This window comes from Krasilnikovia sp. MM14-A1259, from assembly GCF_047159535.1.
In the GTDB taxonomy this organism is placed as follows: domain Bacteria; phylum Actinomycetota; class Actinomycetes; order Mycobacteriales; family Micromonosporaceae; genus Actinoplanes.
Genome location: NZ_BAAGAJ010000002.1, coordinates 6,784,587 through 6,896,918, shown reverse-complemented (window position 1 = coordinate 6,896,918; position 112,332 = coordinate 6,784,587). Strand labels below are relative to the sequence as shown.

The 112,332-nt window shown below is 70.9% G+C and carries 108 protein-coding genes, 1 other RNA gene, 3 pseudogenes and 1 riboswitch (2 of these 113 running past the window's edge); of the genes and pseudogenes, 52 read left to right on the top strand and 60 right to left on the bottom strand.

Annotation, left to right across the window (positions count from 1 at the left end; translation table 11 throughout):
* A protein-coding gene (gene gcvT, locus ACMCNK_RS31460) for a glycine cleavage system aminomethyltransferase GcvT (protein ID WP_412739961.1) crosses the window boundary here: on the bottom strand, positions 1–916 show its 5' portion. Its footprint begins 176 nt before the window's first position; the window shows 916 of its 1,092 coding nt (coding positions 1–916); it begins with the start codon at positions 914–916; its stop codon lies off the left edge, out of view.
* A 190-nt stretch (positions 917–1,106) separates the two neighbouring features.
* Between gcvT and ACMCNK_RS31455 the strand changes: the two genes are divergently transcribed.
* Complete coding sequence (locus tag ACMCNK_RS31455) at positions 1,107–2,657, top strand: leucyl aminopeptidase (protein WP_412739960.1); 1,551 nt, start codon at positions 1,107–1,109, stop codon at positions 2,655–2,657.
* A gap of 128 nt (positions 2,658–2,785) precedes the next feature.
* Here ACMCNK_RS31455 and ACMCNK_RS31450 read toward each other — a convergent pair whose 3' ends face one another.
* Positions 2,786–3,103: a hypothetical protein gene (locus ACMCNK_RS31450; protein ID WP_412739959.1), complete on the bottom strand. Its 318-nt coding sequence runs from the start codon at positions 3,101–3,103 to the stop codon at positions 2,786–2,788.
* Positions 3,104–3,266: 163 nt separating this feature from the next.
* On the opposite strand from ACMCNK_RS31450, the gene lpdA reads away from it, so the two are divergent.
* From lpdA to lipB, 5 genes are all read left to right on the top strand, one after another.
* Positions 3,267–4,649, top strand: a complete 1,383-nt coding sequence (lpdA, locus tag ACMCNK_RS31445) for a dihydrolipoyl dehydrogenase (RefSeq protein ID WP_412739958.1) — start codon at positions 3,267–3,269, stop codon at positions 4,647–4,649.
* A 43-nt stretch (positions 4,650–4,692) separates the two neighbouring features.
* The gene (gene sucB / locus ACMCNK_RS31440) at positions 4,693–6,444 is read left to right on the top strand and encodes a 2-oxoglutarate dehydrogenase, E2 component, dihydrolipoamide succinyltransferase (RefSeq protein ID WP_412739957.1); all 1,752 of its coding nucleotides are present in this window, start codon (positions 4,693–4,695) and stop codon (positions 6,442–6,444) included.
* Positions 6,445–6,559: 115 nt separating this feature from the next.
* Positions 6,560–7,477, top strand: coding sequence for a TIGR01777 family oxidoreductase (locus ACMCNK_RS31435; RefSeq protein WP_412739956.1), 918 nt, complete (start codon positions 6,560–6,562; stop codon positions 7,475–7,477).
* Between the two features lie 51 nt (positions 7,478–7,528).
* Positions 7,529–9,379 (top strand): DUF2079 domain-containing protein, encoded by a 1,851-nt coding sequence (locus tag ACMCNK_RS31430; protein WP_412739955.1) that lies wholly within the window; start codon positions 7,529–7,531, stop codon positions 9,377–9,379.
* 35 nt (positions 9,380–9,414) lie between these two features.
* Positions 9,415–10,047, top strand: coding sequence for a lipoyl(octanoyl) transferase LipB (gene lipB / locus ACMCNK_RS31425; RefSeq protein ID WP_412739954.1), 633 nt, complete (start codon positions 9,415–9,417; stop codon positions 10,045–10,047).
* 41 nt (positions 10,048–10,088) lie between these two features.
* Here the strand turns inward: lipB and aspS are convergent, their stop codons facing one another.
* The gene (aspS, locus tag ACMCNK_RS31420; RefSeq protein ID WP_412739953.1) at positions 10,089–11,354 is read right to left on the bottom strand and encodes an aspartate--tRNA(Asn) ligase; all 1,266 of its coding nucleotides are present in this window, start codon (positions 11,352–11,354) and stop codon (positions 10,089–10,091) included.
* A gap of 381 nt (positions 11,355–11,735) precedes the next feature.
* On the opposite strand from aspS, the gene lipA reads away from it, so the two are divergent.
* Positions 11,736–12,632 (top strand): lipoyl synthase, encoded by an 897-nt coding sequence (gene lipA, locus ACMCNK_RS31415; protein WP_412741043.1) that lies wholly within the window; start codon positions 11,736–11,738, stop codon positions 12,630–12,632.
* Positions 12,633–12,741: 109 nt separating this feature from the next.
* Here lipA and ACMCNK_RS31410 read toward each other — a convergent pair whose 3' ends face one another.
* Together ACMCNK_RS31410 and ACMCNK_RS31405 are read right to left on the bottom strand one after the other, a co-directional pair.
* The gene (locus ACMCNK_RS31410; RefSeq protein ID WP_412739952.1) at positions 12,742–15,759 is read right to left on the bottom strand and encodes a helix-turn-helix transcriptional regulator; all 3,018 of its coding nucleotides are present in this window, start codon (positions 15,757–15,759) and stop codon (positions 12,742–12,744) included.
* A complete protein-coding gene (locus ACMCNK_RS31405; protein ID WP_412739951.1) occupies positions 15,756–15,944 on the bottom strand; it encodes a hypothetical protein in 189 nt (62 codons plus the stop codon). Before ACMCNK_RS31405 ends, ACMCNK_RS31410 begins: the two co-directional genes overlap by 4 nt.
* A 199-nt stretch (positions 15,945–16,143) precedes the next feature.
* Here ACMCNK_RS31405 and ACMCNK_RS31400 point away from each other — a divergent pair, with 199 nt between their 5' ends.
* Positions 16,144–16,836, top strand: coding sequence for a DUF4191 domain-containing protein (locus ACMCNK_RS31400; protein WP_412739950.1), 693 nt, complete (start codon positions 16,144–16,146; stop codon positions 16,834–16,836).
* A gap of 18 nt (positions 16,837–16,854) precedes the next feature.
* Here the strand turns inward: ACMCNK_RS31400 and ACMCNK_RS31395 are convergent, their stop codons facing one another.
* Complete coding sequence (locus tag ACMCNK_RS31395; protein ID WP_412741042.1) at positions 16,855–17,214, bottom strand: RDD family protein; 360 nt, start codon at positions 17,212–17,214, stop codon at positions 16,855–16,857.
* Between the two features lie 292 nt (positions 17,215–17,506).
* Between ACMCNK_RS31395 and glnA the strand changes: the two genes are divergently transcribed.
* A complete protein-coding gene (glnA, locus tag ACMCNK_RS31390) occupies positions 17,507–18,931 on the top strand; it encodes a type I glutamate--ammonia ligase (protein ID WP_412739949.1) in 1,425 nt (474 codons plus the stop codon).
* Positions 18,932–19,182: 251 nt separating this feature from the next.
* Positions 19,183–19,662, top strand: coding sequence for a hypothetical protein (locus ACMCNK_RS31385; protein ID WP_412739948.1), 480 nt, complete (start codon positions 19,183–19,185; stop codon positions 19,660–19,662).
* Here the strand turns inward: ACMCNK_RS31385 and ACMCNK_RS31380 are convergent.
* Positions 19,579–20,817, bottom strand: a complete 1,239-nt coding sequence (locus tag ACMCNK_RS31380; protein WP_412739947.1) for a tyrosine-type recombinase/integrase — start codon at positions 20,815–20,817, stop codon at positions 19,579–19,581. The two genes, ACMCNK_RS31385 and ACMCNK_RS31380, sit on opposite strands and share 84 nt — an antisense overlap.
* A gap of 222 nt (positions 20,818–21,039) precedes the next feature.
* Positions 21,040–21,315, bottom strand: a complete 276-nt coding sequence (locus ACMCNK_RS31375; RefSeq protein WP_412739946.1) for a hypothetical protein — start codon at positions 21,313–21,315, stop codon at positions 21,040–21,042.
* Positions 21,316–21,416: 101 nt separating this feature from the next.
* Between ACMCNK_RS31375 and ACMCNK_RS31370 the strand changes: the two genes are divergently transcribed.
* The 4 genes from ACMCNK_RS31370 to ACMCNK_RS31355 all read left to right on the top strand — a co-directional run bounded on the left by ACMCNK_RS31370 (position 21,417) and on the right by ACMCNK_RS31355 (position 26,206).
* Positions 21,417–21,815, top strand: a complete 399-nt coding sequence (locus tag ACMCNK_RS31370) for a YcxB family protein (RefSeq protein ID WP_412739945.1) — start codon at positions 21,417–21,419, stop codon at positions 21,813–21,815.
* Positions 21,816–22,336: 521 nt separating this feature from the next.
* Positions 22,337–23,416: a glycosyltransferase family 2 protein gene (locus tag ACMCNK_RS31365; RefSeq protein ID WP_412739944.1), complete on the top strand. Its 1,080-nt coding sequence runs from the start codon at positions 22,337–22,339 to the stop codon at positions 23,414–23,416.
* 10 nt (positions 23,417–23,426) lie between these two features.
* On the top strand, positions 23,427–25,082 hold the full coding sequence (locus ACMCNK_RS31360; RefSeq protein ID WP_412739943.1) for a cellulose binding domain-containing protein: 1,656 nt from the start codon (positions 23,427–23,429) through the stop codon (positions 25,080–25,082).
* Between the two features lie 788 nt (positions 25,083–25,870).
* Positions 25,871–26,206 (top strand): YcxB family protein, encoded by a 336-nt coding sequence (locus tag ACMCNK_RS31355; RefSeq protein WP_412739942.1) that lies wholly within the window; start codon positions 25,871–25,873, stop codon positions 26,204–26,206.
* Positions 26,207–26,371: 165 nt separating this feature from the next.
* Here the strand turns inward: ACMCNK_RS31355 and ACMCNK_RS31350 are convergent, their stop codons facing one another.
* Positions 26,372–26,776: a hypothetical protein gene (locus ACMCNK_RS31350; protein WP_412739941.1), complete on the bottom strand. Its 405-nt coding sequence runs from the start codon at positions 26,774–26,776 to the stop codon at positions 26,372–26,374.
* 484 nt (positions 26,777–27,260) lie between these two features.
* On the opposite strand from ACMCNK_RS31350, the gene ACMCNK_RS31345 reads away from it, so the two are divergent.
* Positions 27,261–27,572 carry a hypothetical protein gene (locus ACMCNK_RS31345; protein ID WP_412739940.1) on the top strand — a complete coding sequence of 104 codons (312 nt, stop codon included), beginning with the start codon at positions 27,261–27,263 and terminating at the stop codon, positions 27,570–27,572.
* A gap of 555 nt (positions 27,573–28,127) precedes the next feature.
* Positions 28,128–28,502, top strand: a complete 375-nt coding sequence (locus tag ACMCNK_RS31340) for a hypothetical protein (RefSeq protein ID WP_412739939.1) — start codon at positions 28,128–28,130, stop codon at positions 28,500–28,502.
* 870 nt (positions 28,503–29,372) lie between these two features.
* Here ACMCNK_RS31340 and ACMCNK_RS31335 read toward each other — a convergent pair.
* Entirely contained in the window at positions 29,373–29,939 is a 567-nt protein-coding gene (locus tag ACMCNK_RS31335; RefSeq protein WP_412739938.1) for a TIGR03086 family metal-binding protein, read from the bottom strand.
* A 90-nt stretch (positions 29,940–30,029) separates the two neighbouring features.
* Between ACMCNK_RS31335 and ACMCNK_RS31330 the strand changes: the two genes are divergently transcribed.
* From ACMCNK_RS31330 to ACMCNK_RS31320, 3 genes are all read left to right on the top strand, one after another.
* Entirely contained in the window at positions 30,030–30,806 is a 777-nt protein-coding gene (locus ACMCNK_RS31330) for a DUF6597 domain-containing transcriptional factor (protein WP_412739937.1), read from the top strand.
* 256 nt (positions 30,807–31,062) lie between these two features.
* The gene (locus ACMCNK_RS31325) at positions 31,063–32,853 is read left to right on the top strand and encodes a DUF4012 domain-containing protein (RefSeq protein ID WP_412739936.1); all 1,791 of its coding nucleotides are present in this window, start codon (positions 31,063–31,065) and stop codon (positions 32,851–32,853) included.
* Positions 32,854–32,893: 40 nt separating this feature from the next.
* Positions 32,894–33,475: a hypothetical protein gene (locus ACMCNK_RS31320; protein ID WP_412739935.1), complete on the top strand. Its 582-nt coding sequence runs from the start codon at positions 32,894–32,896 to the stop codon at positions 33,473–33,475.
* A 13-nt stretch (positions 33,476–33,488) separates the two neighbouring features.
* Here ACMCNK_RS31320 and ACMCNK_RS31315 read toward each other — a convergent pair whose 3' ends face one another.
* Positions 33,489–34,085: a TetR/AcrR family transcriptional regulator gene (locus ACMCNK_RS31315; protein ID WP_412739934.1), complete on the bottom strand. Its 597-nt coding sequence runs from the start codon at positions 34,083–34,085 to the stop codon at positions 33,489–33,491.
* 88 nt (positions 34,086–34,173) lie between these two features.
* Here ACMCNK_RS31315 and ACMCNK_RS31310 point away from each other — a divergent pair, with 88 nt between their 5' ends.
* Entirely contained in the window at positions 34,174–34,803 is a 630-nt protein-coding gene (locus ACMCNK_RS31310; protein ID WP_412739933.1) for a hypothetical protein, read from the top strand.
* Positions 34,804–34,817: 14 nt separating this feature from the next.
* Here the strand turns inward: ACMCNK_RS31310 and mptB (ACMCNK_RS31305) are convergent, their stop codons facing one another.
* Positions 34,818–36,305 carry a polyprenol phosphomannose-dependent alpha 1,6 mannosyltransferase MptB gene (mptB, locus tag ACMCNK_RS31305; protein ID WP_412739932.1) on the bottom strand — a complete coding sequence of 496 codons (1,488 nt, stop codon included), beginning with the start codon at positions 36,303–36,305 and terminating at the stop codon, positions 34,818–34,820.
* Positions 36,306–36,352: 47 nt separating this feature from the next.
* Entirely contained in the window at positions 36,353–38,002 is a 1,650-nt protein-coding gene (mptB, locus tag ACMCNK_RS31300) for a polyprenol phosphomannose-dependent alpha 1,6 mannosyltransferase MptB (protein WP_412739931.1), read from the bottom strand.
* Positions 38,003–38,065: 63 nt separating this feature from the next.
* On the opposite strand from mptB (ACMCNK_RS31300), the gene ACMCNK_RS31295 reads away from it, so the two are divergent.
* On the top strand, positions 38,066–39,622 hold the full coding sequence (locus ACMCNK_RS31295) for a hypothetical protein (protein WP_412741041.1): 1,557 nt from the start codon (positions 38,066–38,068) through the stop codon (positions 39,620–39,622).
* A 4-nt stretch (positions 39,623–39,626) separates the two neighbouring features.
* Here the strand turns inward: ACMCNK_RS31295 and ACMCNK_RS31290 are convergent, their stop codons facing one another.
* Positions 39,627–42,638 carry a bifunctional [glutamine synthetase] adenylyltransferase/[glutamine synthetase]-adenylyl-L-tyrosine phosphorylase gene (locus ACMCNK_RS31290; RefSeq protein ID WP_412739930.1) on the bottom strand — a complete coding sequence of 1,004 codons (3,012 nt, stop codon included), beginning with the start codon at positions 42,636–42,638 and terminating at the stop codon, positions 39,627–39,629.
* A 28-nt stretch (positions 42,639–42,666) separates the two neighbouring features.
* Positions 42,667–43,449, bottom strand: a complete 783-nt coding sequence (locus tag ACMCNK_RS31285; protein WP_412739929.1) for a type 1 glutamine amidotransferase — start codon at positions 43,447–43,449, stop codon at positions 42,667–42,669.
* 162 nt (positions 43,450–43,611) lie between these two features.
* Here ACMCNK_RS31285 and ACMCNK_RS31280 point away from each other — a divergent pair, with 162 nt between their 5' ends.
* Positions 43,612–43,977, top strand: coding sequence for a hypothetical protein (locus tag ACMCNK_RS31280; protein ID WP_412739928.1), 366 nt, complete (start codon positions 43,612–43,614; stop codon positions 43,975–43,977).
* A 9-nt stretch (positions 43,978–43,986) separates the two neighbouring features.
* Complete coding sequence (locus tag ACMCNK_RS31275; protein WP_412739927.1) at positions 43,987–45,156, top strand: low temperature requirement protein A; 1,170 nt, start codon at positions 43,987–43,989, stop codon at positions 45,154–45,156.
* Between the two features lie 12 nt (positions 45,157–45,168).
* Here the strand turns inward: ACMCNK_RS31275 and ACMCNK_RS31270 are convergent, their stop codons facing one another.
* Both ACMCNK_RS31270 and ACMCNK_RS31265 read right to left on the bottom strand, forming a co-directional pair.
* Positions 45,169–45,594 (bottom strand): DUF350 domain-containing protein, encoded by a 426-nt coding sequence (locus tag ACMCNK_RS31270; RefSeq protein WP_412739926.1) that lies wholly within the window; start codon positions 45,592–45,594, stop codon positions 45,169–45,171.
* Between the two features lie 86 nt (positions 45,595–45,680).
* Positions 45,681–47,030 (bottom strand): glutamine synthetase family protein, encoded by a 1,350-nt coding sequence (locus ACMCNK_RS31265; RefSeq protein WP_412739925.1) that lies wholly within the window; start codon positions 47,028–47,030, stop codon positions 45,681–45,683.
* 105 nt (positions 47,031–47,135) lie between these two features.
* On the opposite strand from ACMCNK_RS31265, the gene ACMCNK_RS31260 reads away from it, so the two are divergent.
* Positions 47,136–49,034 carry an NAD+ synthase gene (locus tag ACMCNK_RS31260; RefSeq protein WP_412739924.1) on the top strand — a complete coding sequence of 633 codons (1,899 nt, stop codon included), beginning with the start codon at positions 47,136–47,138 and terminating at the stop codon, positions 49,032–49,034.
* 100 nt (positions 49,035–49,134) lie between these two features.
* Positions 49,135–49,977, top strand: a complete 843-nt coding sequence (gene panB, locus ACMCNK_RS31255; RefSeq protein WP_412739923.1) for a 3-methyl-2-oxobutanoate hydroxymethyltransferase — start codon at positions 49,135–49,137, stop codon at positions 49,975–49,977.
* 97 nt (positions 49,978–50,074) lie between these two features.
* On the opposite strand, the gene ACMCNK_RS31250 is transcribed toward panB, so the two are convergent.
* The 5 genes and pseudogenes from ACMCNK_RS31250 to ACMCNK_RS31230 all read right to left on the bottom strand — a co-directional run bounded on the left by ACMCNK_RS31250 (position 50,075) and on the right by ACMCNK_RS31230 (position 54,189).
* Complete coding sequence (locus tag ACMCNK_RS31250; RefSeq protein ID WP_412739922.1) at positions 50,075–51,514, bottom strand: RNB domain-containing ribonuclease; 1,440 nt, start codon at positions 51,512–51,514, stop codon at positions 50,075–50,077.
* A gap of 101 nt (positions 51,515–51,615) precedes the next feature.
* Entirely contained in the window at positions 51,616–51,861 is a 246-nt protein-coding gene (locus ACMCNK_RS31245; protein ID WP_412741095.1) for a hypothetical protein, read from the bottom strand.
* A gap of 288 nt (positions 51,862–52,149) precedes the next feature.
* Positions 52,150–52,698: pseudogene (locus ACMCNK_RS31240) on the bottom strand (histone H1-like repetitive region-containing protein); the annotation flags it as partial.
* Positions 52,699–52,788: 90 nt separating this feature from the next.
* Positions 52,789–53,061 carry a hypothetical protein gene (locus ACMCNK_RS31235; protein WP_412739921.1) on the bottom strand — a complete coding sequence of 91 codons (273 nt, stop codon included), beginning with the start codon at positions 53,059–53,061 and terminating at the stop codon, positions 52,789–52,791.
* 102 nt (positions 53,062–53,163) lie between these two features.
* Positions 53,164–54,189 carry an aspartate-semialdehyde dehydrogenase gene (locus ACMCNK_RS31230; RefSeq protein ID WP_412739920.1) on the bottom strand — a complete coding sequence of 342 codons (1,026 nt, stop codon included), beginning with the start codon at positions 54,187–54,189 and terminating at the stop codon, positions 53,164–53,166.
* A gap of 142 nt (positions 54,190–54,331) precedes the next feature.
* Here ACMCNK_RS31230 and ACMCNK_RS31225 point away from each other — a divergent pair, with 142 nt between their 5' ends.
* The gene (locus tag ACMCNK_RS31225) at positions 54,332–55,132 is read left to right on the top strand and encodes a methyltransferase domain-containing protein (protein ID WP_412739919.1); all 801 of its coding nucleotides are present in this window, start codon (positions 54,332–54,334) and stop codon (positions 55,130–55,132) included.
* Positions 55,133–55,138: 6 nt separating this feature from the next.
* On the opposite strand, the gene ACMCNK_RS31220 is transcribed toward ACMCNK_RS31225, so the two are convergent.
* The 5 genes from ACMCNK_RS31220 to ACMCNK_RS31200 form a co-directional block, all read right to left on the bottom strand.
* Positions 55,139–55,759 carry a D-alanyl-D-alanine carboxypeptidase family protein gene (locus ACMCNK_RS31220; RefSeq protein WP_412739918.1) on the bottom strand — a complete coding sequence of 207 codons (621 nt, stop codon included), beginning with the start codon at positions 55,757–55,759 and terminating at the stop codon, positions 55,139–55,141.
* A gap of 45 nt (positions 55,760–55,804) precedes the next feature.
* Positions 55,805–56,419: a GTP cyclohydrolase II gene (locus tag ACMCNK_RS31215; RefSeq protein WP_412739917.1), complete on the bottom strand. Its 615-nt coding sequence runs from the start codon at positions 56,417–56,419 to the stop codon at positions 55,805–55,807.
* Between the two features lie 151 nt (positions 56,420–56,570).
* Positions 56,571–57,488 (bottom strand): serine/threonine dehydratase, encoded by a 918-nt coding sequence (locus ACMCNK_RS31210; protein WP_412739916.1) that lies wholly within the window; start codon positions 57,486–57,488, stop codon positions 56,571–56,573.
* Between the two features lie 10 nt (positions 57,489–57,498).
* Positions 57,499–58,560, bottom strand: a complete 1,062-nt coding sequence (locus ACMCNK_RS31205; RefSeq protein ID WP_412739915.1) for a type I glyceraldehyde-3-phosphate dehydrogenase — start codon at positions 58,558–58,560, stop codon at positions 57,499–57,501.
* A 368-nt stretch (positions 58,561–58,928) separates the two neighbouring features.
* Positions 58,929–60,383 carry a nitroreductase family protein gene (locus ACMCNK_RS31200; RefSeq protein ID WP_412739914.1) on the bottom strand — a complete coding sequence of 485 codons (1,455 nt, stop codon included), beginning with the start codon at positions 60,381–60,383 and terminating at the stop codon, positions 58,929–58,931.
* Between the two features lie 356 nt (positions 60,384–60,739).
* On the opposite strand from ACMCNK_RS31200, the gene ACMCNK_RS31195 reads away from it, so the two are divergent.
* Positions 60,740–61,513: a TIGR03089 family protein gene (locus ACMCNK_RS31195; protein ID WP_412739913.1), complete on the top strand. Its 774-nt coding sequence runs from the start codon at positions 60,740–60,742 to the stop codon at positions 61,511–61,513.
* 11 nt (positions 61,514–61,524) lie between these two features.
* On the opposite strand, the gene ACMCNK_RS31190 is transcribed toward ACMCNK_RS31195, so the two are convergent.
* A complete protein-coding gene (locus tag ACMCNK_RS31190) occupies positions 61,525–62,289 on the bottom strand; it encodes a class I SAM-dependent methyltransferase (RefSeq protein WP_412739912.1) in 765 nt (254 codons plus the stop codon).
* A 126-nt stretch (positions 62,290–62,415) separates the two neighbouring features.
* Here ACMCNK_RS31190 and ACMCNK_RS31185 point away from each other — a divergent pair, with 126 nt between their 5' ends.
* From ACMCNK_RS31185 to ACMCNK_RS31175, 3 genes are all read left to right on the top strand, one after another.
* Positions 62,416–63,024: an RNA polymerase sigma factor gene (locus ACMCNK_RS31185; RefSeq protein ID WP_412739911.1), complete on the top strand. Its 609-nt coding sequence runs from the start codon at positions 62,416–62,418 to the stop codon at positions 63,022–63,024.
* On the top strand, positions 63,024–64,004 hold the full coding sequence (locus ACMCNK_RS31180) for a CU044_5270 family protein (protein ID WP_412739910.1): 981 nt from the start codon (positions 63,024–63,026) through the stop codon (positions 64,002–64,004). The genes ACMCNK_RS31185 and ACMCNK_RS31180 overlap by 1 nt, the downstream gene beginning before the upstream one ends.
* Before the next feature lie 89 nt (positions 64,005–64,093).
* Entirely contained in the window at positions 64,094–64,624 is a 531-nt protein-coding gene (locus tag ACMCNK_RS31175) for a GNAT family N-acetyltransferase (RefSeq protein ID WP_412739909.1), read from the top strand.
* Positions 64,625–64,644: 20 nt separating this feature from the next.
* Here ACMCNK_RS31175 and ACMCNK_RS31170 read toward each other — a convergent pair whose 3' ends face one another.
* From ACMCNK_RS31170 to ACMCNK_RS31155, 4 genes are all read right to left on the bottom strand, one after another.
* Positions 64,645–64,977: an STAS domain-containing protein gene (locus ACMCNK_RS31170; RefSeq protein ID WP_412739908.1), complete on the bottom strand. Its 333-nt coding sequence runs from the start codon at positions 64,975–64,977 to the stop codon at positions 64,645–64,647.
* A 991-nt stretch (positions 64,978–65,968) separates the two neighbouring features.
* On the bottom strand, positions 65,969–66,451 hold the full coding sequence (locus ACMCNK_RS31165) for a cell division protein FtsX (protein WP_412739907.1): 483 nt from the start codon (positions 66,449–66,451) through the stop codon (positions 65,969–65,971).
* A 114-nt stretch (positions 66,452–66,565) separates the two neighbouring features.
* Complete coding sequence (locus tag ACMCNK_RS31160; protein WP_412739906.1) at positions 66,566–66,778, bottom strand: DUF397 domain-containing protein; 213 nt, start codon at positions 66,776–66,778, stop codon at positions 66,566–66,568.
* Entirely contained in the window at positions 66,768–67,661 is an 894-nt protein-coding gene (locus tag ACMCNK_RS31155) for a helix-turn-helix domain-containing protein (RefSeq protein ID WP_412739905.1), read from the bottom strand. The genes ACMCNK_RS31160 and ACMCNK_RS31155 overlap by 11 nt, the downstream gene beginning before the upstream one ends.
* Positions 67,662–67,851: 190 nt before the next feature.
* Here ACMCNK_RS31155 and ACMCNK_RS31150 point away from each other — a divergent pair, with 190 nt between their 5' ends.
* The 3 genes from ACMCNK_RS31150 to ACMCNK_RS31140 are packed head-to-tail and all read left to right on the top strand — an operon-like array spanning position 67,852 to position 68,409.
* Positions 67,852–68,010 (top strand): hypothetical protein, encoded by a 159-nt coding sequence (locus ACMCNK_RS31150; protein ID WP_412739904.1) that lies wholly within the window; start codon positions 67,852–67,854, stop codon positions 68,008–68,010.
* On the top strand, positions 68,003–68,167 hold the full coding sequence (locus ACMCNK_RS31145; RefSeq protein WP_412739903.1) for a hypothetical protein: 165 nt from the start codon (positions 68,003–68,005) through the stop codon (positions 68,165–68,167). The genes ACMCNK_RS31150 and ACMCNK_RS31145 overlap by 8 nt, the downstream gene beginning before the upstream one ends.
* Before the next feature lie 17 nt (positions 68,168–68,184).
* Positions 68,185–68,409, top strand: a complete 225-nt coding sequence (locus ACMCNK_RS31140) for a hypothetical protein (protein ID WP_412739902.1) — start codon at positions 68,185–68,187, stop codon at positions 68,407–68,409.
* An 8-nt stretch (positions 68,410–68,417) separates the two neighbouring features.
* Here ACMCNK_RS31140 and ACMCNK_RS31135 read toward each other — a convergent pair whose 3' ends face one another.
* Together ACMCNK_RS31135 and ACMCNK_RS31130 are read right to left on the bottom strand one after the other, a co-directional pair.
* Positions 68,418–69,236, bottom strand: a complete 819-nt coding sequence (locus tag ACMCNK_RS31135; protein ID WP_412739901.1) for a maleylpyruvate isomerase family mycothiol-dependent enzyme — start codon at positions 69,234–69,236, stop codon at positions 68,418–68,420.
* A gap of 570 nt (positions 69,237–69,806) precedes the next feature.
* A complete protein-coding gene (locus ACMCNK_RS31130) occupies positions 69,807–70,379 on the bottom strand; it encodes a histidine phosphatase family protein (protein WP_412739900.1) in 573 nt (190 codons plus the stop codon).
* Between the two features lie 516 nt (positions 70,380–70,895).
* Between ACMCNK_RS31130 and ACMCNK_RS31125 the strand changes: the two genes are divergently transcribed.
* Both ACMCNK_RS31125 and ACMCNK_RS31120 read left to right on the top strand, forming a co-directional pair.
* On the top strand, positions 70,896–71,906 hold the full coding sequence (locus ACMCNK_RS31125) for a hypothetical protein (RefSeq protein ID WP_412739899.1): 1,011 nt from the start codon (positions 70,896–70,898) through the stop codon (positions 71,904–71,906).
* Positions 71,907–72,525: 619 nt separating this feature from the next.
* The gene (locus ACMCNK_RS31120; RefSeq protein ID WP_412739898.1) at positions 72,526–72,957 is read left to right on the top strand and encodes a hypothetical protein; all 432 of its coding nucleotides are present in this window, start codon (positions 72,526–72,528) and stop codon (positions 72,955–72,957) included.
* An 88-nt stretch (positions 72,958–73,045) separates the two neighbouring features.
* Here the strand turns inward: ACMCNK_RS31120 and ACMCNK_RS31115 are convergent, their stop codons facing one another.
* Positions 73,046–73,378: an STAS domain-containing protein gene (locus tag ACMCNK_RS31115; RefSeq protein WP_412739897.1), complete on the bottom strand. Its 333-nt coding sequence runs from the start codon at positions 73,376–73,378 to the stop codon at positions 73,046–73,048.
* Between the two features lie 544 nt (positions 73,379–73,922).
* Between ACMCNK_RS31115 and ACMCNK_RS31110 the strand changes: the two genes are divergently transcribed.
* The gene (locus tag ACMCNK_RS31110) at positions 73,923–74,183 is read left to right on the top strand and encodes a three-helix bundle dimerization domain-containing protein (protein WP_412739896.1); all 261 of its coding nucleotides are present in this window, start codon (positions 73,923–73,925) and stop codon (positions 74,181–74,183) included.
* Positions 74,184–74,215: 32 nt separating this feature from the next.
* On the opposite strand, the gene ACMCNK_RS31105 is transcribed toward ACMCNK_RS31110, so the two are convergent.
* From ACMCNK_RS31105 to rnpB, 3 genes are all read right to left on the bottom strand, one after another.
* Positions 74,216–74,629 (bottom strand): hypothetical protein, encoded by a 414-nt coding sequence (locus ACMCNK_RS31105; RefSeq protein WP_412739895.1) that lies wholly within the window; start codon positions 74,627–74,629, stop codon positions 74,216–74,218.
* 444 nt (positions 74,630–75,073) lie between these two features.
* Positions 75,074–75,505 (bottom strand): hypothetical protein, encoded by a 432-nt coding sequence (locus tag ACMCNK_RS31100; protein ID WP_412739894.1) that lies wholly within the window; start codon positions 75,503–75,505, stop codon positions 75,074–75,076.
* Between the two features lie 314 nt (positions 75,506–75,819).
* Positions 75,820–76,229: RNase P RNA component class A (gene rnpB / locus ACMCNK_RS31095), an RNA gene on the bottom strand.
* A gap of 71 nt (positions 76,230–76,300) precedes the next feature.
* Here rnpB and ACMCNK_RS31090 point away from each other — a divergent pair.
* Positions 76,301–77,071, top strand: a complete 771-nt coding sequence (locus tag ACMCNK_RS31090) for a sulfite exporter TauE/SafE family protein (RefSeq protein WP_412739893.1) — start codon at positions 76,301–76,303, stop codon at positions 77,069–77,071.
* Positions 77,072–77,119: 48 nt separating this feature from the next.
* On the opposite strand, the gene mctP is transcribed toward ACMCNK_RS31090, so the two are convergent.
* The 8 genes from mctP to ACMCNK_RS31050 form a co-directional block, all read right to left on the bottom strand.
* Positions 77,120–78,766 (bottom strand): monocarboxylate uptake permease MctP, encoded by a 1,647-nt coding sequence (gene mctP, locus ACMCNK_RS31085; RefSeq protein ID WP_412739892.1) that lies wholly within the window; start codon positions 78,764–78,766, stop codon positions 77,120–77,122.
* A 5-nt stretch (positions 78,767–78,771) separates the two neighbouring features.
* Positions 78,772–79,011, bottom strand: coding sequence for a DUF3311 domain-containing protein (locus ACMCNK_RS31080; RefSeq protein WP_412739891.1), 240 nt, complete (start codon positions 79,009–79,011; stop codon positions 78,772–78,774).
* Positions 79,012–79,163: 152 nt separating this feature from the next.
* Positions 79,164–80,462, bottom strand: coding sequence for a glycoside hydrolase family 18 protein (locus ACMCNK_RS31075; RefSeq protein ID WP_412739890.1), 1,299 nt, complete (start codon positions 80,460–80,462; stop codon positions 79,164–79,166).
* Positions 80,463–80,552: 90 nt separating this feature from the next.
* Positions 80,553–81,710, bottom strand: a complete 1,158-nt coding sequence (locus ACMCNK_RS31070; protein ID WP_412739889.1) for a bifunctional RNase H/acid phosphatase — start codon at positions 81,708–81,710, stop codon at positions 80,553–80,555.
* Positions 81,707–82,441 carry a zinc ribbon domain-containing protein gene (locus ACMCNK_RS31065; protein ID WP_412739888.1) on the bottom strand — a complete coding sequence of 245 codons (735 nt, stop codon included), beginning with the start codon at positions 82,439–82,441 and terminating at the stop codon, positions 81,707–81,709. The genes ACMCNK_RS31070 and ACMCNK_RS31065 overlap by 4 nt, the downstream gene beginning before the upstream one ends.
* On the bottom strand, positions 82,438–83,289 hold the full coding sequence (locus ACMCNK_RS31060) for a Nif3-like dinuclear metal center hexameric protein (RefSeq protein WP_412739887.1): 852 nt from the start codon (positions 83,287–83,289) through the stop codon (positions 82,438–82,440). The genes ACMCNK_RS31065 and ACMCNK_RS31060 overlap by 4 nt, the downstream gene beginning before the upstream one ends.
* Positions 83,290–83,308: 19 nt before the next feature.
* On the bottom strand, positions 83,309–83,893 hold the full coding sequence (locus ACMCNK_RS31055; protein ID WP_412739886.1) for a flavoprotein: 585 nt from the start codon (positions 83,891–83,893) through the stop codon (positions 83,309–83,311).
* A 13-nt stretch (positions 83,894–83,906) separates the two neighbouring features.
* The gene (locus tag ACMCNK_RS31050; RefSeq protein ID WP_412739885.1) at positions 83,907–85,133 is read right to left on the bottom strand and encodes a helix-turn-helix domain-containing protein; all 1,227 of its coding nucleotides are present in this window, start codon (positions 85,131–85,133) and stop codon (positions 83,907–83,909) included.
* A gap of 245 nt (positions 85,134–85,378) precedes the next feature.
* Between ACMCNK_RS31050 and ACMCNK_RS31045 the strand changes: the two genes are divergently transcribed.
* Positions 85,379–86,110, top strand: a complete 732-nt coding sequence (locus tag ACMCNK_RS31045; RefSeq protein WP_412739884.1) for a bifunctional DNA primase/polymerase — start codon at positions 85,379–85,381, stop codon at positions 86,108–86,110.
* Between the two features lie 227 nt (positions 86,111–86,337).
* Here ACMCNK_RS31045 and ACMCNK_RS31040 read toward each other — a convergent pair whose 3' ends face one another.
* Positions 86,338–87,198: a hypothetical protein gene (locus tag ACMCNK_RS31040; RefSeq protein WP_412739883.1), complete on the bottom strand. Its 861-nt coding sequence runs from the start codon at positions 87,196–87,198 to the stop codon at positions 86,338–86,340.
* Positions 87,199–87,393: 195 nt separating this feature from the next.
* On the opposite strand from ACMCNK_RS31040, the gene ACMCNK_RS31035 reads away from it, so the two are divergent.
* Positions 87,394–87,897 (top strand): DUF402 domain-containing protein, encoded by a 504-nt coding sequence (locus ACMCNK_RS31035; RefSeq protein WP_412739882.1) that lies wholly within the window; start codon positions 87,394–87,396, stop codon positions 87,895–87,897.
* Positions 87,894–88,121 carry a hypothetical protein gene (locus tag ACMCNK_RS31030; RefSeq protein WP_412739881.1) on the top strand — a complete coding sequence of 76 codons (228 nt, stop codon included), beginning with the start codon at positions 87,894–87,896 and terminating at the stop codon, positions 88,119–88,121. The genes ACMCNK_RS31035 and ACMCNK_RS31030 overlap by 4 nt, the downstream gene beginning before the upstream one ends.
* Here the strand turns inward: ACMCNK_RS31030 and ACMCNK_RS31025 are convergent.
* The gene (locus ACMCNK_RS31025) at positions 88,108–88,935 is read right to left on the bottom strand and encodes a class I SAM-dependent methyltransferase (protein WP_412739880.1); all 828 of its coding nucleotides are present in this window, start codon (positions 88,933–88,935) and stop codon (positions 88,108–88,110) included. The two genes, ACMCNK_RS31030 and ACMCNK_RS31025, sit on opposite strands and share 14 nt — an antisense overlap.
* Positions 88,936–88,978: 43 nt before the next feature.
* Entirely contained in the window at positions 88,979–90,205 is a 1,227-nt protein-coding gene (locus tag ACMCNK_RS31020; RefSeq protein WP_412739879.1) for an MFS transporter, read from the bottom strand.
* 107 nt (positions 90,206–90,312) lie between these two features.
* Between ACMCNK_RS31020 and ACMCNK_RS31015 the strand changes: the two genes are divergently transcribed.
* The 7 genes from ACMCNK_RS31015 to ACMCNK_RS30985 all read left to right on the top strand — a co-directional run bounded on the left by ACMCNK_RS31015 (position 90,313) and on the right by ACMCNK_RS30985 (position 98,451).
* The gene (locus tag ACMCNK_RS31015; protein WP_412739878.1) at positions 90,313–90,927 is read left to right on the top strand and encodes a pyridoxamine 5'-phosphate oxidase family protein; all 615 of its coding nucleotides are present in this window, start codon (positions 90,313–90,315) and stop codon (positions 90,925–90,927) included.
* Positions 90,928–91,110: 183 nt separating this feature from the next.
* Positions 91,111–91,899 carry an ATP-binding protein gene (locus ACMCNK_RS31010; protein ID WP_412739877.1) on the top strand — a complete coding sequence of 263 codons (789 nt, stop codon included), beginning with the start codon at positions 91,111–91,113 and terminating at the stop codon, positions 91,897–91,899.
* Between the two features lie 68 nt (positions 91,900–91,967).
* Complete coding sequence (locus ACMCNK_RS31005; RefSeq protein ID WP_412739876.1) at positions 91,968–92,150, top strand: hypothetical protein; 183 nt, start codon at positions 91,968–91,970, stop codon at positions 92,148–92,150.
* 147 nt (positions 92,151–92,297) lie between these two features.
* A complete protein-coding gene (locus tag ACMCNK_RS31000) occupies positions 92,298–92,873 on the top strand; it encodes a hypothetical protein (protein ID WP_412739875.1) in 576 nt (191 codons plus the stop codon).
* A gap of 2 nt (positions 92,874–92,875) precedes the next feature.
* On the top strand, positions 92,876–93,775 hold the full coding sequence (locus tag ACMCNK_RS30995; protein ID WP_412739874.1) for a hypothetical protein: 900 nt from the start codon (positions 92,876–92,878) through the stop codon (positions 93,773–93,775).
* Positions 93,776–93,831: 56 nt separating this feature from the next.
* Complete coding sequence (locus ACMCNK_RS30990) at positions 93,832–95,340, top strand: lactonase family protein (RefSeq protein ID WP_412739873.1); 1,509 nt, start codon at positions 93,832–93,834, stop codon at positions 95,338–95,340.
* A 105-nt stretch (positions 95,341–95,445) separates the two neighbouring features.
* Positions 95,446–98,451 carry a BTAD domain-containing putative transcriptional regulator gene (locus ACMCNK_RS30985; protein WP_412739872.1) on the top strand — a complete coding sequence of 1,002 codons (3,006 nt, stop codon included), beginning with the start codon at positions 95,446–95,448 and terminating at the stop codon, positions 98,449–98,451.
* A gap of 89 nt (positions 98,452–98,540) precedes the next feature.
* Here ACMCNK_RS30985 and ACMCNK_RS30980 read toward each other — a convergent pair whose 3' ends face one another.
* The 5 genes from ACMCNK_RS30980 to ACMCNK_RS30960 all read right to left on the bottom strand — a co-directional run bounded on the left by ACMCNK_RS30980 (position 98,541) and on the right by ACMCNK_RS30960 (position 105,164).
* Complete coding sequence (locus ACMCNK_RS30980; RefSeq protein WP_412739871.1) at positions 98,541–99,266, bottom strand: lysozyme; 726 nt, start codon at positions 99,264–99,266, stop codon at positions 98,541–98,543.
* 191 nt (positions 99,267–99,457) lie between these two features.
* The gene (locus ACMCNK_RS30975) at positions 99,458–100,390 is read right to left on the bottom strand and encodes a hypothetical protein (RefSeq protein ID WP_412739870.1); all 933 of its coding nucleotides are present in this window, start codon (positions 100,388–100,390) and stop codon (positions 99,458–99,460) included.
* Entirely contained in the window at positions 100,390–100,806 is a 417-nt protein-coding gene (locus tag ACMCNK_RS30970) for a peptidase inhibitor family I36 protein (protein ID WP_412739869.1), read from the bottom strand. The genes ACMCNK_RS30975 and ACMCNK_RS30970 overlap by 1 nt, the downstream gene beginning before the upstream one ends.
* Positions 100,807–101,035: 229 nt before the next feature.
* Complete coding sequence (locus ACMCNK_RS30965) at positions 101,036–103,039, bottom strand: glycogen debranching N-terminal domain-containing protein (RefSeq protein ID WP_412739868.1); 2,004 nt, start codon at positions 103,037–103,039, stop codon at positions 101,036–101,038.
* A 172-nt stretch (positions 103,040–103,211) separates the two neighbouring features.
* On the bottom strand, positions 103,212–105,164 hold the full coding sequence (locus ACMCNK_RS30960; protein ID WP_412739867.1) for an amino acid transporter: 1,953 nt from the start codon (positions 105,162–105,164) through the stop codon (positions 103,212–103,214).
* A 182-nt stretch (positions 105,165–105,346) separates the two neighbouring features.
* Between ACMCNK_RS30960 and ACMCNK_RS30955 the strand changes: the two are divergent.
* Together ACMCNK_RS30955 and ACMCNK_RS30950 are read left to right on the top strand one after the other, a co-directional pair.
* A pseudogene (locus tag ACMCNK_RS30955) lies at positions 105,347–106,753 on the top strand (DUF4118 domain-containing protein); the annotation flags it as partial.
* Positions 106,750–107,427 (top strand): response regulator, encoded by a 678-nt coding sequence (locus tag ACMCNK_RS30950; protein WP_412739866.1) that lies wholly within the window; start codon positions 106,750–106,752, stop codon positions 107,425–107,427. The pseudogene ACMCNK_RS30955 and the gene ACMCNK_RS30950, both read left to right, overlap by 4 nt.
* 22 nt (positions 107,428–107,449) lie before the next feature.
* On the opposite strand, the gene ACMCNK_RS30945 is transcribed toward ACMCNK_RS30950, so the two are convergent.
* Entirely contained in the window at positions 107,450–107,764 is a 315-nt protein-coding gene (locus ACMCNK_RS30945) for a DMT family transporter (RefSeq protein ID WP_412739865.1), read from the bottom strand.
* A gap of 19 nt (positions 107,765–107,783) precedes the next feature.
* Positions 107,784–107,850, bottom strand: a riboswitch (guanidine-III (ykkC-III) riboswitch).
* A gap of 329 nt (positions 107,851–108,179) precedes the next feature.
* Between ACMCNK_RS30945 and ACMCNK_RS30940 the strand changes: the two genes are divergently transcribed.
* Positions 108,180–108,719, top strand: coding sequence for a GNAT family N-acetyltransferase (locus ACMCNK_RS30940; protein WP_412739864.1), 540 nt, complete (start codon positions 108,180–108,182; stop codon positions 108,717–108,719).
* Here the strand turns inward: ACMCNK_RS30940 and ACMCNK_RS30935 are convergent.
* A complete protein-coding gene (locus tag ACMCNK_RS30935) occupies positions 108,703–109,101 on the bottom strand; it encodes a hypothetical protein (protein ID WP_412741094.1) in 399 nt (132 codons plus the stop codon). The two genes, ACMCNK_RS30940 and ACMCNK_RS30935, sit on opposite strands and share 17 nt — an antisense overlap.
* Here ACMCNK_RS30935 and ACMCNK_RS30930 point away from each other — a divergent pair.
* Positions 109,094–109,714 carry a hypothetical protein gene (locus tag ACMCNK_RS30930; RefSeq protein ID WP_412741093.1) on the top strand — a complete coding sequence of 207 codons (621 nt, stop codon included), beginning with the start codon at positions 109,094–109,096 and terminating at the stop codon, positions 109,712–109,714. The two genes, ACMCNK_RS30935 and ACMCNK_RS30930, sit on opposite strands and share 8 nt — an antisense overlap.
* 137 nt (positions 109,715–109,851) lie before the next feature.
* Here ACMCNK_RS30930 and ACMCNK_RS30925 read toward each other — a convergent pair.
* Positions 109,852–110,286: pseudogene (locus tag ACMCNK_RS30925) on the bottom strand (tetratricopeptide repeat protein); the annotation flags it as partial.
* Positions 110,287–110,497: 211 nt separating this feature from the next.
* Here ACMCNK_RS30925 and ACMCNK_RS30920 point away from each other — a divergent pair.
* On the top strand, positions 110,498–111,097 hold the full coding sequence (locus tag ACMCNK_RS30920; RefSeq protein ID WP_412739863.1) for a YdcF family protein: 600 nt from the start codon (positions 110,498–110,500) through the stop codon (positions 111,095–111,097).
* A gap of 14 nt (positions 111,098–111,111) precedes the next feature.
* Here the strand turns inward: ACMCNK_RS30920 and ACMCNK_RS30915 are convergent, their stop codons facing one another.
* From ACMCNK_RS30915 to ACMCNK_RS30905, 3 genes are all read right to left on the bottom strand, one after another.
* Positions 111,112–111,624 (bottom strand): GNAT family N-acetyltransferase, encoded by a 513-nt coding sequence (locus ACMCNK_RS30915; protein ID WP_412739862.1) that lies wholly within the window; start codon positions 111,622–111,624, stop codon positions 111,112–111,114.
* A gap of 111 nt (positions 111,625–111,735) precedes the next feature.
* Complete coding sequence (locus ACMCNK_RS30910; RefSeq protein WP_412739861.1) at positions 111,736–112,155, bottom strand: hypothetical protein; 420 nt, start codon at positions 112,153–112,155, stop codon at positions 111,736–111,738.
* A 36-nt stretch (positions 112,156–112,191) separates the two neighbouring features.
* Positions 112,192–112,332: the 3' end of a hypothetical protein gene (locus ACMCNK_RS30905; RefSeq protein WP_412739860.1), read on the bottom strand. It continues 363 nt past the right edge of the window; only the last 141 of its 504 coding nucleotides appear in the window; the start codon falls outside the window, past its right edge; the stop codon is at positions 112,192–112,194.

Sequence of the window (112,332 nt, the reverse complement as noted above, 5' to 3'; positions counted from 1 at the left end):
TGAGCTGCTCACCGGCGTACACCTGCATGTGGCCGCGGGGGATGCCGCGGCCGACCAGCTCCAGGCCGCGCAGGCTGCGGCGCGGGCCTGCGGTCTTCTCCGCGACCAGCGCGTCGCGGCCCCAGAACTCGGGTTTGGACCAGCCGACCGCCCACCCGGCGCGGGCCTGCACCGGGCTGATCTGCAGGGACAGGTCCTGGCCGTGCAGCGGGTAGCCCATCTCGGTGCGCAGCGTGTCGCGGGCGCCGAGCCCGCACGGCTGCACCCCGGCGTCGATCAGGGAGTCCCAGACCGCGCCCGCCTTGTCCCACGGGATGACCAGCTCGTAGCCGTGCTCGCCGGTGTAGCCGGTGCGGCACACGACGATCTCCGGCGCGGCCATGAACGACATGTAGTCCAGCTCGGTGGGCAGGCCGAGCTTCGTCAGCACGTCGGCGGACCCGGGCCCCTGGACCGCGAGGACCGCGTACGTGCGGTGCTCGTCGGTGACCGTGATCCCGGCCGGCGCGGCGGCGGCGAGGCGGCGCACCACCTCGGCGGTGTTGGCCGCGTTCGGGATCAGGAAGACGTCGTCCGGGCCGTACAGGTACGCGATCAGGTCGTCGACCACCCCACCGGTTTCGTCGCAGCACATCGTGTACTGCGCCTTGCCGGGGGCGATGCGGCCCAGGTCGTTGGTGAGGCAGGAGTTGACGAAGTCCGCGGCGCCGGAGCCGATCACCGACGCCTTGCCCAGGTGCGAGACGTCGAAGACGCCGACCGCCGTACGCACCGCGGTGTGCTCCTTGATCACCCCGCCGCCCGCGTACTCCAGGGGCATCTCCCAGCCGCCGAAGGCGGCGAACTTGGCGCCGAGCGCGGCGTGGCGCTCGTGCAGGGGCGAACGCAACAGCGTGCCAGCGACCTCGGTGGACATGGGGGTCAACTTACCGCGCGGCGCGCCGCGACGATCGACGCGATCCCGCCCGTTCGCACGACGGGGGCGCATCTGTCGTTAGAGTCGGCGAGATACCACCGAGCGGCGCGACCCGTGCCGGTCGGGGCCCATTGCGCCGGTCGCGCCCAGGAGGCGCGGGTCCGGTCCCGGACGTCCGCGGAGATCTCGAGTGACCCAGTCCGTCCCCTCCCTCAGCCTGGTCGACAGCGACCCCGCCGAGCTGGCCGTCGATGCGATCGTCATCGGCCTGCACAGCCAGCCCGACGAGGGCGGCGCCGTGCTGCCCGCGTCGGGCGCGGAGAGCATCGCCGCGGCGTTCGACGGCAAGCTGACCGCCACCCTGGCCCTGCTCGGCGCGACCGGCGCCCCGGGCGAGGTCACCAAGCTGGCCACCCTGGGCACGGTGTCCGCGCCGCTGCTGGTGGCGGTCGGCCTGGGCGACGAGCCGTCCGGCGCGGCGCCGGACGCCGAGACGCTGCGCAGGGGCACCGGCGCCGCGGTACGCGCCCTGGCGGGCAGCGCCACGGTCGCGCTGGCGCTGCCATTGCCGGACGACGCGGACGCGCCCGCGGTGCTGCGGGCCATGCTGGAGGGCGCACTGCTGGGCGGGTACCGGTTCGCGGGTTACAAGACCAAGCCGCAGCCGAGCCGCCGCGAGCCGGTCACCGCGCTGCAGGTGTACGTGCCGGATGCGGCGGACGCCGCCGCCCGGGCCGAGGTGGAGCGCGCCTCCATCGTGGCGCGCGCGGTGCGCCTGACCCGCGACTGGGTGAACCAGGCCCCGAACGAGCTGCGCCCGCCGCAGTTCGCCGACGCGGTGGCGGCGGCCGCGCAGGGCACCGGCCTGGCCGTGGAGGTGCTGGACTTCGACGCGCTCAAGGCGGGCGGCTACGGCGGCATCGTGGCGGTCGGCCAGGGTTCGGAGGCGCCGCCGCGGCTGGTGAAGCTGAGCTACACCCCCGCCGGAGTGGCGAACCCGAAGCGGGTGGCGCTGGTCGGCAAGGGCATCACGTTCGACACCGGCGGCATCAGCATCAAGCCCGCCGCGGGCATGTGGGAGATGAAGTCCGACATGGCGGGCGCCGCCGCGGTCGCCGCGGTCCTGCTGGCGGTGGCCGCGCTCAAGCCGGACGTCGCGGTCACCGGCTACCTGGCCATCGCGGAGAACATGCCGTCGGGTACGGCGTACCGGCCGGGCGACGTCATCACGATGTTCAACGGCAAGCGGGTGGAGGTGCTCAACACCGACGCCGAGGGCCGCATGGTGCTGGCCGACGCGATCGCACGGGCCTGCGCGGACGGCACGGACTACCTGTTCGAGACGTCGACGCTGACCGGCGGCCAGGTGGTGTCGCTGGGCAAGCGGATCTCCGGTGTGATGGGCGAGCCGGAGACCTGCGAGCGGGTCAAGGCCGCGGGTGCGGCGGTGGGCGAGCCGATGTGGCCGATGCCGCTGCCCGACGACGTCCGCAAAGGCATGGAGTCGGACGTGGCCGACATCTGTCAGACGAACGCGAGCATGGACCGCGCCGGCCACATGCTGCAGGGCGGGGTGTTCCTGCGGGAGTTCGTGGCCGACGGGGTGCCGTGGGCGCACCTCGACATCGCGGGCCCGTCGTTCCACACCGGCGAGGCGACCGGCTACTGGACCAAGGGCGGCACCGGCGTCCCGGTCCGTACCCTGCTGGCCCTGGTGGACGACATCGCCGCCAACGGCTGAGCTGGCCGGCTCCGCTTCGCTCCGCGGGCGATCGCCTGATACACCGCTGACTCGGGGTTCTGACGACTGCACACCCCGCAGTCGTCAGAACCCCGAGTCACCGGCGGCGATCGCCGGTCTGGCGCAACTCATCTCCTACGCTTTTGGCGGCTGTTGTAGTCGCGCATGCGCTGGGGGTAGCCGAGCAGCCGGACGTCGTAGATCGGCAGGGCGAGCTGGTGGGCGAAGCGGCGGGCGATCTCGGGGGACTCGATGCGCCGGCGGGTCCATTCGCCGTCGTGTGCCACGAGCAACACCGTGGTCTCGGTCACGCTGGTGCGGGGTTCGACGAACGCCTCGACGCCCCGACGGGACCGGACAAACTCCGCAAGATGCTCCAGATCGGCACGATCCACCGGGCGTCCGAAGCGCCGCGCAGGCTCTCTGCGCCGCCGGAACCAGGCCACGGAGCACTCCTCACGGTCGATTGCGGAAAGGGTACGTCGCCGCCGGGTGTCGTTCGGCACCTGGCTGCATCGATCGGCGCTGCAAGTGACAAGATGACCTGGACGACTTGTGACCGTTTCCATAGTGAGATCCACGTGGTGACGACGCGACCTTGGAGTTGACGTGAGCCAGCCGAACACCTTCGACATCGTGATCCTCGGCGCCGGCAGCGGTGGGTATGCATGCGCCCTGCGCGCCGCCCAGCTGGGCCTGACGGTCGCCCTCATCGAGAAGGCCGAGGTCGGCGGCACGTGCCTGCACCGCGGCTGCATCCCGACGAAGGCGCTGCTGCACGCGGGCGAGGTCGCGGACCAGACCCGCGAGAGCGAGCAGTTCGGGGTCAAGGCCGACCTGGTCGGCATCGACATGGCCGGGGTGAACGCGTACAAGGACGGCGTGGTCGCCCGGCTGTACAAGGGCCTGCAGGGCCTGCTCAAGCAGCCGAGCATCACGCACGTCGCGGGCGCCGGCAAGCTGGTCGCCAAGGACACCGTGGAGGTCGACGGGCGCCGCTACACCGGGCGCAACATCGTGCTCGCCACGGGCTCGTACTCGCGCAGCCTGCCCGGCCTGGAGATCGACGGCCGCCGGGTGATCGCCAGCGAGCACGCGCTGCGCCTGGACCACGTGCCCGCCTCGGCGATCGTGCTGGGCGGCGGCGTGATCGGCTGCGAGTTCGCCAGCGCCTGGAAGTCCTTCGGCGTGGACGTGACCATTGTGGAGGCGCTGCCCCGCCTGGTCGCCGCGGAGGACGAGGAGATCTCCAAGCAGGTCGAGCGCGCGTTCCGCAAGCGCGGCATCGCGTTCAAGACCGGCAAGCCGTTCGAGAAGGTCGAGCACACCGAGAACGGCGTGCGCGCCACGATCGCGGGCGGCGAGACCATCGAGGCCGAGCTGCTGCTGGTCGCGGTCGGCCGCGGCCCGACGACCCAGGACCTCGGGTACGAGCAGCAGGGCATCACGCTGGACCGCGGTTTCGTGATCACCAACGAGCGGCTGCACACCGGCGTCGGCAACATCTACGCCGTCGGCGACATCGTCCCCGGCCTGCAGCTCGCCCACCGCGGCTTCCAGCAGGGCATCTTCGTCGCCGAGGAGATCGCGGGCAAGAACCCGGCGGTCATCGACGAGAACGGCATCCCGCGGGTCACGTACTCCGACCCCGAGGTCGCGTCGGTCGGCATCACCGAGGCCAAGGCCAAGGAGCAGTACGGCGCGGACAAGGTGTCGACGTACAACTACAACCTCGGCGGCAACGGCAAGAGCCAGATCCTCAAGACCGCGGGCTTCATCAAGCTGGTCCGGGTCAACGACGGCCCCGTCGTGGGCGTCCACATGGTCGGTGCACGGGTCGGCGAGCTCATCGGCGAGGCGCAGCTGATCTTCAACTGGGAGGCGTACCCGGACGAGGTGGCCCAGCTCGTGCACGCCCACCCCACGCAGAACGAGGCGCTCGGCGAGGCCCACCTCGCGCTGGCGGGCAAGCCGCTGCACGCGCACGCCTGAGCCCCGCCCATCCACTACCGCAGGTCCTAAGGAGTTCGAAGAGATGCCGGTATCGGTCACCATGCCGCGGCTGGGTGAGAGTGTCACCGAGGGCACCGTCACCCGCTGGCTCAAGCAGGAGGGCGAGCGGGTCGAGGCGGACGAGCCGCTGCTGGAGGTCTCCACCGACAAGGTCGACACCGAGATCCCCGCCCCCGCGGCGGGTGTCCTGTCGCGCATCGTCGTGGGCGAGGACGAGACGGCCGAGGTGGGCAGCGAGCTGGCGGTCATCGCCGGTGACGGCGAGGCGCCCGCGTCCCAGGCCCCGGCTCAGCAGGCCCCGGCCCCGCAGGCCGACCCGGAGCCCGCCGCGCCGACCACCCCGTCCACCGAGATGCCCGTGGGTCAGGAGGCCCCGGCGCCGCAGACCGCGGCCCCGGCCGGCGGCGAGGGCACAGCCGTGAAGATGCCCGCCCTCGGCGAGAGTGTCACCGAGGGTACGGTCACCCGCTGGCTCAAGCAGGTCGGCGACGCCGTCGAGGTGGACGAGCCGCTGCTGGAGGTCTCCACGGACAAGGTGGACACGGAGATCCCGTCGCCGGTCGCCGGCACCCTGGTGGAGATCAAGGTGGCCGAGGACGAGACCGCCGACGTCGGCGCGGTGCTGGCCGTGGTCGGTACGCCGGGCAGCGCCCCGGCCGCTCCCGCCCCGCCGGCACCGGCCCCGCAGGCCGCCGCACCGGCCCCGCAGCAGGCCCGCCCGGCCGCGCCGGCGCAGCCCGAGCCGCCCGCGGTCGAGTCCGCCCCGGCCCCGACCGTCCCGGCCCAGCCGGCCGCCGCCCCCGCCGCCGAGGCGGTCAAGGCGAACGGTGCCGGCGACGCCGGGTACGTCACCCCGCTGGTCCGCAAGCTCGCCGCCGAGAAGGGCGTCGACCTGGCCACCCTGACCGGCACCGGGGTCGGCGGGCGCATCCGCAAGCAGGACGTGCTGGAGGCGGCCGAGAAGGCAGCTGCCGCCACGGCGCCCCCGGCCGCGCAGGCGTCCCGTCCGGCGGCCCCCGCCGCCACGCCGAAGCCGGCGCCCAGCCCGCTGCGCGGCCGCACCGAGAAGCTGACCCGCATCCGCGCCACGATCGCCCGACGCATGGTGGAGTCGCTGCAGGTCTCGGCGCAGCTCACCACCGTGGTCGAGGTCGACGTCACGAAGATCGCCCAGCTGCGTGGCCGCGCCAAGAACGACTTCTTCGCCAAGCACGGCGTGAAGCTGTCGTTCATGCCGTTCTTCGCGCTGGCGGCGGTCGAGGCGCTGCGCGCCCACCCGGTCGTCAACGCGTCGATCGACCAGGAGGCCGGCACGGTCACCTACCACGACGGCGAGCACCTGGCCATCGCGGTGGACACGGAGAAGGGCCTGGTCGTCCCGGTCATCCGCGACGCGGGCGACCTCAACCTGGCCGGGCTGGCCAGGCGGATCGCCGACGTCGCGGAGCGCACCCGGGCCAACAAGATCAGCCCGGACGAGCTGTCCGGCGGCACGTTCACGCTGACCAACACCGGCAGCCGCGGCGCGCTGTTCGACACTCCGATCATCAACCAGCCGCAGGTCGGCATCCTCGGCACCGGCGCGGTGGTCAAGCGGGCGGTCGTCCTCGACGACCCCGACCTCGGCGAGGTCATCGTGCCCCGCTCGATGGTGTATCTCGCCCTGTCGTACGACCACCGGCTCGTCGACGGCGCGGACGCCGCACGGTTCCTCGTGACGCTGAAGGAACGGCTGGAGGCCGGCCAGTTCGAGGGCGACCTCGGGCTGAGCTGACCCACGTACGTCCGACGAGGGCGCACCGGCGGATGCCGGTGCGCCCTCGTCCGTATCGACCCCTACCCGGGGACACCTGTGCACACAAGAGCCGAAACTGGGAATGATGGGAGCCATGCGGATCCTCATGGCCGGCGCGTCCGGCTTCCTCGGCACCGCCCTGGCCGACCGGTTGCGCGCCGCCGGCCACGACATCGTCCGACTGGTCCGGCGCGAGCCGGACGCGCCCGGCGAGGCGTTCTGGAAGCCGTCCGCCGGGCAGCTCGATCCCGCGCGGGTGTCCGGAACAGACGCCGTGATCAACCTGGCCGGTGCGGGGGTGGCGGAGAAGCGGTGGACCGCGGGCTTCCGCAATGTGATCCGCACCAGCCGGGTGGACAGCGCCGGCACGATCGCCCGGACGATCAGCCAGTTGCCGGCCGCGGAGCGTCCCAGCGTGCTGCTGCAGAGTTCCGCCGTCGGCTGGTACGGCGACACCGGCGACCGTCAGGTCACCGAGGAGGCACCCGCCGGGACCGGCTTCCTGGCCGACGTGTGCCGGGTGTGGGAGGCGGCCGCCCGCCCGGCCGAGGACGCCGGCACCCGGGTGGTGCTGCTGCGCACCGGCCTGCCCCTGGACGCCCACGGGGGCCTGCTCAAGCCGCAGCTCCTGCCGTTCCGGCTGGGTGTCGGAGGCAAGCTGGGCGCGGGGCGGCAGTGGGTGCCGTGGATCGCGCTGTCCGACTGGCTGGACGCGATCGAAGTGCTGCTGGAACGCACCGACATCGCCGGGCCGGTCAACGTCGTCGGCCCCGACCCGGTGACCAATGCCGCGTTCACCGCGGCGTTCGGGCGGGTGCTGCACCGACCGACGGTCATGCCGATCCCGGGCGTGGCGTTGCGGGTGGCGCTCGGCGGTTTCGCCGACGAGGCGCTGCGCAGCCAGCGGGTGATGCCGGGGGTGCTGCGCCGCGCCGGATTCACCTGGCAGCACCCGACGGTCGAGTCCGCCCTGCACGCCGCGCTCGACCCGGCGCCGAGCGCGACCCGCTGAATTCGTTGCAGGACCGGGCCGCAGCGGCCTCGGCTTGCTAACGTGCGGCACGTGCCCGTCGCCACGACCTCCGCCGACCCGCCGGTCGCGCAGCCCGGCGCGTCCCGGAGCCGCCGGGCGTGGATCGCCGATCTGCTGATGGCGGCGGCGTCCCTGCTGCTCGGGGTCTGGGTGACCGCGGGGCTGTGGGTCTCCCCCGGCACCCGGGCCATCGCGGCAAACCCCGGCGACCAGGCGTTCTTCGAAGGGCTCCTCGGGTACGGGGTGTACCTGCTGCGCCACGGCGGCGACCCGTTCTTCACTCACCTGCTGAACGCGCCGGTCGGGGTGAACCTGGCCGCGAACACGTCCATCACCGCGTACATCCTGGCGTTCGCGCCGCTGACGATGCTGGCCGGGCCGCAGGTCAGCTTCGTGGCCATCCTGACGCTCAACCTGGCCGGTTCCGCGTTCGCCTGGTACCTGTTCCTGCGCCGCCACCTCGTGGCGCACCGGGTGGCGGCGGCACTGGGCGGGCTGTTCTGCGGTTTCGCCCCGGGCTTCGTCTCCCACGCGAACGGCCACCTGAACTGGACCGCCGGCTGGATCGCCCCGCTGGTGCTGTGGCGAGTGCTCGCGTTGCGCCGGCCCGGCCGTTGGCTGCGCAACGGCGTTGCGCTGGGCGTGGTGCTGGCGCTGGGCTTCTGCATCGCCGCGGAGGGGCTGTTCTTCACCGCGCTCGCCGCCGCGGTGTTCGTGCTGGCGTGGGCGGCCGCGCCGGCCACCCGGGCGCAGGCACGGGCGGCGGCCCCGACCGTACTGGCCGCACTCGGCGTGGCCTCGGTAGTGGCGGGTGCGCTGCTGGCGTACCCGTTGTACATGCATTTCGCCGGGCCGCAGACGTTCTCCGGCACCGGTTTCAACCAGCGACATTTCGCCGAGGACGCCGCCGCATACGTCAGCTATGCCAGCCGGTCGCTGGCCGGCTGGGCCGGGCTGGACCGCGGTGACCTGGCGTCGAACCCGACCGAGCAGGCGTCGTTCTTCGGGCTGCCGTTGGTGGTGCTGGCGGGCTTCGCGACGGTCGGGCTGTGGCGCCACGCCGGTCCCGGCCGCCGGGCCACGCTGCGCGCGCTGCTGCTGGTCGGTGCGGTGTTCACGGTGCTGTCGTGGGGGCCGCGGCTGCGCATTCTCGACCACGAGACCCACCTGCCGATGCCGTACGCGGCCCTGACCCACCTGCCGCTGTTCGACTCGGCGCTGCCCACCCGGTACGCGCTGGTGGTGGTCGGGGTCCTCGGCATCCTGCTGGCGCTGGCCGCCGAGCGGGTGGTGACGATGGCCGGGCCGCGCCGCAAGGCCGCCTGGGTGACGGCGTTCGCGGTGGCGTTGCTGCCGCTGCTGCCGGTCCCGCTGGTGACCGCGGAACGGGCGCCGGAGCCGCGGTTCATCGCCGACGGCACCTGGCGCCGGTACGTCCCCGACGGCGGCGTGCTCACCGCGCTGCCGCTGGCCACGAACCCCGCGCCGGACGCGCAACGCTGGCAGGCGTACACGCTGGCGCGGGGTGGGCCGGTGTTCCGGATCCCGGGCGGCTACTTCCTCGGTCCCGGCGGGCACGACGGCAAGGGCCGCATCGGCTCCCCGACCCGACCCACGGAGGGGCTGCTGCAACAGGCCGCCCATTACGGCTACCTGGCACCGGTCACGGACGAGGACCGGGAGCAGGCACGGCGCGACTTCGCGTACTGGGGGGTGGACGCGGTGTTCCTCGCCGACAAGATCATCGGCTCCCAGGGGCTGTTGTTCCGCTCGACGCTGGAGCAGACGACGACCGCGCTGCTGGGCCCGCCGGAACGGGTCGACGACGTGCTGCTGTGGCGCATCCGCCCGGGGGTGGACCCGGTCACGCCCGGCGGCTGACGCGGGCGCCGCGCGGGCCGGACTACGCTGCAACGGTGACGACTTCTACGCTCACGGTCCTGCGTCCCGGCCTGGTGGATTACCAGGTGGCGTGGGAGGAGCAGCGCCGCTTGCACGACGACGTGGTGGCCGGTGCCCGCCCGGACACCATCCTGCTGCTGGAGCACCCGAGCGTGTTCACGGCCGGCAAGCGCACCGAGCCGCAGGACCGCCCGCTGGACGGCACGCCGGTGGTGGACGTGGACCGCGGCGGCAGGATCACCTGGCACGGGCCGGGCCAGCTGGTCGGCTACCCGATCGTGAAGCTGCCGGACCCGGTCGACGTGGTCGCGTACGTGCGGCGCACCGAGCAGATGCTCATCGACGTGTGCGCCGAGTTCGGGGTCGCGGTGGAGCGGGTGGAGGGGCGCAGCGGCGCCTGGGTGCGCGCCGACGAGCGCGGGCCGGACCGCAAGGTGGCGGCGATCGGGATCCGTGTCGCGCGCGGCGTCACGCAGCACGGTTTCGCCCTGAACTGCGACTGCGACCTGTCGAACTTCGACCGTTTCGTCCCGTGCGGCATCCGCGACGCCGGTGTGACTTCCCTGTCCACGGAGCTGGGCCGCCCGGTGCCGGTTTCCGAGGTCCTCCCGGTCGTCGAACGCCACCTGCCGACCCTGCTCGCCTGACCGACCGGGCCCCTGGCCATTCACCACGGGCCCGGACGGCGTCAGGGCGTGAGCCGGTGCAGGTCGCGCGGGAACGCGGCCACCTCCCGCACGTTGGCCGCGCCGAGCAGCCGGGCGACGAAGCGTTCCAGGCCGATGGCGAAGCCGCCGTGCGCGGGCATGCCGTACCGGAACGCGTCCAGGTAGCCCGCGTACGCCTCGACGCCCTCACCGCGGGCCGCCAGCGCCGCGGCGTAGTCGGCGTACCGGTGCAGGCGCTGCCCGCCGGTGACCAGCTCGACCCCGCGGAACAGCAGGTCAAAGCTGTTCGACCAGGTCGGGTCCGACGGCTGCGGGTGGGTGTAGAACGGCCGCTTACGCATCGGGTATCCGGTGACGAACACGAAATCGCAGCCGTGTTCGCGGACCGCCCACTCCCCCACCGCCCGCTCGTGCGCCGGGGCGAGGTCCGGCTCGTCCGCCGGCGCCCCAGCAATCCGCAGCGCCTCGGTGAAATGCACCGCCGGGATCTGTTCCGGAACGCCCGGCACGGGAATGCCGGTCCGCTCGGCGACCGTGGCGAGCATGGTCGCCACGACGTCACGCAGCACCGCCATCACGTCGCGGTGGTCGGCGATGAAGCCCAGCTCGGCGTCGAGCGACGTGTACTGGGCGAGGTGCCGGGCGGTGTCGTGCGGCTCGGCCCGGAACACCGGCCCGACCTCGTACACCCGCTCGAACACCCCGACCATGGCCTGCTTGTAGAACTGCGGCGACTGGGCCAGGTAGCCGGGACGGCCGAAGTAGTCGAGCTGGAACACGTTCGCTCCTGACTCGGTCGCCGACGCGACGATCTTCGGGGTGTGGATCTCGACGAACCGCCGGGCCTCCAGCGCTGCCCGGAACCCGGCGGTGGCGGCGGCGGTCACCCGTAGCGCGGCCGCGCGGGCGGGGTGCCGCAGTGCGAGCGCGGCGTGGTCGAGCTGCGTGGGCAGGGTCCCGGTCGGCGCGGGGCGGTGCAGTTCGACCGGCAACGGTACGGTCACTGCGCTGAGCACCCGTACCGTCGGCGCGGTGAGCTCGACCCCGGCGGGCGCCGCGGCGTTCGCGGTGACCGTGGCGGTGATCTCGACGACGGTCTCCTCGGTCAGCGCTTCGACCTGCGCGCGGTCCACGGCCGAGGTCGCGACGACCTGCGTGAGCCCGGTGGCGTCGCGCACGATCAGGAACGCGACCGCCTTGAGCAGCCGGCGGCGGTGCACCCAGCCGGCGATCGTGACGGTCTCGCCGACGTGACCGGCCAGTTCGGTGGAGAGGATGCGTTGCATGGCGGGTACCTCCTCTGGTGTCTGCAACGCGGCCCCAGGGAGGTGTGGGCGAGCGGGATCCTCGCGGTGCCACCACACCTTCGCGCCGCCGCAGCGGCGCCTCTTGTCGTGCTCGGCTCGGGAGTGTCTTCGCGCCCCGGCGCCGGGCCACCTTCACAGCTACGGTGGCTCTCTGGGCCGGCGGGGTCGGGGCGGTACTCGGTTCCGTCGTCGCCGTGGCAGCACGCTAACAGCGCGTGGACATGCAGGGAAAACGGTTTCCCCGTACGGCGGTGAGGGCGGTCACACGACCACCGACGTGAGCCTCGTCGCCCACCGCCCGCATGATCTTGTCTCGGGCGTAATCTCGTCGTCGTGACAGTTGCTCCCGAGGGCCGCCGCATGCTGCGCATCGAGGCGCGCAACGCCGAGACTCCGATCGAGCGCAAGCCGCCGTGGATCAAGGTCAAGGCGAAGATGGGCCCCGAGTACACGCAGCTGCGCGGGCTGGTGCAGAAGGAGGGTCTGCACACCGTCTGCCAGGAGGCCGGCTGCCCCAACATCTACGAATGCTGGGAAGACCGGGAGGCGACGTTCCTCATCGGCGGCGACCAGTGCACCCGGCGCTGCGACTTCTGCCAGATCGACACGGGTAAGCCTGCCGAGTTCGACGCCGACGAGCCGCGCCGGGTCGGCGAGTCCGTGGCGACGATGGGTCTGCGGTACGCGACCGTCACCGGTGTCGCCCGCGACGACCTGCCCGACGGCGGCGCCTGGCTGTACGCCGAGACGGTGCGCCAGATCCACAAGCTGCAGCCCGGGTGCGGCGTCGAGCTGCTCATCCCGGACTTCAACGCCGAGCCGGAGCAGCTCGCCGAGGTGTTCGGCGCCGCTCCCGAGGTGCTGGCCCACAACGTCGAGACCGTCCCCCGGATCTTCAAGCGGATCCGCCCCGCGTTCCGGTACGAGCGCTCCCTGGAGGTCATCACCCGGGCCCGTTCCGCCGGTCTGGTGACCAAGAGCAACCTGATCCTCGGCATGGGCGAGGAACGCGCCGAGGTGTCGCAGGCGCTGCGCGACCTGCACGGCGCCGGCTGCGAGCTGATCACGATCACGCAGTACCTGCGCCCCACCCCGCGGCACCACCCGGTCGAGCGCTGGGTGAAGCCGGAGGAGTTCATCGAGCTGGGCGAGGAGGCCCAGCAGATCGGCTTCGCCGGTGTGATGAGCGGTCCCCTGGTGCGCTCGTCGTACCGCGCCGGGCGCCTCTATCAGCAGGCGCTCGCCGCCCGCGGCTGACCGCGCCGGGTCACCCGCTCATCTCGCAGGCGCTCGCCGCCCGCGGCTGACCGCGCCGGGTCACCCGCTCATCTCGCGGGCGCTCGCCGCCCGCGGCCGACCGCAATGGTCAACGCTCGTCCAGCAGGCCGAGCCGGTGGGCCACCGCGGCCGCTTCGACCCGGTTGGCGACGTCGAGTTTCGCGATGATCCGGGACACGTGCACGCTCGCCGTCTTGGGTGAGATGTAGAGCCGCTCGGCGATGCGGCCGTTGCTCTGGCCCTCGGCGACCAGGCGCAGCACCTCACGCTCGCGCGCGGTGAGCACGTCGGCCGGACCCGATGGAGCCGCGGATCGCACTCCGATCCGGCGGGCCAGGGTGTCCGCGGCCTGGCTCAGTGGGCTGGCGCCCAGCGCGGCGGCCACCGCGACCGCCTCCTCCAGCGCGGCACCCGCACCGGAACGGTCCCCCGCACCCGCGGCGGCCTCGGCGAGCCCCAGCAGGGCCACGGCGAGCGGGTACGGCTGGCCGTCCGCACGCCACGCCGCGACCGTCGCGGCCCAGCGTTCCTGGCCACCGTCGAGCAACGCCGCGACCTGCGCCGCGTACGCCCGGTCGACGGCCTGCCGCTGCGGCGTGGCGGCGGCCAGAGCGCGGATCTGCTCCCGCAGCCGGTCCCCCTCCACCGGCGCCCCCGCCACGGACGGCTGGGCCACGGACGGCTGGACCACGGACGGCTGGACCACGGACGGCTGGACCACGGACGGCTGGACCACGGACGGCTGGACCACGGACGGCTGGGGCCCGGAGGCCGCTCGGTCGGCGGCGGTGGCTGCGGAGGCCAGCAGCGGCCAGCCGTAGCGGGGGCGCTCGGTGATGGTCGGCTCGGCCAGGGCGGCCCGGGCCGCGGCGACCGCGGCGGCGGTGTCGCCCCCGTGCAGGGCCGCCTCGACGCGCAGGTCCAGCAGGGAGAGCCGATTGTCGCGGTGCAGGAAGGGACGGCCGAGGAAGCCTACCGCGCGGGTCACCAGCGGCCCGGCTCCGTCGTTGCCGCGGGCCAGCCGCAGCCGGGCGCGCAGGCGCAGCCACGGCAGCGCGAGGGTGCCGGGCGGGTCGAGCCGGGCCGCCTCGGCGCAGAGGGCGTCCGCCTCGTCCCAGCGGCCCAGCGCCATCAGCGCCTCGGCGCGGTTGGCCAACAGGAACACCCCCGTGGTGCGCCCGAAGCCGACCCGGTCGGCGTGCGGCACGCCCTCGGCCGCGGCCCGCGCGGACTCCTCGTACCGCCCCAGCTCGAACAGCGTGTCGGAGATGTTGACCAGGGCGCGGGTGAGGTTCGGCAGGTGGCCGGAGGCGCGCGCCCGCCCGGCCGCCGCCTGCATCGTGGCGAGACCGTCCTCGGCCGTCACCCGGCCCGCGCACACCTGCCCGTACGTGATCGTGGCGGACACCTCGGCGGCGACCTCGCCGAGCTCACCGGCGGCGGCCACCGCCTCCTGCGCGACCCGGGCCGCTTCCTCGCCGTCGACCGCGGCCAGCGCGTACGCCACGTCCGCCAGCAGCATCGCCCGCTCCACGGACGGCGGGGCGTCGTGCAGCAGCCGGTACGCCTCCCGGGACTCGGCCGCGCCGTCGCTGGTGCCCGCGTTGTCGAGCAGTTTGCCGCGCCGCACCAGCAGCCGGGCGGCACGCACCGGCTCGGCGACCGCGTCGAGATCGCCGAGCGCGGCCCGGGTGAGTTTCAACGCCCGCATGTGGTCGCCCGCGTCGATGGCGACCAGCGCCGCCTCCTCCAGCAGGTCGAGGTGGCTCTCCCCGAGCAGGGCGGCGGGGTCACCGACCTGCTCCCACAGCTCCAGCACCCGGTCGAGCAGCCGGGCCTGCTCCGCGTACGCGAAGCGGCGCCCGGCCTCGTCGGCGGCCCGCTTGGCCGCGACCAGGGCGCGCGGGTGGTCGTGGGCCGCGTGCCAGTGGTGGGCGATCTCGGCCGGGGCCCGGCCCATGCCGACCAGCTCGGGCTCGGCCTCCAGCGCCTCGGCGTAGCGGGCGTGCAGCCGGGCGTGCTCGCCGGGCAGCAGGTCGTCGTGCACGGCCTCCCGCACCAGCGCATGCCGGAACTCGTAGCCCCCGGCGCCGTCCACGACGATGAGCTGGGCCACGACGACGGCCCGCAGCGCCGACTCCAGCTCCGCCTCGGACCCGCCGACGACCCGGCTGAGCAGCTCGTGGCCGAACCGGGTGCCACCGACCGCGGCCACCCGCAGCACCTGCTGGGCCGGCTCGGCGAGCTGGTCGACGCGGGTGAGCAGCAGGTCGCGCAACGTGTCGGGGATGTCGCCGCAGCCCTGCGCGGCGGAGGCGGCCAGCTGCTCGACGAAGAACGGGTTGCCCTGCGCCCGAGCGTGGATGTTGTCGACCGTGTGCGGCTCGGGCTCGCCGCCGCCGAGCTGGGCGAGCAACTGGGCGGTGCCGTCGCGGTCGAGGCGGTCCAGCTCGCGCCGGTGGACGCCGCGGACCCGCTCGAACTCACCCAGGAACGGCCGCAGCGGATGCCCGCGGTGCAACTCGTCCGTCCGGTACGTCGCGATGATCAGCACCCGCGGCAACCGCGCCGAACGGGCCAGGAACGCGATCAGGTCGCGGGTAGACCGGTCGGCCCAGTGCAGGTCCTCGATGATGAGCACCAGCGGACGCTGCTCGGCGAGGCGCGCGAACAGCGCTCCGACCAGCTCGAACAGGTGCCCGCGCCGGTCGGCGCCGGGCGCACCCAGCTCGGGCAGCAGCCGGGCGAAGTCGGCCTCGCGGCCGTCGAACACCGCGGGCCCGTCCCGGTGCACGAGCTGGCGCAGCGCGCCCGCAAACGGCGCGTACGGCAGGCCCTCCTCGCCCAGCTCCAGGCACTGGCCGGTGAGCAGCTGCGCGCCCTCGCCCTCGGCGGTGCGCCGGAACTCCTCGACCAGGCGGGTCTTGCCGACCCCGGCCTCGCCGCCGAGCAGCACCGCGGACGGCTCGCCACTGCGGGCGGCCTTCAACGCGTCGCGCAGCGCGGCCAGGTCGGCCTCGCGGCCGACCAGGACCTCACTGCTACACCTGCGCACCACGAAATCGAGCATGCCACGGACGTACGACAGGGTCGGCGCGACGGTCACGGCGCGACCGGTGCACGCACCTGGCGTACGGAGCGGCCGTGCCATGTCCAGCGCATCCGCCGGCCGTGGCGGGTCTCGTCCTGCGCCGCGGCGGCGCGACGGCGGGTGTCGGCGGCGCGGTGCAGTTCCTCGGCGCGCTGGTGGTGGAGGTGGAGGCGGACACCGGGGTCGGAGTACAGGAACATCGGGGTCTCCTTCGCGATCGTTCGTGCTTCCTGCTGACCTCGACTCTTCGCGCGAAGGGGGCCGTGCCACATGGGGACGTTGCCGCATGTCCGCGGCCTCAGGTGCCTTACCCGGGCCTGCGCGGGAGCAGCCCGGAGGTAAGGCACTCAGTCGATCCGGCGCGCGGCGCCCGGATCCGCCACCACTACACTCCCGGGTATGGCAAAACCCCAGGAGAAGGTGTCGTTCGGCACGCGCCTGAAGCAGATCGGGCAGGTCGTGTCGTTCACGGCGAAGCAGGACAAGTGGTTTGTCCCGCTGGTCGTCGCGGCGGTGCTGATCCCGCTCGCGGTGACCGTGCTGGTCGTCCTCCTGGGCGGGGGCGTGATCTGGATCCCGATCGGCGTCATGATCGCCGTCCTGGGTGCATTGATCGTGCTCAACCTGCGGTCGAACGCCGCGATGATGAACGCGGCCGAGGGTCAGCCCGGCGCCGCCGCCTCGATCCTGGAGAACATGCGCGGCGACTGGCGGGTCCGTCCCGCGGCCAGCTCGACCACCCAGTTCGACATGGTGCACGTGGTCGTCGGCCGTCCGGGGGTGATCCTGCTCGGCGAGGGTCAGCCGCAGCGGGTCCGCAACCTCATCAGCCAGGAGAAGCGCCGCCTCGGCAAGGTGATCGGCAACGCCCCGCTGTACGACTTCGTGATCGGCACGGAGGAGGGTCAGCTCTCCATCCGCAAGCTGCGCACCACGGTGATGCGCCTGCCCCGCAACCTCACCGGCAAGGACGTGAACGCACTGGACAAGCGGCTCGGCGCGCTGATGGCCCGGCCGCAGATGCCCAAGGGCGCGATTCCGAAGAACATGCGGCCCTCCAAGGGCGCGTTCCGCCAGCAGCGCCCCCGCTGACGCAGTGCCATGCGACGGTCAGCGCGGTTTGCTGATCACGACGGACCCGGCGGCGCGGTCGTGCAGGCCGCGCCGGTCGCCGTCCATGATGACCGCCGGAACGAGCATGGCGAGCAGGACCGCCCGCAGCAGCCCCCGGACCACGCCGATCGCGCCGCCGTCGCGGATGGCGAGGCACCGCACCGCGGCCAGGGCCATGCCCGGCGTCTGTCCGAACAGGCCGATGCCGACCGTGTTCAGCACGATCAGGACGAGTACGGGCGGCCACGCGACGATCCGCGGGTCGGCGTAGAACGCGGCGGTCATCAGGCAGATCGCCCAGTCGATGAGCAGGGCGGCGAAGCGCCGGCCGAAGGGCGCCGGCTCGACCGTCGTCAGGTCGTAGGCGCCGGTGGGCGGGGTGTCGTTCGCGCGCGCTGCCACAAGCGGTGACTGTAACGGGCGGGTTCGGCCGACGTACCCGGGTGGGGTGATCTTCGGGCTGTTCAGGCCGGGTACGGCGCGCCGCGACGCTAACCTCCGGGGGTCGCGACCAGGCCAAACGCGCCCGTAACACGAAGGAAACAATAGGGACACGCCTGGGCAACTGTGGGCCCATAACGTCGCGACGAGTCTAGCGACGTGGCGGTGACGCCGCCCCGGTTTGAGATGCAAAGTGCCAGGAGGACGTGTGTTCGCCAATCCCGAGGAACTCCTGCGATACCTCAAAGACGAGGACGTCAAGTTCGTCGACGTACGGTTCTGTGACCTGCCCGGTGTGATGCAGCACTTCAACATGCCGGTGGAATCGTTCGACGACAGTGTCGTCACCGACGGCCTCGCCTTCGACGGATCGTCGATCCGCGGGTTCCAGGCCATCCACGAGTCCGACATGATGCTGCTGCCGGACGTCACCACGGCGTTCATCGACCCGTTCCGGGCGCAGAAGACGCTGGCGCTGAACTTCTTCATCCACGACCCGTTCACCCGGGAGGCCTACTCGCGCGACCCGCGCAACGTCGCCAAGAAGGCCGAGACGTACCTCGCCTCCAGCGGCATCGCGGACACCGCGTACTTCGGGGCCGAGGCGGAGTTCTACATCTTCGACTCAATCCGCCACGAGACCTCCGCGCACCAGGCGTTCTACTACATCGACTCGATCGAGGGCGCCTGGAACTCCGGGCGCGAGGAGGCCGGCGGCAACCGCGGCTACAAGACCGCGTACAAGGGTGGCTACTTCCCGGTGTCGCCGGTGGACCACTACTCCGACCTGCGTGACTCCATGGTGCGCCGGCTGCTCGACGTCGGCTTCACGGTCGAGCGCTCGCACCACGAGGTGGGCACCGCCGGCCAGGCCGAGATCAACTACAAGTTCTCGACGCTGCTGCACGCCGGCGACCAGATGCAGCTGTTCAAGTACATCATCAAGAACACCGCGTGGGAGCACGGCAAGACCGTAACCTTCATGCCCAAGCCGCTGTTCGGTGACAACGGCTCCGGCATGCACACCCACCAGAGCCTGTGGCTGGGCGGCGAGCCGCTGTTCTACGACGAGACCGGCTACGCGGGCCTGTCCGACACCGCCCGCTGGTACATCGGCGGCCTGCTGCACCACGCGCCGTCGCTGCTCGCGTTCACCAACCCGACCGTCAACTCGTACCGGCGGCTCGTGCCCGGCTTCGAGGCCCCGGTCAACCTGGTGTACTCGCAGCGCAACCGCTCCGCCTGCACCCGGATCCCGGTGACCGGCAGCAACCCGAAGGCCAAGCGCGTCGAGTTCCGCGTGCCGGACCCGTCGGGCAACCCGTACCTGTCGTTCGCGGCGCAGATGATGGCCGGCCTGGACGGCATCAAGAACAAGATCGAGCCGCCGGCCCCGATCGACAAGGACCTGTACGACCTGCCGCCGGAGGAGTGGGGCAACGTCAACCAGGTGCCGGGCTCGCTGGACGCGGTGCTCGACTCGCTGGAGTCCGACCACGAGTTCCTGACCGCCGGTGGCGTGTTCACCGACGACCTGATCTCGACCTGGATCGACTGGAAGCGGGCCAACGAGATCGACCCGGTGCGCCTGCGCCCGACCCCGCACGAGTTCGAGATGTACTACAACGTCTAGGCCTGATCATGGCCATGACCAGCGGTTCCACCCGCTGATCTGATCTTGGGCCCAGACTGGGCCCAGTCTCGGGAACGGCGGTCACCTCCGGCTCACAGCCTGGGTGGCCGCCGTTTCTCGTCCCCAAGGCGGCGCATCAAAGTGGGGATCCGATCCCACCGACGAGCTGCCGTACCGATCGCACGTAACCGCAGCGGGCCCGTCGAGAGGCGGCCGGCGCCTGGTTTCAGGGCAGCACTACGGTGAGCGCCATGACGACGACCCGATGGCTCCGCGACGACCACGACATCTACTACGACGCGTCCGACATCTTCTCGTATGCGGTCGAGGGGGACCGCTGGACCGACCGGTGGCATGTGGCGAACGACTCGGTCGAAGTCGGCGACGTCTTCTATCTCGTGTGGCCCGAGCACCGCAATCAGGTACAGGCCCGCGCCGTGGCCGTCGCGGCCGACGCCGATGACCGTCCCGAACGGCCGAGCCTCGGCCCGGCCTACTGCGCCGACATCATGGAGGTCGAAGTCGAGAACGGCTCAGCGATGTGCATACGGATCGACATCGAGTCGGCCGTAGACATCGATCACGAGCTGCACCTTGATGGCCTGGAACTCGACAGTATCGAGTCTGGCGACGCGATCCCCGACGGCCTAGCAGCCGACCTGGACCGACGGTGGCACGCCCACGTCGGTGACCTCCTTGAGTCGGGGAAGAGCATCCGGCGCCAGCTGTAGCGCCCCGTCGACCAGCGACCGTGTGCGGTCGAGTACGTCGGGCCACTCGTGCACGTACTCGTTGAGCGTCACCGTCGGCGCGGAGTGGCCGAGCGCCAGTTGCACCGTCTTGACGCTTGCGCCTGCGTGAATCAGCAGAGTCGCGTAGTAGTGCCGCAGGCCGTGGAAACCCCACCGCATCGGCAGACCGACCTTCGCTCGTACCGGTGTCCACGTCCGCGAGAAGGTCGACGCGAGGACTGGCCCGCCGTCGGCCCCTCGGAACATGAGGGCCGCTTTCCGTCTGGTCGGTCGACGCGGATCGGTGTCGTCGTCGACCTCGATCGGCTCCCCCAGCGTCTTCAGATGCTCCCGGAGCTGGCCGGCTACCACGTCCGGCAGCTCGACAGTCCGGATGCTCGTCTTCGTCTTGGGCTGGCCCAGGTACGGCCCACGACCCTTGTGCGATTTGAGCTGTTGACGCACGGACAGCTCTGCTCGCTCGAAGTCGACGTCCTCCACCTCCAAGCCGAGAACTTCGCCCAGCCTCAGCCCGCAACCGGCGGCCACGTAGACCGCCGCCGACAGCCTGTCCGGCAGCAGCTCGGCCAGCCGGTGCACCTGCTCAGGCGACGGAATGACCCGCTTGCCCCGATCGATCGCAGGTAGCCGGATGTCGACGCAGGGAGAACTTGCGATGATCCGATCCCGCGCCGCCGAGGCGAACATGGCGTTCAGGTAGCCGTACACCACCCGCAGCGTGGTGGGCGCGAGCACCAGGCTCCGGTCCCGCACCCACGCCTGAATCTTGCTCGGGCGCACCTGCCCGACCTGGAGCTGTCCGAGGCCCGGCACGATGTGCAGCCGGATGGCGTGCTCCACGCGGATCGCAGTGCTGTCGATATGCAGCTGGCCGATCCGCCACTGCTCGGCGAGGGTAGCAACGGTGATTCGGCCTGCCCTGTCGTCGATGTACTGACCCCGGCTGATGTCGGCACGTACGTTCGCGTCGAAGCGTTCCGCGTCCGCCTTTCGTTCGAAGAGCTGCTCCCGCTCCTCACCCCGATCGTCTACCCATCGAACACGCCAGCGCCTGCCGCGCCCGTGCCTCTTGGACAGCAGGCGAGCGCCGTCCGGTCCGCGTTCCTTGAGGTACCACCGGTCATCGACGGCCATCAGGAACACCCCCGGACCCAGGCACGGACCAAGTTCGGGACTGTCTCGGTAACGGCACCTCTCTGGCCCCGACGCCTTGACAAAGAGAGGTGCCGTTAGATCCACAGTCCCCCAAGTTCTCCTGGCGCCCGCCTCAGTGCCCCGCATTGTGATCATGTAAAACGTCTGGTGGGACGCGAGTTCGGATGTCAAGTTCGGACTCAAGTTAGATACGTCTCGCCGTCAGATCTGGACATGGCTGCGGATCTCGCGGGCCAGCGCTGCTTGGGCGTCGTCGTCGGCAGCGAGGATGCCGTTTTCGCCCATGACGGCGTGGAACTGTTGCTGGTGGTATGGCACGCCTGGTGGCAGGGGTGCCAGGTGCCAGTGCAGGTGTGCGTTGCCTTGCTGGCTGCCCAGGCTCATCGAGTACATGCGCTCGGTGGGCACGGTCGCTGCGATGGCTCGCGCGACGGCGTGCGCCACGCTCTGGAATCGGAGGAATTCCGGCGGTTCCATGTCCTGCACCCAGCTTTCCAGGTGCCGTTGGGCGCGACGAGGCAGTAGCCGAGCAGCGTCGGATAGCGGTTGAGGAAGGCGAGGGTCAGCATCATGGGCCTATGTATGTCCGGGCAGTTGCTTCTGGCCCTGGCGTTCGGCAAATTCGACATGAGTACCGGCGATATCTCGCTGCTGGCCATGATGCTGGGCATTGTGGTGGCACCAAGGCGTTCCCCGCGCTCATCGTGGCACTTGCCTGGCGAGCCAACCCGGCAGCGCGAGCCACCGTATACGCCCGGATCGATCCGTCAACGGGAATCCACATCACCCAGGGACCCAGCTCCGTCGTTCACACCTGGCCAGCAGTGCGACGCGTACGAGAAACGAAAAACCTCTTCCTCGTCGAACTCGGCACCATCAAAGGATTCAGCATCGTCCTACCGAAACGCAGCCTCGCCACCCCCGAACAGATGACATACCTACGGCACCTGTTCCAACCCTTCACGGCCCACAAGTGATCAGGAAACGCACCGGCGACGGTCACCGTCACTCCTATACTTCCCAATACACGCAGGTTGGCGGCCACACTCCTGATAACACGAACGCCTAAACCTCTACCCGCAAGGGAGCGTGCACATGGGAGCGAACTGGCGGTGATCGTTCCCGAAGTGCCCTATCGAGACGGCCATCGATGCTGGGGTATGTATCAGAACGTCAGATCTCGACTACAGAACATCGAGCCCTCGCGTGGTTTCGATCACTTTACGGTTCGAGCACCGGCGTAGCACGGTGTCTGATTATTTGGACATTTCAGGATTCAGTCGCACTTGAATCCCTGTCAGCAAACTCAGAGGGACATACATCAGCGTCTTGTTGTGCTACCATTCGCTGCCCTAAGCGGGGGTGGCAGATATCTGCCATGGCACGGGGAGAAGCATTGACAGGCGCACCTATACGTAGTGCTATGAATAGAGCACCACGTGTGCTGAACGGGATTCACGGGAGCGCCCACCGGCCCGCTGCGGCGCGCCCCGTAGCCGTGTACGACACGGTCGTCGTCGTCCCGGCCCGCGATGAGGAAGTTGGGATTCTCACTTCCTTGAAGTCGTTGCACAGGCAAACCCGCCGCCCGGACCTCATCGTTGTGATTGTCAACAACTCGACCGATCGCACCGAGAGCTACGCCGCCCAGTTTGCGGGTGATCCCCAAACGCCTCCGACTGTCGTTCTCAACCTGCGCAACAATCCGCACAAGAAGGCCGGTGCGCTTAACTATGGCCTCGAGTGGCTGCGGCAGCAGGTGGGTGGAAAACTGAACACCTCGGTCAAACACATCCTTGCAATGGATGCCGACACCGAGCTGCACCCGAAGTTTATTGAGCGCGCCATCAACGTGATGGCTTCCGACCTGGATATCGGAGGCGTCAGTGCCGTGTGTCTTGGCCGCTTCAACCTATGGCGCAATCCGTGGCAGCGGTTCCTGCTCGGAATGCAGATCATTGAGTACGGCCGAGCGGCCAACTCGCGTTATCGCAGCGACGTCCACACCATGTCAGGAGCCGGATCTTTCTACCGGGCGGCGGCGCTGCAAGAGCTGATCGATTCACGAGGTCACGTCTTCTGGGAGGATCACCGCAACCTGGTCGAAGACTACGAGACCACGCTCGCGCTCAAAGAAGCCGGTTGGAAGGTGACCGCCAACCAGCTGTGCGTCGCGTACACGGATCTCATGCCGACCCTGCGTCAGCTGCTTCAGCAGCGAGAGCGCTGGACCCGCGGAACGGTGGATGCCCTACGCCGGCGAGGATGGACCAAGTTCACCTGGCACGCCATCGTGACGACGGTTCTCGGAATCGTCGGTGCCGCCTACCTCCTCGGTTGGGGTTCCTCGCAGCTTGCCGCGGCGTTTGCGCACGGCTTCGCTCAGCAGCCAATCTTCTGGTTCCTGCTGGCGTTCTGGATCATCTATCCCGCCCTGCGAGTGCGCAACCTCGGCTGGAAGGCGATGCTGGTCGAAGCATTACTCGTCCCCGAACTGGTGTACACCATAGTGCGTACCTACTGGCTCGTCTCATCCATCTTGAAGTCGTATTTCACACGCGTTTCAGCGTGGAAGTAGACGAACGCGGATGAACTCACTCAAGGGATTGGGCGCTTTTGTGGCGCTGGCGGGAATCGCCGTGGCCGTGAACTACGTGGCCAAGATGGACTTGATCGTTCTTGCCGTGACAGTCGTGACGATTATCACGTCAGTTTTCATCTATGCGGCTTCCAAGAAGCGCCTCCGCAAGGACAAGCGGATCGCTGCGAGCCCTAACAGTGCCTACACCGTGGTGCTTCAGGTTCCTGATGAAGCTTACAAAGGCATGCGACGGACAGCCTCCAGTCGCCTCCGCAGGTACGCACTCGCGATACTGCCAGTGGTCATTGTTGCAGCCGCCGGTTCATTCTATGCCATGGGTAAAATGCCCATATTGTTCGCCGGCAACGAGGCTGCAGCCATCCCGCTGACCGTCCGCTACAGAACAGACACGCCGGACGCAAAGGCGGGCAAGCCATGGCTAGAGGTCATCAACACCTCTGCCAAAACGGTAGTGCTTGCCGATGTGAAGCTGCGGTACTACTTCAGCGCAGACGGCTCCTCGTACGGTGCGAACTGTTTTCAGACAGCTCTCCGATGTTCAAATATCACGCACACGATCGGGGAGCCGTCCAAGTCGGCACCGGGAGCTGACCGTTATCTCATGGTCGGATTCACGTCCGACGCCGGCAGCCTGGCGCCCGGGCAAACCACCCAGGGCATCGGACTGCAGTTTTACCGACTTGACCACAAGACAATGAACCAGCAGAACGACCACTCGTTCGACGCGAAGGTCACCCATTATGCGCCATCAAAGTCGGTGACCGCATACGTACGTGGCGCGCTCAGCTGGGGTGAAGAGCCGGGCCCGCACGACTCCGAGGCCCTCACGTCTCCGCCCGCCGTAACCGGGCTGCCTGCTGGGGTCATGTTCGACAACTTCCACTACACCGGTCCCTCGGATCCCGCGCTGGCAGCTAACGGCTGGAAATCTCGCACGGAGGGGGGCGGCCCGGGGATCCTCGGTTCCTGGTCGCCCGACGCGATCAGCTTCCCCGCCGATGAGACCGCCATGGGAGGGCAGGCTCTTCAACTGCGGACCAGCACTGACGGAACCAAACGCGGCACCCGGCAGGCCGAACTGCTCAGCACGGGCGATGTCTTCTCCGAGGGGACACTCGCCGCTCGGATCTACATCAACGATAAACCGGGCGATGGACGCAATGGCGACCATATCAACGAAACCTTCTGCGCGATCTCATCATCGCCGTCATCGCCGAAATACAGTGAACTCGACTTCGAATATCAGCCTAACGGTGGTTGGGGAGCGAAGGGCCCCAAACTCGACCTCACGAGCTGGCGCAGCGCAAAGCAAGGCGACCGGGCCACCCGCGCCGTCGTGGGAAACCTACAGGGCTGGCACATTGTGATGCTCACCGTCGACAAGGGAGCCGTCACCTACTCAGTCGATGGTCGTAAGGTATTCAGCAGCAGCGGTAAGACGTATCCCCGTGAGCTGATGCGCGTCCAATTCAGCACCTGGCTCGTTGATCTGCCCTTCGCCGGAAAGCGCACGTGGGACATGCGGGTCAACTGGATCTACTCCAAGGCCAAAGAGGCGATGTCCTTGGCCGACGTCGAGAAGAGTGTGAAAGACCTGTACGCCGGAGGCGTCAACAACGCCCACACCACGTCTCATCGCTGAGGTTTTCTGCCGCGCACGCACGCGAGGATCGGGAGCCCAGTGGACTCGTCACCATTGGGCTCCCAGGCGCCGCACATACCGTCACGTCACGTGAGCCGTTCGATCTAGTCACCACCGCTTGCCCGCAGATCGGCCTACCGGCTACGCGTCAACGCGGCGGCTGTGGTGCCCGTGCAGCGCCGGAGACCGTACGGGCCACACGAAGATCGGGAGCATCTCGCGCAACACAACCTGGCCAGCGGGTAAACGACTCGCGTCCTTGGCTCGTTGGGCCAGGCGCCGCCGGGCCGCCGCGTCCGTGACCGTCGAACCGGCACGCACATTCAGGACTGCCTGATACCGCTGCTCCGTCACGCTGATCTCCACCAACACTCGGCGGAGTGTCGCGCACGTCCTGATACCGATCCGTCACGCAGGTCATGAGACCCGAAAAAGCCCGACAAAATTGTGCCACCGACGAGGATCGTTTACGCCTGGGTCGCGGTCTTCTGCTTGAGGCCCTAGACCGGGCAGCAAGTTCGGGATCCGGGTCGCGGCTATTCAGGGTTACCGAGCGGTCGCATGGCCGTTCAGGTGAGTGCGACATGACCAAGTTCCCGCCCGCTTCTCCTCCGGGAGGAGGTATCCGTTGACCACGGAATGTAATGGGATTCATGGCAACGGTGGGCTACGCGGTGAGGGGTCTAAAGGTGTTGGTCGCTTCCTTCGAGGCAACGCCCCGGAGCCTGGTCCGGGCCTACCGCGCATGCCATCGCCTCTTGCACCGAGCGCTCGTCGGCGGTTGCCTCATGCTTGTCCTGCTGGGGTTGCTGGGCGACCGATCCGCCATTCTCGCCGCTGTAATCATGTTCGTTCTCTACGAGCTTGTCATTCGGACGCAGATGCGTGGCTACCGTTGCACGGGAACGGTCACCGTGACGATCGACGAGAGTGCCTATCACGTGTCCGCGCCGGGGCGGAGCAGCCGCCGGGAGTGGTCGACGTTCTCGAAGGTCCAACGCAGGGGCGACTTCTGGGTTCTCCGCGTCTCTCGCCTGGCTGCGATGGCGTTGCCGGCCACCGCGCTCACCGATCAGCAGACAGCGGAGTTCGTTGCTCTGATGCGGGACAAGTCACTCATGTGACGCCGCTCCTTGCAGGTGGAATGAGTGCAGCGATTCCAGGGTCGATCATGTCGCGAGTCATTGGCGGATGTGCGGCAGTTCTAGAAACCTTTGTTGTCAGGCGTCTGGTCTCTATCGGTGAGTCCCGCCTGTTCCTCGCAGCGACGAGGAGCTGCGGTTCGCCCCTCAGCGGAGCCGACGCCAGATGTGTCTGCCGAGGTCGCCAAAGGCGCCGGCCGCGAGCGTCCAGCCCACCAGCCGCAGCCACAGACTGTCCTGGCTGGCGGCGAAACCCAGACCGGTGACGATGTACGCAACATCGGCCCACCAAGCAGTCAGAGCTGGCAGACCCGCGGCCTTCATCGCTTGCCGGAACGGATCGCGTCCGATGGTCGCCCGAAACACCGCCGCGAGCTGGATCCTGCTGAACTCGCCGCGTCGTACGGCCTCAGCCACCTCCGGGAGCACGTTCACAACGCTCGCCAGCTCCGCATCCGATAGAACAGCGACCAGCGGACGAGGCGGACCGACTCGCAACGTCACCATTACCGTCCCGCTCGTGCTTGGGGAAACAGCCCATACCTCCTCCACGCGCTGCACCTTAACGGCACACGACACCGGGGACCAGATGCGCTCTCAGACCGCGCCTGGCGCCGCGGTGTCGCGGATCAGTTGGCGGACCTGTGTCGCACATCAGCCGACGGAGGACAAGGTGGTTCGGGCTTGGCAGGTTGGACGGGACAGGTGCGACCGAATCGGCGATGCGAGGCTGGGCCCCTCCCCTACCGTCGTGGACGGCTGCAATCCCGGTGCTGCACAGACGGGCGATCGGGTGGCGGGCACCGGGAGTTCCCGTCACTCGCGCCCGTACCAAAGCCTCTCGGCGGTTTGGCGACCGCCCCATGAGGTCAGACGCTGCACCACCAGCTCAGCCGTGGCGTGATCACGGCGGGACATGAGAAACGGTGGCACGAGACAGCGATGACATCGGCATGGCTTGAACGGGCCCGGCGCACGACGCCCTGGCGGGTCTTCATTCGGGGCTGTCAGGCGTGGTTTGCCGGTGCGGCTGTAATTGGCGCTGGCATCGGTTTGCACGCGTTTGGGGGCGCCCAACAAGCTGATCGATGTGGTGGTGCTGGCCGGCTTTGACATCGCGTTCATCAGCTTCGGCCCCGCCTTCGTCTGCATGGCGATTCTGCAGGCTCAGAACTACCAAATGTTCAATGCCCACAGCACGAAGGTCGCAGCGGCATTGGGAAGAGATCTCTTCCGGTTGCACGCGCCGCCGCCCTTCGTGGAGGCGCCCTGGCCCCCGCCCCAGTGGCAGCCGACGCACATCGAAGGCTTCGGCGGCGACCGCAGCAGTTCTGCCTCCGGCGGGTAGGGCCTCCGGCCCTACGACCCGGACGCAGCCTCCGGCGGCCAGGGCTACCCGCCCTGGACCCGGGCGACTCTGGGATGCCCAAGATCGTCGGCGACCCATCGCGCACCGAAGGCAACCAGACCGCGCCTGCCTGGTCCAGGTCGGTCGTCCAGTGGGGCGCTCCACCTGGACCAGGCAGGCGCGGCCCGGCAGAGCGAGGCTTGCGCGACGGGATGCCAGCACCTGCCGAAGGCAAGTGCTGGGGAGTGAGCGGGGAGTGGATCTTGCATTCGGGCCCGTACAGGCCCCGAGCCCGACACCAGCCAACGCCTTGACCAGCGCAGACAAGCAGACGACCACCATGATCCAGACTTCGGGCCTAATTCGGGACAAAGAGCCCGCAAGTTCAGCGTCCCTAGAGTGGCCCCCTGAGGCCAAAGTGGGACCGCATGCTACGGCTAGGACGACCTCCCACGGTGCATCCTGAGTCCCGATGCACGTGCACTGACCAGCGGGATCCGCGAACCAACGTTATGGGGGTCAAGCGCTGTTGACCTTGAAGGTAAGAATCGATGAATGAGAGACGCGGAACGCCTGCCCCGCCGGCCTAGCGATCGGCACAAGACCGGCAACCCCGGGTTGGCTTTCCTTGTCTGCGTGGCCTGGTACGGCGCAGTCGCCTCGGCGTTTCTGTGGTACGTCGATCGGCAACCTGTGGCCGCCTCTGCGGCGTGCGATGACAGCATGTGCTTCTCGGATCGAGGCGGCTGGCTTATGTTCGGCCTCTTCGTCGGGGCTCCGACGTTGTTGGTGTCGGGGCTCGTCAGCCTCCTTGTGCTCGGGATCCTGGCCGCCAAGACCGAAATCAAGTCGGCGACCATCCTCGGGTCGCTGGCGGCGTTGCCCGCGTTGTTGCCCATTGCGTGGTTAGTGGCCGCCGTCACCCAGTGAAAGCGGGTCCCTGGGGGCCCACACCCGATCGACGCCGCAGCGCCGCTGTGCTCGCCCTGAAGTCGCAGGCCATCCGCTGCCGAGGCGGGCTCACGCGACAGCAACCACGCCGCACGACCTCGGACCGGTGCAACTGGCACCCGGTGGCCGGCCCAGAGGAGCGGGCACCATCGCGGACCGAGCTCGTGTCTCCTAATCCGGTGGTTCGACCCGGCCGACAGGGGGTCGGCGAGCAGCTGCCCCACCGCGTCCGGCGTCGCACTGGCACAGCACACCACCCACCGGCATGCCGCTCGTGGGAGAAATCTGGGAGACGATCTTGCAGAACTCCCCACAGCAACTCCCCCAGACCAACGACGGCCAACGCTCTGAGCGGCACGTATAGCCAGACATGCACATCGCAGATCGATCTTGACCAATTTGACACAGAAGAGGTCATCGGTTCGGGCCATCCGACTTGGCGCACTGCCGAGCCCTCCGCGGCTGGGGCCGGCTGTCCGCCCCCAGCCCCTCGCTGGCAAAGATCATCCGGCCCAGATATGGCCCAACCCGGCCTGGAAAGCAGCGTGAAACGACGGCAATCGATGACAGGCGACGAAGCAGGTCACCGGCCCACCTCGCCGAGTTCTGGCAGCCAGGCGCCGTTCCCTGATTGGTTCGAGATGTACTACAACGTCTGACGTGTTCTAGCCCGCTGACCTACGGTTTTGGCTGACGCCGAGATCGCGGCGACAACGCGCCAAGCGGCGGTCACTGCTGGCTCCCGGCCAGTGTGACCGCCGCTTGCGTTCTGCCGAGCGCGCGGATCCAGGTTGGCGACGAGCCGCTCACCGAGGTCGCCCGCTTGATGGGTTGCACCTTGGCTTCAGGTCAGCTCGCCGGGTGTGTCCATTGCGGGTCTCGGCCGCTGAGCGCCAAAGCTTTGTCGAAGACCGCGCCGCCGTCGGCGACGGAAAGCGGCGCCGCATAGATTCCCATCTGCCGCCCCTGTTCGCCCATGTCGGCGACAAACCGGTGGGCAAGTTCCGCGACGTCGTCGTCGCACCGGTAGTCCTGTCCGGTGGCCCGAGCCAGGTCCCACCCGTGGATCGCCAGGTCGCTGGCGAGCATGCTCGCGATCATCAGGGACGGCATCGCCATGTCGCCCATGGTCACAGTCCCGTCCCATGCCGTCGCATCCGCCCAGGCCCCCACCGCGGCACGGCCTTCCTCATCGAAACGGTCGGCCCACCCCTGCGACGACATCAGGTCCTGGGCCCACAACTCACCCTGCACGGCCTCGCGCCGGCCGGCGAGGCTGAGCGCGGAGACGACCTGCAGCAGGTGGTTTGTCAGCGTGCGTACGTCCCAGTCCTGACACGGGGTCGGCCCGCCGAACTGCTCCGGCTTGACGCCCCGCACCACGGCCGCCGCCCCGGCGACCGATTTCTCCAACACTCCGTAAGGTTGCATAAGCGCACGCTAGGCGCGGTCCCGCGGCTGGTCTTGAAAAAACACGACGCCAAACGATCTTGGTAACCTGCACCCGTGCCGGCCATCCTCAACCACGGCGCAGGACAGGAAAAGTTCCAGTTCACCGCCCCCGCAGCCGCGGCAGCGCTGCACCCGTTCGTGGCCCACTACTGGATTGTCGCCTGGGACCTGCGCGGCCAAGACCCCTACCGACAGCAGGTCCTGCCCTACCCGGCCGTGAACATGACGTTCAAGCCCGGCCGCTGCCGAATCGCCGGAGTGCCCCGCGGCCAGTTCTCCGAGATCCTCCACGACGCCGGCAGAGTCTTCGGCGTGCGCTTCCGCCCTGGCGGCTTCCGGCCCTTCCTCGGCGCGCCCGTCTCCTCCATCACCGACCGCTACCTACCCGTCGATGCCGTCTTCGGCCCGCCCGGAAGCGAGGTCGCCGACTCCATCCTCGCCGCCGACGACCCGACCGCGGTGACGCTCATGGACCAGTTCCTCACCGAACGGGCACCCCCGCACGCTGACCCCACCGCCGAACTGGTTGCCGCCATCGTCGCCCGCACGGCGGACGAGCCCGGGATCACTCGCGTCGACGACCTGGCCCGTGAATCCGGCCTCAGCATGCGCCGGCTACAACGCTTGTTCGCCGACTACGTCGGCGTCAGCCCGAAATGGGTCATCCGCCGCCACCGGCTCCACGAAGCCGCCGCCCGAGCCGCGCACGGCACCCGCCTCGACCTCGTCGCGCTCGCCGCCGAGCTCGGCTACAGCGACCAAGCCCACCTCACCCGCGACTTCACCAGCATCATCGGCCAGCCACCCGCCCAATACACCCAAGCGCAGTAAACCGGCTTGCCCTCGTGCACAGCGAGCAAGCCATCGACCGGCCGAGCGCGAAGCTTGCGCGACGGGCCCCGGCTGCAGCGGCGGTCACGCCCGGGTTCCCCGGCGCGGCCGCCGCGTCGTCGTTCCCGTGGTCATGTCGCCGGGCCTGCGCTCGCAGCCCTCGCTGCGCTCGGTGCACTCGCCACGCGGGCGTCCCCGAACAGGTGGCAGAACGCACTGTTCCGGCGCGGAACAGAACCCTGCATAAAGTAAATATATGCATGAATTGGCGGTCCGCCGGGCGACGATCCGGCGTGGAGTTCGCTGGGGCGCGATCGTGGCCGTGCTGGCGCTCGTCGCCGCCGGCGTCAGCGTGGACCGGCTCTACTCCACCGGGCAGCACACCCGCACGGACCTGCTCGCGGTCGGCCGGCTGGCGCAGCAACTGCGCCAGGAGCTGGACCACGGCGACGTGCCGGCGGCACAGCGCATCCTGGCGGACCTCCGGACGCACGCGCACGCCGCGCGGTCCGCGACCGAGGGCCCGCTGTGGGGGCTCGGTTCCCGCCTGCCGCGCGTCGGCCCCGACATGGCCGCGGTGGCGACCGTGGCCAGGGTCGTCGACGATCTGGCCGAGCACGGCCTGCCCGAGCTGCTCGGCCTCGCGAACGCCGTCGACCCGGCACGGCTGGCGCCCCGGAACGGGACCGTCCGGCTGGCCGGCCTGACCCCGCTGACCGCGCAGGTCGATGCCGCGGGCGGGGCCGTCCGGTCCGCGCTCGATGAGCTTTCGACCATCCCCACGGGACGGCTCGCACCGCAGCTTTCGGCGGCGATCGCCGAGTTGCGTACGGGTCTGGAACGTGCCGCCGCGGACATCGGCACCGCCGCCCGGGCGATCCGGCTGCTGCCGCCGATGCTGGGGTACGGCGGCCCCCGTACGTATCTGATCCTGTTCCAGAATCTCGCAGAGGTCCGCGCGACCGGCGGCATGCCCGGGGCCTTCGCCACGGTCCGCGCCGACCGGGGTGGCATGCGGGTCCTGCGGACCGGTGCGACCTCCAGCGAGATGCACGCCTTCTATCCGCCGGTGGCCCGCCTGGACCCGGACCTGCGCGGACTCTACGGGGACCTGCCCGCCGTCTACCCCGCGGACGTGAACCTCACGCCCGACTTTCCGACGGCCGCGACGCTGATCCGCGAGATGTACCGGCAGCGCACCGGCCTGCGCGTCGACGGTGTCATCGCCGTGGATCCGGTGGCGCTGTCGCTGATCCTGCAGGCCACCGGGCCGGTCCCGGTCCGCGGAGGATGGACGCTGACCGCCGGCAACGCGGTACGCGTGCTCCTGTCCGATGTCTACCAGCGTCTCGGCACCCAGGCCGGCCAGGACCGGTTCTTCCTGGACGCCGCCAACGCGGTATTCGGGACACTGCTGCGCGGCCGGATCTCGCCGCGGCCCGCGCTGGCCGCTCTGGCGCGCGCCGCCGGGGAGCGGCGGATCCTGCTGTGGAGCGCGCATCCCGCGGAGCAGCGGCTGCTGGACACGACGGTGCTGGCGGGTGCGTTGCCGGCGGACGACGGCGCCGCACCGACCGTGGGCGTTTTCCTCAACGACGGCAGCGGCGCCAAGCTCGGGTACTACCTGCGGCACACGGCGGAGCTGAGTGAGACGTGCCCGGCCGGCGGGGCGCGGGAGCTGCACCTGCGGGTCACGCTCGCGTCGAGCGCACCGTCGCACGGGCTGGCCCGGTCGGTGCTCGGACTGGGCCTGGCCGGCGACCCGTACACGATGCGTACGCATGTGATGGTGTTCAGCCCGACCGGAGGCGACATCGTGGACGCGGCACGCGACGGTCGCCCGGTGTCGTGGGCGGTCGGGGCCGAGCGGGGCCGGGTCGTCGGCAAGGTGACCGTGGATCTGCGGCCGGGGGCACGGCAGACGCTGGATTTCCACCTGGTGGCCGGCACCCCGCCCGCCTCCGTTGCGTGGGCGCCCGCGCGGCTGCGGAGCACGCCCGGGCTAACAATCGGAAATACCCAGACCAATGAATTTTTACCCTGCTAACTTTCGTCAAAGTGGATGTTATCGGTACAAGGGGGTCATCGTGCGCTCGCTCCGTCTTCTCCTGCCCCTCGCTGCGGCGGTCGGCACGGTGCTTGCCGGGCCGACCGCGGCGTCAGCCGCGCCGTACGTGCCGGGCGTCGCACCCACGGTGGTGGCGCCTGCGGCCGTGCCGGCGGGGGCGCCCGTCAGCATCCGGGGGACCGGGTTCATTCCGCTCGAGACGGTCCAGATCTCCCAGGGCAGCACGCTGATCGGCTCGACCAGCGCCACCGCCGGCGGAGACTTCACGTTCACGGTCCCGGCCTCGATCACCAACCTGGTGGCGGGCGGCGTGCTGAGCCTCACGGCGACCGGGGTGAGTTCGGGCACCGTCACCGGGTTCACGGTCCGCGTGACACCGCTGGCCGGCGGCGGGGCGGGCAACCCCGGCGGACAGGGCAGCGGCGAGCAGGGCAACGGTGGCCCGACCGGTGGCGGGCAGGGCAACCGGCTTCCGGTCACGGGCATCGACGGCGGTCGGCTCGTCGGCGAGATGGCCGGCGGTGCCGCCATCGCGGCCACCGGCGCGTTCCTGTTCTGGATCGCCGCCCCGGGCCGTCGTCGGCGTCGGCAGCAGCCCTGATCTCCAGGGCCCGCTAGATGAAGATCGTGGAGAGCTGCGTGTCGAGTGCGGACACCGCGATGTCCGGGTCGTACTGGCCGCCGAGCAGGTAGACGCCGAGTCCTTCCATGGCAGCGAGCAGACCCGCCGCCGCGTGCGTGGGGTGCAGCCCGGCCGGGCTGTCACCGGCGGCCTGCGCGGCGCGGATCTGCTCGGCGATGAACCCGACCATCTGGTCGGTGTCCGCCCGCATCCGGGCCGCGGCGGCGGGGCGCACGGCGATGTAGGCGAGGAACGCCAGGGCGACGCGGCCGTCGGCGCGCCGCTGCTCGTCGAGCGGCAGCAGCTCCACGAGGATCGTGCGGACCAGCGCGTACGGCGTCAACGGCTGGGCGAGCGCCTCGACCGCCGCGGTGACGCGGGCCTCGTTGCGTTCCTTGATCACCTCCAGGGCGAAGCCCATCATCTCGTCCTTGGTGGCGAAGTAGTGCTGCACCATGCCCGAGGTCACGCCCGCCTCGGCGGCCACATGCCGCAGACTGACCGCTTCCAGCCCGCTCGTGGCGGCGACCCGCATCAGCGCGTCCGCGATCAAGGTACGGCGCGCCTGGTGGTCGACCCTCTTCGGCATTCCCCCATGCTTTCACATTGCAGTCGCATTGACATGGATCGGGCGCCGCCTTTAAGATTGCGACTGCAATGCGAAGGGGAGGACTCCGATGTCGCTGCTGCGCAAGATCGTCGCGTACGAGTGGGCCATGTGGCGCAGCCTCTGCCGCTGGATCCTCCGCCGGCCGCTGCCGCTGGAGGCGGGTGCCAAGCCGTTCAGTTACCTCGGAGCGGTCAACGCCATCCTGTGGGCGTTCATCGTGCTGTCCGCGGTCGAGATCCCGATCTTCGACCTCATCCTGCGGCACGTCCTGCCGTGGGAGCACCTACGCCGTACCGTGCTGGTCCTCGGGATCTACGGCCTGCTCTGGATGATCGGCCTGATGGCGATGCTGCGCATGCACCCCCACGTCGCGGGCCCAGCCGGCCTGCGCATCCGCAACGGCGCCACCTTCGAACTCCTCGTCCCGTGGGACGCGGTCGCGTCGGCGCGCGGGCGGTACCGGTCGCTGCCGTCCAGCCGCACGGTCCACCTGGAGGAGGACGCTTCAGGCACGGTGCTGAGCATCGGCGCCGGCCGCCAGACCAGCGTCGACCTGGTGTTGCGTCAGCCCGTGGCGTTCGACCTGCCCAGCGGGCGCGCCGAAAACGTCACCGAGGTGCGGCTCTACGCCGACCAGCCGGACGCCCTGGTCGCCCTCGCCCGCCGCAACGCCCCGGACCCCGCCACTCCGCGCTGAGCCCCGGGAGCCGGTCAGTGCGCGTCGGCGCTCTCCGGGGCGAGGAAACTCTCCGGCGTGCGCGGGCGCAGGACTGCCCGGTACCGGCGGACCAGCCACACCGCGAGCACGACCAGCGCGGCGGTCATCAGCACGGAACCCTGCGTCTTGGTGGCCAGCGCCCAGTTGTACCCGTCCGGGATCGCCAGCGTCGCCGCGACCGCACACGGCACCAGCACCCAGCGGGTGAACGTCGCCTCGCTCCGCGACCAGGTCGCGGCGAGCACCGCCAGCGGCCAGATCGCGTACCACGGGTGGAACACCGGGGCCAGCACCACGGTCATCGCCAGGGCCAGCCCGGCGCCGAGCAGAGCGTCACCCCGGCGGGCCAGCCACCACAACGCCACCAGCGCGGGGACCAGCAACACCGTGGCGATCAGCCGGACCGCGGGCAGCGCATCGACGTGGACGCCGAACACGGCCACGAACCGGGTCAGGGTCACCCCCACCGCGGTCGACGGCGAGGTCCACTCCACGGTGTCGCCGCTGCGCAGCAGGCCGTACGCCCAGCCCACGCCGCGCCCCGAGAGCAACGACAACGCGGCCAGGGCCCCGAGTGCGCCACCGCCGACCGCCGCGGCGGGCCGCACCAGCGCCCGCAACGACACCCCGCGCGGCACCGCCGCCAGCACCGCGAACGGCAGCACCACGATCGCGGTCGCCTTGACCCCCAGCGCGAGACCGAGCAGCGCACCGCCCAGCACGAGCGCCGCCGAACGGGGCAGCAGCGGCGCCACCGCCGGCTTGGCCCCGGCGTCCGGACGGGAGGCCACCAGCGCCAGACCCGCCACCAGCAGGCCGATCATTACCGCGTCGTTGTGCGCCCCGGACACCAGGTGCACCAGCACGAGCGGGCAGGCCAGCACGGTCCACGTGGCCGTCGTGGGCGACACCCCGGCGCGCCGGGCCAGCACGGGCACCCCGGCCGCGATCAGCACCACCCCGGCGACCGCGATCAGGCGGAACATGGCGACGATGCCCACCAGGTTGCCGCCGACCCGCACCGCGGCCGCCGACAACAGCAGGAACAGCGGACCGTACGGGGCGGGCGAATCGCGCCACGCCTGCGACACCGAGCTGATCCACGGGCAGCCGAACACCTGGGCGCTGGTCCCGTACGGGTCACCGCCGGCCAGCTGGACGTAGCCCTGGCAGGCGTACGAGTAGACGTCCTCACTGCCCAGCGGTAGGAACGCCAGCAGGGGCAGCGCCCACAGCCCCGCCGTCACCATGGCCCACCGGGTCGACGGCACGACCTTGCGCCCGAACCACCACGCGACGATCAGCAGCGTGGTGCCCGCCACCCAGCACACCGGCAGCAGAACCCCGAGGTCACCCCGCAGCATCTTCACCACGTTGTAGGCGTGGCCGCGCAGGAGTTCCGCACCACCCAGATAGGCGCAGATCGCTGTCAGCAGGCTGCCGACCAGGCCGAGATAGCGGACCGTACGGGGGGTGAGCATGCGCGTCAGGATACGAGACAGCGCCCAGCCCACACCTCTGACAGTGATTAAGATCCAGCCGGCTCGGCCGTCCGGCGTCGCGTCCGCACCCACGGCACCACCAGTATCACCACCAGTAGCGCGGTCACGGCGAACGCGCCCTGGGCCCGAGTCGCCAGGGCGAGGTTGTAGCCGTCGGGCAGGCACAACGCCGCGGCGATCGCGCACGGCACCGCCAGCCACCGGGCCGCCCCGCGCGTCGTGGCCGCCAGCACCGCGAGCGGCCAGGTCAGATACCAGGGGTGGAACACCGGGGCCAGCGCGACCGTCGCCGCGAGTGCCAGCCCGGCACCGAGCAACGCCCCACCGCTGCGCGCACGCCACCACAGCACCACCAGCACGACCGCCAGCGCCGCGACGCCGAGCAGCCGGGTCACCGGCACGGCGTCGACCTTCGCGCCGAACCCCCTGGCCAGCGTCGACACGCTGAGGCCCACCGCGGTCGGCGGGGACGTCCACTGTACGGAGACCCCGCTGTCGGCGAGGTTGCGCGCCCAACCGAACCCGAGCCCGGTGACGAAGGACACAGCGGCCAGGGCGCCCGCCGCCGCGGCGCCGATCACGGCCCCGGGTACCCACAAGGCCCGCCACGGGACACGCCGGTCCCCGGCCCCGGCCGTCCCGGGCCCGCTCGCCTGTGGCCCGGCTGTCGTGCTGACCGCCCGGACGGACACGGCCGCCAGCACCGCGAACGGCAGCACCACGATCGCGGTGACCTTGACCCCGATCGCGAGCCCCAGGAGCACCCCCGCACCGGCCAGCAGCCCGGCACGCCCCAGCGGGCCGCCGGACCTCGACGCCGCCCGGCCGCCGGGCGAGGGCAGCCCGCTTGGCAAGGCCGCGCTACTTGGCAAGGCCGCGCCGCCCAACGAATCTGGGCCGCCTGGCGAATCCGGGCCGCCCAACGGATCCGGGCCGCTTGGCGAATCCGGGCTGTTCGGCGAGGCCGGGACGGCGGCGGCCGCCGCGACGGCCAGGCCCGCGACCAGCAGGCCCACCATCACGGCGTCGTTGTGCGCCCCCGAGACCAGGTGCACCACGACCAGCGGGCACGCCAGCACCAGCCACACGGCCCGCTCCGGCGCGACCCCGTGCCGCCGGGCCAGCACCGGCAGGCACGCCCCGATCAACGCCACCCCCAGCACGGCCAGCGCGCGCAGCACCGCGACCGTCCCGGCCAGACTGCCGCCCAGCCTGGCCGCCCCCGCCGCCAGGACCAGGAACACCGGACCGTACGGGGCGGGCGAGTCACGCCACGTCGGGGCCACCGCCTGCGTCCACGGGCAGCCCAGCTCCCGCACCCCCGCCGCGTACGGGTCGTGCCCGGTGGCCAGCGCCCAGCCCTGGCAGGCGTACGAGTGGACGTCGTAGCTGCCCAGCGGAAGCACCGGCAGCAGGGGCAGGACCCACAACCCGGCCGTCACGTACGCCCAGCGCAGCGACGGCACCGCGGTCCGGCCCAGCCACCAGGCGGCGATCAGCAGAACCGTGCCGAGCAACCAGGTCAACGGCAGCAGCACCCCGTCGGCGCCGGCGAACACCGTCCGTGGCGTCATGGTCGGGTGCCACGGCGACGTGGCGCCGCCCAGATAGGCCGTCACCGCCAGCAGCACGCTGCCCACCAGGCCGCCGTAGCGGACGAGACGGGCGCGGAGCATGGCGGCCACCCTACCGTGACAGCCAGCTACCGCCGCTCCACAAGCCAGGTAGGGTCGGTGCCCGTGTGGGCCCGGTGGCGAACCGAAGCGGTCACCGCCGGACTGGCGGTGACCCTCGGTGTGGCGTACCTGCTCCTGCCGCGGCCGGGCTCGGATCTGTCCGCCCAGGTCGCCCGCGCGGACTTCTTCGCCACCCATGGCTGGTCGGTCGTCGACCTGCGCTGGTACGCAGGGGTGAACCAGCTCGGCTACAGCCTCGTGTCACAGCCCGTCATGGCCCTGCTGGGAGTCCGCGCCACGGGGGTGCTGGCCCTGGTGGCGTCCGCGGTGACGTTCGCCGTGCTGCTGCGGCGGACCGCGGTGCCCCGGCCGCTGCCGGGCGCCCTGCTCGGCGTGGTGTGCCTGGCCGCGAACCTGCTGTCCGGCCGGGTCACGTACGCGCTCGGCGTCGCGCTGGGCCTGGCGGCGCTGCTGGCCCTCACGTACCCGCGGTTGCGGGCGGCGGCTGTGGCTGCCGCCCTGCTGGCGTCCGCGACCAGCCCGGTGGCTGGTCTGTTCCTCGGCCTGGCCGGGGTCGCGCTGCTGGCGGCGCGCCGGTGGTCGGACGGGCTGCTGGTGGCCGTGCCCGCGGCCGTGCCGCTGGCGTTGAGCGCGGGCCTGTTCGGCGACGGCGGGTGGATGAACATCAGCCACGCCGACGCGATCCGGGCGGCCGGGGTGAGCCTGATCGTGGCGGTGTTCGTGCCGCAGCGCCCGGTCCGGTACGGCGCACTGCTGTCCGCGGCCGGGGTGGTCGCCGCCGCCCTCGTGCACACCCCGGTGGGGCTGAACGCGACCCGGCTCGCGGTGATGTTCGCGCTGCCGGTGCTGGCCGCCTGCGCCCGCACGCCCGGCTGGCTGCGCGCCCGGACATCCCGCGTGCCTGAGCGTGGGCGCGGGTGGGCGCTGGTGGCCCTGCTGGTCGCGGTGACCTGGTGGCTGCCGCCGGTCGTCGTCGCCGATGTGCGCGACGTCGGAAACCCCACCGCCGACCCGGCGTTCTTCGCGCCGCTGCGGGCACACCTCGCGGGCGAGGCGCTGACCGGGCGGGTGGAGGTGCCGCCGACCCGCGACTACTGGGAGGCGGCGTACCTGGGCGACGTGCCGCTGGCCCGGGGGTGGCTGCGGCAGGCCGACATCGGCCGCAACCCGCTGTTCTTCACGACCGTTCCCGGCGCCGCCGGCACCGGCGTGCCGCTGACCGCGGACAGCTACCGGGACTGGCTCGCCCGGGAGGCCGTGCAGTACGTGGCCGTACCGAACACCGAGCTGTCCTGGGTGGGCCGTGCCGAGGCGCGACTGATCGCGGGCGGGCTGCCGTACCTGAGGCCGGTCTGGTCCGATGCGCACTGGCGGCTGTACGCGGTCGCCGACCCCACGCCGGTCGTCGCCGCCCCGGCCCGGCAAGTGGCGCACACGGCCGCCGCGGTCACGTTCGACGCCCCGGCCGCCGGGGACGTACGGGTACGGGTGCGCTGGTCCCGCTGGCTGCGCGCCGACCACGGGGCGCGGGTCGCCGCGGACGGCGAGTGGACCGTCGTACGGGTCCCCTCCCCCGGCCGGTACACGCTGACCTCCTGACCCGTCAGGACTCCAGGACGCGTTCCATCGCGGCGCGGGAGTGCCGGGTCACCCGCAGGTAGCTGTCCACGAACTCGCCCGGGTCGCCGCCGCCGAGCAGCTGCACCGCCCCGGCCAGTTCGACGCCGTGCTGCGGCAACTGGTCCGTCGGCCGGCCGCGGACCAGGGTGAGCGCGTTGCGGACCCGGGCGGCCAGCGTCCACCCGGCCGCCATCGCGGCGGCGTCGGACCCGTCGACCAGGCCCGCGTCGCGGGCGGCGTCCAGCGCCTCCAGGGTCCGGGTGAGGCGCAGCTCCGGCACGTCGTACGCGTGCCGCAACTGCAGCAACTGGACCGCCCACTCGACGTCGGCGAGCCCGCCGCGGCCCAGCTTGGTGTGCGTGTGGGGATCGGCGTTGCGGGGCATCCGTTCCGTCTCCACCCGCGCCTTGATCCGGCGGATCTCGATGACCTGCTCCCGGGTGAGCCCTCCGGCCGGGTGCCGCATGCCGTCGGCGAGCAGCTCGAACTCGCGGCCCAGACCGCCGTCGCCGCAGACGAACCGGGCGCGCAGCAGCGCCTGCGACTCCCAGACCCGCGACCAGCGGGCGTAGTACTGGGCGTACGCGGCGAGGCTGCGCACCAGCGGCCCCTGGCGGCCTTCGGGGCGCAGGTCGGCGTCGATGCCCAGCGGCGGGTCCGGGGCGGGCGCGGCCAGCAGCCGGCGCAGTTCCTCGGCGACGGCGTGCGCGGCGGCGGACGCCTCGTTCTCCGGGGTTTCGGCCGGGGCGTCGTACACGAACAGCACGTCGGCGTCGGACGGGTAGCTCATCTCGTACCCGCCGAGCCGGCCCATGCCGATCACCGCGAACCGCAGGCCGTCCGGGCCGGGCCGGGCCCGCCGGGCGGCGCGCAGCGCGGCGCCCAGCGTGGCGTCCGTGACGTCGGACAGCGCGATGCCGATCGCGTCCACGTCGAGCGGGTGGGCGGGGGCCAGGTCGCCGGCGCGGCTGAGGATGTCGGCGCACGCGACGCGGAACAGTTCCCGGCGGCGCAGCGCGCGCACCGCGTCGATGGCCTTCTGCGGGTCGGCGTACCGCTCGGCGGCGGCGAGGAAGCCGTCGCGCAGCACGTCGGCCGGGCGCGGCTGCAACTCGGCGTCGTCGGCGAGCAGGCGCAGCGCCTCCGGGTCGCGGGTGAGCAGGTCCGTGGCGTACCGGGAAAGGCTGAGCACCCGGGCCAGGCGCCGGGCCACCGGGCCGCCGTCGCGCAGCAGCCGCAGATACCACGGGGTACTGCCGAGCTTGTCGGAGACGTGCCGGTAGTTGAGCAGGCCGCGGTCCGGCTCCGGCGCGTCCGCGAACTCCTGCAGCAGCATCGGCAGCAGCGTGCGCTGGATCGCCGCCGTGCGGGTTACCCCGCCGGTCAGCGCCTGCAGGTGGCGCAGCGCCGCGCCCGGGTCGGCGAAGCCCAGGATCTCCAGCCGGCGGCCCGCCGACTCGGGCGTCATCCGCAACGCATCGGCGGGCACCCGGGCCACCGCCTCCAGCAGCGGCCGGTACAGCAGCTTGACGTGCAGGCGGCGGACCTGCGCGGCGTGGCCGACCCAGTCGGCGCGGAACTCCTCGACCGCGTCGCGGCCGGGCACCGCGGTGTACCCGAGAGCGGCGGCCAGCCACCGCAGCGCCGCCGCGTCGTCGGGCACGGTGTGGGTACGCCGCAGGTGTTGCAGCTGGAGGCGGTGCTCGACGGAACGCAGGAACCGGTACCCGCGCAGCAGCGTCTCCCCGTCCTCGCGGCCGACGTAGCCGCCGGCGACCAGCGCGCGCAGTGCGGGCAGCGTGCCGGACTCGTGCAGCGTCTCGTCGATGCGGCCGTGCACGAGCTGCAGCAACTGGACCGCGAACTCGATGTCGCGCAGCCCGCCCGGCCCCCGCTTGATCTCGCGGGCCAGCTCCTTCGGCGGGACGTTCTCGATGATCTTGCGGCGCATGTCGCGGACGTCGTCGACCGCCTCGGGCCGCTCCGCGGCGTGCCACACCAGCGGCGCCAGGTTGTCGATCCACTCGCTCGCCAGCGCCAGATCCCCCGCCGCGGGCCGGGCCTTGAGCAGCGCCTGGAACTCCCACGTCCGCGCCCACCGGCGGTAGTAGGCGTCGTGGCTGGCCAGCGTGCGCACCAGCGGCCCGCGGCTGCCCTCGGGCCGCAGCGCGGCATCCACCTGCCAGGCGACCTGCCCGCAGATCTCGATGAGGCGCGCCGCGACCGTCGTGCCGGCGGCCAGGTCCTCGTCGCCGCGGGCGACGAAGATGACATCCACATCGGAGACGTAGTTGAGCTCGTTGCCGCCGCACTTGCCCATCGCGACGACCGCCAGCCGAGGCGCGGCGCCGGGCAGTTCGCCCACGGCGATCGCGTACGCCGCGGCCAGCGTCTCGTCGGCCAGCCGGGACAGGGCGGCCATCGTCGGCTCCAGGCCGCGGCCCCCGGTCAGGTCCGCCGCGGCGATCCGCAGCAGCGAGACCCGGTACGCCCGGCGCAGCGCGGGCACGGTCGGGGGCCCCTCCCCCGCCGCGTCGCCGAACTCCAGGCGCCCCTCGGCGTTGGGCGGCATACCGGTCTTGCCGGTAGCCAGCTCCTGCCACTCGTCCGGGTTCGCGACGAGGTGGTCGCCCAGTGCGGCGGAGGCCCCGAGTACGGCCAGCAGCCGGCGCCGCAGGCCGGCGTCGCCGTACAGGGCGGTCAGGACGGCCGCGGCGGCCGGGTTGTCCGCGATCGGTCCGCGGGCCGTGGCGACCGAGCCGCCGGTGCCGCGGATCGCGGCGCGCCCCGCCGACTCCACCAGGCGGTGGAGCTGACGCAACGCGAGATTGGGGTCGGCGGTGTGGGCCAGCGCGTGCAGCAGCTCGCCGCCGTCGCCGTCGCGCGGTTCCTGCGCGTCGGCGTCCCACAGTCGCAGCCCGGACTCGCCGAGCAGCTCGGCGGCGCGGGCGGCGTCGTCGAAGCCGTACCGGGCGAGCCGGCTGAGCCGGGTCACCGGCCGGCGTCCGTGGTCACGCCGGCCCTCACAGGCCCAGCAGCGGCAGGGTGGGGCCGGTGCCCGGGTTCGGGATGTCCGCGTCCGGCAGGGTGCCCTGGGCCAGCGCGGCGAACCGGGCGGCGAACGGCTGCCACACCTCCTCCACGTCGGGCAGCACGTCGGCGGTGGCGGCGACGACCGCGTCGGGGTCGTAGCCCAGCTCGGCGAGCATCGCCGAGTCGGTGGCCCAGTCCGCGATCATCGCGACGTCGCACTCGATGTGGAACTGGACCCCCCAGGCCCGGTCACCGAGCCGGAACGCCTGGTGCGGGTACCTGGTCGACGCCGCGAGCAGCACCGCGCCGGTGGGCAGCTCGGTGATCTCGTCGCTGTGCCACTGGATCACGTCGGGCAGCAGTGGCACGTACCGGAAAAGGGGGTCGGTGTCCGCGGCGTCGCGCCGCCCGACCAGCGCGGGCCCGATCTCGGGCCCGGCCGTGCTCCGCTCCACGAGGCCGCCGTGCGCGGCGGCCAGGAGCTGGCCGCCCAGGCAGACGCCCAGCGTCGGCACCCGGTGCCGCACGGCCTTGCGCAGCAACGCCTCCACCGCCGGGAACCAGGGCGCGCCGGGCTCCCCGGCGGCATTCGGGTACGCGTCCTGCTCGCCGCCCAGCACCACCAGCGCGATGTGGTCGTCCAGGTTTTCCGGCAGTGGCTCGCCGCGGTGCGGGCGCACCACGCTCACCCCCAGCCCGGCCTCGGCAAACCAGTCGCCGAGCCGGCGCAGATCGTCCGTCGGGTCGTTCTCGACCACCAGCGCTGTCCCCACCCCCCGAGGCTAACGAATGGCCCGCCGCCCCGGGCGTCCGGACCACGGCGGGTCGCCGCCCGAGACATCGACAAGCACCTATTGCCGGGAATTCTGCGGCACTCGCCCGCGCCGGGCCGGTACGGTCAGGCCACCGACGCGAGAACGGGAGTACGCCCTCACATGCCGACGCTGCGCGAGCGGCTGCAGTCCGCACTGGTCCCGGCGATGAAGGCCCGCGACGCCGCCGCGGTGGCGGCGTTGCGTGCGACGCTGGCCGCCATCGAGAACGCCGCCGCCATCACCCTGACGCCCTCCGCCGAACCGCCCCCCGACGGCAGCGCCTTCGCGAAGGCACACGCGGGGCTGGGCGTCACCGAGGCCACCCGGCGGGCGCAGGACGAGGCCGAGGTGGAACGGATCGTCCGCGCGGAAATCGCCGAACGGCTGACCGCGGCCGACGAGTACGCCCGCCTGCAGCGCCCCGATCACGCGCAGCGGCTGCGCGCCGAGGCCGGGGTGCTCGCCTCGCACCTGGACGCGGCCTAGGCTCCCGGCATGGCGCAGCCCGCCACCGCGACCGAGTCGGCGATCCGCGTCTCGACGCTGGAACTCTTCTTCGACCTGGTCTTCGTCTTCACGATCACCCAGCTCGCGACGACGCTGGCGGCCGACCTCACGCTGCGCACGCTGGCCGACATCCTGCTGATGCTGTTCGTGATCTGGTGGATGTACTCCGGCTACGCGTGGCTGACCAACGCGGTCGCGCCGAGCAGCACCACCCGGCGCACGCTGCTGCTCGCGGGCATGACCGGCTTCCTGCTGATGGCGCTGGCGATCCCGCGGGCGTTCGGGGCGTACGGGTGGCTGTTCGGGTTCAGCTACCTGGTCGTGAACGTGGTGCACTCGGCGCTGTTCCTGCAGGCCGGGCCGGCCGCGGTGGTGGCGATGCGCCGGCTCGCCCCGATGAACATCCTGGCCGCGCTGCTCGTGCTGACCGGCGGTTTCCTGCCCGAGCCGTACCGGCACCTGTGCTGGGTGGCCGCGCCGCTGGTGCAGATCTCGGCGGGCTACCTGCACCGCATCGAGATGCACTCGATCGCCGCGGGCCACTTCGTCGAACGGCACGGCCTGGTGGTCATCGTCGCGATCGGCGAATCCATCGTGGCCGTCGGGGTGGGCTTCGGCGGGCTCCTGCGGGGCCCGGGCGAGATCCTGGTCGCGGTGCTCGGCCTGTGCATCGCGTACTACCTGTGGTGGATCTACTTCGCGGGTGACGACCAGCGTTCCGAGCACGTGCTGGCGGGCATCACGGATCCGCGGCGCCGGGCCGCGCTGGCCCGCGACGCGTGGGGGTACGCGCACTACCCGATGCTGCTGGGCATCGTCATCGCCGCGGTCGGGGTGAAGAAGACCGTCGGGCACGCGTTCGAGTCGTTGCACTGGGGACAGGCGATCGCGCTGAGCGGCGGCGTGGCCCTGTACCAGCTCGGCCACGCCGTCTTCCTGCGGCTGCTGCGGATCAGCGGGGTGTTGTACCGGGTGGTGGCGGCCCTGGCGGTGCTGGCGGTGATCCCGCTGGGGCACGTGCAGGCGGTGCTGCAGCTCGCCGCAATCCCGGTGATCATAGTGGCGGCGGCGATCGCCGAGGACGTGCCCCGGGTCCGCCGTTCCGGCGGGACGGCGATCAGCACGTTCGGCCGCACGCCGGAGGCACCGCCCGACTGAGGTGACGCCGGGTCAGGCGATGCAGGCGCAGATGATGAGCGCGGCGCCGAAGTGCGACGCGGCGCTGACCATGGCCCCGGGGTGCCGGTCGACCGTGCAGATCACCTCGCCGAGCTTGCCCGGGGTCAGCCAGTCCAGGACGAGGAACGCGAAGCCCATGACCGCGATCCCGATCAGCCCGAAGATCACCGTGGAGGCGAGACCCTTGCCGAACTCGTCGTAGCTGGTGAAGATCGCGGTGAAGACGATCAGCGCGATACCGAGCTGGTTGGCCACCAGCAGCAGGCCCGCGTTCTGGTTGCGCTCGACGAAGATGAGATCCTTCAGCTTGCCCGGGGTCAGCCAGTCCACGAGCAGGTACCCGAGGGCCATCAGCCCGATGCCGGCCAGTCCGAACACGACGCTGCGCCCGGCGCCCTCAAGCAAGTCTTGCAGCACGGTGTCTCCTCAGTACGTGATCTGCCGCAGGCACCGTAACGGACCGGGGCCCGACGGTGATCCACCGCCGGGCCGAAATTCGCGTGTCACAGCGCGAGGTAGCGCTGCCGCTCGTACGGGGTGACCTCGCGGCGGTACTGCTCCCACTCGGCGCGCTTGTTGCGCAGGAAGAAGTCGAACACGTGCTCGCCGAGCACCTCGGGCACGAGTTCCGACTTCTCCATCACGTCGATCGCCTCGGACAGGTTCTCCGGCAGCGAGTCGTACCCCATCGCCTTGCGCTCCGCCGCGGACAGCGACCAGACGTCGTCCTCGGCGCCCGGGGGCAGCTCGTACCCCTCCTCGATGCCCTTGAGCCCGGCGCCGAGCATGATCGCGAAGGCCAGGTACGGGTTGGTGGCCGAGTCCAGCGAACGGACCTCGACCCGCGCCGAGTTCGGCTTGCCGAACGCGGGCACCCGGACCAGCGCGGAGCGGTTGAGGTGCCCCCAGCTGACGAACGCGGGCGACTCGGTGATGCGGTCGGGCAGCTGCATGGGGAACAGCCGCTTGTACGAGTTGACCCACTGGTTGGTGACCGCGGTGTACTCGCGGGCGTGCACGAGCAGCCCGGCGATGAACGCCCGCGCGGTCTTGGACAGCTTCTGCGGGTCGTCGCCGTCATAGAACGCGTTGCGCTCACCCTCGAACAGCGACAGGTGGGTGTGCATGCCGCTGCCCGGCTGGTCGGTGAACGGCTTGGGCATGAACGTGGCGCGCACTCCCTGGGTCAGCGCCACCTCCTTGACCACGTGCCGGAACGTCATGATGTTGTCCGCCGTGGTCAGCGCGTCGGCATAGCGCAGGTCGATCTCCTGCTGGCCGGGGGCGACCTCGTGGTGGCTGAACTCCACGGAGATGCCGATGCGTTCCAGGGCGAGCACGGCCTGGCGGCGGAAGTCTCGCGCCACGGCGTGGGTGGTGTGGTCGAAGTAGCCGCCGTTGTCCACCGGGGCGGGCACCGAGCCGTCCGCCGGGGCGTCCTGGACCAGGAAGAACTCGATCTCGGGGTGCGTGTAGAAGGTGAAGCCCTTCTCCGCGGCCTTCGACAGCATGCGGCGCAGCACGTGCCGCGGGTCGGCCCACGCGGCACTGCCGTCGGGCAGCAGCACGTCGCAGAACATCCGGGCGCTCTCGCCGCTGGCGCCACCCTCGAACGGGAAGACCTGGAACGTGGTCGGGTCCGGCATGGCGATCATGTCGGACTCGTAGACCCGGGCGAAGCCCTCGATCGCGGAGCCGTCGATGCCCATGCCCTCTTCGAACGCGCTCTCCAGCTCGGCGGGCGCCACGGACACGCTCTTCAGGGTGCCGAGCACGTCGGTGAACCATAGCCGGACAAAACGGATGTCGCGTTCTTCGAGCGTGCGAAGCACGAACTCCTGCTGTCGGTCCACGTCAAACCCCTCGTACGCCAGCGGCTGGAACCCGGTCCGCCCGCTCGGCGGTCAGTGTCCCCCGGTCCCGTTACGCCGAGATTACGCTGACCATGCCGCCCGGGAATGCTCCGGGTGAGCTCCCGTGGTGATCACCGAACGGTAGAACAGGCCGGGCCGGGTGACCGTGCCAGGCTGGGGAACAATGAGGGCATGCCCTCGATGCGTATCGCTCTGGCCCAGGTGAATTCGACGGTCGGCGACATCGCCGGAAACGCCGCGGCGGTCCGGCGCTGGACCCGGACGGCCGCGGACGCCGGGGCCCAGCTCGTCGCGTTCCCCGAGATGATGCTGACCGGCTACCCCATCGAGGACCTGGTGTTCCGGGACTCGTTCGTGCGGGCCTCGCAGTCGGCGCTGCGCACGCTCGCCGCCGACCTGGCCGCGGACGGCTTGGGCGAGCTGGCCGTCGTGGTCGGCTACGTGGACGCCGACGGGCTCGCCCCGACCAGCGCCGACGCGGCCCCGGGCAGCGGCCGCCGGGACGCCTCCGCCCTGCTGTACGGCGGGCGGGTCGCCGCCACGTACTTCAAGCACCACCTGCCCAACTACGGCGTGTTCGACGAGGACCGGTACTTCGAGCCCGGTGACACGCTGACCGTGGTGCGCCTGGGCGGCATCGACATCGCGCTGACGGTGTGCGAGGACGTGTGGCAGGCCGGTGGGCCGTTCGCGGCGGCTCGCCGGGCCGGGGTCGGGATGGTCGTCAACATCAACGCCTCGCCGTACGAGCTGAACAAGGACGACGTCCGGCTGCCGCTGGTGCAGCGCCGCGCGGCCGAGGCGGGCGCCACGGTCGCGTACGTGAACATGGTCGGCGGCCAGGACGAGCTGGTCTTCGACGGCGACTCGATCATCGTGGACGCGCGGGGCGGGCTGCTGGCCCGTTCCCCGCAGTTCGTCGAGGACCTGCTGGTGCACGACCTGGAGCTGCCCGCGGCCGACGAGACCCCCAACGTCGAGGGTTCCGGCCCGGAGCTCACCCGGCGCTCCGGTGAGTCGCTGCACGGCGAGGAGTCTCGCGACGACGACATGGCGATCGAGCGGATCGAGCTGCCCGGCACGCTGCGCCCGGTGACGGGTGACCGGGTGGTCGGCGGCGTCGCCGAACGCATCGGCGACGAGGCGGAGATCTGGTCCGCGCTGACGCTGGGGCTGCGCGACTACGTCGAGAAGAACGGGTTCCGCTCGGTGGTGCTGGGCCTGTCCGGCGGCATCGACTCGGCCGTGGTGGCCGCGATCGCGGTCGACGCGATCGGCCCGGACCGCGTCTTCGGCGTCTCGATGCCCAGCGCGTTCTCCTCGGCGCACTCCCGCGACGACGCGGCCGACATGGCCAAGCGCACCGGCCTGGACTACCGGGTCGAGCCGATCCAGCCGATGGTCGACGCGTTCCTGGCGAACCTGTCACTGTCCGGCCTGGCCGTGGAGAATCTGCAGGCCCGGGTCCGCGGTGTCGTCCTCATGGCGCTGTCGAACCAGGAGGGCCACCTCGTGCTCACCACCGGCAACAAGAGCGAGCTGGCGGTCGGTTACTCGACGCTGTACGGCGACTCGGTCGGCGGTTTCAACCCGCTCAAGGACGTGCCCAAGACGATGGTGTGGCGGCTGGCGAACTGGCGCAACGCCGAGGCCGCCGCGTGTGGCGACCAGCCGCCCATCCCGGAGAACTCGATCACCAAGCCGCCCAGCGCCGAGCTGCGCCCCGGCCAGGTCGACGCGGACTCGCTGCCCGACTACGACCTGCTGGACGCGGTGCTCACCGGCTACATCGACAACGACGCGGGCCGCGACGACCTCATCGCGGCCGGGTACGAACCGGCGCTGGTGGACCGGGTGCTGCGCATGGTCGACCTCGCGGAGTACAAGCGCCGCCAGGCGGCGCCCGGCACGAAGATCTCCATCAAGGCGTTCGGCCGGGACCGGCGGCTGCCCATCACGAACAGATTCCGCGAGGGCCTGTGACGACCTGCACTCAACCCTGACCGGGGACGGCCCGGCGGTGCGACGATCGAGGGCACAACCCGGGGACCGCACCGCGCGGCCTCGAGGGAAGGAGACGACGATGTCCGAAACCGAGGTGCCCACCCTCTACGGCGGCCCACCGACCCGCCGGGTCCGCACCCGCGACCTGATCGCCGCCAAGGAGCGCGGCGACCGCTGGGCCATGCTCACCTCCTACGACCAGTACACGGCCGGCATCTTCGACGCCGCCGGCATCCCGGTGCTGCTGGTCGGGGACTCCGCGGCCAACAACGTGTTCGGCTACGAGACGACCATCCCGGTCACCGCCGACGAGCTGCTGCCCTTGGTACGGGCGGTCGTACGCGCCACGAAGACCGCGCTGATCGTCGGCGACCTGCCGTTCGGGTCGTACGAGGAGGGGCCGACGCAGGCCCTGCGTACCGGGGTGCGGTTCCTGAAGGAGGGCGGCTGCCACGCGGTCAAGCTGGAGGGCGGGCGCCGGGTCGCCGCCCAGATCGCGGCGCTGACCGGGGCCGGGATCCCGGTGATGGCGCACATCGGCTTCACCCCGCAGAGCGAGCACGTCTTCGGCGGGTACCGGGTGCAGGGCCGCGGCGACCGTGCCGCGGAGGAAGTCGTGGCGGACGCCAGAGCGGTCGCCGAGGCGGGCGCGTTCGCGGTGGTGCTGGAGATGGTGCCCGGCGAGGTGGCCGCTCAGATCACCAAGGAGCTGAGCATCCCCACGGTCGGCATCGGGGCCGGTCCCGACACCGACGCCCAGGTGCTGGTCTGGCAGGACATGGCTGGGCTGCGTACCGGCAAGGCGCCCCGCTTCGTGAAGCACTACGCCGACCTGGCCGGGGTGCTGGCCGACGCCACCCGGCGCTTCGCCGACGAGGTACGCGGCGGCGAGTTCCCGACCGCGGAGCACACGTTCAGCTAGGCACTGCCGTCCGGGCGGGCCGCGGTGCGGGTCCCGCCCGGGTCGGTCGCGGGCGACCAGGACTCGGATCGGCCGCGGCGAACAGGACCGTTCCGGGTCAGGCGCGGGCGAACAGGACCGTCCTGGTCAGCGGGTCGGCCGTGGTGAGACGCACCCGGATCCGCTCGCCCAGCGGCAGCTCCCCGGTGCAGCGGGCCCGCACCGCCGGCGCGTCGATCGCGATCGTGCCGCCGGGCGGGCGGCGGCCCGGGGAGCCGTTGCGCGGCGCATCGTCCACGTCCAGCACCCCCGCGTCGAACGTGGCGCCCACCCGGTCCGCGAGCAGCACCGCCTCGGCGAGGTCGATCGCGCCCCGCTCGGCCGCGCCGGCGACGCGGTCGGTCGCGGACATGCTCGCGGGCAGCCGCGGCAGCGCCTCGCGTACCCAGTCCGGCACGGATCGGCCCGCGTGCAGCGCGAGGCAGACCTCGGTCGCGTAGCGGTCGGCCAGGCGGCGCAGCGGCGCCGTGACATGCGCGTACGGGGCACCGACCCCGCTGTGCCCGGTCTGCTCCGGCGGCGCCCCCGCGAACGCGGTGTACGCCGCGCCGCGCAGCAGGTCCGCGGCCTGGTCCACGAACGCCGCCCCGCGCGGGCTGCCCGGGTCGACAGCCGCCACGACGTCACCCACCGGCGCCCCGTCGGGCCAGGCGACGCCCAGCGATGCGGCCGCGGCCCGCAACCGGTCGACCGCCTCGGCCCGCGGCGGCGGCATCGTGCGCAGCAGCCCCACTCCACCGTCGAGCATGAGCGAGGCTGCGGCCATGCCGGTCAGCAGCGAGATGTGCGCGTTGTGCTCCTCGACGGGCAGCGGCGCCCGCAGCACCAGCCGCCAGCCGTCGCCGCTCGCCTCGATCTCCTGTTCCGGTATCGGCAGGTTGATGGCGCCCCGGCCGGCCGCCCGACGGGCCAGCAACGCCCCGACCTCGGGCAGCAGCGCCACCGATTCCGGGGCGCGGCCCGCGTCGACGGCCGCCTGCAGCCCCGGGTAGTCCAGTTTCGCCCGGCTGCGGACCCGGGCCCGTTCCAGGCCCACCGCGGCGATGTCGCCCTCGGCGTCGATGTCGATCGTCCACAGCACGGCGGCCCGGTCGGCGTCCGGCAGCAGGCTGGCGGCGCCCTCGCTGAGGATCGTCGGGTGCAGCGGCACCTTGCCGTCGGGCAGGTACACGGTCTGGCCGCGGACCCACGTCTCGGCCTCCAGCGGGCCGCCGGGCCGCACGAACGAGGCGACGTCGGCGATGGCGTACTGCACCCGGTAGCCGCCGCCGGTGCGGCGGGTCAGGCACAGCGCCTGGTCGAGGTCGCGCGAGGTCGCCGGGTCGACCGTGACCAGCGGGACATCCGTACGGTCGGCACCGGTTGCCGTGGGTGTGCGCGCCGCCGCCTCCTGCGCCTCGCGCAGCGCCTCGGCCGGGTATTCACCGGGGAGCCGGAGCTCACGCCGCAGCACGGAGAAGTCGATTTGTGGCGCGCGCACCACCCGGTTGATCGGCACGCCTCATTCCTACCAGCAGGTACGCGACCTCGCTCTCCCACGATCGTGGTGCGGCCGACCCCGCGCCGGAATCAGCCGCACAGCAGATCGCCGTAGGGTGCTCAGGCCCGGGCGGCCGTCCGGCGGGCGGCAGCCGCGGTACGGGTGGCGCCCGTCGCGCGGGTCGTCGCCGCGTTGCGGGCCGCGGTCGTGGCCCGGGTGGCGGCCGATTTGCGGGCGGTGCCCGCGGCTGCGGTGCGGCGGCTGTTGCCGGCCGCGGCCTTTCGGGCGGCGGCGGCCGAGGCGGGTGCCCGGACCCGGCCGGCATTGGTGGCCGACGTCTTGGTCGTGCCGCCGAGCCGGGCCACGTTGGCTGCCTTGCCCGCGCTGGTCGTCCGGGTCCTCGCCGCCCCGGCGTTGACCGCGCGGCGCGTGGCGGTCGTCTTCGTCGCCGCGGTCTTCTTCGCGACTCCGGCTGCCTTGGTGGCCGTCTTCTTCGCGGCGGTCCTGGCGCCGGTGGCCTTCCTCGCGACTCCGACGGCTTTCACGCCGGTGGTCTTGGTGGCGGCCCGTTTGGTGGCGGACGGCCGCGTCGTCGCGGTCGTCTTCTTGGCGGTCGCCTTCTTGGCCGTGGTCTTCTTCGCCGCGACCTTCCTGGCGGTCGTCTTCGTCGCCACGGCCTTCCGGGCGGCGGTCTTCTTCGCCACGGCCTTCTTGGCCGTCGTCTTCTTGGCGGTCGTCTTCTTCGCCACGGTCTTGGCGGCGGTCCGTTTCGCCACTGCCGACTTGGTGGCGGTCTTCTTCGCGGCCGGCCTCGTCGCCTTGGCGGTCGTCTTCTTCGCCACGACCTTCTTGGCGGCGGTCTTCTTGGCTGTGGTCTTCTTCGCCACGGTCTTCTTGGCGGCGGTCCGTTTCGCCGCTGCCGACTTGGTGGCGGTCTTCTTCGCTGCGGGCCTCGTGGCGGCCGTCTTCTTCGCCGCCGTCTTCTTCGCCGCCGGCCTCGTGGTGGCCTTGGCGGTGGTCTTCTTCGCCGCGGTCTTCTTGACCGCGGTCCTCTTCGCCGCTTTCGCGCCTACGGTTTTCGTCGCTGTGGTCTTGCGCGCCGGACTTCTCGTCGCGGCGGCTTTCTTCGCGGCCGTCGGCGACGCGCGGCCCGCGCCCGTGCGGGCGGCGGCCGTTCTCGCGGCCTTCTTGGCTTCGGCCATGGGGATTGTTCCTCCTTGCGATGACTGCGGGCTCGTCTCCGCCTGGAGAGTGCGGAGGTTCCGGCTTGGACACCAGACGTCGACGCCGGCCTAGCTGAGCTCCCCTGTCCAGCGGGCATCCTCGGCATCCCACGCCACATTGCGCTCCGCGACCGTCTCGAGTGCATGCGTGGCGTCGTCAGCGGAGGGGTAGGGACCGAGCCGGTACTGGGCAGGACACTTGTCGTCGCCGGTCTCGACACGGTCGTGGCGCAGGCACCAGAAATAGGCGCCTTTGCCCGGCCCACTGTCGTTCATGCCATCACTGTGCACCCCGAACCGGCCAAGCGCTACCGATTCCGGCAAAAAGCCCAGCTCTTCCATTGTGGATCGTAGATCCACGGCCCCCGGGAGCGGACCAGAGGACGACGACGCCCGTCCCGCCGGGCGGCGGGACGGGCGTCGAAAACGGACGGCCGGGCGGTTTCAGCCGAGTTCCGCGGCGACCAGCTCGGCGATCTGGACCGCATTGAGGGCAGCGCCCTTGCGCAGGTTGTCGTTGGAGATGAACAACGCCAGACCGTGCTCGACGGTCTCGTCGGCGCGGATCCGGCCCACGTACGACGGGTCGCGGCCGGCGGCCTGCAGCGGCGTCGGAATGTCGGACAGCTCCACACCGGGCGCCACGGCAAGCAGCTCGCGGGCCTGGGCCGGGCTGATCGGGCGCGCGAAGCGGGCGTTGACCTGCAACGAATGGCCGGTGAACACGGGCACCCGTACGCAGGTGCCGGACACCTTCAGGTCAGGCAGGCCGAGGATCTTGCGGCTCTCGTTGCGCAGCTTCTGTTCCTCGTCGGTCTCGTCGCTGCCGTCGTCGACGATCGAACCGGCCTGCGGCACCACGTTGAACGCGATGGTCCGCGGGAACATCCGGGGTGCCGGGAACTCGACCGCGGTGCCGTCGTGGGTCAACTCGGCGGCCCGGTCGGCGACTTTCTGCACCTGCTCGTCCAACTCGGCCGCGCCGGCCAGCCCGGCACCGGACACCGCCTGGTACGTGGTGGCGACCATGGCCACGAGTCCGGCCGCGTCGTGCAGCGGGCGCAGCACCGGCATGGCGGCCATCGTGGTGCAGTTGGGGTTGGCGATGATGCCGCGGGGCCGCTGCCGCGCCGCCTCGGGGTTGACCTCGGCGACCACGAGCGGGACGTCCGGGTCCATCCGCCAGGCGGAGGAGTTGTCGACGACCACCGCGCCGGCCTCCGCAACGCGGGGGCCGTACTCCTTGGAGCTGCCCTTGCCCGCGGAGAACAGGACGATGTCGAGGCCGCGGTAGTCGGCCGTCGCCGCGTCCTCCACGGTCACCTCGGTGTCCTGCCAGGGCAGGGTGCGCCCGGCGGAACGGGCCGAGGCGAAGAGCCGGAGCTGGTCAACGGGAAACCGGCGCTCGGCCAGGATGCGGCGCATGACGCCACCGACCTGTCCCGTCGCGCCCAAGATGCCGATCCTCATGTGCCCAAAGTACGGCCTGGGCTCCACGCGCCGAACCCGGCATCCCAACCGGTGAGCGGCCGGCACCAGCAAAAATCCCTTATCGGGTCCGCATGTTGGGATATTCTTCCTGAAATCCGGGACGACGGAGTACTCCTGAGACATGGCTGCCGTCTACACCCACGGGCATCACGAGTCGGTGCTGCGCTCACACCGCTGGCGCACCGCAGAGAATTCCGCCGCGTACCTTCTGCCCTGTCTTTCTTCCGGTGTGCGGGTGCTGGACGTCGGCTGCGGGCCGGGCACGATCACCGCCGATCTCGCGACACGCGTCACACCGGGCCGCGTCACCGCCCTGGAGGTCACCGACGCGGCGCTGGACCTGGCCCGTACCGAGGTGCACGGGCGGGGCATCACGACGGTGGACTTCGCGGTCGGCGACGCGCTCGCCCTGGCGTTCCCGGATGCCACGTTCGACGTCGTGCACGCCCATCAGGTGCTGCAGCATCTCGGCGATCCGGTCGGAGCGCTGCGCGAGATGCGCCGGGTCACCCGCCCCGGTGGCCTGGTCGCGGTCCGCGACAGCGACTACGCGGCGTTCACCTGGTTTCCCCGGTTGCCCGAGCTCGACGAGTGGCTGGACCTGTACGAGCGGGTCGCCCGCGGCAACGGCGGCGAGCCGGACGCCGGCCGGCGCCTGCTGTCCTGGGCGCACGCCGCCGGGTTCACCGACGTCACCGCCACGTCGAGCACATGGTGTTTCGCGGACGAGACCGATCGCGCGTGGTGGGGCGGCCTGTGGGCCGACCGGATCCGGCACTCCGACTTCGCCCGCCTGGCGACCGCCGGCGGCGAGGCCACGGCCGCGGACCTGGAACGCATCGCGCACGGGTGGCGACGGTGGGCCGCCGATCCGGACGGCTGGCTGTCAGTGCTGCACGGCGAGCTGATCTGCCGCGTCTGAGACCGGTCAGACCCCGTTCGGCTTGTACGCCCAGTGCCACGTCTCGCGGGGCACGTTCTCGTCGAAGCCGTACTTGGCCCCGTTGGCCCGCATCCAGGACAGCGCCTTGGCATTGAGGTCCAGGTCGGCGGCCATGCCCCAGCCGTGCTCGCTGGTGCCGGGCTTGGCCGCCAGCCCGCCCTGCGAGTACAGGCCCTTCCGCTTGGCCAGGTCGACCTGCTCGTCGTACGAGCGGTACGAGTCCGTGATGCCGATGTGCACGCCGTCGCGCTTGGCGTCGGCGATCAGCTTGGTCAGCGACTCCGCGGCCGGCGCCCACAGGCGGTGGCGGGTGTCGCCGACCTGCCCCAGCGCGCTCGCCGGAATCTTGCCGTTGCCGTACGCGGCCAGGTCCGTCGGGACGCCCTTGGCGTTCAGCGTGTAGGTCTTGGCCGATGTCGTCGAGGACGTCGGGGACGTCGACTGGTTGGTCACCGCGTCGGCCAGGTAGTCGGCGAAGGCGGTGCCTGAGGTCCCCGTGGTGCTGGAGGTGGACTTCGCGGCGGCCGCGGTGGCCGGCGCCGTCTGCAGCGCGATGATTCGGCTCTGGATGTCGGCGATCCGCGAGTTGACTGCTTCGATTCCCACCCCCACAGATTCGGCCGCGGCCGGAAAAACTGAGGGGCCGGTATTTCAGACCGCGAGCGGCAGGGCGATGGTGTGCGCGGTGTGCGCCACCTTGGCCGCCAGATACCGCACGTTGGCGGCGGAGGCGTGCACCCCGGTGGGCACCACGTCGCGTACGTCGACCCCGAGCCTGCGCAGCTGGGCAGGCTTGTCGGGGTTGTTGGTCAGCAGGTCGATCGGGCCGACGCCGAGGGCGGTGAGCATCTGGGCGGCGGCGGTGTAGTCCCGCTCGTCGTCGTCGCGGCCCAGCGCCCGGTTCGCCTCGTACGTGTCCAGACCGCCGTCCTGCAGCGCGTACGCGTCGAGCTTGGCGTACAGGCCGATGCCGCGGCCCTCCTGGCGCAGGTAGAGCAGGTAGCCGCCGACGGAGGCGATGCGCTCCACGGCCTCGCGCAACTGCGGGCCGCAGTCGCAGCGCTGGGAGCCGAGGACGTCGCCGGTGAGGCACTCGGAGTGGGGGCGCACCAGCGGCACGTCGGCGTTCGCGACGTCGCCGAGCGCGAGGGCCAGGTGCTCCCGCCCGTCGGCCAGGCCGGTGAACGTGACGACCTCTGCGGTCGTGGTGTATCCGTCGGCGAACTTCAGCGGCACCGTGACCCGGGTGCGGACCTCTGACGACATGACGGCCTCTCTCCTGCACTTGACGCTTCAAGTGCGCCATCGACCATACGCCCCCGGGCCCGGCGAAGCCACGAGCCGAACGTCACATCCTCACCTGCGGCGAAGCACTTAACCGGCGCCTGACCAGGCCACACGCGGGGCCGTGCGGCGCTCAGCCCAGGTCGGCCGGGTCGGTGTTGGCGCCGCAGAGCAGCACGACCACCCGCTCCCCCGCCGCCGGAACGTACGCCCCGCCGGTCAGCGCCGCCTGCGCGGTCGCGGCGCCGTGCTCCACCACGATCCGGTAGTCCTGCCACAGCCGGCGCCGCGCGTCGACGATCGCCTCGTCGCTGACCAGCACCGAGCTCACCCGGGTACGGACCGCCACCTCGTACCCGATGCGCCCGATCCGGCGGGCACCCAGCGAGTCGGCCGCGACCCCGGACACCGGCACGTCGACCGGCGCGCCCGCGGCCAGGGCGGAGGCCAGCGTCGCGCAGCCCTGCGGCTCCACGGCCACCACCCGGGCGTGCCCGTGCAGCGCGGCGGCCACGCCGGCGACCAGGCCGCCACCGCCCACCGCCACCAGCACGGTGTCGAAGCCGTCCGGTAGCTGCTCCAGCAACTCCAGCCCCGCCGAGCCGTTGCCCGCGACCATGTCGGGATCGTCGTACGCGTGGCAGAACAGCGCGCCGGTCGCCTCCGCCTGCACGACCGCCGCCGCGTACGCCTCCGCGTACTCGGCGCCGGTCTGCACCACCCGGGCACCCAGCTTGCCCAGCTTGGCGACCTTGACCGGCGGCGCGGTGACCGGCACGAACACCTCGGCGGGCACGCCCACCTCGCGGGCCGCGTACGCGGCGGCCAGGCCCGCGTTGCCGCCGGACGCGGCGATGATCCCGGCCGGGGGCAGCGCACCGCGCTGCGCCGCGGCGAGGACCCGGTTGAGCATGCCGCGGGCCTTGAAGGACCCGGTGTGCTGCAGGTACTCGAGCTTGAACAGGGCGGCCCCGTCACGCAGAACCGGGGTACGGCGCACCCGCCCCGCGATCCGGGCGGTCGCCGCGCGCACATCGTCGCCGGTCGTCACCGGCCCAGTTCTACACCACGCTCCAGGTCCGCTGGGCCAGCGCCCGGGACGGGTGCTCGCCCCCGACCAGGCGGGCCAGGTCCAACAGGCGGTGTGAGAAACCCCACTCGTTGTCGAACCAACCGCGGACTTTGAGCCCGCCGTCCGCCGTGACCTGCGTCCCGGACGGGTCGAACAGGCAGGACGCCGGATTGCCCTTCACGTCGATCGAGACGACCGGGTCCGCGTCGTACGCGAGAACCCCCAGCAGCGACCCCGCCGCGGCCTCGGCCATCGCGCTGTTGATCTCCTCCACGGTGAGCGGCCGCTCCGCCTGCCCGGACAACTCGGCCAGCGACCCGACCGGGGTGGGCACGCAGTAGTAGCTGTACCGGATGTCGCCGAGCCGGGGCAGCACCACCCGCATGAGGTCGCCGACGACGTGGTCGTGCGGCACGATGCTCTCGCCGGTCGCGCGGCCGAGCCGGGGATCGTCGCGCGAGGTGCCCGACGTCGCGTCATGCACCCGCTGCCAGCCCTGCGCCGACAGCACGACCGACGTGCTGACCTGCCGCAGCCCGAACCGGTCGAGCAGCACCTTCGCCATCACGGTCAGCGCGTTGACGCCGCACGACGCGGGTGAGACGACGTCGTGCCGCGCCGGGTCGTACGTGTGATGGTTGGCGCCGTACACCAGGAACGCGTCCGGATCGGTGGCGGACGCGCTGACCACCACCTTGCGGGCGCCGCCGTGGGTGATGTGCATGCGGGCCAGGTCACCGCTGCGGAACTGGCCGGTGGCCTCGATGACCACGTCGGCGCCGACCGCCGACCAGGGGATCTGGCGCGGGCTGCTCTCGTTGAACGCCCGGATGGGCCGCCCGTTGACGACCAGGTAGTCCGGCCGGGCGGTGACCGTGCCGGGGAAGCCGCCGCGGAGGCTGTCGCGTTTGAGCGCGTACGTCAGGCGGTCGAGCGGGGCGACGTCGTTGATCGCGGCAACGGTCAGCCCGCTCTCCGGGCCCGCCCCGATGATGCGCATGAGGCTGCGGCCGATCCGCCCGAACCCGTTGATGCCAATCGCGACAGTCACCAAAGACTCCTCACGGCCGCAGGGTGCCCCGCATGGCGCGACCGTATCGGTATCACTACCAGGTTCAACAGGACGTCACTCGTCAGACACTAGGAGTACGCAAGTTGCACGTCAACGCGACCACCCCCGATGCCGCTCCGGGGCCTCGCGTGTGGACATGAACCCGCAGGTCAGACGCCGAACCGTGCAACCTGGACAGTGCTCGCGCCCGATGTCACACCGCATCTGGCGATGTGACACCGCAGGAGATCATCCCTGAGTCCCACGACGCGCGTCACGCCGGGGCGCAACTGTGATCCTCAATGGACGTCTTGGTGATCGAGTCCAGGAGCCGGTTCCTCGATCACCGCGGCGCGACGTCCGCCCGCTCAGTCCTCGGCGAGCCGGGAATTGATCAGACGCACCTCGACCGGGGCGCCGGGCCCGCCACCCGCCCGCCCCGTGTACTCCGGCACACCGACGCAGGTGAACAGCAGCGACACGAGATCGTCCGGCTCCCCCAGCAGCTTCGGGACCCCGGAGTCCAGGAACGTCATGCCGGTGGCGCTCGCCCCCAGCGCGTACGCGGCCAGATGCAGGCGGCCCTCGGCGATCCCGGCGGCGAGCTGCGCCTCCCGGTAGCCGTGGTCGTCCAGCTCCGCGGCGGGCACGGCCGCCATCGCCACGTACGCCGCCTCCGCGCCCAGGCTCTGGCCCACGCACAACCATTCCAGCTCGGCCCGCAGGTCGCCCGCCTTCAGCGGCGTGTCCAGGTCCGGCCACCGGTACAGCCCCGGCGCCACCCCGTCGACCCCGTGCACCGCCACCCAGTGCGGCACATCGATGCCGCGCAGCGCGGCCGCCATCGACCATTCGAGAACGGGTCGCGGCACGGTCCGCGAACGGTCCATGCGCCGCTGCGACCCGCGCCGCAACGTCACCGCGTCGAGCGAGCCCGGCGGCGCCTCGGCCGGCGGCGCCGCGTCGGCCGGCGGCGCGCCCTGCGGCCACGGCTGTCCGAGCTCGTCGCGCTCGCCCGCCCGCTGCGCGGCCGTGCACAGCGGGAACTCCACCGCCGGGAGGTGCCCCGCCGACGCCGGAGCACCGGCGCCGATCGCGGGTGCGGCGTCGCCCAGCGACAGCAGCGCCAGCGGGTACTCGTGCACCCCGTCCGCGCCGACCAGCGTACGGATCGCCGCGTCCGGGAAGCCGGTGCGCAGGCGCGGATCCAGACCCGCCGCGTCGGCCGCGGCGAGCAACTGCGCCAGCAGCGTCCCCGCGTCCCAGTAGAGATGCCGGAAGCCGCGCTCGGCGTACCGCCAGCCGGTGCGCCACGGCACCCCGGTCACCACGAGCGTGGTCGCCTCGCCCGAGGCGGGCGGCCCGACCTGCACCAGCGCGTGGCGCACCGGGTCGTACCAGTGCACGCCGTCCGGCACCCCGCGGACTCCGCGGGTCGAGGCGTACACCTCCAGCGGGAAACGTCCCCCGGCGGAGCCGGAGGCGCGGAACATGTACCGGCGGCCACGCCGCTCTGCCGTACGCACGACACCGGCGCCGAGGAACAGGATGCGGCCGAGCTGGGCCGCGTCGAGCGGCTGCGCCGGGCAGCGGTGCCCGGCCAGCACGGCGGTCGCCGGCACCCCCGGGTCGGGCAGATCGCGCGGCAGGTCCAGGACCGGCAGGCCGTCCGGGTATTCCTTGATCGGCGGCGGCATGGTGTCGAAGTCGTTCGGGGTGAGGTCATGGCGCACCCGCGGGTCGTCCGCGGGCACATCCCATTCCCGGTCGGGCGAGTACGACGTCAGCCGGTGCAACAGCCCGGCGCCGGAGTCGAGATCCACGGGCCCACTCTGCCAGCCGCGCCACCGAAGCCGCCACGACATCCGGCGGTCCGGCGCACGCCGGGGTCAGCGGCCTTTCTTGCGTCGCAGGGTGACGATGCCGGCGATGACGAGCAGGATGGGCAGAAACAGTCCCCACATCAGCCAGCCGTGCATGCGAAGCCTCCCGGATCGTGGGTGTGCCGGACCCTGACCAGGCTTCCCAATCCATCGGGCCCGCAGATCCCCCGCGACGGATGAAGTCCGCGGGCCGTCGCGGCGCAGACGGGTAACGGTGAGGTGATCCGGGCCGCGGCGCACGCGGCAGGCGGTAATGTCTGCTCGCACCATCGGTCACGTACGCGCGGGGAGTCGCGATGCAGCCGAACGTCTCCGCCGGCACCGCCGTGCACAGCGGCGCAGCACCGGCACGCCAGGGCCAGGCACTGCTCACCTACTGCGACGACGCGACCGGCGAACGTACCGTCCTGACCGCGGACGCCCTCGGCTCCTGGGCCGCGCGGACCGCCGGCCTGCTGTACGACGGGTGCGGGCTCGGTGTCGGCGACCGCGCCGCGGTGCTGTTGCCGCCGCACTGGCAGAGCGCCGCCGTGCTGCTGGGCGCCTGGTCGGTGGGGATCGCGGTGTCGTTCCGGCCGTGGGCGACCGCGGGGCTACCGCCGCCCGACTTCGACGCCGACGAGCCGGTGGAGGCCGTGTTCGTGTCGCGCCAGCGCCTGGACAGCTGGCTGGAGTCGGTGCCGACGGCCCGGCACCGGTTCGTCCTCGGCCTGCAGCCGCACCGGACACCGTCGCCGGTCGACGTGCCCGCCGGGTACCGCGACTACCTCACCGAGGTCGCCCGGTACTCCGACTGCACCCCGCCGTACGGGTCGATCCTGGGCACGGACGCGGCGAGCCCCGACGGCACGACGTTCCGCGAGTGGGAGAGCCTGGCCCAGGAGATCGCCGCGACACTGGATCTGCATCCCGGCGACCGCCTGCTCGTGGACGCGGGTGCGCACGAGCAGCCCGTCGCGTGGCTGCTGGCCCCGCTGACCGCGGGCGCGTCGATCGTCATCTGCGCGAACCTGGATCGCCGCACGCTCGGCGCCCGCATCGCCGCGGAGGGCATCACCCGCGTGCTGTGACCGCGCCCGTCTCAGGCGCGGCCGCGGGACAACCAGGCGTACCCGCGCAGGACGATCCGATCGCGCGACTCCAGATCGTCGATCAGCCGGGCGCGGAACTGTGCCCGGCGGTCGGCGTCAAGCTCGTCGAGGAACTTGCGGGTGCCGTGCGTCTGGAACCACTGCCAGAACGTCTCCGCGTCCGCGACCGGCAGCTCGATGCGCAGATCCGTCTCGTCGATGTCGGTGAACCCCGCCTCGGCGAGCGCCTCCAGTTCGTCGAACGGCTCGCCCATGCTGCCGCCCGGCGGCAGGTACCGGGAGAACTCCGCGAACAGCGCGTGCGAGATGTCGGCGAACTCGAACCCGTCCGGCATCCGCCCGGGGCCGGTGATCGCGAAGATCCCGCCCGGTTTCAGGACCCGCTTGATCTCCCGTACGGCGGCCTGCGGGTCGTCGAGCAGGTGCATGACGAAGCCTGCCGTGACCACGTTGAACGTGTCGTCGTCGGCGTCGATCCGGCCGGCGTCCATCACCCGTACGTCGAACTCGGGGTGGTCGGCGCGCAGCCGCTCGACCATGCCAGGCGAGGCATCCGTCGCGGTCACCGCATACCCCCTGGCGTGGGCCGCGACCGCGATCGCGCCCCGGCCGGCACCGATGTCCAGCAGGCGTCCTCCCGGGCCGGGAGCCGGCAGACGGTCGACGCAGAGCCGGCCGAGCTCACCGAAGAACGGCAACACCTCGTCGTAGCGATCGGCGACCCGGTCGAACAACGCGACAACTTCCTTGGACATGGCCACGCATCCTTGGATGACCTGCGTCAACGTGCAACGGCTTTTCGCCCGCCCGCCGGGGCGTGAACTCTTCTGCGGCCCGGCGCGGAGACATGGGTGTTCCTGTCAACGGGCGAGGGGAAAACATTGTCTGCTCACACCACCATGCTCGCCGACGACGTCGGCGCCAGACCGAACGACGCCGCGGTCATCAGAGCCTCGCTGGGCAACGGCGAATGCTTCTCACTGCTGTACGACCGGTACGCCGAACAACTGTTCCGGTACGCCGCCCGGCGGCTCGGCCCGGAGTGCGCCGACGACGTCGTGTCCGAGACGTTCCTTGCTGCTTTCCGCCGGCGGCATCGATACGACCTTAGCTATCTCGACGCCCGGCCGTGGCTGTTCGGGATCATCACCAAACAGATCGCCGGCCGGAAACGTACCGAGATGGCGCGCTACCGGGCCCTGGCCCGTACCGGTCCGGAACCGGTGGACGACGGCCTGGCGAGCCGGGTGGCCGAGCACGTCAGCGCGACCGCGGCTCGGGCCGGGCTGGTGGCAGCGCTGGCCGCCCTGAAGCCGGGCGACCGCGACGTGCTGCTGCTCGTGGCGTGGAACGACTTCACCTATCAGGAGGTCGCCGACGCGCTGGGCATCAAGCTCGGCACGGTGCGGTCCCGCCTGCACCGGGCGCGCGAACAGGTCCGCGCAGCGTTCGGCGACACCAACCCCATCGACTTCGACGAGGAGAAATGATGCGAGAGCTGACCGCTGTCAAGGAACTCGGGGCGGCACTGGACCCCACCGACGACGGCCCGTCCCCAGCGACCAGGGAGCGGACGGTGGCGCAGTTCCACGGCCCGGCCCGGTCCGGCTGGGCCCGCCTCGGGCGTACCGGGCGGGTGGCGCTCGGCGGCGGCCTGGCCGCGGTCGCGACCGGCGCCGTACTCGTGTCTCAGGTGGTTTCCGTCGGCCATCGGCCGCCGGCCTCGCAGGCCGCCGCAGCCGAGGTGCTGCGGGCGGCGGCCGCCCACGAGGCAGCGCAGCCCGCGCCCCCGATCAGCCCCGACAAGTTCGTGTACGTCGAGTCAGTCTTCTCGGCCCAGGAGTCCCGCACCACCGCGGACGGGACGATCGAGAGCACGCGGAAGGCCAAGCAGCGGCGGATCTGGCTGTCCGTGGACGGGACCAGGGCCGGTCTGCTGCTGCGGCGGCCCAAGGGCAGCACCGGCGCCTGGCAGCGCGACGCACTGCCCGGGTGCAAGGACGGCAGGCCGGTCGGCGCGGCCGGCGACGCCGGCACATGTACGCCGCATCCGGCGTACCAGCCGGACCTGCCGACCCGGGCCGACCAGATGCGCGCGTACCTGTACCGCAACAGCCACGGTGACAACCCCCGTGACGAGCAGGCGTTCATTACCGCCGGCGACCTCATCCGGGAGGCGTACCTGTCGCCCGCGCAACTGGCGGCCGTGTTCGGTGCGCTCGCCGAGATTCCCGGCACCACGATGGTCGGGGCCACCACCGACGAGGTCGGACGGGCGGGCGTGGCGATCGCGATGCCCGAGGCGCGGGGGGCGCGTACCGAACTCATCTTCGACCCACGCACCCACGCGTTCCTCGGCGAACGCACCACCGTCGTCCGCGCCGTCGCGCCGTTCCGGGCCGGCGACGTGGTGAGCACGAGGGCCGTCCTCACCACCGCCGTCGTCGACCGGGTCTCCCAACTGCCTTGAGCCGCACCGTGATGCGGGCCGGCACCGGTGCGGTGCCGGCCCGCAGCTTTCGTTGTGCCGATCCGGCATCCGGCGGCTACGGTCGTCGGATGCCGGAGCTGATCGCACCCACCATCCACCTGCACGGCGCGTGGTCCGAGGCGCACGAGGAGTGGGGCCCGGGGCTGCACGAGGACGGCTTCGCCCTGAAGGAATCCGACGACGTGGGGTCGGCGGCCGGGTTCGCGGCCTGGGTCGCCCGGCTGACCGATGCGGCGGATCCCGCGAGGCACCACGACAGCGGTCACGTGTTCCGGTGGATCGTCGAGGGGGATCAGGTGCTCGGCGGGATCGCGCTGCGGTACGAGTTCGACGGCGCCGCACCCCCGTTGGGTCACCTCGGCTACGGCGTCCGGCCCTCGGCGCGGGGGCGCGGCGTCGCCACGTGGGCACTGGGCCGGATGCTGGGCGAGGCGCGCAGGGTCGGCCTGGCACACGTACGGATCATGTGCGCGCCCGACAACCTCGCCTCCGCCAGGGTGATCGAACGCCAGGGCGGCGTGCTCGAGGGCATCGTGGAGACCCGGTTCGGTCCCGCCCGCAGCTACCGGATCGACCTCGGCCCGGACGGCACCCGATGAGTGTCGTGCGCGCGGCCGGGTCAGACCGCCGCGGTCGTCCGTCGGAACCGGTGCGGTGGCACGCCGGCCGCGGACAGCTGCTCGGCGACACGGCTCGACGGGTTGTGGACGAACACCGCGACCTGATGGTCGTCGCCCAGCACGCAGGCCGCTGACACCGTGCCCGCGTTGATCGCGTCGAGGCGGGACACCGCGGCGAGATCGAGGACGAGCCGGGAGGGCCGCACCTTCCGTACGGTGTGCACGAGAACTTGCTGAAGCCGCACGGCGTCCGCCGCTTCGAACCTGCCCAGCGGCCGGATGATGACGGTCCCGTCGGGTTCCGTACGCACGTCGAGCGTCGGTGCATCCATTCCGTATACCCCTCGTTGCCTTCTGTTCAGCTCTATGGCATCGATGCGGCCGCATTTGTGCCGCGTTGATCGGAGTGTCGGGCTCCAGGTGACAACCATCCAACGATCACGAGAGAGCGTTCTCACGGGTGGGCGATGATGTTGAGCAGGCTGAATGACAGGTTGATGACAGGGTCACAGCCTGGGCGTTTCTTCCGAACCCGACGAGGAATGTCCTCGCGCCCAGCCCCCGCGGTGCCGCTTCCCGGTGTCGCCTCACGACAGTGGGAGGCCCACCGGAACGATCTCACGATGCCTCGCCACGAGGCCGACTTTCGCGAAACGCTGGATGAGCAATTGGTGAACGATAAGATTCCCGGCCCGCACAGCCGCCGCGGCAAGGCACCCTCACCAGCACCCGAGCCCTGTTCCCGCCCGAGCCGGGCGAGGGGCGCGGCAGGCATTGATGGCCCTCCGGACGACCCCGAACGGGTGGCAGTCAGGGAGGCGGTTCACCGCTGCGGTTCATCCCCGGCCGACGTCGCCTCGGGCTCGTGAGTGATGGACCGCCAAGCGGAGAACGCCCATTCGGCGTCGTCGGCGCCCTTGCAGTGGAACAAGGTGTCCAGGTAGTCGGTGGCCTCAACGCCGGTGAAGCTGTAGCCGAGGAGGGCAAACCGGAGCCCAAAGCCGGGGTCACGGTAGAACCACGCGGCCCGGAAGCCGACCCCGTGGGAGCCGCCCCTCGCTGACCTTACCGGTGGGGTTCGGCGGCAGATCACGCTCGATGTCGGCAAGAACGTCCAGGGTCGTGGCGCATCGATACTCGAGCCCCGAGAAGGACCTCACGCTCCTGCCCGGAGCTTGCCAGGTGACCGACGGGGAGTCCGTGCGTTCCCGGCTCCATCCGTCCGGCAGCCAGATCGACCAGCCCGCCCCGAGTGACCTGCGCATAGTCCCCCAGTGTGCCACCGGTTGACGTGGCCGGCCCGTGCTCAGGCGGCGGCACCGTTCAGCGGGGCGCCTTGCTCCTCATCTGGTCAAGGTCGCGCCCGCATTCCTCGACGGTGGTGCAGTAGAAGCGGACGTCCTGTACCCCCGGAAGCTTTCGCAGCTCCTCGGCGACTGGAGAGTCCCGAAGCTGCCGAATCGTGGCCTGGTCGCGCACTGCGACCTCGAAATCCTCCGGGAGGTGCTCCGGGTCGAGGCCCGCCGGCATGGGTGTCCGCTCATCGGCGTAGTGCTGCTTCACTCGCTCGTACAACTCGGCACGGCTTTCGAACTGGGTGCTCGTCACGCCTGGCAGCGCTTGGAGGCGAGCCTGCACGTCGGTCTTCTGCTGCTCCGTCGAGTTGGTCCGGAGGTAGACCGTGAACCGCGCGTTCTCGTCGATTTCCCGTTCGATACGCGACTTGTCGGACTCGACGAAGGGGTTGCAGGCGGCGACTCCCATCGTGGCGAGGACGGAAACAACGATGATCATCAAGGCGCGCACCCACCGGACCCTAGCAGCCAAGATCGACCACGCTCAGAATTCGAGCTCTTCCAGACAGCAAGAAGGGCGCCCCCCTTCCCTCAGGAGACGCCTCTTGCGTGGTGAGCTACGTGACTAGAGGTCGAACTCGCCGCCCTTCGCGCCACCGATGAAGGCGTCCCATTCTGCGGGCGTGAACAACAGGACGGGTCCGGTGCCGCCGTCCTTTGTGTCTCTGACGGCTACCAGGCCGGACAGGTTGGTGGCGACCTCGACACAGTTACCGCTTCCGTTGGACCGGGTGGACTTACGCCACTGAGCCCCGGTCAGATCCGTATCATGTTTCACGGTCTGTCAGCTCCTTCAATCGCTGAGACATCAGCTCTATGGATTCACTTTCACCAAGGGCTGCCCGATCCAGGGCTGCCCACACTTCCTCGTAGGTCTCGATCTCAGAGGGCTTGTCCAGGTAGATCGCCCCCGTCACGTCTTCGCTGTAGACCGTGCTCGGCGGCGTGTTGTATCCGTTGTCACTGGAGAAGTCCATCAGCGTCCAGCCGCCGCTGGCGGACGAACGGTGCGGTCCCGCCCGAAGTGGCAGCACACGCAAGGTGACTGCGGCCAGCTCGGTTGCCTTGAGCAGGTGCCACACCTGCGACCGCATCACACCGTCGGCAGTCGGTTCGCCCAGCAGGACCGCCTCGGAGATGATCACCTCCACCTCGGGAGGAGAGGGGAACGAGCGGGTCAGCAGTTGCTGACGTTCCTGCCGCAACTTGATCCGAGCGGACACCTCTTCGTCACCCAGGTGCGGCAGGTCGATGCGGATCACGAGGCCCGTGTATTCACTGTGCTGGAGGAGCCCCGGCACGAGTTGTGGTGCGTACTCCCGGATGCGCCGGGCCGTCTGCTCCAGGCTCACGTAGAGCTCGAACCACCGAGGGATCACATCGCCGTAGGAATGCCACCAGCCCCGCGACTTGCTCTCCTTCGCGAGGCCGATCAGTACGTCACGCATGGGTTTCGGAATGTCGTAGTACTCACAGAGCACCTCCACCAACGAGGGCCGAGTCGAGACCTCGCCACGTTCGACACGGCGGATCGTCTGCACTGAAACGCCCACCCGGTCGGCCGCCTGCTGCATGGTGAACCCGGCCCGCTTACGCGCCGACTCCAACGCGAGCCCGAGGCTTCGGCGAGGAACTGTCGATCCGTTGGTCTCCTCCGTCACGGCAGGCGGCCCTCCATTCTGGCACCTGGGAACCTACCAGTTTGGCAGGTTCCAATAACCAATGTGGCACGTCAAACAGGTTTCTGGCAGGTATGGAAGATCAACGCACAAAACTGCCGATTGGGACGTTGCAATCTGATACCCGCCAGCGTGAGCATCTGTACCCACACGATACAAGTGATCACAAGGGGTGACGATGCTGCTGTTTGTTGCTGTCGTTGCGGCTCTGCTGCTCGGCTTCCTCAGTGGCCTGCTCAGCTTCAAGGTCAAGAACCGCTGGTGTCCGCAATGCGGAGGGTCGACCTTGGTATGCCCACCGATCGAAGGCGGCGGTGGTCAACGTGTCTGACGGACTGCCGCAGCAAGCGCCCGAGACCCACCCGCCGAAGGAGCCGGTCCGTCGAGCACCCGTGCCGAACGTGATCGATGACCGGTGGTATGTGGACGACAGGACGATGATGGTGCTGCTCAACGGGTTGCGACGGTGGCAGGTGATGGACCGTTGAGCCCGGAGGTGGGAGCCGTGTACGAACTTGCCGAGAAGGACTACCGGTTCGGACTCGGAGCGCTATTGGTGAAAGTGACCAATGTGCTCGCTGAGATGGTGTTCGACAACGAGCCCTGGTGGGAGGTCGACGCGATAGTCAAGGCTGTGCCGAACGGAGTTGGCCCTGGGCAGGAACGGCGGCTCTACATACGAGCAGCCTGCCTGCGGAACGCTCGCCGGGGCGGCGTGCAGGGTGGGTGATGTTGAGGTCAAGCGAGAATGCCTCGCACGGCCAGCAGAGGCTGACACAGCTCGGCTGGACCTTGGAGGAGCATGCCGTTCTCCGGCAGTGCTGCCCCGGTGAACCACCGCCAGGCAGCATCGCTCGTGAACTCAGCCCGGGCGTCCGGCGCCTGCTCCGAACCCTCATCGAGCGACCACCGTCCCAAGCCGTCGCTGACCAGCAGCCATGCGCCACCGGCGGCCAGATCAACCTGCACGGTGGTCCCGGCCGACGCCACCACGCGGTACTGGTGCGGCAGAGCCCAGATGAAGGTACGCAACACGACGGCAAGGTAGCGTTCGGCGAAGCCCTCGACCCGGCCTACGGCCTCACGTATCTGCATCTGATGAACCCACCGTTCGGTCAGGTCCTGCGCAATGTCGAACCAGATCGGGACCGTGCCGTCACCAGCCCAGCTGACGTGGCCCTCGCCCAGCAGGTCCATGGACGAGTAGAAGGCATCCATCTGCTGACCCGACCAGTCGAGCAGCTCAGTGATCACCCGCCCGCTCATCCCCTGAGCACCATCGATCCACCGCTGGTTCTTCCCCGCCAACGCAACCACGAACGATTCGTGGTCGCCCATTTCGAGCGTGCCGCTCGAGTCTTTGTCACGGCCACGAGAGAGCCAGCCAAGGTCATCGTCGAGCAGATGCAAAGCCAGGTCCTTGACGGTCCAACCAAGGACAGCACTCGGCATCTGCCACTGCTGGGCCGGGAGCGCCTGCAGCAACCGCAGAAGATCCTGACGCTCATCACGCAGCAGCGGCCGTACGTCGGTGACCGACGCCGTGAACAGGCTCATGTGCGCATCATGCCGCTGGCCATAGCATGCGCTCCACGGACATGCCGCAATCCACGCCGCCGTTGTTGCAGTTCGGTGACCAAACGCGGCGCGTGAGGACCTGACGAATGATCAATGGGCGAGGCTGGAGAAGGCCAGCGGCGCGACGTTCTGCTGACCGGCGCACGCGACGACACTCGCCACCGCACGGGACGGGGCGCGTTCAGTCGCCTACCCGGAACCAGAAGCCAGGCTCGATACCCAGGCCGCGCAGCCAACTTTCCCACCGGTCGTGACGACCCGCTCCGCGTCGGCCTTGAGTAGCGCCAGTACGTCGTCGCCCTCGGTGCTGCCCAGCGCGGGCACGACCCCGCGGCAGGTCAGCGGGCTGAACCGTGACGGCGTACTCGTATTGGCAGCCGCCTCACGGAAAGGTCCTGGCCCTCGAAGACGAGCCTGCCGTCGCGTTTCAGTAAGCAGCGATGCTGAGCACTGACGTGATCCAGAGGAGGACCGACGCTCGCTCTCCACCATCCGACGATCTTACGAAAGATCTTGAAGACGGTTACCACGAGCCGGGGCCTGTCCGGATCAGAGGTGCCCGATGTCGTTGAAGCTGACCAGAGTGGGAGGCAGGTCGGCGTCGAACTGCACGATGGTCACGCCGCAATTTTCCTGGTTGAGACCGATCCAACGCCATGCAGGAGCGTCGAGGACGTGCCGGACAAACCAGCCGATCACGAAGTTGTGCGTAATGACCAGCTCATGCCGATCGTGGGTGTCTGTACGGGCGAAGCGCTCGACCGCGGCCTGCAGAGCGACGGCGTTCTCGTCGCGCTCATGGGCTGGGACCCCGTCGAGCCAGGCGAGGAAGCGTTCGGGGTACTGAATACGGCGCTCGACGGATGGCATCGGCGTACGGTCCATTGCGTGCTCGCATGCGTGCCTCGGAACATCGGGCAGGTATCCAGCGATCACGTCGGTGGTCTGAACGGCCCGTGGTAGCGGACTGTGGTGGATCTCGGCGAACGGCACGCCCACAAGGCGCTGACCCAGCCGGTCCGCCTGCCGACGTCCCAACTCCGAGAGACCGCCATCTGTGCCGTCGTCGGCTGTGGGTGCCTGCTCGCCATGACGGATCAGATACAAGATCGTGCGTGCCACCGCGTCGCTTCCTCTCGGTAGTGCCGATGATTCACACGATCATGTCAAGCATCGGATGGGACGCGTATGTCGAGCATCAGCCGCGACGCGACAACGGATGTCGGGCTGATCTTGTGAGGATTTTCTGTAAGGGTTAACGCCTCCGGCGGGGCGCTCCGGCGCTCCGGCGCTCGGGGATGGTGAGCCATCCCGTCATCCTCCGTCCAGGCGAAGCCGAGCAGACAGGAGGCCCTCATCGCTGCCCAGCAGAGCCTGTCCTGCCCGCCACGAAAGCCCATGCGCGTCATCCTGGACGCGCTATCCCTGACCCGGCGAGGTCTGCCAGGGATCCACCTCTTGGGGTGAACAGGCGTTTCTGACCCTGATCGCTACCCGGAACGACAAGCTGACGGTCGTTTCCGAGCGGTCCTGACCGTCACCATCGTCGCCGAGCGGCTCCGGCCGGCTCGAAACACGTCTTTGGCGGTGACGACTTCGGGTAGCCGGATCAACCGGTAGCCGGTAGCCTCCGCCAGCGTGGGGCTTGTGGAGTGGACCGTCGATGAGGTCACCGAGGCGTGTCTGGAAGCGCTCGCCACCGGATGTATCGAAGGCGTACCGCTTGAGGCGAACCCGGAGGACCTGGCTTCGCGGCTCGGGTACCCGGATCGGGGCGTTCCCGGCGCGGAAATGTCGGACCCCTACGGTCGCGCTTTCGAGCAGCGGTATTTCGCCAGCGGCCTGACCATGACGCGCGACTGGGGGCTCGTCACCGCCTTCTACGATCGCGATCAGCTGTATGCGCCCTGGTTGTGCAATGGAATCACGATTCGTGCCTACCTGCTGGACGAGCCTCCGGAGTGGTCATCCATTGCAGCGGAGTTGCTCCAGCACGGGTATGAGTCCGTGCTCATGCCGAACGGTGTTCCCGGCCGCTTGAACGAGTACACGGTCGCGGCGTCCGCAGTGTCGGCCAAGGTGGCAACTGACAAAGACCGGGGCACCCTGCCCGGCAAGCTGAACGACGTCACGATCGACCGGATAGCCATGCCGACGCCGGGCAAGCACGAGTGGGGTCCCCTTCGTAACGAGATGCGCGCCCTCGGCACGGCAGGAACTAGTGCGTGGGCCGACTGGCTGGCCCAGCGTCCGCGCATGGCGGACGACTACGCTGCGGTGTTCACTGCCCTTTCCGTCCTTATCAGCGACCAGCCGGCCCGCGCCGATGAATGGACGGCGCTGCGGCTCTGGTTCTTGGACCGAGCCCGGCAGGCGAACGTCTTTCGCCCGGAGGAATGGACGTACCACTGGGCGCGCTACGGCTCGGCACCTCCCATCGAGGTATCCCGCGCCTGCTTGGCCGCTCTCCCCATGACCCTCGACGAAGCCCGGTCCATGCCGGAAAGCTGGCGCGACATCTCTCCGAACGACGCACGCCGTGCTCGGATGAGTCGGGCGCTGCTCCGCCTGGCCGCCGACGCGGCGCCGGATGCCGATGCAACCATCGAAAAGCAACACTGGCGCCACGAACCGCGGTGGCTGTTCTGACCGACTGAAGAGGCGGACTTCCTGGCACGGCTGGCGAGCCAAGTTAGGCGGGTGCGCACTTGGGCTCGGAGCGCATCTGCACGGCCGTCAGCGATGCTGACGACGCGACTGTCAACCATGTCCCGTGACGGAAGGGACGTTCCGCGCCCTCGTGTCCATCCTGTAGCGGTGACGCGGACGGCGGCGGTCGGTCGGATGTGCAGGGTGGTGGCAGCCTCGCCGCGTTCCGCGAAGAGACGTAGGCGTCCAGCAGCGAGCCATCTACCTCGAAGTAATGGGCCACGTCGTTCTCGACCAGGTGTCGGCGTACGGGTTCCGGTGGCGGAGCCGGGTACGCCAAAAGTGCAGCGTCGGGGACGCGAAGTAGACGGGGACCCCGCGACGTCGAGCGGGGTCGGCGCTCCACGTCTGCCACTACGGTGAGTAGTCGGCGACAGCGGCTGGAGCGCGGATTGCGGCTACTTGGTGCGTCTGATCTTGCCCGGTGGTCCGGTGGTGCGGGCTGGTTGCGGCAAGGAACCTGGTCATGGAACAGTGCAAGATCATCTTGATGTTCTCGGTGCTACGGACATGTCTGCGGCGAGCCTTAATGTAGCGTTCAGATGATTGAGAGGCAGCGATGTATTTCACCATCGCCCGGCACATCGCGGGGGCGGCAGCGGCCTGGCTGGTGTTCTGCGTTGAGGGGGCGGCGGGCTATGCCGGCCTGCTGGTATTCGCGGGGGTCACCGGCGCCGACCCGGGCGGCCCGTTGGCAGGCCCCTTTCTCATGCTCGTCGCAGCGGTTGTCGGCGGCGCTGTGACCTCGCTGGCGCTCTTGCCCTCGGTGGTGATCGGCGAGGTGATCGGCCGCCTGCAGTGGCTAGTGGCTCTTGGCGTCGTGGCAGTGCTCCTGGGTGTAGCGGCAGCCGGGTGGAGCGCGGCGACCGACACGACAGCCCGTGAGGCGGCGATCGGCTGGTCCGTCACGGTCGCTGCCTCGCTCCTTCCACTGGCCGCGTGGGGCGCGGTCGCCGCCGTAGGCAGCCGGATTCGCAACCGGCTCGCGTGACTTTCCACGCACCGATCTCGGGGGTCCGTTCGTGCCAGGGGAGGTCCGGGGCTCTGATGTTGTGCCGGGCCGAAGGACAGGGGAGAGGTCAAGCCACCGCGGTTGTTCTCCGCAGCCGGTGGGGTGGAACACCGGCCGCGGCGAGCTGTTCGGCGATCCGGCTCGACGGGTTGTGGACGAACACGGCGACCTGGTGGTCATCGCCGAGCCCGCACGCGGCGGAGACGGTGCCCGCGTTGATCGGGTCGAGGCGGGACACCGCACCGAAGTCAAGGACGAGCCGGGGCGGCCGGACCTTCCGGACGGTGTGCACGAGTACTTGCTGGAGTCGCACGGCATCGGCTGCTTCGATCCGGCCCAGGGGCCGGATGATGACAGTCCCGTCGGGTTCCGTGTGCACGTCGAGCGATGGCGCATCCATTCCGTACACCCTTCGTTACCTCCTGTTCAGCACCCGCGCAACGATACGACCGCATATCTGCCCGTGTCGACCGGAGTGTCGGGCTCAACTTGATAACCATCCCATGAACCGAGAGAGCGATTTCACGAACGACAATCATGTTGAGACGGCTCGCTGATCAGATTGATGGCAGGGGCCTCGACCAGGGCATCCGTCCAGATCCGACGAGGACGTCGAAGCTGTATCGGTGTGCCCAGCCCCCGTAATGCCGTGTTTCAATGTCGCCTCACGACGCTGTGAGGCTCACCGGAACGACATCACGATGCCTCGTGACCACACCGACATGCGCGAAACCTCGGATGTCCAGTAGGTAAACGATGGGTTTTCGAACCCGCTGTCGCTACTGCCACGCACTCCTACCAGCGCCGAGCAGCCTCATGTCTGAGCTGGTCGGACGTGTGCGGTGAGCTTTGATGGACCTCCGGGCTACCTCGAACGAGTGATCGCCGCACTACGTGTGTCCCCCCGTTGTCCACAGTGGGTGGTAGTGGGTTGAATACAGGATGTGACTAACGATGCCGAGGTTGCACAGAAGGCGGCTGACGCCGAGCGCGAGGCGATCCGCCAGGTCGTCACTGTGCTCCAGCAACGTTTCCCCGGCCTGGACGACGCCACCGTGGCCGGCTACGTCACCGACATCCACAAACGTTTCGACACCGCACGAATCCGCGACTTCGTGCCACTACTCGTCGAGCGCGAAGCCGGACGCGCCCTGACCCGCCTCACCGACGAGACCATCCCGGCACCGCGCCAGCAATCCGAGTAGGCGCACCGGCCGCTGCTCGTGCCGCTCGACGTCTACGCGCCGGCAGCCGTGAGCTGGTCTCGCCGTACGCGGAACTGGCTGGTGCCATCCTCGGCCTGGATGCGCCAACGCGGTACAACGACGAGATGGTCGCCGTCCTCACTGACAACATCGCACAGCAGATGCAGCGGCATCGGCATCCGCGCCTCCGGCCCAATGTCGAGGCCGAACACAGGAACCTTGTCAACGAGGTACCACGATCGGCCGTCCGCGTCCTCCAGGCGAACCCGAATCCATCCCGGCCACTCCACATCCACCCACGCGATCGCCTCGCACCGCAGCAACGACCCACGCTTCATCGCCTGATGATCGCTGATGCGCTCGGCGGCCAGACGGTAGGGCCTCCGGCGGCCAAGGCTTTCAGCCCTGGACCCGGGCGACTCCGGGATGGCCAGCCCAGTCGGCACCCCGCCGCACACCGGAGGCAACCAGACCGCCCGAGCGAAGCTTGCGCGACGGGATGCCACAACAGCCGAATGAGTGGCCGGTCCATGCCAACCAAGATCGTTCCTGGGCCGTCTCCGGGCCGCCTGGGCCGTCAAACGGCCACCGATCTCGACCAACGCCGACCAGTACTGACGTGCGACTACTCGGGTTTCCGTGGGTAGGTGCAGGGTGACTCCGCCGAGGCAGAGGTAGGTGGATGGACCTTCGAGCCAATGGCGGTGGTCCGTATGCCCCAATGACTCCGAGGCGATCGCCGCAGCCCGTCGCGGCGCGGCGGCTCGACTTCTGGCGCACGACGAGGCTGGAGATCTTCGAAGGAATAGGGGAACTATCTCGGCCGCGCTCCGCGATCGGTACGCCACGGCCCGGAACGGACAGCGGCGTACCGATCGGATCGCGTTAATTTATGGGCAGCGAACCCAGGGCTGCCAGGATGACGTCAGCGTCGAGCAGTAGTAATGATTGCTGCCGCTGACATAGACCTCGATCGTGGGGCGCCCCGTAGGCGGCGGCTGTCGGAACAACGCTACGATGTCGTCGGCCCGGCCGTTGTTCGGCATTTCCTTCCACCCGCCCGAGCCCGGCCAGGCGTGCCAGATCGTCCGGCTCGGAGCGATGCCGAAGCACTCGTCCTTGTTGCCGTCGCCGTTGTAGTCGGCCCAGTGGACCGTCGTGCCGGTCTTGAAAGTGCCGACGTAGCCGAAGCAGCCGTCGTTATAGCTCGGCGGAGGCCCGCCGTCGGTAACCGCCGAGGCCGGCGCCGGCGACGCGAGGCCCACCGCCCCTGTCAGCAGCACTCCAATCACCGCACGGACCAGTGTCTTTCCCCGTTGCATGTGGTTTCCTCCCGCTTGGGTAATTCCCCGGGGTTTGGCTCACGTAATTCCCCAGGTGGTGGACCTCGGCGTGTAGTTCTACCTGGTTGTCTGGGTGGTTGTCGAACCGTCGGAGCGGTTCGTTTGTGGGGTCGGTAGCTGGGTCCGTTCATGCAGATCTGGTGGCTGGTGTTGATAAGCCGGTCGGGCAGGGACTCCGCGACGACGGGGTTCGGGAACAGAGCCACTTAGCGCCCACACAAACCCGAGTAGTCGCACTGACGTTCGAAACATCGGTTCAAGGGCCATGAGAACCACCCAGAGCAGTAGGGCGGCGGACGAGTCGGCCTGTACGCCGGATTCTGTCTCCGGCGACCTCTCGGTCACCGGCGGCGGTCATCCATCTCGGCCTGCCGTCGCCGACAGGCTCTTGCGGCCTACCCGCAGGCTCGGGCGAGCAGCCCTCGAACGCCTGCGCCGGCCACCGCCTCACGGCCCTGGCCTTGCTTGGCCTTGCTCCGGGTGGGGTTTACCGAGCCACCCCGGTCACCCGGGGTGCTGGTGGGCTCTTACCCCACCGTTTCACCCTTACCGGCCGCACCGAAGTGCGGCCGGCGGTCTGTTTTCTGTGGCACTGTCCCGCGGGTCACCCCGGGTTGCCGTTAACAACCACCCTGCTCTGCGGAGTCCGGACGTTCCTCGGCGGCACCCCTGAGGGTGCCGACGCGACCGCCCAGCCGACTCGTCCGTCGCGGGAGCCATGGTAGCCGGGCCGGATCCGGGGAACGGGCGGCGGCCCGTAGATTCGGACAGATCATGGATCTCGCACACGTTCTGCTTCTTGTTGCCGCCGGCCTGGCCGCGGGGATGATCAACGCGATCGCGGGTGGCGGCTCGCTGATCACGTTTCCGAGCCTGCTCGCGGCGGGCCTGGCGCCGGTGGCCGCCAACGTGACGAATTCGGTCGCCGTCTGCCCCGGGTACGTCTCCAGCGTGGTGGGCAGCCGCGCCGACCTGACCGGGCAGGGGCACCGGTTGCGCGCGATGGTGCCGACGTGTCTGCTCGGTGCGGCGGGCGGGTGTGCGCTGCTGTTGGCCACGCCGGCGCGGGCGTTCGAGCTGGTGGTGCCGTTTCTGGTGCTGGGGGCGGCCGCGACGTTGGCGTTCCAGTCGCGGCTGCGGGCGCTGGTGGGGCATCCGCGGGCGCTGTCGCCGCGCCGCCGGGCGGTCACGCTGCAGGTGGTCGTGTTCGTCGGTTCGGTGTACGGCGGCTACTTCGGCGCGGCGCTGGGCGTGATGCTGGTGGCCGCGCTGGCGCTGGTCCTGGACGAGACGCTGAACCGGATCAACGCGCTGAAGAACGTGCTGTCGGCCTCGATCGGCCTGGTCACGATCGTGGTCTTTGCGATCTTCGGCCCGGTGCACTGGGGTGCGGTGCTCACGGTCGCGCCGGCCACGATCGTCGGCGGGTACGCGGGTGCCCGGCTCGCCCGCCGGCTGCCGGCCGCCGTGCTGCGTGCCGTGATCGTCTCGTTCGGCACCGCGATCGGGTTGTACCTGCTGTTCCGGGCGTTCTCTGGCGGGTAGGGGCGAGCGCCGCGGCCCCGTGACGGCGGCGCTCGCCCGGGGAGCGGGTCAGGTCGAGGAGCCGACGGTGTCCGGGGTGACCCGGGACTTCTCCAGGCGCGGGTCTCCCTCATCGGCGAAGTAGTCGTCGGCCGTGGTGCCGTCGACGCCTTCCGGTGTCTTGGCGGCCCGCAGGATCAGCGTGGCGACGACTGCGACGAGCAGGTTGACCAGCACGGCCACGAATCCGACGTAGATGGTCCGCTTGGTGTCGAAGCCGAAGTCGGACAGCGGGAACGCGGAGCCGCCGAAGTGCTGGCGGCCGGTGGTCGCGTTCGGGATCTGGTAGAGCATCCACATGCCCAGGCCCATGCCGGCGACCCAGCCGGCGATCAGGCCGCCGCGGTGCAGCCACCGGCTGTAGAGGCCGAGCGCGACCGCGGGCCCGGTCTGCAGGATGATGACGCCACCGATGAGCTGCAGGTCGATGGAGAACTGCGGGTCGAGGAAGAGGATGAACGCGACCGCGCCGATCTTCACCACCAGCGACGTGATCTTCGAAACGTGTGCCTCCTGCGCGGGCGTGGCGTCGGGACGTACGTATTCCTTGTAGATGTTGCGGGTGAACAGGTTGGCCGCGGCGATGGACATGATCGCGGCGGGGACCAGCGCGCCGATGCCGATGGCGGCGAACGCGATCCCGGCGAACCACGCGGGGAACTGCTGGTCGAACAGCAACGGCACGACGGTGTTGCTGTCCACGGCGCCGGGTCTGGATCCGGGCAGCGGCTTCACGCCACCGGCGATGGCCATGTAGCCGAGCAGCGCGATCAGGCCCAGCAGCAGGCTGTAGGCGGGCAGCGCGGACATGTTGCGTTTGATGACGTTGCGGTTGCGGCTGGCCAGTACGCCGGTGACGCTGTGCGGGTACAGGAACAGCGCCAGCGCCGAGCCCAGGGCCAGCGTCACGTACTGAAGCTGGTTGTTGGCGTTGAGCAGGATGCCGTCGTTGGGTGCCGGCGACTTGGTGAACTTGGCGTCCGCGGCGGAGAAGATGTGCTCCCACCCGCCGAGCTTGTACGGCAGGTACAGCACCGCCACGAGGATCACCACGTAGATCAGGGCGTCCTTGACGAAGGCGATCAGCGCGGGTGCACGCAGCCCGGACTGGTACGTGTACGCGGCCAGGATCGCGAACGCCACGATGATCGGTGCGTGCCGGGCGAGCGGGCTGTCGCCGGTGACCCCCATGGTCTTGAGCACTGCTTCGATGCCGACGAGCTGCAGCGCGATGTAGGGCATCGTGGCGACGATCCCGGTGATCGCGACGAGCAGGGCGAGCATGGGCGAGTCGAACCGGGTGCGCACGAAGTCGGCCGGGGTGACGAACCCGTGCCGGTGCGAGACCGACCAGAGCCGGATCAGCACGAGGAAGACCATCGGGTAGATGATCACCGTGTACGGCACCGCGAAGAAGCCCGCGGCGCCCGCGCCGAACATCAGCGCCGGCACGGCCACGAACGTGTACGCGGTGTACAGGTCGCCGCCGATGAGGAACCAGGTGATCCAGCCGCCGAAGCTGCGCCCGCCCAGTCCCCACTCGTCGAGGTGCCGCATGTCCTGCGGCGCCCGCCACCGCGCCGCCACGAAACCCATGCCGCTGACCAGCAGGAACAGCACGGTGAAGATCACGATCTCGGTGATGTGGTCGCGCACGGTGCTCACCTCCGCTTCGTCATCCGGTACACGACCGTGGTGGTCGCGACGCCGACGAAGATGAAGGCGAGCTGTATCCAGTAGAACGCCGGGAACCCCCACAGCCGGGGAGCGTCCCGGTTGTACAGCGGGGTGAGCAGCGGGAGCACGATCGGGATGAGCAGCAGCCAGTTCCACGGGCTGTGATCGGTGCGCCGGGCGGGCCCCGCCTCGGTGGCGGGTGCGGGCTCAGCGGGCTCGGCCATGAGCCGTACCTCCTCATCGGAGTGCCGTGGTGACCGCGGGTCACGGTCTCCATTCAGGAGGCTAACGAGCGGCGCGGGCGAATAATTTGATCGTGCGCCGAACGGCTGACATGGTGCGCCGAGCGGCACACCACGTCAGCCTTGGCGGATCATCACCGGCGCGGGGAACCGAGTCCCGCCGAGACGGCCCTGGTCAGCGACGCGTTGGCGTCGTCGCCGTCGAGGGACCACACCATCGCGCCGCCGAGACCGGCGCCCCGGATGTACGCGGTCTTCTGCAGGATCTGCGCGGGATCGTCGTACGTCCAGAACGTGGTGCCGTCGAACAGCCACGAGTTCCCGGCGCGCCAGTCCCGGTACACCCGGAAGCCGTTGCCCGGCAGCGCCTTCAGCGTCTTGTAGTCCTCGGTGCCGGCCGCGAAGACGCCGGGCGCGGGCCCGGTCGCGGGCTGGAAGCGCCCGTCGCCGCCGCCGGTGACCCCGGTCCAGCCCTGGCCGTAGTACGGGATGCCGAGTACGAGGTCGCGCCGGTGCGCCCCGGCCGCCACCCACGCGTCGATCGCGTTCTGGGCGGAGAAGTCGGGGTTGTCCGGGGCTTCGGCGGGGACGCGCAGCGACGACTGCTGGTTGGTACGGGGTTCCCAGGAGCCGTGGAAGTCGTAGCCCTGGACCGTACCGAAGTCCAGGTATTTGAAGATCTTGCCGCCCTCGAACCCGGCGGTGATCTTCGCCGGGGCGGCGGGCAGGAACGCGCTGAGGTCGTAGTGCCGGTGGGCGGCCCGGCCGAGCCGGTCGAGCTGGGCCCGGAACTCGGCGGCCAGCAGCGTGAAGTTCTGCTTGTCGTCGGGCCGGATCACGTTGCCCGCATTGCCTTCCGAGGCGGGCCACTCCCAGTCGAGGTCGACGCCGTCGAAGATTCCGGCGGCCACCCCGGCGGCGAGGCCGGGCAGGTTGCCCTTGAGCCACAGGTCGACGCAGGACGCCACGAAGCGCTGCCGGTTCGGCGCGGTTGCCGCGGCGTCCGAGAAGTACGTGGAGCCAGACCACCCGCCGAGCGAGATGAGCACGCGCAACCCGGGGTGTTTGGCCTTCAGCTCGGCGAGCTGGTGGAGGTTGCCGGCCAGCGGCTGGCCGGGCGCGTCGGCGACGCCGTCGACGCTTGCGTCGGCCGGGAACGAGGTGCCCCAGTCCGCCCACGGGTCGGCTGAGGCGCACAGGCCGTCCGCGGTGACCGTGCCGAACGCGTAGTTGAGGTGGGTGAGGCGGGCTGCGGCGCCGGACGCGTCGACCTTGCTGAGCTGGAAGTTGCGGCCGTAGATGCTCCACTGGGTGAAGTACCCGACCGTGCGGTACGCCTGCCTGCCGTGCGCCTGCGCCGCGACCGGGGTGGCCGCGCCTGCGACGAGGCAGGCGGCGGTCACGGCGACGAGGCGGCGGAAGTATCCGCTCATGAGCCCTCCAGGGCGGGGAGAATCAGGAATAGGCAACAAAGTTTCCTGATCGATGAAGTTAATCCTCCCCGGAGAACCGGTCAATACGCGTCAGCGCAGGTGAGCGGTCTCGTTGACCGACCGTACCGCAATGCCGCCGTCGGGCCAGGTGTCCACCACGGACACCCCGGCCGCGTCCAGGAACAACCGGTGCAGGAACGCGTCGCCCGCGGCCAGCGCGTCGCGCAGGATGAGCTTGATCGGCGAGACGTGCGAGACCACCACGACCGCCGACGACGGGTACGCCTGCAGCAGGGTCGCCACCGCACCACGGACGCGCTTCGCGACCGCCTGGAACGACTCCCCGCCCGGCGGGGCGACACTGGTCGACTTCAGCCACGCGGCCAGCTCACCCGGCCAGCGCTGCTGCACCTCGGCGAACGTCAGCCCCTCCCACTCGCCGAAGTCGCACTCGATCAGGTCGGGCAGCACACTCACGGTGGCCCCGCCCAGCTCGGCAGCAATCAGCTCCGCGGTGCGCACGCACCGGGCCAGCGGCGAGCACACGACCGCGGCCACGTCCCGGCTGATGCCCGCGACCCGCCCGCCCGCGGCCATGGCCTGGGCCTCCCCCTCGTCGGTCAGCGGCACGTCACCCCGGCCCGAGTAGCGGCCCTGCGCGGTCAGCGGCGTCTCGCCGTGGCGTACCAGGATCAGCCGGGTCGCGTCGTCGAGCGACGGCGGCGCCCACGACGCCGTGGGCGCCGGCTCGTCGGCCTGCGGCCCGGCGTCCCGGGCCGACCCGGCGTTGCGGGCCGGTTCGACCACCCGGACCGGGTCGACGTCGCGGACCGGCTTGCCCGCGGCCTCGTCCATCGCCCGGTTGGCCAGCGCGTCCGCGGCGCGGTTGCGATCCCGCGGAATCCACTCGAACGTCACCTCGTCGAACCGGCTCACCAGCCCGGCCGCCTCGGCGGCGAGCGGGCGCAGGCCCGGGTTCTTGATCTGCCAGCGGCCGGACATCTGCTCGACGACCAGCTTGGAGTCCATCCGTACGGCGACGTGCGTGGCGCCCAGCTCGGCGGCGGCACGCAGGCCGGCGATCAGGCCGGAGTACTCGGCCACGTTGTTCGTCGCGACGCCCAGCGCCCCGGAACGCTCCAGCAGAATCTCGTCCGTCGCGGTCTCCCGCACGACCGCGCCGAAACCGGCCGGCCCGGGGTTGCCCCGGGCACCACCGTCCGCCTCGACGACGACCCGCAGGCTCACAGGCCCGATTCCGACGTACGGACCATGATGCGGCGGCACTCCTCGCACCGCACCACGTCGTCGGCCGGTGCAGCCTTCACCCGGGCCAGGTCGGCGCCGTACAGCTCGATGCGGCAGCCGCCACACCGGCCCGAACGCATCAGCGCCGCGCCCAGGCCCGAATCCTCGCGGATCTTGTCGTACAGGGAGATTAGGTCGGCGGGCAGGTCCGCCGCGAGCGGGCCGCGCGCCGAGGACTTGAACTCCTGCTCCTTGGCGATCTCCGCGTACGCCTCGTCGCGGCGCCGCTCCGCCGCCGTGCGGCGCTCGGTCGCCTCGGTGAGCCGCTGCAACACCCCGTTGCGGGTCTGCTCGGCGGCCTCGCGCTGCTCCATCAGCTCCAGCTCGGCGTCCTCCAGCTCGGACTGGCGCCGGTTGAGCGTGGCCAGCTCGTGCTGCAGGCCCTCGATCTCGCGCAACGCACCACCGGCGTCGAGGCGCTGCTGGTCGCGGTCCTTGCGCACCCGGACCTGCTCGATGTCCTTCTCGTACCGGGAGATGTCCCGGTCCAGGTCGTCGACCGCGACCTGCGCGCGGACGCGCTCGTCCTCCAGCGCGGACAGCTCGCGGGCGACCGCGTCGATCTCGGCGAGCTCGGGCAGCGTGCGCTTGCGGTGGGCGAGCTGGGCCAGGGCGGTGTCGATGGCTTGCAGGTCGAGCAGGCGACGCTGGGCGTCCGGGGCGGCCTTCACGTACGGGACTCCTTTTCCGTTCGGCTGACCGCGTGAACGGTCCAGGGGTCGGTGTCGAGGTCGGACACGACCGTGTCCACCCCGAGGTCGGTGCGCAGCCAGGCGGCCACCTCGTCGAGCCACGGCCGTTCGCCGGCCCAGTGGGCGACGTCGAGCAACGCGGGTCCGCCCCCGGCGAGGTGCTCGCTCGCGGGGTGGTGGCGCAGGTCGGCGCACAGGTACGCGTCGACGCCCGCGGCCGTGGCGGCACTCAGGAAGCCGTCGCCCGCGCCGCCGCACACCGCGACCGTACGGATCAGGCGCTCCGGATCGCCGGCCGCGCGGACCCCGGCGGCAGTCGGCGGCAGGCGGCGCGCGGCGAACGCCGCGAACTGGGCGAGCGTGACCGGCGTCGCCGTCTCGCCGATGCGCCCGATGCCCCGGCCCTCGCCGGCCGCCGCGCCCTCCGCGGGCACCAGGGGACGCAGAGCCGTCAGGTCGAGCCGGGCGGCCAGGGCGTCCGAGACGCCCGGATTCGCCACATCGGCGTTGGTGTGTGCCACGTACAGGGCCACGTCGGCCTTGATCAGCCGGTGCACGATGCGGCCCTTGTACGTGTCCGGGGCGAGCGAGGACACCCCCCGCAGCAGCAGCGGGTGGTGCGCCACGATCAGGCCGGCGCCGACCTCGACGGCCTGCTCGACCGTCTCGGGTACGCAGTCGACGACGCAGAGCACGCGGCGCACCGCGGCCTCGAACTCGCCCAGCACCAGCCCGACCCGGTCCCACTGCTCGGCCCAGGCAGGTGGATACCGCCGGTCGAGGGCGGCCACCACCTCCCGGACGGTGGGTGCAGGGTCGGTCGTCACGGGCGCTAACTCTATCTGGCTACGACAGCGCCCCCGGTTCGACTCGGCTGTCACTGGCGAACGGGTTGCTGACCGCCTGCAATGCGCGCCGCCACGGGAACTGGCCGCGGAACCGGTCGGTCTGGCCCGGGCCGCCCAGGCGCATGACGTCGTCGCCGTACAGCACCCGGACACCCCAGTCGCGCAGCTTGGCGAGACTTTCGTGCAGCGACGGGTGCAGAGCCATCACCTTGTTCGTGTACGGGACCACCACCGTGGGCACGCCGAAGCCGTACCCCTCGACGAGCAGGCCGAGCACGAGCGTGTCCGTGATGCCGGCCGCCCACTTGTTGACCGTGTTCACGGTCGCCGGCGCGACGATCATGGCGTCCGCCGGCGGGAGCACGTCATGGTCGCCGGGGTTCTTGTAGTAGGTACGTACCGGATGTCCGGTCTGCGCCTGCAACGCCGCCACGTCGACGAACTTGCGCCCGTCCGGCGTGGTGATCACACACACTTCCCAGCCGTCCCGCTGGGCGAGGTCGACGAGGACGCCGACGTCGCGGGCGATGGGTGAGCCGCAGACCAGCACGTACAGCACCCCGGACGAGGATTCCCCGATCACCGAGAGACCCACCTCATACGCCCACTCCCATCTGTTCGGCCAGCTCCGCGATGGATGCCGGCGGGGTGCCCCGGGTACGCCGGAGCACGTCCGAAAGAACCTCGTGCGCCAGCGGGCGGCACCGGATCTCGGACGGCGCCAGGCGGTCCCCCTCCAGCAACATCTCACTGGCCTTCTCGACGTCGCCGATCTGGGTGTAGCCCCGCGCGATGTCGAGGAAATGATGCGCCCGCCGCTCGGGCAGCATCGCGGCGAAGGACTCCGGGTCGAGCTTCTCGTGCGTCTCGATGGCCTTGCCACCCTCGCCCAGCTCCACCGCGGCCGCGGCCCGGTGCAGCTCCACATTGGTCGGGCCGAAGCACGTCCAGTAGTAGTTGTAGTCACCGCCGAGCGCCGTCGCGGCCTGCTCCGCCCCGCTGACCAGGTCACGGACCGTGGCGTGGTCACCGATCCGGGCCGCCGCCATCGCGCCGGTGAGCAGCAACAACCCGTACACCGACAGGCGTTCCGGGCTCATCGTCTCCTGCGTGGGCGCGAGCCGGTTGGCGATGTTGACATTGACCTCCAGCGCGGACCGCACCCGGCCCAGCGACAGCAGGGCCATGCCGACCCGGTGACTGGCCATGCCCGCGAGCAACTGGTCACCGGCGCGCTGCGACACCGCGATCGACCGGTCCGCGGCCAGCCAGGAAAGCTCGTGCTCGCCGACCTTGCGCAGCGCGGACGACGCGATCTGATACACCTGCCCGAGCAGGTGGGCGGCGTCGCGGGCGTCCGGCCCGGTCGCGTACGCGCTGTCCGCGGCCTGCGCGTCGCGCAGCAGCTGCGGCAGCTTGCGGGCCAGCACGCCGTACTTGGCATGCTGGTAGGTCAGCCAGGCATGGCTGACCGCCTTGCGCATCTCCGACAACGGCGGTGAATGCGGCACCGCCTGGAAGAACGCGCTCATCTGGTCGTAGCGCTCCAGCGCCGCGCGGATCTCCTCGACCTCGACCTGGTCGATGCAGTTCTGTGTCTCCGGACGCCGCTCCACGTCCTTGCCCAGCAACAGCTGAACATCCACCTGGAGCACGTCGGCGATTTCGTACACGACCGAGAACTTGTCGAGTCGGCGGACCCCCCGCTCCACCTTGTCGACCCAGCTCTTGGACTTGCCCAACCGGTCCGCGAAGACCTGCTGGGACATCTTGCGTCGGCCGCGCCAATAGGCGACGCGGCGGCCGATCGGCAGCTCGTCCACGGTGCCTCCCCAACTCATCCGGCGACCCCTGCCGGTGAGCAAACCGGTGTGTCGTCTGCAGTGTGGATCCCACCCGCCCGCGCTGGTCGCACAGGGTGTGTGATCGTCTGCTCACCGCTGCTCGTAGTTTCTCATGCAACTTGCAAAGGGTGAATCTGCTCGAACCAACGATGCGTGTCGCGCTTGGTGACGGCACAACCGCCTGCTATAGCGGCGGCGAGTCGGAGAATCGGGGTTTTCGAACCATGCAGTGGAGCAAGCGGCAACCTTTCGTCCCGGTACGTGTCGCTGAGCGGCTCGGTGTGGAGCGTCGGCGGTTGCGTCGCGCCGCCCGGCGCTACGCAGCGCAAGGCTGGGCGGTGACGCCCGGTGCCTGCCTGACCGGCGACCGGTTCTCCTGTGGCCGGGCCGGCTGCCCGATCATGGGCTGCCACCCGGCACTGGAGTCCTGGGAGGACGATGCCAGCACCGACCGGGCCCGGGTGACCGACTGGTGGCGGCACCGGCCGTACACCGTGCTGCTCGCCACCGGCACGACGTTCGACGTCGTCGACGTGCCCGCCGCGCTGGGGTTGCGGGCACTCGGCGCCGCCCGGTTGCACGCGGGCGTCCTCGGCCGCGAACACGCGGACGGCCGCGGCCCGGTCGCGGTCACCCCGGCGGGCCGCTGGATGTTCTTCGTCCAGCCCGGCACACCGCTGCGGCCGGAACTGGACGCCTGCCTCGACGTCGTACGCCACGGCCGGGGGTCGTGGGTGCCCGCGGCGCCGAGCCGCATGCCGGAGGGGCCCGTCCACTGGGCGGTCGCCCCCGACGAGATCCATTGGAGACTGCCCGCCGCGGACGCCGTGCAGACCATGCTGTGCGACGCACTGGCGGCCCTCGGGCGCCGCGCCGACCCGGCACGCCGCCTGCACGGAACCCGGCAGATCCTGACCGTCCCCCGGCAACTGTCCACCTCGCGCCGTGCGGGCTGAGGCGCGCGCCGGGGCCTGTGCGCCGCGGTGAGGAATCCGGCCGCCCGCACCGCTGAACGCCCCGCCCGACACCCGCTCGTCAGGGCGGCCGGGGGACGGTTCGGGGGCATGAGCGGGGGCACACATGACGCTCACAACGTATCGACATCCACATGCAGGGTCGAGTCACTCGATGGAATGAAAGAACTCCGCCTAAATGGACGGTGGCGTCCGGCGGGACGACGGCGCTAGAAGGCGGCCAGTTCGCGATATGCCTTGACCACGGCCGCCGTACGCTCGGCCAGCTCGGGCCCGGCCTCGGCCGGTGCGGCGGCACCCACCGCGGCCAGCCGGCTGATCGCCATCTCGGCGTCCCGGGCGGTCCGGCCGATCTCCTGCTCACGCAGCAAGGTCTCCCCCGCGTGCGCGGCCGCGGCGATGCCGCGCAGCATCCGGTTCGCGGTCAGGCCGGTCTCGCGCCACAACTCCTCCACCCGCGTACGCTGCGCGGCGAGCGCCTCCGCGGCCGGGCTGTCGGCCGGCAGCTCCTGGCGTGCGGCCTCGATCAGTTCGTCACGCAGCGCGCGGATCTGCTGCCGGCGGGCCAGCAGCGCGGCAAGCTGTTCCAGGGCCCGGGTCAGGGTGTGGTCGGCCTCCGCCGGGTCGATCATGCCGCGCAGCGCGGGCCAGGTCCGGCGGATCCGGTGGGACACCGCGACCGCCCGCTCGTAGGCGATCCGCTCCTCGCGGGCCCGCAGCACGTGGCCGTCGTCGCCGCGCGGCGACGCGAGCACGCCGGGGCGGGCCGCCCGAGCCTGCGCCCAGCCGACCAGCACGACCACGGAGGCGGAGACCAGCGCCGGGACCAGCCATGGCAGCCCGAACGCGTTCAGCACGACACAGCAGATCAAAAGCCCGAGACCGAGCTGCCAGACGATCGCGACCCGGCTCTCCCGGCTGCGGCCACTCGGCGCCGCCGGCACGACCTCGAGCACCAGTCCAGCCCGGGAACGGTGGGCACGGCCGGTGCGCATACGCAGCCGATGCGGCGACACGACGACCTTCTCGGCGTCGATCCCGATGTGCAACTCAGCCTCGACCTGAGTCATTGGTGCCCCCCTTGACCGTGGGCGGGCCCGGACGCCGAGGGGGTGCGACCGGGGCCCGCCCACCTGCGGCTCGCACCGCAGGCGCCATTCGAATCGGGCACGCAGGCCGATACTTGAGCCGGTGTGGGGTGCATCCCGGGTGCGAGCTGCGCAGGGCCGTTCTCCCCATCGACTCCGGCCGCTACCCTTCCCCGCATGGACGGGGTGGATGTGGTGCTGCGCAAATACGACGGCCGCCCGCACCGGCGGGTCACCACGATCCACCTGGGCGAGGACCGGCACGGCACCTGGCTGGGCACCCCGACGGGCACGATCGTGCACTACAGCTACGGCGGCAAGCCCTCGGCCCCGACGCAGCAGAACGCGGTCCGGCTCGTCCCCCGCGACCAGTGGTGGTGTGCGGTGTTCTTCGCCGCGCCCAGCCGCCGGGACGTGTACTGCGACATCACCGCACCGGCCCGCTGGAGCGGCCCCTCCGAGGTGACCCTCATCGATCTCGACCTGGACCTCGTCCGGTACCGCGACGGCACGGTCGAGCTGGACGACGCGGACGAGTTCGCCGCGAACACGGCCGTGTTCGGCTACCCGGCCGACGTCGTCGCGCAGGCGCGGGCCGCGGCGACCGGCCTGCACGCCGACCTGACCGACGGCGCCGAGCCGTTCGGCAGCACGTACCGGGACTGGCTGGGGCTGCTGTGACCGAGGTCGAGGTGTCGTTCACCAAGTACGACGGACGTCCGCACCGCCGGACGGTCGAGCGCCTGCCCGGCGAGGACGAGTTCGCGGTGCACCGCGACCGGTACGGCTACCCGCCGGAAATGATCGCGCAGGCCACCGCCGCGGCCCACCGGCTGCACCGCGAGATCGGCGCGGGGGCGGAGCCGTTCGCCACGCGCTACCGCGACCGGCTCAGCCGGGTCTGACGCCGGAGCCGAGCAGCGCTGCCGTGGGCAACGCGAGCATCCCGCCGCTCAGGTAAGGGGCCGCCACCCGGTCGTACGCGGCGCGCACCCGGGCCACCTCGTCGCCGCGCAGCCGCTCCAACAGCAGGCCGAACGTGGTGATCCCGGCGGCCGGACCGGCCCACCACTCGTCCGGGTCGACCCGGTGCGTCCAGGTGACGGTCTGCACCTCGACCCGGGTGAGTCCCGCGCCGGTCAGCAGCGCGCCGAGGCCGTCCGCCGTACGCGGGAAGTCCCGGGCCGGGTCGAGGCGGGGCAGGTCCGCGGGGGCGGCCAGCCCGGAGGCCGCGTACGCCTCGCCCCACAGCCGCTGCAGCGGCGGCTGCGGGTACGGCCAGATCGTCACCGCGATCCGGCCGCCGGGGGCGACCACCCGCGCCAGCTCGCGGGTGGCCGCGGAAGGGTCGCCCACGTGGTTGAGCACGAAGTTGGCGGCCGCCGCGCCGAACGTGCTCGTGCGCAACGGCAGGTCGGGCAGTGCGCCCACGTACCCGTCCACGGCCGGGACGGCGCGCCGGGCGCTCGCGATCATGGCGGGGTCGGCGTCCAGCGCGGTGACGCGGGCGCCGCGGGCCACGGCCAGCGCCGCCAGCGTTCCGGGCCCGGTGCCGACGTCGACCAGCGCGGTGCCGTCGTGCACGTCCGCGGCGTCCAGCACCCGGGCCGCCGGGTGGGCGCACAGGCGGGCGAAGCTGCGGACGTACGCATCTGCTCGCCCGGCCCAGCGCTCGCGCTCGTGCCGGTCGAAGGCCGCGGTCGTCTCGCTCGGATCCACGGCCGCACGCTAGCGACCTGCGGCAACCGCGTCGGGCCCGGGGTCAGCCCGCCCGCTCCGGGACGGGTTCCATGGCGCGGATGCCGCGGCTCACGGTGGCGGCGATCGCCGCCCCGGCCATGGTCAGGGAGAACACGATGACCGCGGCCGTGCTGCCCCAGCCCGCGATCAGTACGCCCGCCAGCAGCGGCGCCGCCGCGGACGCCGACGTCGCCGCGAAGAAGATCACGCTGACCACCCGGCCCTGCAGGCGGTCCGGGGTGATCGCCGCCTGGTGGCCGAACAGGGCCGCGTTGCACGCCGGTCCGAGGAACACCGCGAGCGCGACCGGCACCGCCGCGGCGACGCTGGTGGTGAGCAACGCGCACGTCGACATCAGCGCAGCCGCGAGCCAGCAGATGCCCCGGATCAGTACGGGCAACCGCATGCGCCGTTGCAGCGCGGGCGCGGCGAACGCCCCGAGCAGGCCGCCTGCCGCGACGACCGCCTGCACCGTGCCGATCAGCGCGGGCGCGACTCCGTGCCGCTGCAGCGTCACGATGATCGTGAAGATGATCGCGTCGATCGCCAGGTTGAGCGGGGCGGCGATGAGCAGGATGGCGCGCAGGAACGGGTTGGCGTACACGAACCGCAGCCCCTCGGCCATGGCCGCCGCGTGCCCGCCGCGCGTGTGGTCGCGCGTCTCCTGCAGGGGTTTGCGCAGCAGCAGCACCCCGCCGAGCGAGGCCAGGTGGGTGACCGCGTTGCCGAAGAACGGCAACGCCCGGCCCAGCCCGAACAGCAGCCCGCCCAGCGGCGGCCCGGCCAGCGACGTCGCGTACGTGCGGGCCTCGTTGCGGGCGACCGCGGCGGGTAGCTGGGTGCCGGGCACGAGGTTGCGCAGCGCGGACTGCTCTGCGGTGCGGAAGATCGACGAACTCACCGTGCCGATCACGGCCACCGCCACGACCACGCCGAGCGGTGTCCCGCCCCGCAGCACCGCGAGGCCGAGCAGGAGGAACGCGACCAGGCTGACCACGTCGCAGGCGAGCATCGCGCGGCGGCGGTCGATCCGGTCGACCAGCACGCCCGCGGGCAGCCGGCAGGCGAGGCCCGCGACGAGACCGATCGTGCCGACCAGCCCGGCCTGCACCGGCGAATGGGTGAGCGACAGGACCAGCAACGGGACGGCGAGGGCAGCGGTGGCGGTGCCCAGGTCCGACAAGGACTGACTGATCCAGAGAAGGGCGAATTCGCGGTTGCGCCACAGATTCTGCGGTGCGTCCGTCATGTCTAGACTCTCCCGGTGGCCCGCGCACCGGGTCAAGCACGCATCGACGTTAAGCGATGCTACCGTGACGCCGTGTTCACGTCTGCCCGGAGGATAGGGTCGGCGGCATGCACGAGGTCACCTCGCACGACGAGATCCGGGAGCTGCTGGGCGCGCCGATTCCACGGGTGGCCCACAAGGCACGTCCCAAGCTGCACGAGTACGACCGGCAGTGGCTCGCCGCCTCCCCGTTCTGCCTGGTAGCCACGGCGGACGCCCAGGGCCGCTGCGACGTCTCCCCCAAGGGCGATCCGGCCGGGTTCGCACTGGTGCTGGACGACACGACGATCGCGCTGCCGGAGCGGCCGGGCAACCGCCGCGCCGACGGCTTCCACAACGTCATCGACAACCCGCACGTGGGCCTGATCTTCATCGTCCCCGGCCGCAGCGACACGTTGCGGATCAACGGGCGGGCGCGCCTGGTCCGCGACGCCGAGTTCTTCGACGAGATGCGGGTCAAGGGCCACCGCCCGGTGCTCGCCCTGCTGGTCGAGATCGAAGAGGTCTTCTACCACTGCTCGAAGGCATTCCTGCGGTCGGAGCTGTGGCGCCCGGAGACGTGGCGTCCCGGCGACGTGCCCAGCCGCGCCCGGATCGCCCAGGCGGTGGAGCGCCCCGAGGACGACCTGGCCGAGCTGGAGCGCTACTACGGCCCCTCGTACACCGACGGCCTCTACCGCTGAGGCCCCTGGTGGGGGCGCATCACCTGCGCGGCGTGGCGTGACATGCCGCCGGGGTCGCCGTGCCCGGGAGGTCGCGTGACAGCGTTTGGGCCGCCCGTCGAGCGTCCGGCGGCAGCGGCCGGCCGCGGTCGGGCATACTGGGGCCACCATGCAGCCCGCAGCCGGCCCGGTGTCCGTCGCACGATGACCGCGCAATCCGCCGATCTCACCGTGGGGACCGAGCCCGACCTGGCCCGGGGTCTGATCGTGTTGTGCCCCTCGGGCCGGTGGACGGCGCGCAGCCAGACCCTCTTCGTGCAGGCGCTGAACCACGCGTTCAACGAGCAGCCCCGCGCGGTCGTCGTCGACCTCGCGCACCTGGACATCGCCGCCGAGATCGACGTCGCGACGCTGGTCGAGCTGCATGCGGGGGCGGGCCGGCGGCCGGGCCTGCTGCTGCTGTGGGCCCACCCGAGCCCGGCACTGGCACTGCGGCTCGGATGGCTGGTGCAGACCCGCTCGCTGTACTGGAGCGTCGAGGAGGCGGTCGCGCACGCGCTGCGCAACCCGGGCGGCATGGTCACCCCGCCGTGGGTCTGCGAACGGTACGCGGCGACCCCGGACGCCACCGCCGCCAGCCGCCGTCTCGTGGCGCGCGCCTGCCACCAGTGGGACGTACTCGACGCCATCGACGACGCCCAGCTCGTCGTCAGCGAGCTGACCGCGAACGCGGTCGAGCACGGCCGGGGCGACGTGATCGTCTCGGTGGACCTGCGCGACGGCAACCTGACCATCGCGGTCCGGGACGAGAATCCGGCGCCACCCGCCCCGCGCGAAGCCGACCCGGACCGGCATCCGCTGCGCGACCGGGGCCGCGGCTTGGTGATCATCGAGCGGGTGTCGACCGGCTGGGGTTCGTTGCCCCGGCACCCGCTGGGCAAGACCGTGTGGGCGACGCTGGCCGGCCGTGGCACCGGTAGCCCGGGGGCCTGAATCCCTGGCGCCGGGCTCGCCCGGTAGGCAGCATGAAGGGAACTGCCCCAGTTCCGCGGAGGTTCGCCATGACCGACACGGCCGTCCCGCAGACCGACTGCGACGAGTACGAGTACGACGAGGCGCACGACGCCGACGGCCGCACCCCGCGCGCCGTCACCCCGCCCCCGCCGCTGCGGATGCCCGCGGGCATGCACGTCACCGACATCGGCGGCGACTACGGGTACGACTGCGCCCACGACCTGGGCTGAACCGGTTCCGCCCGCCTCGGAATGTCCCGCCGGATCCTTGCCGGTTCCTTGAAGACCGATTGAGCCTGGGTTGACCTTCGCCGCCGACCTTTGACGTCGACAGCACCGGTTGGCGCTCAGAGCTCCGGTCGAAGGAAGGAACTTCTGATGCAGCGTGGCGGAATGCGCATGATGGCGGCGGCCGCGACCGTCGTCGCTGGTATCGGCCTCAGCACCGGCGTGATGTGGCAGGCCTCCAGCGCAGCGTTCACGGCGTCGACCAACAACGCCGCGGACTCCTGGAACGCCGGCACCGTCGCCCTCAGCGACGACGACTCCGGCTCGGCCATGTTCTCGGCGAACCTCCTGCGCCCGGGCTCCACCGGCGAGAAGTGCATCAAGCTGACCTACAACGGCAGCCTGTCGGGCAACGTCAAGCTGTACAGCTCGGCTGTGTCCGGGGCGCTGGCACCGTACATCGACCTGGTGATCGAGGAGGGCACGGGCGGCGACTTCGGCAGCTGCACCGGCTTCGCCGCCGCGGGCGGCCCGACCTACACCGGCACGCTGGCCTCGTTCGGCACCACCAAGACCGACTTCACCTCGGGCGTGGGCACGTTCGCGCCGACCGGCGCCGGCCAGATCCGGACCTACCACATCTCGTACACCGTGAACGCCTCGACGCCGGACAGCGCCCAGGGCGCCACCGCCAGCGCGACGTTCAACTGGCAAGCGGCGAGCTGACCATGACCGCCACCACCGCGCCGCTGTCGACCCGGAAGCTTCCGGGCGGCCCCGACTCCGCAACCCGGGGCCGCCCGGCAATCGACGCCGTGGCGAAGCTGCCGTCCGCGATCGGGGACCAGCAGGCCCCCGAGTCCGCAACGGGGCCGACGCTGCGCTGGTCCCTGCCGGTACTGCGGTTGGTGGCAATCGGCCTGCTGGCCGCCGGCGCGGCGGTCCTCGCGTGGACCATCATGCCGCTGGCCTGGGGCTGGACCCCCGCGGTGATCGTCAGCGGGTCGATGAGCCCGCGCGTGCACCGCGGCGACGTGGTGATCAGCTCCCCGCCGGGACCGGACTGGCACCCCGCGGTGGGCCAGGTGGTGACGGTCCCGGACCAGGTGCACCGCGGCAACACTCTCACGCACCGCATCGTCGGCTTCGACGAGCACGGCCTGCTGCTGACCCGCGGCGACGCCAACGGCAGCAACGACCCGTTCCGTACGGCGCCGGAGAACGTGCACGGCATCGGTCGGCTGCTGGTGCCCCGGATCGGGCTGGCCACGCTGGAGATGCGCGAGGGGCGCCCGGCGATGTTCGTGCTGCAGGCGCTCACGGTCCTCACCGCGCTCGGGCTGGTGCTGCGACTGCCCGCACACCCGGACAACCCGGCCGAGTCGGAGGCGTCCCCGCAGGAGCCGGCCGCGCAGGAGCCGGCCGCGCAGGAGCCGGCCGAGCCGAAGGCGGCCCCGCAGGTCCCGGCCAAGCCGAAAGCGGCCCCGGCTGAGGCGGAACCGCAGGCCCGGCCGGTGCCGAAGCGGCCCGTCAACAGCGGGTCGGCGCTGAAGCACCCGGGCAAGGCGCAGCCGAAGCGGAACCGCAAACCCGGCCGCGGCGGCAGCGTCGCCCGGCGCGTGCGCTGATCGAGAACGCTCAAGTCCGGCGCGCCCCTGCCGACGTAGACCCGGAGGGAGGACCGATGGCTGCCGCATGGAGGGCTCGCCGCGGACAGCGCCCGGCTGCGCGGCGCGGTCGCGCTGCCGTCGGCCTGCGTGCCGGAATCGCGCTGCTCGCGGTGCTGTGCCTAGCCGGGCTGGGGCTGCTGCCCACGAGCCTGGCCGCCTTTTCGGCCACCGCGTCCGGCCCGGCCTCGTCGTTCACGGCCCGCGCCACGTTCGGCCTCACCCAGACCGCGTCCCCGCAGTGCTTCAGCGACGACGGATCCGCGGGCTGCACCATGGCCACCGGCATCGTCGAGGGCCAGGCCGTGGCGGTCAGCCCGGACGGCAAGAACGTGTACGCCGGCTCCTCCACCAGCAACGCGGTGGCCGAATTCTCCCGCAACACCACCACCGGGTCGCTCACCCAGTTGACCACCACCAACAACAAATGCGTCAGTAACGCCGGCATCACCGGGTGCACAACCGTGACCGGGGCCCTCAACGGCGTCTACGACGTCGTGGTCAGCCCGGACGGCAAGAACCTCTACGCGGTGGCCTCCCGCAGCTCCACGGTGGCGGCGTTCAACCGCGACACCAGCACCGGCGCCCTGACCCCGCTGGCGAACCCGAACCGCTGCCTGTACGACACCGGCGCCACCAACGTGCCGAACTGCAGCTCGGCCCGCGGCATCGGCGGCGCCGACGGGGTGGCGATCAGCCCGGACGGGGCGTTCGTCTACGTGTCCTCGTACTCCACCAACTCGGTGGCCGCGTTCGCCCGCGACTCCGCCACCGGCGTGCTGACCCAGCTGTCCGGAACGGCCGGGTGCACCAGCGCCACGGGTGCCAACGGCTGCGCCACCGGCTACGGCCTGGGCCAGCCGTACTTCATGCGCATGACGCCCGACGGCACCAGCCTGTACGTCGCGTCGTACGCCAGCTACTCGGTCGCAGTGTTCCAGCGCAACCCGACCACGGGTGTGCTCACCCAGCCGGGCGGCTCGAACGCCTGCATGAACGATGTCAGCAAGGGCGCTGTCACCGGCTGCACGACGGCCTCCGGCCTGTACGGCGCGTACAACGTGGCGATCGCGCCCAACGGCCGCACGGTGTACGTGATGGGGTACGACCATGACACGGTCGCCATCTTCACCCGCAACACCACCACGGGTGTGCTCACCCAGGCCGCGAGCGTGTGCCTGTACCTGTCCGGCGGGACCACCGTGGCCGGGTGCAGCAGCGCCCGGGCCATCAACGGGCCGACCGGGATGACGTTCAGCGCGGACGGCCTGTTCGCGTTCGTCTCGGCGTACGGCAGCAACGGGGTCGCCGCGTTCCGGCACGACAACGCCACCGGGGCGCTCACCCAGCTGACCGGGACGTCGGGCTGCATCTCGGTCAACACGTCCGGCTGCTCCGCGGGTTCCGGCCTGCGCCTGGCCAACAACATCACGACCAGCCCGGACGGCCGCGACGTCTACGTCACGGGCGGCAACACCCAGGGCAACGGGGCCGGTTACGTGGCCTCCCTGAACCTCACCCACTGAGACGTTGCTCGATGAGCCGGATACCCGACCCATCGAAGGACATGCCGACGCCTGCGGGATACTCGTACCGATCTGTCCGATACGGTTCAGCACCGGGGGGACTGGGTGCGTATCCACCTGTTGGGCCCGTTCGAGGTGCGGGCCGGCGACATGGCGGTGGCACTCGGCGGCCCGAAGCCCAGCGGCCTGTTGGCGTTGCTCGCGCTGCAGCCCGGGCGGGCGGTGTCGACCGACCGGATCGTGGACGCACTGTGGGGCGATGACCCGCCCGCCGGCGTCCGTAACCAGGTCCAGGTGTACGTGTCCGGGCTGCGCAGGGCTCTCGCCGACCACGGCGGCGGCCCGGTGCTGCTCACGCGGCCCGGCGGCTACCAGCTCGACCTGCCCGCAGGCGCTCGGGACGTCGACGACTTCGACGACGCCGTGTCCGGCGCGGAACGGGCCCTGGCGAACGGGCAGCCGGAAGAGGCGTCCGCCCGCCTGCACGAAGCCCTGGCGCTGTGGCATGGCAGCCCGTTGCGCGGGCTGGACCTGCCGTTCGTTGCGGCGGCCGCGGCCGAGCTGGCGGAGTCACACCTCGCCGCCCGGCAACGGTGCATCGACGTCGACCTTCGTCTGGGGCGGCACCCCGAACTCCTGCCGCTGCTGACCGCGCTGGTGGCCGAGGACCCGCTGCACGAGGGGTTTCGGCTGCGCATCATGCTGGCGCTCTACCAGGCCGGGCGCCCGGCCGAGGCGCTGGCCGCGTACCGCGAGGGGCGACGTGCCCTGGTTGCGGAGCTGGGCATCGAGCCCGGCGCTGCGCTACGCGCGATGGAGGAGGCGATCCTGTCCGGGATGCCGCCGTCCCATCTGACCGAGCGCGTTCTCGACCCCGCACCACGCGGGCGACCCCGGCCGCCGCGGCAGTTGCCGCCCGACGTGCCGTGGCTCGTCGGCCGCGAGCCCGAACTGGCCGGGGCGGCTGCGGCGTTGGCCGGCACGGGCCCGTCGGTCACCCTGGTGACCGGCCAACCGGGGGCCGGCAAGACGGCGTTCGCCGTGCACGTCGGCCACCGTGTCGAGGGCAGGTACCCCGACGGGCAGCTCTTCGCCGAGTTACGCGGTGCCCATCCGCAACCGGCCAGCCCGTACGACGTGCTCGGCTCGTTCCTGCGGGTCCTCGGCGTGCCCCCGCCGGCGGTCCCGCAGGGGCTCGACGAACGGGTGGTGGCCTACCGTACGTTGACGGCCCGCCGCCGCGTGCTGGTGCTGCTGGACGACGCCGCCGACGAGGGCCAGGTGCGGCCGCTGCTGCCCTCCGGGGCCGCCTGCGGCGTACTGGTGACCAGCCGCGATTGTCTGGCCGGCCTCACCGGGCACCGGACTCCCCTGGGCATGCTGACGCGCGACCAGGCTCTCGCCTTGCTCGGCAGCGGCGTCGGCGCCCACCGGGTGGCGGCCGAGCCCGACTCCGCCGAGGCCATCATCGCCATCTGCGGCCGGCTGCCACTGGCGGTGCGCATCGCCGCGGCCCGGCTCGTCGCCCGTCCGAACTGGCGGCTCGCCCGGCTCGCGCAGCGGCTCCGTGACCAGCGTGGCCGGCTCGACGAGTTGGCGGCCGGAGACCTTGCCGTGCGCGCCAGCCTCGGCCTGAGCTACCAGGGCCTGGACGGGCGGCGGGCGGCGGCGTTCCGGGCACTGGGCCTGCTGGACGTCGAGAGCTTCCCGGCATGGGTGGCCGCCGCGCTGCTCGGGATCGAGGTGGACGTGGCCGAACGGGCGGTGGAAAGCCTCGTCGACGTGCACCTGCTGGAGGCCGTGGGCGAGTCGCGTTACCAGTTTCACGACCTCGTCCGTCTGTACGCGCGGGAGCGGGCCGAGCAGGAGGACAGCGCCGCGGTGCGCGACGCGGCGGTGCGCCGGGTCGGATCCGCGTACCTGGACCTCGCGAGCCGGTGCGGCGGGGACCTCGGCAGCGACTTCCTGGGCCTGGTCGACTACTCGTGCCGCGGCTGGGTATTGCCGGACGACGCCGCGACCACCCTGATCGGTGACCCGCTGGCCTGGTTCGACGGCGAGCGCGCGGCCGTCGGCTCCGTCGTGGACCAGGCGATCGAGCACGGCGCGCACGAACTGGCCGGCGAGCTGGCTGCCTCGCTCGCCCGGCTGTTCGAGGCGCGGAGCTGTTTCGACGACTGGCGGCGTACCCACGAACGGGCCCTGGCCGCCGTGCGGCTGCACGGCGGCCGCAACACCATCACCGCCGCGCTGCTGCGGAACCTGGGTGAGCTGCACACCATCCAGGACCGGTACGACCTCGCCGCGGCCTCCTTCGAGGAAGCGCTGGCCGAGGCGGCAGGCGAGCCGGCGTACCGCGCGGCCGCGCTCGCCGGGCTCGGCTATGTGTGCCGCCTGCTGGGGCGGTACGACCGCGCCTTGTCCTGCTTCGAGCAGGGCCGGTTGCTCGCCGAGGACCTGGGCAACCCGCGCGGCGTCGTCTATGCCGTCAACGGATGCGGCGCCGTGTACATGGAACGCGGGGCCCTCCCTGTCGCCCGGTTGTGCTTCGAGGAGGCTTTGGCCCGCAGCACCGCCATCGACTACCTCCCGGGCGTGGCCACCGCGCTGCGCTGCCTCGGCCACGTACATCGCGTCAGCGGGGAGGCGGGCGCGGCGGCCGGCTACTACGAGCGGGCCCGAGGCGTCGCCCAGCAGCTCGACAACGTCCTGTTCGACGCGCACGCCGCCGAATGGCTCGGCGACGTCTGGCTCGACCAGGGCCGGCAGGACGAGGCGCAGCGGCTGCTGGCGTGGTGTCTGTCGGTGTTCCGGTCCGCGGGGAACCGCTTCGGCGAGGCCTCGACGCTGCGCACCCTCGCGCGAGCCCACCTGGCCGGCGGGCGGCTCGGCCAGGCGCGGCAGTGCGCGCTGACCGCCCTGACCACCTGGCGGCGAATCCAGTCACCGTACTGGTGTGCCGATACTTTGGACGTGCTCGCCCAGGTGCACGACCACGGCGGCGACCGCGGCGCGGCCGCTCAGGCGCGGCAGGAAGCGCAGACCTTGCGAACCGGATGCGGTATCAACACACACGGCCCGGTCGGGAATCAACCGACGGTCCTTTTCTGAACCTGCGGGCGCGGGCGGGCCCGGCCTTCGAGCCGGGCCCGCCGTCGCCCCCGTGTCGCATGTCCTGTCGAGCGCTTCGGTGAACGGGCTCAGCCGTTCGCCAGGGCTCTCAGCCGGTCCGCGTCGCCGTTGAACTTGTCCTGGTCGCCGGGGAACGTGCCGGACGAGGCCCACTGGTGGAACGTGTAGACGGACCAGCCGTGCGGGAGGGGGCTCGCCGTGCCGTTGTAGTTCGCAATCCACAGTGGACTGTTACGAGCGAAGCCTGCGTAGTTGCCGGTGCAGCTCGTCCACCAGTCGGTGGTCGTGTAGATCACCGCCCAGCGACCGGTGCGGGTGTGGTACTGGCTGATGAACGACGAAAGCCAGCTGACCATGGCGGATTGGCTCAGTCCGTAGCAGCGGGCGCCGTACGGGTTGTATTCGATGTCGAGGGCACCGGGCAGCGTACGGCCGTCGCGCGACCAACCTCCGCCGTGACCGACGAAGTAGTCGGCTTGGGTGCGACCGGAGGACTTGTCGGGCAGGGCGAAGTGGTAGGCGCCGCGGATGAGTCCGACCCGGTAGGAGCCGTTGTACTGCTGCGCAAAGGTGGGGCTCACATAGCTGGTGCCTTCGGTGGCCTTCACATAGGCGAAGGCGGCGCCGTTTGCCTTGACCGCGTCCCAGTTGACGTTCCCCTGGTAGGAGGAGACGTCCAGGCCCTTCAACGACGCCACCGCGCTGGCGGCAGTGATGTTTCCCGGGTACGCGGCGACCGTGGCGAGCAGGGCCAGTCCTGCGGTGACGACGGCACGGCGGAGGTGCTGAAACACTCGGGTTTCCTTTCCGGTAGGGGAATCGTCGGCGTCAGAGGCGGCGGCAGCCGGAGACGGTGTACCACTTCAGCGCCTTGTCGGTGTGGGGTCCGTACACCCCGTCGGCGGTGACGCCGACGGTGCATGGAGATCTCCTTTGGTGTTCGACGGCGCCGCACGCGGCGTGGCGGCGCGTGCGCCGCGCCGGCTCAGTCATGCAGGATCGTCCTGGCGCGCATGACGGCGGCGTCACGTTCGCGAGCGAGCTCGGCCAGGGCCGCCCGGTCGCCGGTGGGCATCGCCGCGGCCAGCCTGCGCCGCGCGGCCAGGGATACGGCGACGAGGTGCGCCCCGGCGGCGCAGTCACCGTCGGCCACCGCGACGGTGATCTCGCGTTTCCGGAACTGTTCGGTGTCGCGGTGCGGTTCACTGCGCAGCGCCTTCTGGGCCTGCTCGGGACTGTCGTAACGCAACGAACGGGCCGCCATGCATGAGCGCCACCCGGCCAGTGCCGCGAGGTAGTCCGGCGTGGTCGTGGCCTGGTCGGCCAGCCGGTTGCCGAGCTCTTCCGGGAAGTAGCTCATGCGGGCGAAGGTCGCCACATCGCCGGCGAGCTGCCGCCGGCCGGCCGGGACACATCCCTGCTCCCGCACCGTCACCTGGGCGCCATCCGGCAGGGTCACCGTGCGGGTCCTGTCGGGTGGGCCCAGCAGCGCCGAGGCGTAGCGGCGCTGTTCCGGCGCGGGCAGGCTGTCGACGTACGAGTCCGGTGGTTCGGCGGAGATCGACGGATCGTCCCGTCGGGGGTGGGTGGCGATGCCGTATCCGGACGCGCGGCGTTGGGGCAGGTCGATGACGGCCGACTCGTTTTCGGGGGCGACCGGCCGCGGTGCCGCGGGAAACCGGGGGCGCGGGAATCCCTGGCCGGCCAGGCATGTCGTGGTGAATCGGTCGAGCGCATCGATCAGGATCTGCTCGGTGCCCGGCCAACTGCCCGAGTGCGTCACCAGGTCGACCGCCGAGGTGTCGAGGGTCGCCGGCGGGCCCGCCGGCCGGCTGTCCGGTCGCGCTTGTGCGCAACCGGACAGCCCGACCGCGATAACCAGGCTGAGGCACCCCAGCCGCCAGGGTCGCGACGGCATCACTTCGGGGTGCACCAATGGTTGGAGCTGATGGCATCGTTGAAGTACCACTGGCTCAGGTCGGGCTTCTCGTTTCCGATGGCCAGGCTGTGGTACGAACCCCCGTAGTTGAGGCCCGACCACATGTAGACGGTGCAGCGTTGACCGTTGTTGACGACCGAGCTGATGCAGTTGTCCCAGGTCCCCGTCCGACACGAAATGTGGGGAAGCTTGCGGAAGTCCTCGTTGTCGTCCTTCACCATGCCCGGGCCATCGTGGTAGTTCGGGCTGGCCCAGAAACAGAGGTACTTTTCCGGGCAGCCGTGATGGTCGGCCTTGACGGCCTCGCTCACGCCCGTGCCGTCGGGGCCGGCGACGGCCGGACCGGCCGGCGCGAACAGCACGAGCGCCGCCGCACCCATGAGCATGGCGAACATTCTTTTCATGCGTGTTCCTCCTCAGTGGACAGCCGTGTCGAAGCTCTTGAGCGAGAGCCGAAAGATCGACCTTCTTCAATTGCTCCGGTTGTCGGCACCACCCTGGCGAACACCGCTGAAGATTCGCTTAATCGGGCGCGGACGTGCGACGCGGAGGACGATGAGCTGTCCGGGCGCGCCGACATCGCCGCCTACCCGGACAACGGGCGCGGTGGATCCTCGGCGAGCCTCAGGGCGTGCCGTACGCCTCGTCGCGGCCCCACCGGCCGGGCAGGCCGCGCAAGGCCAGCGTGCCGATCGGCGCGACCAGGTGCGGCTTGCTGATCAGCCGTTCCGGCGTCGGGTCCAGTCCCAGCAGCACGCGCAGCAGCAGCAGCGGGGTCCCGGTCGCCCACGCCTGCGGGGAGCAGGCGGTCGGGTACTCCACCGGCATGCGGGTGACGTGCCGGTCGTAGCCGACGAACACCTCGGGCAGCCGGTCGTCGAAGTAGCGGGCCGCCTCCAGCGTGGCCACGGCCAGCCGGCTCGCCTCCTCCCGGTAGCCGTACCGGGCCAGGCCCGCCGCGATCAGTGCGGTGTCGTGCGGCCACACCGTCCCGTTGTGGTACTCGACCGGGTTGTACGCGAGCTGCCCGCTGGCCAGCGTGCGGATGCCCCACCCGGAGAACAGCCGGTCGCCGGTGAGGTGGGCGACGACCCGTTCGGCGTGCGAGGGCGGGACGATGCCGCTCCACAGCAGGTGCCCGACGTTCGAGGTGAGCGTGCGTACGGGTGCCTTCGACCCGTCCAGGGCCAGGGCGTAGCAGCCGGTGTCGTCGAGCCAGAAGTCGCGGTGGAACCGCTGGGCCAGCGCGTCCGCGTCGGCGTCGAGGCGATCCGCCAGCACCGGGTCGTGCCACACCTCGCGGGCCAGCCGGGCCGCCCGGCGCCGCGCGTCGTACGCGTACCCCTGGATCTCGCACACCGCGGGCGGTCCGGCCGCGAGGGTACCGTCGGGGTGGACGATCGAGTTCCACGAGTCCTTCCAGCACTGGTTCACCAGGCCGGTACGCGGATTGCGGGTGCGGTACTCGAGGTAGCCGTCGCCGTCGAGGTCGCCGTGCCGTTCGATCCAGGTGATCGCGGCCCGGGCGGCCGGTTCCAGCTCCCGCGCGGTGGCGCGGTCGCCGGTCCACCGCTCGTACTCGTCGAGGACGACCAGGAACAGCGGGGTGCTGTCCGCGGAGCCGTAGTACGGCGAGTGCGGGCGCTCCCCGAAGTGGGTCAGTTCCCCGTGCCGCAGCTCGTGCAGGATCTTGCCCGGCTCGGCGTCGCGGAAGTCGTCGAACTCGGCGGCCTGCTGCGCGGCCAGCGCGCGCAGCGTGGTGCGGCACAGCTCCGGGGCGAACGGCAGCGCCTGGTAGCTGGCGAGCAGGCTGTCGCGGCCGAACAGCGCCATGAACCACGGCAGCCCGGCCGCGGGCAGCGACGAGTTCGGCACGGTCTCCGGGAAGAACCGCAGCGCGGCCAGGTCGACCAGGCTGCGCCGGTAGATGCGCTGCAGGTCCTGCCAGTCCGTTTCCAGGCTCGGGGCGGCGGCCAGCCAGCTGTCCAGCGTGCCCGGGATGTTGGGCTGGTGCGACAGCTTCGGCACCGGGCGCAGGTGCTCGGTCGCCACGGAGATCTCGATGTCCGTACGCCACGTCTCGCCGGGTTGCAGCTCCACCCGGTACGCCAGCGACGACTCGGTGAAGAACGCGCCCGGCGCCTCGATGGTGGTTTCCCGGCGCAGGTCGGCCCGCTCGTACCCGAGGACCACCCGGTCCTCTTCGAGGCGGTGGTAGAAGCGGCCCACCTTGGCCAGGTGGTCCTTGATCTCGAAGACGTCCGCGAAGTCCGCGGCGAACAGCAGGCTGATCTCGGCCCGCAGCGGCTCGCCGCCGTGGTTGTCCAGTTGCAGGTGTTCCTGCATGCCGTCGCCGACGTGGCGGCGCCGGATCAGCACCACCGACGAGTTGCGGTACGGCGAGCCGGTCGGTGCCACGAGGAAGAACAGCGCTTCGTCGTACTCGATGGCGTCGCCGGACAGTGCCTCCAGCTCGCGGCCGTTGAGCCGGACCTGCCAGCGCGACAGGTGCCGCATGTCCCGGTAGAACAGGCCGGCCGGCTCGTCCGGGCGGGCGTCGATGTCGCCCGCCGGATCGCTGACGACGAACGTGCTCCCCTCCAGGAGGTGGACCTGTCGTGCACGCACCGCTCCTCCTCAGGCCGCCGCCCACGGTGTATGCACACATTTTGATGAATCGGAGGCGTCCGGCGGAATCACCCGAAGGAGTCCTGGTTTGTGACTTGACGGCCGACCCGTTTACCGGAATACACGCGGCAACCCCCGGTGGCCGGGTTTCCCGTGTGGAGCAGAGCCGCGGTCAGCCGACGTGGACGTGCGGGCGGCGGTTGCGGTCCGGCTCGGCCTGGCGCAGCATCTCCCGGGTCACCGGGGCGACCTCACCCTGACCGAAGATCAGGTAACGCAGGAAGTTCGCCGCCGGGTTGCCCTCGGTCCATTCGAAGTAGATGTGCGGACGGCGGTTCGTGGTGTCGCGGACGTGCAGCAGCAGGGCCGCCAGCGCACTCGGCACGGACGAGCTGTCCAGCGTGATGACCCGGTACCGGTGGTGCAGCACCTCACCGCGTATGTGCAGTTCGGTCTCGAAGTCGGACGCGTCGACCACGGTGACCTCGACGAAGACGATGTCCCGGTCGTCGGCCATGTCGTTGTCCGCGAGGATCTGCGCGATCTTCTCGCTGTACTCGGCGGCGTCGCGGCTGTCCGGCTCGTTGGCGACCAGCCGGATCTGGCGGCGCCCGCACTCGCGCAGGAACCGGTCCGTGACCTCGTCGGTCTCGATGTGCGTGACCCGCAGCTCGAACGCCCGGTAGACGCGCGAGACCAGCGACACCGCCAGGATCCCGGCGATGAAACACGCCGCGATCTTGACGCCGTCGGGACGCTCGACCACGTTCGCGACCGTCGTGTACGTGAAGATCACGGAGATGATCCCGAAGGCCACGGTCAGCCCCCGCTGCCGCCGGCGACGCGCGGACAGCGTCACCGCGGTGGCCGCGGACGTGATCAGCACCAGCACACCGGTGGCGTACGCGCCGCCCTGCGCGTCGACGTCCGCGTCGAAGATCCAGGTGATGAGGAACGCTGTCGCGGTGAACACCAGCACCAGCGGGCGTACCGCCCGGGCCCAGGACGGGGCCATGCCGTACCGGGGCAGGTAACGGGGGACGAGGTTGAGCAGGCCCGCCATCGCGGACGCGCCCGCGAACCACAGGATCCCGATCGTCGACAGGTCGTAGACCGTGCCGAAGACGCTGCCCAGGTTCTCGTGCGCCAGGTACGCCAGGGCGCGCCCGTTCGCCGGTCCCCCGCTCTGGAACGCCTCCTGCGGGATCAGCACCGTGGTCACGATGCTGCTGGCGATGAGGAAGACGCTCATGATGCCGGCGGCCACCGTGAGCAGCTTCTTGGCGCCCCGGATCCGCCCCCGCGGCTGCGCCGGCGCGTCGTCCGGGTCGCCCTTGATGTGCGGCATCACCGCGACCCCGGTCTCGAAGCCGGACAGGCCGAGTGCCAGCTTCGGGAACACCAGCAGCGCGATGCCGACGATCAGCGCCGGATTGCCGTGCTGGGTGGTCAGCGCGCTCGTCCAGTCCTCCACCAGCCGGGGGTGCGTCACGACCCGCCAGAGGCCGTCCGCCACGACCACCAGATTCAGCGCGAGATACACCCCCACCAGGGCGACCGCGATGCCGATGGCCTCCGTGAACCCCTTCAGGAAGATCCCGGCGAGCAGGGCGAGCAGCACGAGCGTCACGACGACCTCGTGGCCGCGCAGGCTCTCGGGCCAGTACGGGTTCTCGTCGACGTGCGCGGTCGCGTCCGCCGCGGACAGGGTGATCGTGATGATGAAGTCCGTGGCGGCGAAGCCCAGCAGCACGAGGACGAACAGCTTGCCCTTCCAGAACGACAGCAGCTTGACCAGCATCGCGATCGAGCCCTCGCCGTGCGGGCTGTCCACCGCCACCCGCCGGTACACCGGCAGCGCACCGAGCAGCGTCACCAGCACGAGCACGAGCGTCGCGATCGGAGACAGCACACCCGCGGCCAGGGCCGCGATGCCGGGCTGGTAGCCCAGGGTGGAGAAGTAGTCGACGCCGGTGAGGCACATGACCTTCCACCAGGCGTGCGGCTGCTCGCCCGGCTGGGAGTGCGGGCCCTGATGCTGCTGGGAGCGGTCGGCCAGCCCGGACATCAGCCACGTCCGTAACCGTTCCGAACTCACCCCGGCAGCCTTCTCGGCAACGGCCATCGATCCTCCCCCGAACGCCGCCCCACGCGCCGCCAGACCATCGTGGCACCGCGACGGCCCAGCCGACCGGCGGAGGGCGTTAACAAAGCGTCAAGAAACCCCGATGCCGGTCTGGGGCCCGTTCCGGGGCAGGATCACAGCAGGGGCACGGAAGGGGTGACGCGATGGTCCGCAGCACGCCGGGGACCGCGGCCGACAACACGCACCCTCCGGCCGCGCTGTCGTGGGAACGGCGCCTGGCCGGGTTCGCCGCGGTCGTGGTCGGCCTGCCCGCGCTGACCGTGCTGCTGCACCTGGGTCCGCCGTTGTCGCTGACCACGGACATCCTGCTGTTCCTCGCGGCCGTCGTGGCGGTCGCCCTGATCGGCGGGTTGTGGCCGGCGCTGCTCGCCGCGGCGGCGTCGTTCCTGCTGCTCAACTGGTTCTTCACCCCGCCGGTCGGCCGGCTGACCATCGCCGAGCGGGACAACCTGATCGCCCTCGCCGCGTTCCTCGTGATCACGCTCGCGGTGAGCTGGGTGGTCGACACCGCGGCGCGCCGCACCCGGCAGGCGGCGCAGGCGTCCGCGGAGGCGCAGACCCTCGCCACGGTGGCCGGCAGCGTGCTGCGCGGGGCGCGCCCGCTGATCGCCCTGCTGGAACGGCTCCGCGAGAGCTTCGACCTGGAGTCGGTGATCCTGCTCGAGGACGGCGAGGTGGTGACGGTCGTCGGCGACCCGGCCCCGGCATCCGAGGGGGTGGCCGAGGTCGCGGTCCCCGCCGACGGGCACCTGGTGATGCTGCTGCGGGGGCGCCCGCTGGAGGCGTCGGCGCGGCGCATCGTGGCGGCGTTCGCGGCGCAGGCCGCGGTCGCGTTGCGCCAGGAACGGCTGGCCGCCGAGGCGGCCGCCGCGAAACCGCTGGCCGAGGCGGACCGGATGCGGTCGGCGCTGCTCGCCGCGGTCAGCCACGATCTGCGTACGCCTCTCGCCTCCGCCAAGGCGGCCGTGGAAAGCCTGCGCAGCTCCGACGTCCAGTTCGACGCCGACGACCGGGCGGAACTGCTGGAGACCGCCGACGAGTCGCTGGAGCGTTTGGCCCGGCTGGTGGCGAACCTGCTCGACATGAGCCGCCTGCAGGCCGGGGCGCTCGGCTTCACCGCCATCGACGTCGGCGCCGAGGAGGTCGTACCGCGGGCCCTGGACGACCTCGGCGCGGCCGGACACGGCGTCACGGTGCACCTGCCGGACGATCTGCCCCCGGTGCACGCCGACCCGGGCCTGCTCGAACGGGTCCTGGTCAACCTGATCACCAACGCGCTGCGGTACAGCCCGGCCGACCGGCCGCCGGTCGTCACCGTCGGCGCGTTGGGCGCCACCATCCAGCTCCGCATCATCGACCACGGCCCCGGCATCCCGCCGGATCGGTGGGGCGACGTGTTCCTGCCGTTCCAGCGACTCGGCGACCGCGACAACGAGACCGGCGTCGGTCTCGGGCTGGCCCTGTCCCGCGGGCTCGCCGAGGCCATGGGCGGCACCCTGGTGCCGGAACAGACCCCAGGCGGCGGCCTCACCATGATCCTCACCCTGCCCGCGGGAGGCCGCGAATGACCCGGATCCTGGTGGTCGACGACGATCCGCAGATCGTCCGGGCGCTGCGCATCAACCTGCGCGCGCGACAGTACGACGTCGACACCGCACCCGACGGCGGCTCCGCCCTGCGCGCCGCCGTCCACCACCCACCGGACCTGGTGATCCTCGACCTCGGTCTGCCCGACATGGACGGCGCGGAGGTCATCCGCGGCCTGCGCGACCGGACACCCGTACCCATCGTCGTGCTGTCCGGCCGCGCCGACAGCACGGACAAGGTGGCCGCGCTCGACGCGGGCGCCGACGACTACGTCACCAAGCCGTTCGGCGTCGACGAGCTGCTGGCCCGCATCCGCGCGGTGACCCGGCGGGCCCAGCCCGTCGACGACGGCACCCCGGTGGTGGCGCTCGGCCGGTACGCCGTCGACCTGGCCAACCGTTGCGTCACCGGCGGCGACGCGGAGGTCCGGCTCACCCCCACCGAGTGGCAGCTGCTGGAGCATCTGCTGCGCAACCCGGGGAAGCTGGTCAGCCAGCGGGCGCTGTTGCAGGACGTGTGGGGCCCGCAGTACCAGACGGAGACGAACTACCTACGCCAGTACATGGCGCGGCTGCGCCGCAAACTGGAGGCCGACCCCGCGCGCCCCCGGCATCTGCTGACCGAGCCCGGGATGGGTTACCGCTTCCGCCCGTGACGCCGCCGCCCCGGGGCTCAGGTCAGTGGAACAGCTTGAGCCCTACCACCCCGGCGACCACCAGGAGCAGACACAGCACGCGCGGCAGGCTCGCGGACTCGCCGAGCGCGAGCATGCCCACCGATGCGGTGCCCGCGGCGCCGATGCCGACCCACACCGCGTACCCGGTGCCGACCGGGATGGTGCGCAGCGCGTACCCGAGCCCGGACATGCTCAGGACCAGAGCAACCACGAAGATCAGTACGGGGACGGGGCGGGTGAAACCGCCCGCCCGGCTGAGCGCGACCGCCCACACCGACTCCAGCAGCCCCGACAGAACCAGCACCAACCACGCCATGACGACCACGCCACCTTCGACACGGTCGTCTTTACAGGCCGGGTACGACGCGCCCTCGTCCGGGATGACCGCATCTGCGGCAACATGTCCGAGGATAGCCGCCCGCCGGCCGCCCGGGCATCACTGTTGCCGACCTCACCAGCCGGGCCGCGCTACTCGTACGGCGAGTTGGCGAGACTGATGATCACGCACGCCATGACGACGGCACTGATGATCACTGGCCACAGCACCACACCGGCGTACGCCCCCGCAGCGCTCACGACAAGGCCGGGAACGAGCCGTGCCCGCCGCGCGAGGCGTTCACACGATTCATCGGCCGGACCAGGACGCTGTACCGCTGGCGGAAGCGTCGCCGGCACTTCGCGGATCCCGAAACGGGTTGCCTGGCCACCGCCGGGTCGGAAAGCTCGTGACCATGAAGTTGCCTGAGACGATCGAGGTCGGCGAGCTGGTGCTGCGGCGGTGGCGGCCGCAGTGGGCGCAGGAAGCCCTGACCGCCATCCGCGAATCGCTGCCACAGCTTGCACCGTTCCTGCCGTGGGCGCACGACGGGTACGACCTCGCCGCCGCGCAGACCTACATCGAGCGGTCCTCGCAGAGCTGGGACAAGGGCACCGAGTTCAACTACGCCATCTTCACCGTCGCCGGTGAGCTGGTCGGCTGCATCGGCGTGATGACCCGGATGGGTCCCGGTGTGCTGGAAATCGGGTACTGGATGCGTACGTCGTACGCCGGCCGCGGCCACATGACCGCCGCGGTGACCGCGCTGTCCCGGGTGGCACACACGCAGCCCGCCATCGAGCGGGTGGTCATCCGCCACGACGCCGCCAACACGGCATCGGCGGCCGTTGCCGCCAAGGCCGGTTTCGTCGAGGCCGACCGCGTCACCCGCGAAACCGAGGCCCCGGGCGAGACCGGCACCGAGGTCGTTCGGGAGTTCACACCGACTTCGTGACGGTCACCTTGCTGACCGGGGTGGCATTCAGCAGGGACATCGAGCTGCCCTCGGCGCCCCAGGTGCCGTCGGCGAGCTTGCCTTCCTTCTCCTTGACGAGCTTGTCGTAGGTCGCCTGGGAGATCCGGTCGAGGCGCAGGGACCAGGCCACGTGGTTCCCCTCCTCCTTCGTCGACCCCAGACTGATCGTGCGGGGGTCGGGTACGCCGTCGGTGAACTCGAGCTTCCCTTCCAGGTAGCACTGCCCGCCCACGCAGACCGACAACAACAGCACGGTGCCGGACGAGGTGGCGGACACGTCCGCGGCCGAGACACTGAACTGCGCATCGAACGGCCACGACACCTTGCTGCCCTTGGCCGGTGAGGTGATGCGGGTGGTCACGGCCTTCGTCGAAGTCGGCGGCGGCGCGGAGGTGGCGGTCGATGACGGCGCGGACGTACCGGGTGCCGAGGACGGCGGGGTGGTGTTCGCGGTCGCGGTCGTACCGGTGGCCGACGGTCCCTTCGAGGCGTCCCCGGTCGGCACGGACCCGGTGGTCACGGTTGCCGGTGGCCCACCCAGCGCGGCGACGCCACCGGGTTTGGCCGGGCCGCTCAGCCGCGGCAGGACGACGCCCACTCCGACGAGAATGACCAACACGACCACGCCGAGCCCGGCCAGCACCCAAGGTGTACGGGAGCGCCGGCCTTCCGGCGGGGTGGGCGACGCGACCGGTACGGGCGGCACGGACGCAGGCGGTGTCACCGGGAACGACAATGCCCGGGTCGCCGGAACCGGGACCTGGGGCACCCGGGCCGGGTACGCACGAGACGGAGCCGGCGCCGGGGATGTCGGAGCCGAGCCCGGAGCCGAGCCCGGAGCCGAGCCCGGAGCCGACGCCTGGGAAGCCGAGGCCGGAGACACCGGAGACGGAGCACCCGGAGTCGGCGGCGGAGCCGAGGCCTGGGGCACCGGGGCCGGCGAGGCGGGTGCCGGAGGTGTGGAAACCGGGTGAGGGCCACCGGAGAGGAACGTGCGAGCCTGCTGGACGATCAGGTGATCGACGCCGAGCACGCCCGGCCCGAACTGTGCCACGCGCTCGAAATTCTTGCGCGCCTCGTGCCGGTTGCCGAGTTCATCGGCCACGCCCGCCAGCTCGTACGCGATCCGCACCATCACCGGGTCCGCTTCACCGACGCGCTGACCCGACTCGTACGCCTCCTCGAGCAGACGCCGCGCCGCCGCCGGATCGCCCGACCGCCGGTACAGGCCGGCCAACTGCAGCATGGTGGTCAGCAGTTCCCGGTCGCCGGCGGCACGCTCGGCGCGCCCTTGCTCGACCGCCCGCTCGAGCACGTCGCGAGCCCCGTCGAGATCGCCCCGTTCGGCGAGGGCCTGGGCCTGCTGACGTGCTTGTGGGTACGGAGATGACTCTGGCACCCCGCCATGCTGCCCAACGATCACTGCTCGCGCCAACCGCGAATCGGGTGCCTGAGCTGGGCGGAAGGCTGTCGTGGACCCACTTTCTCCCCACGTCGGGCGGCGCCAGGGCACGTCCGGATCAGCATGTCGGACGACTCGGACCATGCGCACTGGGTCGAATTCGGCAACGGCATCGGCTGTTCGGCCAACCATGGGACGAATAGTGCATTCCGTACGATTCCAATGAGCTCGGATTGCCCCGCGTCGTCGCCGAGTGCTTCGCCATCCCGAGCCTCGGCGTCTACCGCGCACCCGGGATCCCGACGAGGGAGTTCCGGACGCAGGTTGGCAGCGTCTGATCGCTACCGTGCCTGACATGACCGCAACCGTCGCCCAGATCACGGAACTCGTCGATGCGACCGCGCCGGGGCTGGCGGTGGCTGACGTAGCCGTTCTTTTCGGTTCAACCCTGCCCCAGCCGGTCGCGCCCACAGCCTCGATGTTGCGCGACGGGCTGGCCCCGTTGGTGGTGCTCACCGGTGGTCCGAATCGGCGCGTACCCGAGCATGTCGAGAGCGAGGTCCACGCCCGGCTGTTGCAGGACGCAGGTGTCGCCCCCGAGCAGATGCTGATTGAACGGGAGTCCACGACCACGGTCGAGAACGTCGCTTTCGCGCGACCACTCATTGAGGAACGCCTGGGTCAGGTACGTACGGTCATTGCGATCGTGAAATGGTGGCACCGCCGCGCGCTGCACGTGCTTGCCGCGGGCATGCCCAGTGTCGAGCGCATCTACTCCCTCACCTGGGACCCGCCCGCACGGGCCGACGGTGGGCACTACAGCCGGGCGACGTGGGCTACCAGCGCGGATCATGGCCGCATCGAAGGCGAGTATCGATACCTGAGGGGTCTTCTGGACGGTGGCGCCCTGCCGGCACTACGGCGCGACGGGAATGGCTGGGTCCGGGGATCTTGAGCCGGGCGCCGACATCATTCGAGCCGCTCGCCCAGTTCCTTCACGAGCCGCCGCTCCAGTCGCCCCGATGAGACCTTGAGGTCCTCGGTGGGCTTCCAGCCAGACCGTTCATAAACCTGCATGGCACGCTCGTTGTCATCGATGATCCAGAGTTCGAGGCCATCAACTCCGGCCACACGGGCCTGATCGTCCACATAGGTGAGAATGCTGCTGCCGATTCCGGTTCCCCACGCCTCGGGAACGACGGCAAGGTAGACGAGTTCGAGCGCCGATTCATGGGTCACGACGAGCGCGAAACCGGCCGCCTCGCCCCGCAGGTAGGCGATGTGCAGGGAGCCGGCACCGGTCGACAACCGGCGTTGGATACCGGGCAGCTTCGCCTCGACCGGGGCCGGGACAAGCAGGTTGTCCCGCCTGGCCGTGGCACGAGCCCAGATACACGCCGCAACCCGTTGGCTGTCGTCGCTCTCGTTCCTCGTGATCCGAACATCCGCAACGTAGTTCAATTCCGACGCCGGCAAATCCACGATGAAGGAGCCTAGCGCCGGCGAAGCCGGCGCGGCGGGTGACGTGATGAATTCCGCTGCCGGCCGGCTCCACCGAGCTGGAGCCGGATCTCGTGACCATCCCTGAGGTGTTCAGTCAAGCAGCCAGTTACTGACCGAAAGACCAGCCGGCGTAAAGGACACCACAACGACCAACACCGTGAGGACTGAGCTGCCGACGAGAGCGAAGGTGAGTTTCCGGCTTCCGGCGGCGCCCCTGATCAGGAAGACCGCCGACGACACGAACAGCGACACCCAGGCGATCAGTGGCGCCATCGCGACTGTGGCTTTGGCCGGGACTGCCCAGGCCCAGTCCGCAGAGAAGTCGGCTTCGGAGGTGTAGCCGTCGTTGAATGACGGCACGTACCAGTGCCCGGCGAAATGCGCGGCGCGCGCCAGCACGAGGTAGCCGCAGAGGGCATACCAGGCCACAAAGACGTACTGCGCCGTCATCAGAAGTTTCACGCCGGGGCGGCCTTTGACACGAGCGGTGGTCCGAGCAGCCATCGTCATCGCCGCATCGTAGCGGGGTCGATCACACGTCAAGGCTCAAGCGCTGATCGGCTGGTTCAGCCGACGCGAGGCGATGATCTTCGTCCAGACCATGATTACCACTAATGCCGCGAAGACGACTGCGGACCCGACCAGCAGCGGGTTGACGAACCCCGGCACCAGCTCTGGGCCGCAGGT

Coding starts and splice junctions, on each gene's coding strand:
- sucB (WP_412739957.1), top strand. CDS start 4,693: ATGCCGGTATCGGTCACCATGCCGCGGCTGGGTGAGAGTGTCACCGAG.
- ACMCNK_RS31435 (WP_412739956.1), top strand. CDS start 6,560: ATGCGGATCCTCATGGCCGGCGCGTCCGGCTTCCTCGGCACCGCCCTG.
- aspS (WP_412739953.1), bottom strand. CDS start 11,354: ATGCAACGCATCCTCTCCACCGAACTGGCCGGTCACGTCGGCGAGACC.
- lipA (WP_412741043.1), top strand. CDS start 11,736: ATGCTGCGCATCGAGGCGCGCAACGCCGAGACTCCGATCGAGCGCAAG.
- ACMCNK_RS31405 (WP_412739951.1), bottom strand. CDS start 15,944: ATGTTCCTGTACTCCGACCCCGGTGTCCGCCTCCACCTCCACCACCAG.
- ACMCNK_RS31400 (WP_412739950.1), top strand. CDS start 16,144: ATGGCAAAACCCCAGGAGAAGGTGTCGTTCGGCACGCGCCTGAAGCAG.
- ACMCNK_RS31385 (WP_412739948.1), top strand. CDS start 19,183: ATGACGACGACCCGATGGCTCCGCGACGACCACGACATCTACTACGAC.
- ACMCNK_RS31380 (WP_412739947.1), bottom strand. CDS start 20,817: ATGGCCGTCGATGACCGGTGGTACCTCAAGGAACGCGGACCGGACGGC.
- ACMCNK_RS31375 (WP_412739946.1), bottom strand. CDS start 21,315: ATGGAACCGCCGGAATTCCTCCGATTCCAGAGCGTGGCGCACGCCGTC.
- ACMCNK_RS31370 (WP_412739945.1), top strand. CDS start 21,417: ATGTATGTCCGGGCAGTTGCTTCTGGCCCTGGCGTTCGGCAAATTCGA.
- ACMCNK_RS31360 (WP_412739943.1), top strand. CDS start 23,427: ATGAACTCACTCAAGGGATTGGGCGCTTTTGTGGCGCTGGCGGGAATC.
- ACMCNK_RS31355 (WP_412739942.1), top strand. CDS start 25,871: ATGCTTGTCCTGCTGGGGTTGCTGGGCGACCGATCCGCCATTCTCGCC.
- ACMCNK_RS31340 (WP_412739939.1), top strand. CDS start 28,128: ATGAGAGACGCGGAACGCCTGCCCCGCCGGCCTAGCGATCGGCACAAG.
- ACMCNK_RS31325 (WP_412739936.1), top strand. CDS start 31,063: ATGCATGAATTGGCGGTCCGCCGGGCGACGATCCGGCGTGGAGTTCGC.
- ACMCNK_RS31315 (WP_412739934.1), bottom strand. CDS start 34,085: ATGCCGAAGAGGGTCGACCACCAGGCGCGCCGTACCTTGATCGCGGAC.
- ACMCNK_RS31310 (WP_412739933.1), top strand. CDS start 34,174: ATGTCGCTGCTGCGCAAGATCGTCGCGTACGAGTGGGCCATGTGGCGC.
- mptB (WP_412739932.1), bottom strand. CDS start 36,305: ATGCTCACCCCCCGTACGGTCCGCTATCTCGGCCTGGTCGGCAGCCTG.
- mptB (WP_412739931.1), bottom strand. CDS start 38,002: ATGCTCCGCGCCCGTCTCGTCCGCTACGGCGGCCTGGTGGGCAGCGTG.
- ACMCNK_RS31280 (WP_412739928.1), top strand. CDS start 43,612: ATGCCGACGCTGCGCGAGCGGCTGCAGTCCGCACTGGTCCCGGCGATG.
- ACMCNK_RS31275 (WP_412739927.1), top strand. CDS start 43,987: ATGGCGCAGCCCGCCACCGCGACCGAGTCGGCGATCCGCGTCTCGACG.
- ACMCNK_RS31260 (WP_412739924.1), top strand. CDS start 47,136: ATGCTCCGGGTGAGCTCCCGTGGTGATCACCGAACGGTAGAACAGGCC.
- panB (WP_412739923.1), top strand. CDS start 49,135: ATGTCCGAAACCGAGGTGCCCACCCTCTACGGCGGCCCACCGACCCGC.
- ACMCNK_RS31235 (WP_412739921.1), bottom strand. CDS start 53,061: ATGGAAGAGCTGGGCTTTTTGCCGGAATCGGTAGCGCTTGGCCGGTTC.
- ACMCNK_RS31230 (WP_412739920.1), bottom strand. CDS start 54,189: ATGAGGATCGGCATCTTGGGCGCGACGGGACAGGTCGGTGGCGTCATG.
- ACMCNK_RS31225 (WP_412739919.1), top strand. CDS start 54,332: ATGGCTGCCGTCTACACCCACGGGCATCACGAGTCGGTGCTGCGCTCA.
- ACMCNK_RS31215 (WP_412739917.1), bottom strand. CDS start 56,419: ATGTCGTCAGAGGTCCGCACCCGGGTCACGGTGCCGCTGAAGTTCGCC.
- ACMCNK_RS31195 (WP_412739913.1), top strand. CDS start 60,740: ATGCAGCCGAACGTCTCCGCCGGCACCGCCGTGCACAGCGGCGCAGCA.
- ACMCNK_RS31190 (WP_412739912.1), bottom strand. CDS start 62,289: ATGTCCAAGGAAGTTGTCGCGTTGTTCGACCGGGTCGCCGATCGCTAC.
- ACMCNK_RS31180 (WP_412739910.1), top strand. CDS start 63,024: ATGCGAGAGCTGACCGCTGTCAAGGAACTCGGGGCGGCACTGGACCCC.
- ACMCNK_RS31175 (WP_412739909.1), top strand. CDS start 64,094: ATGCCGGAGCTGATCGCACCCACCATCCACCTGCACGGCGCGTGGTCC.
- ACMCNK_RS31170 (WP_412739908.1), bottom strand. CDS start 64,977: ATGGATGCACCGACGCTCGACGTGCGTACGGAACCCGACGGGACCGTC.
- ACMCNK_RS31135 (WP_412739901.1), bottom strand. CDS start 69,236: ATGAGCCTGTTCACGGCGTCGGTCACCGACGTACGGCCGCTGCTGCGT.
- ACMCNK_RS31120 (WP_412739898.1), top strand. CDS start 72,526: ATGTATTTCACCATCGCCCGGCACATCGCGGGGGCGGCAGCGGCCTGG.
- ACMCNK_RS31115 (WP_412739897.1), bottom strand. CDS start 73,378: ATGGATGCGCCATCGCTCGACGTGCACACGGAACCCGACGGGACTGTC.
- ACMCNK_RS31100 (WP_412739894.1), bottom strand. CDS start 75,505: ATGCAACGGGGAAAGACACTGGTCCGTGCGGTGATTGGAGTGCTGCTG.
- ACMCNK_RS31090 (WP_412739893.1), top strand. CDS start 76,301: ATGGATCTCGCACACGTTCTGCTTCTTGTTGCCGCCGGCCTGGCCGCG.
- ACMCNK_RS31080 (WP_412739891.1), bottom strand. CDS start 79,011: ATGGCCGAGCCCGCTGAGCCCGCACCCGCCACCGAGGCGGGGCCCGCC.
- ACMCNK_RS31075 (WP_412739890.1), bottom strand. CDS start 80,462: ATGAGCGGATACTTCCGCCGCCTCGTCGCCGTGACCGCCGCCTGCCTC.
- ACMCNK_RS31045 (WP_412739884.1), top strand. CDS start 85,379: ATGCAGTGGAGCAAGCGGCAACCTTTCGTCCCGGTACGTGTCGCTGAG.
- ACMCNK_RS31040 (WP_412739883.1), bottom strand. CDS start 87,198: ATGACTCAGGTCGAGGCTGAGTTGCACATCGGGATCGACGCCGAGAAG.
- ACMCNK_RS31035 (WP_412739882.1), top strand. CDS start 87,394: ATGGACGGGGTGGATGTGGTGCTGCGCAAATACGACGGCCGCCCGCAC.
- ACMCNK_RS31020 (WP_412739879.1), bottom strand. CDS start 90,205: ATGACGGACGCACCGCAGAATCTGTGGCGCAACCGCGAATTCGCCCTT.
- ACMCNK_RS31015 (WP_412739878.1), top strand. CDS start 90,313: ATGCACGAGGTCACCTCGCACGACGAGATCCGGGAGCTGCTGGGCGCG.
- ACMCNK_RS31010 (WP_412739877.1), top strand. CDS start 91,111: ATGACCGCGCAATCCGCCGATCTCACCGTGGGGACCGAGCCCGACCTG.
- ACMCNK_RS31005 (WP_412739876.1), top strand. CDS start 91,968: ATGACCGACACGGCCGTCCCGCAGACCGACTGCGACGAGTACGAGTAC.
- ACMCNK_RS31000 (WP_412739875.1), top strand. CDS start 92,298: ATGCAGCGTGGCGGAATGCGCATGATGGCGGCGGCCGCGACCGTCGTC.
- ACMCNK_RS30995 (WP_412739874.1), top strand. CDS start 92,876: ATGACCGCCACCACCGCGCCGCTGTCGACCCGGAAGCTTCCGGGCGGC.
- ACMCNK_RS30990 (WP_412739873.1), top strand. CDS start 93,832: ATGGCTGCCGCATGGAGGGCTCGCCGCGGACAGCGCCCGGCTGCGCGG.
- ACMCNK_RS30975 (WP_412739870.1), bottom strand. CDS start 100,390: ATGCCGTCGCGACCCTGGCGGCTGGGGTGCCTCAGCCTGGTTATCGCG.
- ACMCNK_RS30970 (WP_412739869.1), bottom strand. CDS start 100,806: ATGTTCGCCATGCTCATGGGTGCGGCGGCGCTCGTGCTGTTCGCGCCG.
- ACMCNK_RS30960 (WP_412739867.1), bottom strand. CDS start 105,164: ATGGCCGTTGCCGAGAAGGCTGCCGGGGTGAGTTCGGAACGGTTACGG.
- ACMCNK_RS30950 (WP_412739866.1), top strand. CDS start 106,750: ATGACCCGGATCCTGGTGGTCGACGACGATCCGCAGATCGTCCGGGCG.
- ACMCNK_RS30945 (WP_412739865.1), bottom strand. CDS start 107,764: ATGGCGTGGTTGGTGCTGGTTCTGTCGGGGCTGCTGGAGTCGGTGTGG.
- ACMCNK_RS30940 (WP_412739864.1), top strand. CDS start 108,180: ATGAAGTTGCCTGAGACGATCGAGGTCGGCGAGCTGGTGCTGCGGCGG.
- ACMCNK_RS30920 (WP_412739863.1), top strand. CDS start 110,498: ATGACCGCAACCGTCGCCCAGATCACGGAACTCGTCGATGCGACCGCG.
- ACMCNK_RS30910 (WP_412739861.1), bottom strand. CDS start 112,155: ATGACGATGGCTGCTCGGACCACCGCTCGTGTCAAAGGCCGCCCCGGC.